105 protein-coding genes, 4 tRNA genes, 1 other RNA gene, 1 pseudogene and 1 riboswitch (2 of these 112 running past the window's edge) are annotated in these 113,685 nt (G+C 62.4%); of the genes and pseudogenes, 49 read left to right on the plus strand and 62 right to left on the minus strand.

Features of this window, described 5'->3' with window-relative positions; translation table 11 throughout:
- Positions 1–101, minus strand: partial view of a hypothetical protein gene (locus I6L33_RS01640; RefSeq protein WP_017766456.1) — the beginning only. 109 nt of this gene lie to the left of the window's left edge; 101 of the gene's 210 nt are visible here — the first part of the coding sequence; the start codon lies at positions 99–101; its stop codon lies off the left edge, out of view.
- A 299-nt stretch (positions 102–400) separates the two neighbouring features.
- Here I6L33_RS01640 and nhaC point away from each other — a divergent pair, with 299 nt between their 5' ends.
- From nhaC to I6L33_RS01680, 9 genes and pseudogenes are all read left to right on the plus strand, one after another.
- Positions 401–1,810, plus strand: coding sequence for a Na+/H+ antiporter NhaC (gene nhaC / locus I6L33_RS01645; protein ID WP_005305478.1), 1,410 nt, complete (start codon positions 401–403; stop codon positions 1,808–1,810).
- Between the two features lie 105 nt (positions 1,811–1,915).
- Positions 1,916–2,839: a LysR family transcriptional regulator gene (locus I6L33_RS01650; RefSeq protein WP_216973445.1), complete on the plus strand. Its 924-nt coding sequence runs from the start codon at positions 1,916–1,918 to the stop codon at positions 2,837–2,839.
- A 188-nt stretch (positions 2,840–3,027) separates the two neighbouring features.
- Positions 3,028–4,173 (plus strand): ABC transporter substrate-binding protein, encoded by a 1,146-nt coding sequence (locus I6L33_RS01655; RefSeq protein WP_216973446.1) that lies wholly within the window; start codon positions 3,028–3,030, stop codon positions 4,171–4,173.
- A 73-nt stretch (positions 4,174–4,246) separates the two neighbouring features.
- The gene (locus I6L33_RS01660; RefSeq protein ID WP_216973447.1) at positions 4,247–5,260 is read left to right on the plus strand and encodes an ABC transporter ATP-binding protein; all 1,014 of its coding nucleotides are present in this window, start codon (positions 4,247–4,249) and stop codon (positions 5,258–5,260) included.
- On the plus strand, positions 5,257–6,225 hold the full coding sequence (locus tag I6L33_RS01665) for an ABC transporter permease (RefSeq protein ID WP_216973448.1): 969 nt from the start codon (positions 5,257–5,259) through the stop codon (positions 6,223–6,225). Before I6L33_RS01660 ends, I6L33_RS01665 begins: the two co-directional genes overlap by 4 nt.
- Before the next feature lie 7 nt (positions 6,226–6,232).
- On the plus strand, positions 6,233–7,048 hold the full coding sequence (locus tag I6L33_RS01670) for an ABC transporter permease (RefSeq protein ID WP_216973449.1): 816 nt from the start codon (positions 6,233–6,235) through the stop codon (positions 7,046–7,048).
- A 29-nt stretch (positions 7,049–7,077) separates the two neighbouring features.
- Positions 7,078–8,508, plus strand: coding sequence for a gamma-aminobutyraldehyde dehydrogenase (locus I6L33_RS01675; protein WP_041204954.1), 1,431 nt, complete (start codon positions 7,078–7,080; stop codon positions 8,506–8,508).
- A gap of 262 nt (positions 8,509–8,770) precedes the next feature.
- A pseudogene (locus I6L33_RS22175) lies at positions 8,771–8,890 on the plus strand (GNAT family N-acetyltransferase); the annotation flags it as partial.
- A 179-nt stretch (positions 8,891–9,069) separates the two neighbouring features.
- Positions 9,070–9,834 carry a hypothetical protein gene (locus tag I6L33_RS01680; protein WP_054543554.1) on the plus strand — a complete coding sequence of 255 codons (765 nt, stop codon included), beginning with the start codon at positions 9,070–9,072 and terminating at the stop codon, positions 9,832–9,834.
- Positions 9,835–9,842: 8 nt separating this feature from the next.
- On the opposite strand, the gene I6L33_RS01685 is transcribed toward I6L33_RS01680, so the two are convergent.
- The 6 genes from I6L33_RS01685 to treR form a co-directional block, all read right to left on the minus strand.
- Positions 9,843–10,940: a PotD/PotF family extracellular solute-binding protein gene (locus I6L33_RS01685; RefSeq protein ID WP_211048646.1), complete on the minus strand. Its 1,098-nt coding sequence runs from the start codon at positions 10,938–10,940 to the stop codon at positions 9,843–9,845.
- Between the two features lie 427 nt (positions 10,941–11,367).
- Entirely contained in the window at positions 11,368–11,700 is a 333-nt protein-coding gene (locus tag I6L33_RS01690) for a hypothetical protein (RefSeq protein ID WP_095591529.1), read from the minus strand.
- Positions 11,701–12,042: 342 nt separating this feature from the next.
- Positions 12,043–12,672 carry a sugar O-acetyltransferase gene (locus tag I6L33_RS01695; protein WP_017788206.1) on the minus strand — a complete coding sequence of 210 codons (630 nt, stop codon included), beginning with the start codon at positions 12,670–12,672 and terminating at the stop codon, positions 12,043–12,045.
- Complete coding sequence (gene treC / locus I6L33_RS01700; RefSeq protein ID WP_216973450.1) at positions 12,673–14,334, minus strand: alpha,alpha-phosphotrehalase; 1,662 nt, start codon at positions 14,332–14,334, stop codon at positions 12,673–12,675. It lies immediately after the preceding gene.
- A 68-nt stretch (positions 14,335–14,402) separates the two neighbouring features.
- Positions 14,403–15,833: a PTS trehalose transporter subunit IIBC gene (treB, locus tag I6L33_RS01705; RefSeq protein WP_216973451.1), complete on the minus strand. Its 1,431-nt coding sequence runs from the start codon at positions 15,831–15,833 to the stop codon at positions 14,403–14,405.
- A 191-nt stretch (positions 15,834–16,024) separates the two neighbouring features.
- On the minus strand, positions 16,025–16,972 hold the full coding sequence (gene treR, locus I6L33_RS01710) for a trehalose operon repressor TreR (protein ID WP_216973452.1): 948 nt from the start codon (positions 16,970–16,972) through the stop codon (positions 16,025–16,027).
- Positions 16,973–17,111: 139 nt separating this feature from the next.
- Here treR and I6L33_RS01715 point away from each other — a divergent pair, with 139 nt between their 5' ends.
- The 3 genes from I6L33_RS01715 to ansB all read left to right on the plus strand — a co-directional run bounded on the left by I6L33_RS01715 (position 17,112) and on the right by ansB (position 19,547).
- Complete coding sequence (locus I6L33_RS01715) at positions 17,112–18,062, plus strand: AEC family transporter (RefSeq protein ID WP_216973453.1); 951 nt, start codon at positions 17,112–17,114, stop codon at positions 18,060–18,062.
- Positions 18,063–18,162: 100 nt separating this feature from the next.
- Positions 18,163–18,357 (plus strand): heavy-metal-associated domain-containing protein, encoded by a 195-nt coding sequence (locus tag I6L33_RS01720; RefSeq protein WP_005305523.1) that lies wholly within the window; start codon positions 18,163–18,165, stop codon positions 18,355–18,357.
- Positions 18,358–18,488: 131 nt separating this feature from the next.
- Entirely contained in the window at positions 18,489–19,547 is a 1,059-nt protein-coding gene (ansB, locus tag I6L33_RS01725; RefSeq protein ID WP_216973454.1) for an L-asparaginase 2, read from the plus strand.
- Positions 19,548–19,632: 85 nt separating this feature from the next.
- Here ansB and I6L33_RS01730 read toward each other — a convergent pair whose 3' ends face one another.
- Positions 19,633–20,619, minus strand: coding sequence for a sodium:calcium antiporter (locus I6L33_RS01730; protein WP_254204955.1), 987 nt, complete (start codon positions 20,617–20,619; stop codon positions 19,633–19,635).
- Positions 20,620–20,708: 89 nt separating this feature from the next.
- Positions 20,709–20,815: riboswitch (yybP-ykoY riboswitch) on the minus strand.
- Between the two features lie 194 nt (positions 20,816–21,009).
- Between I6L33_RS01730 and I6L33_RS01735 the strand changes: the two genes are divergently transcribed.
- Entirely contained in the window at positions 21,010–21,597 is a 588-nt protein-coding gene (locus I6L33_RS01735; RefSeq protein WP_005305531.1) for a superinfection exclusion B family protein, read from the plus strand.
- A gap of 59 nt (positions 21,598–21,656) precedes the next feature.
- Here the strand turns inward: I6L33_RS01735 and I6L33_RS01740 are convergent, their stop codons facing one another.
- The 4 genes from I6L33_RS01740 to I6L33_RS01755 form a co-directional block, all read right to left on the minus strand.
- Positions 21,657–22,115: a methylglyoxal synthase gene (locus tag I6L33_RS01740; protein WP_005305534.1), complete on the minus strand. Its 459-nt coding sequence runs from the start codon at positions 22,113–22,115 to the stop codon at positions 21,657–21,659.
- Between the two features lie 88 nt (positions 22,116–22,203).
- Entirely contained in the window at positions 22,204–24,309 is a 2,106-nt protein-coding gene (locus tag I6L33_RS01745; protein WP_216973456.1) for a DUF885 family protein, read from the minus strand.
- A 202-nt stretch (positions 24,310–24,511) separates the two neighbouring features.
- Positions 24,512–24,991 (minus strand): bacterioferritin, encoded by a 480-nt coding sequence (gene bfr / locus I6L33_RS01750; protein WP_005314068.1) that lies wholly within the window; start codon positions 24,989–24,991, stop codon positions 24,512–24,514.
- Between the two features lie 144 nt (positions 24,992–25,135).
- Positions 25,136–25,342 carry a bacterioferritin-associated ferredoxin gene (locus tag I6L33_RS01755; RefSeq protein ID WP_017779074.1) on the minus strand — a complete coding sequence of 69 codons (207 nt, stop codon included), beginning with the start codon at positions 25,340–25,342 and terminating at the stop codon, positions 25,136–25,138.
- Between the two features lie 137 nt (positions 25,343–25,479).
- Here I6L33_RS01755 and I6L33_RS01760 point away from each other — a divergent pair, with 137 nt between their 5' ends.
- Together I6L33_RS01760 and I6L33_RS01765 are read left to right on the plus strand one after the other, a co-directional pair.
- Positions 25,480–25,791: an HlyU family transcriptional regulator gene (locus tag I6L33_RS01760; RefSeq protein WP_216973457.1), complete on the plus strand. Its 312-nt coding sequence runs from the start codon at positions 25,480–25,482 to the stop codon at positions 25,789–25,791.
- Complete coding sequence (locus I6L33_RS01765; protein ID WP_216973458.1) at positions 25,788–27,854, plus strand: tRNA(Met) cytidine acetyltransferase TmcA; 2,067 nt, start codon at positions 25,788–25,790, stop codon at positions 27,852–27,854. Before I6L33_RS01760 ends, I6L33_RS01765 begins: the two co-directional genes overlap by 4 nt.
- Here the strand turns inward: I6L33_RS01765 and I6L33_RS01770 are convergent.
- Positions 27,841–28,560 carry an SDR family NAD(P)-dependent oxidoreductase gene (locus tag I6L33_RS01770; RefSeq protein ID WP_216973459.1) on the minus strand — a complete coding sequence of 240 codons (720 nt, stop codon included), beginning with the start codon at positions 28,558–28,560 and terminating at the stop codon, positions 27,841–27,843. The genes I6L33_RS01765 and I6L33_RS01770 overlap by 14 nt on opposite strands.
- Positions 28,561–28,765: 205 nt before the next feature.
- Between I6L33_RS01770 and I6L33_RS01775 the strand changes: the two genes are divergently transcribed.
- A complete protein-coding gene (locus I6L33_RS01775; RefSeq protein ID WP_216973460.1) occupies positions 28,766–29,779 on the plus strand; it encodes a chemotaxis protein CheV in 1,014 nt (337 codons plus the stop codon).
- A 60-nt stretch (positions 29,780–29,839) separates the two neighbouring features.
- Here I6L33_RS01775 and I6L33_RS01780 read toward each other — a convergent pair whose 3' ends face one another.
- A complete protein-coding gene (locus I6L33_RS01780) occupies positions 29,840–31,012 on the minus strand; it encodes a nucleoside recognition domain-containing protein (RefSeq protein ID WP_216973461.1) in 1,173 nt (390 codons plus the stop codon).
- Positions 31,013–31,393: 381 nt separating this feature from the next.
- Between I6L33_RS01780 and I6L33_RS01785 the strand changes: the two genes are divergently transcribed.
- Positions 31,394–31,726, plus strand: coding sequence for a hypothetical protein (locus tag I6L33_RS01785; RefSeq protein ID WP_029306089.1), 333 nt, complete (start codon positions 31,394–31,396; stop codon positions 31,724–31,726).
- A gap of 27 nt (positions 31,727–31,753) precedes the next feature.
- On the opposite strand, the gene I6L33_RS01790 is transcribed toward I6L33_RS01785, so the two are convergent.
- The 6 genes from I6L33_RS01790 to plsY form a co-directional block, all read right to left on the minus strand.
- Positions 31,754–33,097 carry a potassium channel family protein gene (locus I6L33_RS01790; RefSeq protein WP_010635979.1) on the minus strand — a complete coding sequence of 448 codons (1,344 nt, stop codon included), beginning with the start codon at positions 33,095–33,097 and terminating at the stop codon, positions 31,754–31,756.
- 255 nt (positions 33,098–33,352) lie between these two features.
- A tRNA-Asn gene (locus I6L33_RS01795) sits at positions 33,353–33,428 on the minus strand.
- Between the two features lie 8 nt (positions 33,429–33,436).
- A tRNA-Phe gene (locus tag I6L33_RS01800) sits at positions 33,437–33,512 on the minus strand.
- A gap of 3 nt (positions 33,513–33,515) precedes the next feature.
- A tRNA-Thr gene (locus tag I6L33_RS01805) sits at positions 33,516–33,591 on the minus strand.
- Positions 33,592–33,643: 52 nt separating this feature from the next.
- Positions 33,644–33,719, minus strand: a tRNA-Phe gene (locus I6L33_RS01810).
- 47 nt (positions 33,720–33,766) lie between these two features.
- Positions 33,767–34,429: a glycerol-3-phosphate 1-O-acyltransferase PlsY gene (gene plsY, locus I6L33_RS01815; protein ID WP_016352149.1), complete on the minus strand. Its 663-nt coding sequence runs from the start codon at positions 34,427–34,429 to the stop codon at positions 33,767–33,769.
- Positions 34,430–34,605: 176 nt separating this feature from the next.
- Here plsY and folB point away from each other — a divergent pair, with 176 nt between their 5' ends.
- The 3 genes from folB to I6L33_RS01830 all read left to right on the plus strand — a co-directional run bounded on the left by folB (position 34,606) and on the right by I6L33_RS01830 (position 36,143).
- Positions 34,606–34,977 carry a dihydroneopterin aldolase gene (folB, locus tag I6L33_RS01820; protein ID WP_010635977.1) on the plus strand — a complete coding sequence of 124 codons (372 nt, stop codon included), beginning with the start codon at positions 34,606–34,608 and terminating at the stop codon, positions 34,975–34,977.
- 52 nt (positions 34,978–35,029) lie between these two features.
- Complete coding sequence (gene folK / locus I6L33_RS01825) at positions 35,030–35,539, plus strand: 2-amino-4-hydroxy-6-hydroxymethyldihydropteridine diphosphokinase (protein ID WP_216973462.1); 510 nt, start codon at positions 35,030–35,032, stop codon at positions 35,537–35,539.
- Positions 35,540–35,660: 121 nt separating this feature from the next.
- Complete coding sequence (locus tag I6L33_RS01830) at positions 35,661–36,143, plus strand: YbaK/EbsC family protein (protein WP_216973463.1); 483 nt, start codon at positions 35,661–35,663, stop codon at positions 36,141–36,143.
- 9 nt (positions 36,144–36,152) lie between these two features.
- Here the strand turns inward: I6L33_RS01830 and mdtD are convergent, their stop codons facing one another.
- The 4 genes from mdtD to I6L33_RS01850 all read right to left on the minus strand — a co-directional run bounded on the left by mdtD (position 36,153) and on the right by I6L33_RS01850 (position 40,875).
- Positions 36,153–37,541 carry a multidrug transporter subunit MdtD gene (gene mdtD, locus I6L33_RS01835; protein ID WP_216973464.1) on the minus strand — a complete coding sequence of 463 codons (1,389 nt, stop codon included), beginning with the start codon at positions 37,539–37,541 and terminating at the stop codon, positions 36,153–36,155.
- Positions 37,542–37,602: 61 nt separating this feature from the next.
- A complete protein-coding gene (locus tag I6L33_RS01840) occupies positions 37,603–38,730 on the minus strand; it encodes a GTP-binding protein (RefSeq protein WP_010635974.1) in 1,128 nt (375 codons plus the stop codon).
- Between the two features lie 9 nt (positions 38,731–38,739).
- Entirely contained in the window at positions 38,740–40,134 is a 1,395-nt protein-coding gene (locus tag I6L33_RS01845) for a D-arabinono-1,4-lactone oxidase (protein WP_017782458.1), read from the minus strand.
- Positions 40,135–40,257: 123 nt separating this feature from the next.
- Positions 40,258–40,875 (minus strand): LysE family translocator, encoded by a 618-nt coding sequence (locus tag I6L33_RS01850; RefSeq protein WP_024943117.1) that lies wholly within the window; start codon positions 40,873–40,875, stop codon positions 40,258–40,260.
- A 76-nt stretch (positions 40,876–40,951) separates the two neighbouring features.
- Here I6L33_RS01850 and I6L33_RS01855 point away from each other — a divergent pair, with 76 nt between their 5' ends.
- A complete protein-coding gene (locus I6L33_RS01855) occupies positions 40,952–41,860 on the plus strand; it encodes a LysR family transcriptional regulator (protein WP_216973465.1) in 909 nt (302 codons plus the stop codon).
- A 4-nt stretch (positions 41,861–41,864) separates the two neighbouring features.
- On the opposite strand, the gene I6L33_RS01860 is transcribed toward I6L33_RS01855, so the two are convergent.
- From I6L33_RS01860 to I6L33_RS01870, 3 genes are all read right to left on the minus strand, one after another.
- The gene (locus I6L33_RS01860; RefSeq protein ID WP_216973466.1) at positions 41,865–43,439 is read right to left on the minus strand and encodes an EAL domain-containing protein; all 1,575 of its coding nucleotides are present in this window, start codon (positions 43,437–43,439) and stop codon (positions 41,865–41,867) included.
- Positions 43,440–43,603: 164 nt separating this feature from the next.
- The gene (gene acnB, locus I6L33_RS01865) at positions 43,604–46,201 is read right to left on the minus strand and encodes a bifunctional aconitate hydratase 2/2-methylisocitrate dehydratase (protein WP_005305603.1); all 2,598 of its coding nucleotides are present in this window, start codon (positions 46,199–46,201) and stop codon (positions 43,604–43,606) included.
- A 228-nt stretch (positions 46,202–46,429) separates the two neighbouring features.
- Positions 46,430–48,688, minus strand: coding sequence for a patatin-like phospholipase family protein (locus I6L33_RS01870; protein ID WP_010635968.1), 2,259 nt, complete (start codon positions 48,686–48,688; stop codon positions 46,430–46,432).
- Between the two features lie 247 nt (positions 48,689–48,935).
- Between I6L33_RS01870 and I6L33_RS01875 the strand changes: the two genes are divergently transcribed.
- The 3 genes from I6L33_RS01875 (at position 48,936) to I6L33_RS01885 (ending at position 52,949) form a co-directional block, all read left to right on the plus strand.
- The gene (locus I6L33_RS01875) at positions 48,936–50,843 is read left to right on the plus strand and encodes a methyl-accepting chemotaxis protein (protein ID WP_216973467.1); all 1,908 of its coding nucleotides are present in this window, start codon (positions 48,936–48,938) and stop codon (positions 50,841–50,843) included.
- Between the two features lie 132 nt (positions 50,844–50,975).
- The gene (locus tag I6L33_RS01880; RefSeq protein ID WP_017779058.1) at positions 50,976–52,622 is read left to right on the plus strand and encodes a methyl-accepting chemotaxis protein; all 1,647 of its coding nucleotides are present in this window, start codon (positions 50,976–50,978) and stop codon (positions 52,620–52,622) included.
- Positions 52,623–52,766: 144 nt separating this feature from the next.
- Positions 52,767–52,949, plus strand: coding sequence for a hypothetical protein (locus tag I6L33_RS01885; RefSeq protein WP_005305619.1), 183 nt, complete (start codon positions 52,767–52,769; stop codon positions 52,947–52,949).
- Between the two features lie 72 nt (positions 52,950–53,021).
- Here I6L33_RS01885 and lpdA read toward each other — a convergent pair whose 3' ends face one another.
- From lpdA to ampD, 5 genes are all read right to left on the minus strand, one after another.
- Positions 53,022–54,449, minus strand: coding sequence for a dihydrolipoyl dehydrogenase (gene lpdA, locus I6L33_RS01890; RefSeq protein WP_005305622.1), 1,428 nt, complete (start codon positions 54,447–54,449; stop codon positions 53,022–53,024).
- Between the two features lie 149 nt (positions 54,450–54,598).
- Positions 54,599–56,491: a pyruvate dehydrogenase complex dihydrolipoyllysine-residue acetyltransferase gene (gene aceF / locus I6L33_RS01895; protein ID WP_043171612.1), complete on the minus strand. Its 1,893-nt coding sequence runs from the start codon at positions 56,489–56,491 to the stop codon at positions 54,599–54,601.
- A gap of 113 nt (positions 56,492–56,604) precedes the next feature.
- Complete coding sequence (gene aceE, locus I6L33_RS01900; protein ID WP_005305627.1) at positions 56,605–59,265, minus strand: pyruvate dehydrogenase (acetyl-transferring), homodimeric type; 2,661 nt, start codon at positions 59,263–59,265, stop codon at positions 56,605–56,607.
- 79 nt (positions 59,266–59,344) lie between these two features.
- A complete protein-coding gene (pdhR, locus tag I6L33_RS01905; RefSeq protein WP_005305630.1) occupies positions 59,345–60,109 on the minus strand; it encodes a pyruvate dehydrogenase complex transcriptional repressor PdhR in 765 nt (254 codons plus the stop codon).
- Positions 60,110–60,384: 275 nt separating this feature from the next.
- Positions 60,385–60,957 (minus strand): 1,6-anhydro-N-acetylmuramyl-L-alanine amidase AmpD, encoded by a 573-nt coding sequence (gene ampD / locus I6L33_RS01910; protein ID WP_208200766.1) that lies wholly within the window; start codon positions 60,955–60,957, stop codon positions 60,385–60,387.
- A gap of 123 nt (positions 60,958–61,080) precedes the next feature.
- Between ampD and I6L33_RS01915 the strand changes: the two genes are divergently transcribed.
- The 9 genes from I6L33_RS01915 to yacG all read left to right on the plus strand — a co-directional run bounded on the left by I6L33_RS01915 (position 61,081) and on the right by yacG (position 68,731).
- Positions 61,081–61,551, plus strand: coding sequence for a TIGR02281 family clan AA aspartic protease (locus tag I6L33_RS01915; protein WP_043171614.1), 471 nt, complete (start codon positions 61,081–61,083; stop codon positions 61,549–61,551).
- A 4-nt stretch (positions 61,552–61,555) separates the two neighbouring features.
- On the plus strand, positions 61,556–62,413 hold the full coding sequence (gene nadC / locus I6L33_RS01920) for a carboxylating nicotinate-nucleotide diphosphorylase (RefSeq protein ID WP_017779054.1): 858 nt from the start codon (positions 61,556–61,558) through the stop codon (positions 62,411–62,413).
- Positions 62,414–62,734: 321 nt separating this feature from the next.
- Positions 62,735–63,175 carry a prepilin-type N-terminal cleavage/methylation domain-containing protein gene (locus tag I6L33_RS01925; RefSeq protein ID WP_010635961.1) on the plus strand — a complete coding sequence of 147 codons (441 nt, stop codon included), beginning with the start codon at positions 62,735–62,737 and terminating at the stop codon, positions 63,173–63,175.
- Positions 63,166–64,881 (plus strand): PilB family type IVa pilus assembly ATPase TapB, encoded by a 1,716-nt coding sequence (gene tapB / locus I6L33_RS01930; RefSeq protein ID WP_185450531.1) that lies wholly within the window; start codon positions 63,166–63,168, stop codon positions 64,879–64,881. Before I6L33_RS01925 ends, tapB begins: the two co-directional genes overlap by 10 nt.
- A gap of 115 nt (positions 64,882–64,996) precedes the next feature.
- The gene (locus tag I6L33_RS01935; protein ID WP_216973468.1) at positions 64,997–66,238 is read left to right on the plus strand and encodes a type II secretion system F family protein; all 1,242 of its coding nucleotides are present in this window, start codon (positions 64,997–64,999) and stop codon (positions 66,236–66,238) included.
- Positions 66,239–66,260: 22 nt separating this feature from the next.
- Positions 66,261–67,133: an A24 family peptidase gene (locus tag I6L33_RS01940; RefSeq protein ID WP_017779053.1), complete on the plus strand. Its 873-nt coding sequence runs from the start codon at positions 66,261–66,263 to the stop codon at positions 67,131–67,133.
- A gap of 19 nt (positions 67,134–67,152) precedes the next feature.
- Positions 67,153–67,767 carry a dephospho-CoA kinase gene (gene coaE / locus I6L33_RS01945; RefSeq protein ID WP_010635958.1) on the plus strand — a complete coding sequence of 205 codons (615 nt, stop codon included), beginning with the start codon at positions 67,153–67,155 and terminating at the stop codon, positions 67,765–67,767.
- 37 nt (positions 67,768–67,804) lie between these two features.
- A complete protein-coding gene (gene zapD / locus I6L33_RS01950; protein WP_010635957.1) occupies positions 67,805–68,527 on the plus strand; it encodes a cell division protein ZapD in 723 nt (240 codons plus the stop codon).
- 9 nt (positions 68,528–68,536) lie between these two features.
- Positions 68,537–68,731, plus strand: a complete 195-nt coding sequence (yacG, locus tag I6L33_RS01955) for a DNA gyrase inhibitor YacG (RefSeq protein ID WP_005305661.1) — start codon at positions 68,537–68,539, stop codon at positions 68,729–68,731.
- 60 nt (positions 68,732–68,791) lie between these two features.
- Here the strand turns inward: yacG and mutT are convergent, their stop codons facing one another.
- From mutT to rsmI, 21 genes are all read right to left on the minus strand, one after another.
- Positions 68,792–69,205, minus strand: coding sequence for an 8-oxo-dGTP diphosphatase MutT (gene mutT, locus I6L33_RS01960; protein ID WP_010635956.1), 414 nt, complete (start codon positions 69,203–69,205; stop codon positions 68,792–68,794).
- 8 nt (positions 69,206–69,213) lie between these two features.
- A complete protein-coding gene (locus tag I6L33_RS01965; RefSeq protein ID WP_010635955.1) occupies positions 69,214–70,392 on the minus strand; it encodes a tetratricopeptide repeat protein in 1,179 nt (392 codons plus the stop codon).
- 68 nt (positions 70,393–70,460) lie between these two features.
- Entirely contained in the window at positions 70,461–73,178 is a 2,718-nt protein-coding gene (secA, locus tag I6L33_RS01970; RefSeq protein WP_010635954.1) for a preprotein translocase subunit SecA, read from the minus strand.
- A gap of 59 nt (positions 73,179–73,237) precedes the next feature.
- Positions 73,238–74,143, minus strand: coding sequence for a M23 family metallopeptidase (locus I6L33_RS01975; protein ID WP_005305673.1), 906 nt, complete (start codon positions 74,141–74,143; stop codon positions 73,238–73,240).
- A gap of 140 nt (positions 74,144–74,283) precedes the next feature.
- Complete coding sequence (gene lpxC / locus I6L33_RS01980; RefSeq protein WP_011707578.1) at positions 74,284–75,207, minus strand: UDP-3-O-acyl-N-acetylglucosamine deacetylase; 924 nt, start codon at positions 75,205–75,207, stop codon at positions 74,284–74,286.
- A 101-nt stretch (positions 75,208–75,308) separates the two neighbouring features.
- Positions 75,309–76,460, minus strand: coding sequence for a cell division protein FtsZ (gene ftsZ, locus I6L33_RS01985; protein ID WP_005305686.1), 1,152 nt, complete (start codon positions 76,458–76,460; stop codon positions 75,309–75,311).
- 40 nt (positions 76,461–76,500) lie between these two features.
- The gene (gene ftsA / locus I6L33_RS01990) at positions 76,501–77,760 is read right to left on the minus strand and encodes a cell division protein FtsA (protein ID WP_005305690.1); all 1,260 of its coding nucleotides are present in this window, start codon (positions 77,758–77,760) and stop codon (positions 76,501–76,503) included.
- Positions 77,741–78,493, minus strand: coding sequence for a cell division protein FtsQ/DivIB (locus I6L33_RS01995; RefSeq protein WP_005305694.1), 753 nt, complete (start codon positions 78,491–78,493; stop codon positions 77,741–77,743). Before I6L33_RS01995 ends, ftsA begins: the two co-directional genes overlap by 20 nt.
- 97 nt (positions 78,494–78,590) lie before the next feature.
- Complete coding sequence (murC, locus tag I6L33_RS02000) at positions 78,591–80,045, minus strand: UDP-N-acetylmuramate--L-alanine ligase (protein ID WP_010635950.1); 1,455 nt, start codon at positions 80,043–80,045, stop codon at positions 78,591–78,593.
- A gap of 2 nt (positions 80,046–80,047) precedes the next feature.
- Positions 80,048–81,127 carry an undecaprenyldiphospho-muramoylpentapeptide beta-N-acetylglucosaminyltransferase gene (gene murG / locus I6L33_RS02005; RefSeq protein WP_010635949.1) on the minus strand — a complete coding sequence of 360 codons (1,080 nt, stop codon included), beginning with the start codon at positions 81,125–81,127 and terminating at the stop codon, positions 80,048–80,050.
- A complete protein-coding gene (gene ftsW / locus I6L33_RS02010) occupies positions 81,127–82,308 on the minus strand; it encodes a cell division protein FtsW (protein ID WP_201879844.1) in 1,182 nt (393 codons plus the stop codon). The genes murG and ftsW overlap by 1 nt, the downstream gene beginning before the upstream one ends.
- Complete coding sequence (gene murD, locus I6L33_RS02015) at positions 82,305–83,588, minus strand: UDP-N-acetylmuramoyl-L-alanine--D-glutamate ligase (protein ID WP_201879841.1); 1,284 nt, start codon at positions 83,586–83,588, stop codon at positions 82,305–82,307. The genes ftsW and murD overlap by 4 nt, the downstream gene beginning before the upstream one ends.
- A 3-nt stretch (positions 83,589–83,591) precedes the next feature.
- Positions 83,592–84,674 carry a phospho-N-acetylmuramoyl-pentapeptide-transferase gene (gene mraY, locus I6L33_RS02020; protein ID WP_201879838.1) on the minus strand — a complete coding sequence of 361 codons (1,083 nt, stop codon included), beginning with the start codon at positions 84,672–84,674 and terminating at the stop codon, positions 83,592–83,594.
- Positions 84,668–86,023, minus strand: a complete 1,356-nt coding sequence (gene murF / locus I6L33_RS02025; RefSeq protein ID WP_065017276.1) for a UDP-N-acetylmuramoyl-tripeptide--D-alanyl-D-alanine ligase — start codon at positions 86,021–86,023, stop codon at positions 84,668–84,670. The genes mraY and murF overlap by 7 nt, the downstream gene beginning before the upstream one ends.
- Entirely contained in the window at positions 86,020–87,504 is a 1,485-nt protein-coding gene (gene murE / locus I6L33_RS02030) for a UDP-N-acetylmuramoyl-L-alanyl-D-glutamate--2,6-diaminopimelate ligase (protein ID WP_216973469.1), read from the minus strand. Before murE ends, murF begins: the two co-directional genes overlap by 4 nt.
- The gene (locus tag I6L33_RS02035; RefSeq protein ID WP_216973470.1) at positions 87,485–89,239 is read right to left on the minus strand and encodes a penicillin-binding transpeptidase domain-containing protein; all 1,755 of its coding nucleotides are present in this window, start codon (positions 89,237–89,239) and stop codon (positions 87,485–87,487) included. Before I6L33_RS02035 ends, murE begins: the two co-directional genes overlap by 20 nt.
- A complete protein-coding gene (ftsL, locus tag I6L33_RS02040; protein ID WP_005305726.1) occupies positions 89,236–89,550 on the minus strand; it encodes a cell division protein FtsL in 315 nt (104 codons plus the stop codon). The genes I6L33_RS02035 and ftsL overlap by 4 nt, the downstream gene beginning before the upstream one ends.
- A 3-nt stretch (positions 89,551–89,553) precedes the next feature.
- Positions 89,554–90,492: a 16S rRNA (cytosine(1402)-N(4))-methyltransferase RsmH gene (gene rsmH / locus I6L33_RS02045; protein ID WP_019839161.1), complete on the minus strand. Its 939-nt coding sequence runs from the start codon at positions 90,490–90,492 to the stop codon at positions 89,554–89,556.
- Positions 90,493–90,951, minus strand: a complete 459-nt coding sequence (gene mraZ, locus I6L33_RS02050) for a division/cell wall cluster transcriptional repressor MraZ (protein ID WP_005305730.1) — start codon at positions 90,949–90,951, stop codon at positions 90,493–90,495.
- A gap of 448 nt (positions 90,952–91,399) precedes the next feature.
- Positions 91,400–91,786: RNase P RNA component class A (gene rnpB, locus I6L33_RS02055), an RNA gene on the minus strand.
- A gap of 62 nt (positions 91,787–91,848) precedes the next feature.
- Positions 91,849–92,682 carry a 16S rRNA (cytidine(1402)-2'-O)-methyltransferase gene (gene rsmI / locus I6L33_RS02060; RefSeq protein WP_005305861.1) on the minus strand — a complete coding sequence of 278 codons (834 nt, stop codon included), beginning with the start codon at positions 92,680–92,682 and terminating at the stop codon, positions 91,849–91,851.
- Positions 92,683–92,761: 79 nt separating this feature from the next.
- Between rsmI and I6L33_RS02065 the strand changes: the two genes are divergently transcribed.
- Genes I6L33_RS02065 through dolP form a run of 4 tightly spaced genes read left to right on the plus strand, consistent with a single transcriptional unit; the run spans position 92,762 to position 96,165 of the window.
- The gene (locus I6L33_RS02065; RefSeq protein WP_081013004.1) at positions 92,762–94,669 is read left to right on the plus strand and encodes a penicillin-binding protein activator; all 1,908 of its coding nucleotides are present in this window, start codon (positions 92,762–92,764) and stop codon (positions 94,667–94,669) included.
- Positions 94,590–94,982 (plus strand): YraN family protein, encoded by a 393-nt coding sequence (locus tag I6L33_RS02070; RefSeq protein WP_254204172.1) that lies wholly within the window; start codon positions 94,590–94,592, stop codon positions 94,980–94,982. Before I6L33_RS02065 ends, I6L33_RS02070 begins: the two co-directional genes overlap by 80 nt.
- A 9-nt stretch (positions 94,983–94,991) precedes the next feature.
- Positions 94,992–95,582, plus strand: coding sequence for an SIS domain-containing protein (locus tag I6L33_RS02075; protein ID WP_005305871.1), 591 nt, complete (start codon positions 94,992–94,994; stop codon positions 95,580–95,582).
- Positions 95,583–95,586: 4 nt separating this feature from the next.
- Entirely contained in the window at positions 95,587–96,165 is a 579-nt protein-coding gene (gene dolP, locus I6L33_RS02080; protein ID WP_005305875.1) for a division/outer membrane stress-associated lipid-binding lipoprotein, read from the plus strand.
- A 45-nt stretch (positions 96,166–96,210) separates the two neighbouring features.
- Here dolP and I6L33_RS02085 read toward each other — a convergent pair whose 3' ends face one another.
- The 8 genes from I6L33_RS02085 to zapE form a co-directional block, all read right to left on the minus strand.
- Positions 96,211–96,636 (minus strand): ClpXP protease specificity-enhancing factor, encoded by a 426-nt coding sequence (locus I6L33_RS02085; RefSeq protein WP_017766408.1) that lies wholly within the window; start codon positions 96,634–96,636, stop codon positions 96,211–96,213.
- Positions 96,633–97,262: a stringent starvation protein SspA gene (sspA, locus tag I6L33_RS02090; RefSeq protein ID WP_010635939.1), complete on the minus strand. Its 630-nt coding sequence runs from the start codon at positions 97,260–97,262 to the stop codon at positions 96,633–96,635. Before sspA ends, I6L33_RS02085 begins: the two co-directional genes overlap by 4 nt.
- An 87-nt stretch (positions 97,263–97,349) precedes the next feature.
- Positions 97,350–98,084: a cytochrome c1 gene (locus tag I6L33_RS02095; RefSeq protein WP_010635938.1), complete on the minus strand. Its 735-nt coding sequence runs from the start codon at positions 98,082–98,084 to the stop codon at positions 97,350–97,352.
- Positions 98,081–99,298: a cytochrome bc complex cytochrome b subunit gene (locus I6L33_RS02100; RefSeq protein WP_005305888.1), complete on the minus strand. Its 1,218-nt coding sequence runs from the start codon at positions 99,296–99,298 to the stop codon at positions 98,081–98,083. The genes I6L33_RS02095 and I6L33_RS02100 overlap by 4 nt, the downstream gene beginning before the upstream one ends.
- A gap of 2 nt (positions 99,299–99,300) precedes the next feature.
- The gene (gene petA / locus I6L33_RS02105; RefSeq protein WP_005305890.1) at positions 99,301–99,891 is read right to left on the minus strand and encodes a ubiquinol-cytochrome c reductase iron-sulfur subunit; all 591 of its coding nucleotides are present in this window, start codon (positions 99,889–99,891) and stop codon (positions 99,301–99,303) included.
- Positions 99,892–100,186: 295 nt separating this feature from the next.
- Positions 100,187–100,579 (minus strand): 30S ribosomal protein S9, encoded by a 393-nt coding sequence (gene rpsI, locus I6L33_RS02110; RefSeq protein ID WP_005305893.1) that lies wholly within the window; start codon positions 100,577–100,579, stop codon positions 100,187–100,189.
- A gap of 15 nt (positions 100,580–100,594) precedes the next feature.
- Entirely contained in the window at positions 100,595–101,023 is a 429-nt protein-coding gene (gene rplM, locus I6L33_RS02115) for a 50S ribosomal protein L13 (protein ID WP_005305895.1), read from the minus strand.
- A gap of 266 nt (positions 101,024–101,289) precedes the next feature.
- Positions 101,290–102,384 carry a cell division protein ZapE gene (gene zapE, locus I6L33_RS02120; protein WP_065017280.1) on the minus strand — a complete coding sequence of 365 codons (1,095 nt, stop codon included), beginning with the start codon at positions 102,382–102,384 and terminating at the stop codon, positions 101,290–101,292.
- 140 nt (positions 102,385–102,524) lie between these two features.
- Here zapE and I6L33_RS02125 point away from each other — a divergent pair, with 140 nt between their 5' ends.
- The 12 genes from I6L33_RS02125 to I6L33_RS02180 all read left to right on the plus strand — a co-directional run bounded on the left by I6L33_RS02125 (position 102,525) and on the right by I6L33_RS02180 (position 113,501).
- Complete coding sequence (locus I6L33_RS02125) at positions 102,525–102,905, plus strand: YhcB family protein (protein WP_005305902.1); 381 nt, start codon at positions 102,525–102,527, stop codon at positions 102,903–102,905.
- Positions 102,906–102,986: 81 nt separating this feature from the next.
- Positions 102,987–104,348, plus strand: coding sequence for a Do family serine endopeptidase (locus I6L33_RS02130; RefSeq protein ID WP_005305907.1), 1,362 nt, complete (start codon positions 102,987–102,989; stop codon positions 104,346–104,348).
- An 89-nt stretch (positions 104,349–104,437) separates the two neighbouring features.
- Complete coding sequence (gene degS, locus I6L33_RS02135) at positions 104,438–105,559, plus strand: outer membrane-stress sensor serine endopeptidase DegS (protein WP_005305911.1); 1,122 nt, start codon at positions 104,438–104,440, stop codon at positions 105,557–105,559.
- Positions 105,560–105,857: 298 nt separating this feature from the next.
- Positions 105,858–106,220, plus strand: a complete 363-nt coding sequence (locus I6L33_RS02140) for a PRD domain-containing protein (RefSeq protein ID WP_021466144.1) — start codon at positions 105,858–105,860, stop codon at positions 106,218–106,220.
- On the plus strand, positions 106,221–106,586 hold the full coding sequence (locus I6L33_RS02145) for an SFCGS family glycine-rich protein (RefSeq protein ID WP_010635935.1): 366 nt from the start codon (positions 106,221–106,223) through the stop codon (positions 106,584–106,586). It abuts the gene before it with no gap.
- Positions 106,586–106,882, plus strand: coding sequence for a DUF4312 family protein (locus I6L33_RS02150; RefSeq protein WP_005305919.1), 297 nt, complete (start codon positions 106,586–106,588; stop codon positions 106,880–106,882). Before I6L33_RS02145 ends, I6L33_RS02150 begins: the two co-directional genes overlap by 1 nt.
- A gap of 40 nt (positions 106,883–106,922) precedes the next feature.
- Positions 106,923–107,699, plus strand: a complete 777-nt coding sequence (locus tag I6L33_RS02155; RefSeq protein ID WP_216973471.1) for a DUF4311 domain-containing protein — start codon at positions 106,923–106,925, stop codon at positions 107,697–107,699.
- 11 nt (positions 107,700–107,710) lie between these two features.
- Positions 107,711–108,361, plus strand: a complete 651-nt coding sequence (locus tag I6L33_RS02160) for a DUF4310 family protein (protein ID WP_017766404.1) — start codon at positions 107,711–107,713, stop codon at positions 108,359–108,361.
- Positions 108,362–108,404: 43 nt separating this feature from the next.
- On the plus strand, positions 108,405–109,544 hold the full coding sequence (locus I6L33_RS02165; RefSeq protein ID WP_216973472.1) for an amidohydrolase/deacetylase family metallohydrolase: 1,140 nt from the start codon (positions 108,405–108,407) through the stop codon (positions 109,542–109,544).
- Entirely contained in the window at positions 109,528–110,652 is a 1,125-nt protein-coding gene (locus tag I6L33_RS02170; RefSeq protein WP_216973473.1) for a DgaE family pyridoxal phosphate-dependent ammonia lyase, read from the plus strand. The genes I6L33_RS02165 and I6L33_RS02170 overlap by 17 nt, the downstream gene beginning before the upstream one ends.
- A 99-nt stretch (positions 110,653–110,751) precedes the next feature.
- Positions 110,752–111,492, plus strand: a complete 741-nt coding sequence (locus tag I6L33_RS02175; RefSeq protein WP_216973474.1) for a KDGP aldolase family protein — start codon at positions 110,752–110,754, stop codon at positions 111,490–111,492.
- 104 nt (positions 111,493–111,596) lie between these two features.
- The gene (locus tag I6L33_RS02180) at positions 111,597–113,501 is read left to right on the plus strand and encodes a transcription antiterminator (protein WP_216973475.1); all 1,905 of its coding nucleotides are present in this window, start codon (positions 111,597–111,599) and stop codon (positions 113,499–113,501) included.
- A 15-nt stretch (positions 113,502–113,516) separates the two neighbouring features.
- On the opposite strand, the gene npr is transcribed toward I6L33_RS02180, so the two are convergent.
- Positions 113,517–113,685: the 3' portion of a PTS phosphocarrier protein NPr gene (npr, locus tag I6L33_RS02185; protein WP_005305943.1), read on the minus strand. 104 nt of this gene lie beyond the right edge of the window; the window shows 169 of its 273 coding nt (coding positions 105–273); the start codon falls outside the window, past its right edge — the gene reads right to left on this strand; it ends in the stop codon at positions 113,517–113,519.

Raw genomic sequence — 113,685 nt, forward strand, 5'->3', positions numbered from 1 at the left:
AGCAAGAAGCCCAGACTCCATACCCCGTACTCCCTCTCCTGACCCCAGATCAGGATGGCCAGCAGCCCGATCAGCAGCATGGCCCTCACTATCCATCTCATGACACACTCCCCTCCAACAACTGATAACAATTATCATTTGCATTTTATGAGTATGCAATCGGACTTTCCTATCGGAGTCGAATGTCCCATCGGGGCAGACAGAGCACTCAAAAACGGGTTATGAGATCAACTAAATTGTAAGTTTTTCAATCAAAATTGCATTTTTGCCAAATCAGTTGGGATTTGTCCCCCCTGGTTTGTGGTAGATTGCGGCCTCTTTTTGGGTGGGCCCCTCGGGATACGTGTATCCACAGGACGAGAGGGACCGACCTTGGCGAGCAAGAGTTTAGGAAGTATCTATGCAAAACCAACACAACCACATCCGATTGCCGGGCATGTCGCAGGTGTTTGCCTGTCTGGCCATTTTCCTGGCCCTGGCCTTCTCCTTCACCAGCGTGCTCGACCTGCCAATCCAGTTGGCACTGTTCATCGCCTGGTTTGTCATCATGGGGCTCGGCATCAAGCTCGGCCATGATTACAAATCCCTGGAGCAGGCAGCCGTCGACGGTGTCGCCAAGGGGATGGGGGCCATCCTGATCCTGGTCTCCGTCGGTGCCCTGGTCGGCACCTGGATTGCCGGCGGCATCGTCCCCAGCATCATCTACTTCGGCCTCAAGGTGATTCACCCGTCCATCTTCCTGCTGGCGACCCTGATCATCTGCTCTCTCACCTCGCTGGCCACCGGCACCTCCTGGGGCTCGGCCGCCACCGCCGGCATCGCCATGATGGGGATCGGCCACAGCCTGGGGGTGCCCGCGCCGCTGGTAGCGGGGGCCGTGCTCTCCGGCGTCTACTTCGGTGACAAGCTCTCTCCGCTCTCCGACTCCGTGGTGCTGGCCTCGACCATGTCCAACGTCGACGTGATGGAGCACATCAAGGGGATGCTGCCCATCAGCCTGTTCTCCTATGTCATCACCGCCGCCCTGTTCACCGTGGTCGGCATGCAGTACTCCGGCAACGTCAGCCTGGAGCAGGTCAACCTGGTGATGGAGGCGCTCGACAAGCAGTTCAACATCACCCCGCTGGCCATAGTCCCGGTGGTGCTGGTGCTGGGCCTGTTGGCCAACCGCAAGCCCGCCTTCCCGGTGATCAGCTTCGGCGCCCTGCTGGGCCTTGTGTGGGCCATCCTGTTCCAGGACATGGATCCGGTGAAGGCCATGCACTCCGCCTACAGCCCGTTTGCCATCACCTCCGGTGTCGACTTCATCGACAACATCCTGGGCCGTGGCGGCATGGAGTCCATGCTGGGCTCGGTGGCCGTCATCATCTTCGGTCTGGGCTTTGGCGGCCTGCTGGAGAAGGTCGGCATCCTGGAAGTGATCGCCAGCGCCTTCGAGAAGCGCATCAAGGGTGCCGGCAGCCTGACTACCCACACCATAGGCACCGCCTTCCTGGCCAACGTGTTCGGCTCGGCCATGTATGTGTCGCTGATCCTGACCCCCAAGATCATGGCCAAGAACTACGACCGGCTGGGGCTGGCGCGCAAGAACCTCTCCCGCAACGCCGAGTTTGGCGGCACCCTCACCTGCGGCATGGTGCCCTGGAGCGACAACGGCATCTTCATGGCCGGGGTCCTCGGGGTGGCCACCCTCGACTACCTGCCCTACATGTGGCTCAGCTTCACCTGCATCATTGTGACCATCACCCTCGCCTATCTGGGCAAGGCGGTGAACCGGATCCCGGTGATCGAGGCGGCCAGCTCCCGCTAACCGCCGGAAAAACCATGACAAAGGCGCCAGCACGGCGCCTTTTGTCTGGGCGCGATTCGAGGTTAAGCTGGCACTCACCTTGATCGCACGCGGCAGGACGCCCAGATGAACTTCACCTTTCGCCAGATCCGCTATTTCGTGGCGGTGGCCGACAGCTTCTCGGTCAGCCGCGCCGCTGCCGAGCTGCACATCTCCCAGTCGGCAGTCACCAGCTCCATCCGCGAGCTGGAGAGCGAGCTCGGCGCCCCCCTGTTCGATCGCAACCCGCGCGGGGTCAGCCTCACCACTCAGGGCCACCAGTTTCTGCTCCACGCCCGTCGCATCCTCGGCGCCATGACCGAGGCGAGCCACTCCCTCAAGGCGGTAGCCCAGCAGGATCAGGGGCGGCTCACTATCGGCGTAACGACCCTGGTGGCCGGCTACTACCTGTCGGAGGCGCTCGGCCGCTTTCGCCGCGCCTTCCCGGCGGTACAGATCGAGGTGAAGGAGGACGAGCAGCCCTATCTCGAGCACCAGATCGTCAACGGCGAGGTGGACGTGGGGATCCTGATGACCAACCGCACTATCCGCCAGGAGGCGTTCGATACCGAGCTGCTGACCCGCTCGCCGCTGCGGGTCTGGCTCGCCGCCAATCACCCGCTCTGCGCCGAGTCGACCCTCTCTCTCAAGGCGCTCGGCGAAGAGCCCATGATCTCGCTGACCGCCGACCAGCTGGATCAGATCATTGGCGGCGGCCTGCGCCGTTACGGCATAGCGCCGCGCATCGTGCTACGGACCGCCTCGGTGGAAGCGGTGCGCAGCCTGGTGGCCAGCCAGCTCGGGCTCGCCCTGCTGCCGGACTTTGCCTACCGCCCCTGGTCGCTGGAGCAGGAGCGGGTCGAGGCCCGCGCCATCAAGGAGCCGATCCCCGCCATCGACATCGGCCTGGTGTGGCGGCGCGGTTCACGGCTGGAGTGGACCGCCCGCGAGTTCATCGACATAGTGCGGGATCAGAGCCGGCTGCGGGCTCGGCAGGCACTGCCTCGCTAGCCCTCTCTTGCCGGGCGACCACTAAAATTCAGATTCATCTGCACTCGATATCGATTTAGCAGATACCTTTGGCGTTAAAAATTGAAATTCTCATTGCTCAGCGCTTCTCCTACGCTCATGACTGGTTAACAGGATGTTAATTGTCAGCGTGGCATCACCACAGTGCCCGCCCCAGCAAGGAGAGCAAGATGAAACTGACCCCCCTCACCCTGGCCCTGATCCCCGCCCTGCTGGCAGGCCAGACCCAGGCAGCCCCCACCACCCTCGGCAAGGGTGAAGGCCAGCTCAACATAGTGGCCTGGGCCGGCTACGTGGAACGCGGCGAGACCGACAAGAACTACGACTGGGTGACCGGCTTCGAGAAAGAGACCGGCTGCAAGGTCAACGTCAAGACGGCGGCCACCTCGGACGAGATGGTGGCCCTGATGAACGAGGGGGGCTTCGATCTGGTGACCGCCTCCGGCGACGCCAGCCTGCGCCTCATCGCCGGCGGCAAGGTGCAGGCGCTCAACCTGGCGCTCATCCCGAGCTACAGCAAAATTGATCCCCGCCTGCAGAATGCCCCCTGGCACACGGTGGACGGCAAGCACTACGGCGTGCCCTACCAGTGGGGCGGCAACATCTTGATGTACAACACCAAGGTGTTCCCCAAGGCGCCCGACTCCTGGAGCGTGGTGTTCGAGGAGCAGACCCTGCCGGACGGCAAGTCCAACAAGGGTCGGGTGCAGGCATTTGACGGCCCCATCCACATCGCCGATGCCGCCCTCTATCTGATGAGCCACCAGCCCGCGCTCGGCATCAAGGATCCCTATGAGCTGAACGAGGATCAGTACAAGGCCGCCCTCGACCTGCTGCGCCAGCAGCGCAAGCTGGTGGGACGCTACTGGCACGATGCCTTCGTCCAGATCGACGACTTCAAGAACGAGGGGGTAGTGGCCTCTGGCTCCTGGCCCTTCCAGGCCAATACCCTGATAGCCGACAAGCAGCCCATCGCCACTACCGTGCCCAAGGAAGGGGTCACCGGCTGGGCCGACACCAGCATGGTCCACAGCGAGGCCAAGAACCTCACCTGTGCCTACAAATGGCTGGAGCACTCCCTCAACAACAAGCTGCAGGGGGATCTCGCCTCCTGGTTCGGCTCAGTGCCCGTGGTGCCGGCCGCCTGCGAGGGCAATGCCCTGCTCGGGAAAGAGGGGTGCAAGACCAACGGCATCGACAACTTCGATCGGGTTCGCTTCTGGCGTACTCCCGTCTCCCAGTGCAAGAGCCAGGGAACCTGCGTGCCGTATTACCGCTGGGTTTCGGACTATATCGCCATCCTGGGTGGTCGCTGAAGTTGCCTGAGTAAATGCCGATATGGGGCCGGACAGGAGTCCGGCCCGCTTCCCACACAGACAAGGACGTCCCATGAACGCCGTACAATTTGACCGGGTCAGCCGCCACTATGGCGAGGTGAAGGCGGTCGACGACATCTCCTTCCAGATCCCGGCCGGCGAGTTCTTCACCCTGCTGGGGCCGAGCGGTTCCGGCAAGACCACCTGCCTGCGGATGATCGCGGGCTTCGAATACCCGAGCGAGGGGGAGATCCGGCTGTTTGGTGATCCCTGCTCCACCGTGCCCCCCTATGATCGCAACCTCAATACCGTGTTTCAGGACTACGCCCTGTTTCCCAACATGGATGTGCGCGACAACATAGGCTACGGCCTGATGCTCAAGGGCGTGGCCAAGGCGGAGCGCTACCGCAAGGTGGACGAGATGCTGGAGCTGGTACGCCTGCCCGGCGTCGGCAACCGCAAGCCCGGCCAGCTCTCCGGCGGCCAGCGCCAGCGCATCGCCATCGCCCGGGCGCTGATCAACCAGCCGCGCATCCTCTTGCTGGACGAGCCGCTGGGGGCGCTCGACCTCAAGCTGCGCGAGCAGATGCAACTCGAGCTCAAAGCCTTGCAGCGCCAGCTCGGCATCACCTTTATCTTCGTCACCCACGACCAGCAGGAGGCGCTCTCCATGAGCGACCGCATCTGCATCTTCAATCAGGGCAAGATCGAGCAGATCGCCGCGCCGGACACCATCTACGACGCCCCCGCCACCCCCTTCGTCGCCCGCTTCGTCGGCACCGTCAACCTGTTCGAGGGAGAGCAGGCCCGCCGTCTGTGCGGTGATGAGCGCCAGATGATGGTGCGCCCGGAGCGGATCCGGCTCGCCGAGGCCGGTACGCCCGGCTGGTCCGGGGAGGTGCGCGAGGTGGAGTACCTCGGCCCCTTCGTGCGCTACCGGGTCGATCTCGGCGAGCAGCTCGAGCTTATCGTCAACCACCCCAACGAGGGCCAGGCCCGCCTGCCCCGTGGCACCCGGGTCAGCCTCAGCTGGCCGGAGCAGGCGATCCACCGTCTGCACACCGCCCCTCTGGGAGCTCAACCATGAGCGCCCCCCACAGTGCGAGCCTTGCCATGAGCCAAGCTACCGACCCCGTTCGCGTCAGGCCGCTGCGGCGCCTCTCCACCCTGCTCTATGGCCGCTCCGGCCTGCTGCTGGCCATCCTGCTGGGGCCGCCGCTGCTCTGGCTCGGCATCATCTATGTCGGCTCCCTGCTGATGCTGCTCTCCAACGCCTTCTTCGGGCTGGACGAGTTCAGCGGCCAGATCCGCCACGAACTGGGGCTGCAGAACTTCGTCGCCCTGCTGCGGGCGGAGAATCTGGACGTGATCCTGCGTACCGTCGGCATGTCGCTGCTGGTAACCCTGGCCTGCGCCCTGCTCGGCTTCCCGGTGGCCTACTACATGGCGCGCTACACCAGCGGCAAGACCCGGGCCCTGTTCTACGTCGGCATCATGCTGCCGCTCTGGTCCAGCTATCTGGTGCGGGTCTACGCCTGGAAGCTGATCCTGGCCAAGGAGGGGGTCGTCAGCTGGCTGGCCGACACTCTGGGACTGGATTGGCTGCTCGACGCCATTCTCTCGCTGCCGGTGATCGGCGGGCCGTCGCTCTCCTTCTCGCGCATCGGTACCTTCATCGTGTTCGTCTACGTCTGGCTGCCCTTCATGATCCTGCCCATCCAGGCGGCGGTGGAGCGGATCCCGCGCTCTTTGCTTGAGGCGAGCGGCGATCTCGGGGCGACGCCTGCCCAGACCTTCCGCACCCTGATCCTGCCGCTGGCCCTGCCCGGCGTGGTAGCGGGCTCGATCTTCACCTTCTCCCTGACGCTGGGGGACTACATCATCCCAGGCATCATAGGCAACTCGACCATGTACATAGGTCAGGTGGTCTACATGCAACAGGGCACGGCGGGCAACCTGCCCTTCGCCGCCGCCTTCTCGCTGGTGCCGATCCTCATCATCGCCATCTACCTGACCATCGCGAAACGCTTGGGGGCCTTCGATGCGCTCTAATCAACCCATGAAACGGGACCATGACAGCCAGCCCTCCGGCCTGCTCAAGTACGCGGCCATCGGCGGCTTGCTGTTCCTGCACTTTCCGATCCTGTTCATCTTCCTCTACGCCTTCACCAGCGAGAGTAAGAGCTACCAGTTCCCGCCCCCCGGGCTCACCCTCAAGTGGTTCGAGGTGACCCTCAACCGCCCCGACGTGTGGCGCGCCATCCAGCTGTCGCTGGAGGTGGCCGGGCTCGCCACCCTGGTGGCCATGGTGCTCGGCACCCTGGCGGCAGGTGCCATCGCCCGCAGCCGCTTCTTCGGCCAGGAGGTAGTGTCACTGCTGCTAGTGTTGCCCATCGCCCTGCCCGGCATCGTCACCGGCATAGCGCTGCGCTCCGCCTATGGGGTGATGGAGATCCCCTTCAGCTTCTGGACCATCGTCATCGGTCACGCCACCTTCTGCGTGGTGGTGGTCTACAACAATGCCCTGGCGCGCTTTCGCAGTACCAACCAGAGCCTCATCGAGGCGTCGATGGATCTCGGCGCCGACGGCTTCCAGACTCTGCGCTACGTGATCCTGCCGAACCTCGCCACCGCGCTGCTGGCGGGGGGCATGCTGGCGTTCGCGCTGAGCTTTGACGAGGTGATCGTCACCACCTTCACCGCCGGCCAGCAGACCACGCTGCCGATCTGGATGTATCAGGAGCTGATCCGGCCACGGGACAGGCCGGTCACCAACGTGGTGGCGCTCATCATAGTGGCCTTCACCACCATTCCCATTCTGCTTGCCTACTACCTCACCCGCGACGGCCAGGACGTCGCCGGCAGTGGCAAATAATGACTCAACGCGTGCGCAAGGATGCAACCATGAAACTCTCTACCCAACTCTTGATCGACGGCCAGTTCGTCACCGGTGACGGCCAGGCCGAGCCCATCCTCAACCCGGCCACCGGCGAGCTGCTCGCCTCGGTGCCCGAAGCCTCGTTCGAGCAGGTGAACCGGGCGGTGAACGGCGCCCAGCGCGCCTTCGCCCAGTGGAGCCGCACCACTCCAGCCCAGCGTAGTACCCTGCTGCTGCGCCTGGCCGATGCCATCGAGCGCCACGCCGAGGAGTTCGCGGCCCTCGAATCCCTCAACTGCGGCAAACCCTATCTGGCGGTGCTGAACGACGAGCTGCCGGCGGTGGTGGACTGCTTCCGCTTCTTCGCCGGCGCGGCCCGCTGCCTGCAGGGGCCGCTGGCGGGGGAGTACATCGAGGGGCACACCAGCATGATCCGCCGCGATCCCATCGGGGTGGTGGGCAGTATCGCCCCCTGGAACTATCCGCTGATGATGGCGGCTTGGAAGATGGCCCCGGTGCTCGCCGCCGGCAATACGGTGGTGCTCAAGCCCTCCGAGCAGACCCCGCTCACCGCCCTGCGCCTAGCGGAGCTCGCCAGCGAGCTCTTCCCGCGCGGCGTCATCAACATCGTCTGCGGCCGGGGCGAGAGCGTGGGGGCACCGCTGGTGGAGCACCCGCTGGTGCGCATGGTGTCGCTCACCGGGGACATCGCCACCGGCCAGAAGATCTTGCAGAGCGCGGCGCGCACCATGAAGCGCACCCATCTCGAGCTGGGGGGCAAGGCGCCGGTCATCATCTTCGATGATGCGGACCTGGAGGCCGTGGTGGCGGGCATCCGCACCTTCGGCTTCTACAACGCCGGCCAGGATTGCACCGCCGCCTGCCGCATCTATGCCCAGGGCAAGATCTACGACAAGTTCGTCGCCGCCATGACGGAGGCGGTCGCCTCCATCAAGGTCGGCGGTCCGCGCGAGGAGGGGGTGGAGATGGGGCCGCTCATCTCGGACCGGCAGCGCAACCGGGTGGCGAGCTTCGTGGAGCGGGCCCAGAGCAGCGGCCACGTGGAGGTGACGGCGGGAGGCAAGATCCGCCCCGGCAACGGCTTCTTCTTCGAGCCGACCCTGATCGCCCATGCCCGTCAGGAGGACGAGATCGTACGCCGGGAGGTGTTTGGCCCCGTGGTGTCGGTGACCCGCTTCACAGACGCCGAGCAGGTGGTGCAGTGGGCCAACGACTCGGACTACGGCCTCGCCAGCTCGGTCTGGACCCGGGATCTCGGCCTTGCCAGCAAGGTGGCCAGCCACCTGCAGTACGGCTGCACCTGGATCAACACCCACTTCATGCTCACCTCCGAGATGCCCCACGGCGGCATGAAGATGTCCGGCTACGGCAAGGATCTCTCCCTCTACGCGCTGGAGGACTACACGGTGCCGCGGCATATCATGGTGAAATTGTAGAGGCGTATCAGGAGGCGCTCGACCGAGCGCCTGGCCTGTGGCAAGCATGAGCCCTCCCTGGCCGGGAGGGCTCATTCGTCTTAGAAATACACCGGGTAAGGAAGATGCGGCTGCGCCGCATAAGGTAATGGGGGCACGGTATTGGCTCCCCTGGCCCTCGCCGAGGCGAGGGGCGCGGCCAACCACCGAGACGCCCCCCGGTTGGGGATTGCCCCTCCCCTTATCCCTGGCCCCATAATGGCCGCTCATTGGAGGGGCCTTCATGTTTATCCTTGAGACCGTTCGCCTGAGGCTGCGCGATATGCGCCTCGACGACGAGGCGGCCTTCGTGGTCACCACCCAGGACGAACACTATCAGCGCTGCTATAGCGAGGAGGATGGTCTCTTCATCATGGTGACAAGGCGTCCGCAACTCGGGCTGCGAGCCGCTCATCCCATACCCCGTATGGTCAGGCCGATAAGCCGGCCCGACCCCCACAGTGATGACCCACATAGGAAGATGATATGTTGAGCAACCGACACCTTGGCCTTCACGCGTTGAGGTCATCAGCGAGCCGACCAGTGCGCTGGCTGCTGTGGTCCAGCCTTGTGATGCTCTGCTGCCTCGCCGGCGAGGCCCAGAGCCAGCCACAGATAGACACCAATCCGACAGGCTACGCCCTGCTCTATACCGGCCCAATCTCGGACCCGGACAGCAACGAGGCGATCGCCGCCGTGGTCAAACAGGCCGGCCTCCCCGTGGTTTATCTCGACAACCTGAGCGATCTCCCGGCCAAGCTGGCGGGCGCCCGTCTGTTTATCATCGGCGGGACCGAAGATGACGTCGAGCCCCTGGTTCATCGGTTCACCCCGGCCATCGCCGGGGCGCTCAAACGCTATCTGAGTCAGGGCGGGCGCTATCTGGGGATCTGCGGCGGTGCCTTTGTCGCGTCTCTGGGTTGGGCCGACGAGGGCAATTATGTGAAGGCGCTCGGTTTGGTGCCGGCAGAGTCTGACGACTACGACGGTGACTTCTCTCCCAAGATCCATCAGATTCGCTGGCTCGGGGAGGTGCGCCGCATGTACTACCAGGCCGGCCCTACCTTCGCCCTGCAGCCAGGCACCGAACCGGTGCGTGAACTTGCCTACTTCGACGATGGCCGGATCGCCGCATTGATGAGCGCCTACGGCAGGGGCAAGGTGGCCGTCTCAGGGCCCCATCCGGAAGCCCCCGCCAGCTGGAAAGCCAACGCGCAGGATGGCGATACCATGGAGTCCAATATCCACCTGGCCGTGCAACTAGTGCAGGAACTCCTCTCCGATCGCCCCGTCCTGACACCTCGCTAGCGCCGGCATCAGTTCGCCAGATCCCAGGGACAAACCTTGGCCAGCCCCTCCTTGCCACTGCTGGCCAGCGCCTGCTGCACCATCCGCTTGTAGCGATTCTTGATGTGCGCAGGCAGGGCCGGCACCAGCAGGCGTTCGTCAAATTCAGGCAGGGCCTGCGGCGGCAACACGGCCTGCTCCTCCGAGGTCAGCGGGGGGCGGGCCGATCCATTGCTGCCGGAAACCGTCGGTGTGCCCATCAACATGCGGCTCTGCAGGGGTTCGCTCAACAGGAAGTCGATCAGCAGGTAGGCCGCCTTGAGCCTGGCCGGATCATCCCCGACATCCCGCGCAATCGAGAGGGCATCAAGGGCATAGATGGCCCCCTCCCTTACCATGGCGATGCGCCACTGCTGACCGTTTTGCCGATTGCACTCCACCAGCTCCAGCCCCCAGGTGGTGGCCAGGCGCTGATGGCGCAGATCCTCGCACCGATTGGCCTGATTGAACCAGAAGCCCCGGCTCGCCTTGAGCCGCCGGGTCAGTTGCCCTTCCACTTCATTTTGCAATGGGCTATCGGCCAGCATTTCACCGCTGGCAAAGAGGGCGGGTGACTTGCCAAGAGAGAGCAACACGGAGAAGAGCAAGGGCTCAAACTGATCGCAGAAAACCGCAAATTGCCCCTGCCGCGTCGGCTCGGCCAACGCCTGCCAGCTGGTGGGCGGGGTGTTTTCCTGCTTGCTGTCGTAAGCCAGACTGAACATGGCATAGGAGAAGGGCACGGAATAGTTGCGCTCCCCCAACTTGTCATACTCGGTATTCTTGAGCGCCGGCCTCACCTCCTGGTAATGGCGCAAACGGCCAAAGTCGATGGGCAGCAGCAGCTTGAAGAGGGGTTGATGATGCGCCTTGTAGAAGTAGCTGGTCGGCATCACCACGTCGGCACTGCGGGTACGCAGAGCACGATAGACGCTGTCAAAGTCGGTGAGCAGCGGCTCGATCCGGGTCACCGTCGCCTCCACTCCCTCGCGCTTGGCGTACTCGGCAAATTGCTGTTCATATCCGGCGGGCAGATACCCCCACTCCAGCAGCCTGAGCTGCACCGGGGCAGCCAGGGCCGACCCCATACAACAGCAGGCCAACAAGACGAGACTACGCATGATCACTACTCCCACAACTGGTTCTTCAGGGAGTATAGGCTTCTGTGGAACGAGAAAACGGCAGGCGGCAGGATGCTGCCAGCGGACGGATGTCGCCAAGCAGACCCGCGCAATGCGTTGAACAGGCAGAATGTGTGCAAGCAGCACGGCACCGACGACATGGTCGGGCAGGGAAATGAAAGGCGGTCTATCGGAACAGAGGACCTGTCGCGCTTCGCGGCGCGGGAGTGCGGAGCGAGCTGGCCGCGCCGAGGATCTGCCGTATGGCGATCGACGGCTGGCTTGCACCTTTGAGCTCGGTAGCCAGAGCTGGGGCATATTCTTGCCAACGACGACAGGGAGGCCTCGGCCTCCCTGTCTGTCTCGCATGGGTGTCCGGTTGCCCGGGGATCCCTTAGCGCTGACGCCCGCTGCCGATACCGAACGGAATGCGGTAGTCGCTGCTCTGCTCACCCAGGCTCACGGTCAGGTTGCCCTGGGTGCGGCTCGGGATCTGCACCTGCTGGCTGCCCATCAGGTTGGCGTGCACGGAGGCAACCACATCACCAGACTCGTCACGCACTTCCAGCATGGGGTTGGCCTTGCCTTCGACGGCAGCGGTGGCGTGCCAGTTCACAAACAGCACACCCGGGGCGGCGTTGAAGTCAGCCGGAACGGAAGCCTGGGCAAAACCTGCGGTCATAAGGCTTGCAACGGTCAGCATCTTGATTACGTTTTTCATGTTCATTCACTCTCTTGGTTTCTATGTCATTGCCTGGGCCGTCGGCCCCGAATCAATGCATCCATGCAAGAGGTTATTCAAATAGTGTGTAGTTCTTTCACCAACATCAGACCTCCTATTTGAAGGTCTCACAGCCTTGAACGACCAGTTATTTGGCCGCTTGGCGTTCCTGCCTAAGCGTTGAGTGAATATTAAACATCCAGACTTGCCATTGTTAGCGAGATAAACTGGCCTAGATGTTCAAAAAATCTGAAGTGGCTGTACATCCCAGGTTCAGCCAATGACGGGCAAGAAAAAGGGCAGGATAACCTGCCCTTGGTGTTGGAAAGTGCGCGCAGGCCGGTACCACTAGCCACCAGCCAGCTCTGCTGCCGTCATGGGTCGCAGCACCTTGCAGGGATTGCCGGCCGCCACCACGCCCGCCGGCACATCCTTGGTCACCACGGAGCCCGCGCCGATCACGCTGTTGTCCCCTATGGTGACGCCGGGGCAGATGACGACGCTGCCACCGATCCAGACGTTGTGGCCGATCCGCACCGGCTTGCCGAACTCCACCCCCTTGATGCGCGGCGCCACCGCCACCGGGTGAGCGGCCGTGTAGATCTGCACACCGGGCGCCAGCAGCACGTTGTCGCCGATGTGCACCTCGCACACGTCGAGGATGGTGCAGTTAACGTTGGCGTAGAAGTTCTCGCCCACGAAGATGTTGGCCCCGTAGTCGCAAAAGAAGGGCGGGTTGATGGCGCACTCCTTGCCGCGGCTGCCCAGCAGTTCATGGAGCAGGGCATCGCGCGCCGGTTTCTCCTGCCAGCTGGTGTTGAAGGTGTGATAGAGCCTGCGGCAGCGCTCGCGCGCCGCCTTGAGCTCGGGGTCGCCCGCATCATAGGGCTCCCCCGCCACCATCTTCTGCCACTCGGGGCCGCGCACCAGCTGCGGCGCCGGGAAGCCCGGCTGGGTCGTTGTCGTTGCGTCAGTCATCTATTCCACCAACCAGATCAGGGATTCATAAGGGCGCAGCATACAGGATTGCGGCCGGGCCGGGCTATCCGGGTAGTTGCCAAGCAGCAGACGCCCCTTGCCGGTGGCCAGCTCCTCCGGCAGTGCGAAGCTGATCGGCTCGCCGTAGAAGTTGCTCACCACCAGCAGGGTCTGACCGTCGGCGCGGCGGGCATAGGCCCAGATCTGCGGATGCCCCGCCAGCACCTCCTGATAATCCCCCTGAGTGAAGATGGGATGACTCTTGCGCAGGCGGATCAAATCCCGGTAGTGCCAGAACACCGACCCCGGGTCGGCCAGCGCCGCCTCGGCATTGATCGCGGGATAGTTGGCGGCGGGCTTGAGCCAGGGGGTACCGGCCGTGAAGCCCGCATTGGCCGCAGCGCTCCACTGCATCGGGGTACGCGAGTTGTCACGGGACTTGGCGCCGAGAATGGCCAGGATCTCGGCCTCACCCATCCCCTCGGCATGCTTGATGGCGAAGATGTTGCGGCTCTCCACGTCCTGATAGTCATCGATGCGCTGATAGCCGGGGTTGGTCATGCCGATCTCCTCCCCCTGATAGATGTAGGGGGTGCCCTGCAAGCCGTGCAGTGTGCTGGCCAGCATCTTGGCCGCTACCACCCTATGTTCGCCCTCGTCACCGAAGCGGGAGACGATGCGCGGCTGATCGTGGTTGCACCAGAACAGCGCCGACCACCCCTTGCCGTGCATGCCGCTCTGCCAGTGGTTGAAGATGCGCTTGAGTTCGAGGAAATCGAACGGCGCCTTGGTCCACTTGTCGCCATTGGGGTAGTCCACCTTGAGGTGGTGGAAGTTGAACACCATGGAGAGCTCGGAGCCATCCAGCGCGCCATAGCGCTGGCAGTGCTCCAGGCTGGTGGAGGACATCTCTCCCACCGTCATGGCACTGACCGGGGCGAACACGTCACGACTCACGTCCTGCAAAAATTCGTGGATGCGCGGCCCGTCGGTGTAGAAGCGGCGACCATCGCCACTGTCGTCGCTCGGGAAGCGCTGATCCTTGGAGATGAGGTTGATGACGTCGAGCCGGAAACCGTCCACTCCCTTCTTGGCCCAGAAGTGGATGATCTTCTTCACCTCGGCGCGCACCGCCGGGTTCTCCCAGTTGAGATCCGCCTGCTCGCGGGCAAAGAGGTGCAGGTAGTACTGGCCGGTGGCGCTGTCCAGCTCCCAGGCGCTGCCGCCAAACTTGGATTGCCAGTTGTTCGGCACGCCCCCCTCCACCGGGTCTTTCCAGATGTAGTAGTCGCGGTAGGGGCTGTTCTTGTCCCCCAGCGCCGACTTGAACCAGGCGTGCTCGGTGGAGGTGTGGTTGACGACTATGTCCATCACGATCCGAATGTCGCGCGCGTGGGCGGCGGCCAAGAGCGCCTCGAAGTCGGCCATGGTGCCGTAGGCGGGATCAATATTCAGGTAGTCGGCGATGTCGTAGCCGTTGTCCACCTGCGGCGAGACGTACACCGGAGTCAGCCAGAGGGCGTCGACGCCGAGGGTCTTGAGATAGTCGAGGCGGGCCATGATCCCCTTGAGATCGCCAGTGCCGCGCGCGCCACTGTCCTGAAAGCTCTTGGGGTAGATCTGGTAAATCACGGCGCTCTGCCACCAGGGTGTTTGGCTCATGGGTCTTGCTCTTGTCTCGAATGAAAAAGGGAGAGGGCGACCCCGGCGGGTCGCCCTGATGCGTGGAGTCAGGCGCTGGCCTGAGCCAGCTTGCCGGCCGCCTGCCGGCGCTGGTAAACCAGCAGAGTCAGCACGATAGGCACGACGATGGCCACCAGCATGGCGATGGCATAGACGGCCCAGTATTGCGGCTGGATGGAGAGGATGCCCGGCAGGCCCCCTACCCCGATGCCGTTGGCCATCACCCCGGCGAAGCCGCAGATGAGGGCCGCAAGGCTCGAGCCCACCATGGCGCACAGCATGGGGAACTTGTACTTGAGGTTGATGCCGTACATGGCCGGCTCGGTCACCCCCAGATAGGCGGAGATGGCGGCAGGCACCGAGATCTCCCGCTCGTTCTCCTTGCGGCTGATCAGAATGATGCCGACCACCGCAGACGCCTGGGCGATATTGGAGAGGGCGATCAGCGGCCAAATCGGGGTGCCGCCCATGCTCTGCATCAGCTGCAGATCCACCGCGTTGGTGGTGTGGTGGATACCGGTGATGACCAGGGGCGCGTAGAGGAAGCCGAACAGGGCGGCACCGATGGGAGCAAACGAACCTGTCATGGCAGCCTTGGCGGCAAAGCCGACGCCGTCACCCAGCCAGCGCCCGAACGGGCCGATAAAGGCGTGGGCCACGATCACCGCCAGCAGCAGGGAGATGAAGGGAACTATGACCAGGTAGAGGTAGGCCGGGATGAGCCGCTTGAGATTGGTCTCCACCCAGGCAAGGAAGACACCCGCCAGCAGGGCCGGGATGACCTGGGCCTGATAACCCACCTTCTGGATGACGAACAGACCAAAGTCCCACACCTCGGGGGTCTGCTGGCCGATGCCGTAGGCATTCATCAGCTGGGGCGACACCAGCGTGATACCGAGCACGATACCCAGGATCTCGGAGCCGCCCATCTTCTTCACCGCCGACCAGCAGACGCCCACCGGCAGGAAGTGGAAGATGGCCTCACCCAGCAGCCAGAGGAAGGCGTGCACCTGAGCCCAGAACTGGCTGATCTCGGTGAGGGTGTGGGTGCCATCGTCGAACATCTTGATGTCGCCGATGACGTTGCGAAAGCCCAGGATCAGACCGCCGGTGATGATGGCCGGCAGCAGGGGCACGAAGATCTCCGCCAGGTGGGAGATGCCCCGCTCCAGCGGATTCATGTTCTGGCGCGCCGCCTGCTTGGCGGCCTCCTTGCTGCCGCCGCTGACGCCGATCTCTTCGGTCAGCGCCTTGTACCACTGTTCCACCTCGTTGCCGATGACCACCTGGAACTGGCCGCCCTGGGTGAAGCTTCCCTTCACCGCCGGGATGGTTTCGATGGCCTTGCTGTCGGCCTTGGCCGGATCGTTGAGGACGAAGCGCAACCGGGTCAGGCAGTGGCTGACGGTTGCGATGTTCTCCTTGCCACCGATCTTGTCGATGAGCGTGGCCAGATGTTGTGCGTTGATCTTGGACATGAGCCTTCCCTCTGTGACTCCATTGATATTGGTCTGCGTCGCCCTTTTGGGCCAGTCTGTGGGCCCGAGCGTTTTTGGTATCGTTCCCATTTAGCATGCCGCCAATTGGTCACGATCAAAATGGGAACGTTCCCAATTCGTGGTCGAGGTCACAAAAAGCGCATTTTTTGTGCGGCGCTAGGTGATGGAGTTCACAAAGAGTGGCAGGGGGCTATGGTCGCCAGCGGGCGCTGATCCTGCTCGATCTGGCCGAGCAGCTGGCGCGCGGCCTGCTCCCCCGCCCCCTTGTAGCCGAGATCCAGACTGAGGGCGTTGGGGAAGAGAAAGGTGAGCATGGGGTTGTTGCCAAGGCCGGTCACCAGCACCTCGCTGCGCCCCTGCTCCTGCAGGTACTTGGCGGCGCCAATGGCCAGGGTGTCGCTGGCGCAGACCAGGGCGCCCGTGGTCGGGGTGAGCAGTTCCCCCGCCAGCCGGTAGCCGCTCTGCAGACTGAGATCGCCGAGGGCGCTGCGCGCCGTCAGCCCCTGTTCGCCGCAGTAGCCGAGGTAGGCATCGAGCCGGCGCTGGCCGGTGGTGAGATCGGCGGTGTCCACCCCCAGGTAGGCGATGTCGCGGATGCCGCGGTTAGCGAGCTGGCCCAGCATGGTGCGCACCGCACCGGCATCGTCGAAACAGACCGAGGAGAAACCGGGATGGTCGCGGGCCACCAGCACCAGCTTCTCCCTGAGCGGCGCCATGGCGGCATAGTCCAGATCGTTGAAGGCGAACAAAATGATGCCATCCACCCCGCGCCGCTCCAGCACCGCCAGATGCTCCTGCACCTTGGCGGGGGAGAACTTGCTCTCCATCAGCACGGCGTCGTAGCCGCGCCGGTAGAGGGTCTCCAGCATGCCGCGCACCGCCTGGTTTTCCGAGCTGGAGTCGAGCCGCGAGACGATGATCCCCACCACCTGCTGGCTCTGGCTGCGCATGGCCCGCGCCGACTTGCTCGGCACGAAGCCGTGCTCGGCGATGATCTGCTCCACCCGCTCGCGGGTCGCCTGCTTCACCTTGGGATCCTGGTTGAGCACCCGGGAGACGGTCGACTTGCCGACACCACTGAGTCGGGCGATATCGAGGATGGTCAGTTTTTTGTCCATGAAGTGGCTCACAGGGGCTCGGCGGTGGAATTGCCCACATTGTTGTGATTAACCCCTGTGAATACAAGCCCATGGCGTTAGAATGCCCTTTTGGCGCCGGCGCATGCCGTGCCACCCGCCATCGCACAGGACGCGCATCATGGATCTGTTGGCCAGTCTGCACTTCTCTCTCTCCATCACGGGCCCCATCTGCGTGGTACTGCTGCTCGGCATCTGGCTCAAGCAGCTGGGCCTGCTGCCGGACAGCTTCGTCGAGTCCGCCTCCCGTCTGGTGTTTCAGGTCACCCTGCCGGCACTCCTGTTTCTCAGCATGGTGCGCACCGATTTCTCCACCATGCCGAGCCCCTGGCTCATCGTCTACGGCCTGCTCGGCACCCTCACAGGTTTTCTGGTGCTGGAGCTGCTGGCGGCCCGCTTCATCCCCGAGCGGCGCCAGCGCGGCATCTTCGTGCAAGGGAGCTTTCGCGGCAACATGGGGATCATGGGGCTGGCCTATGTGCAGAATGCCTACGGCGCCGAGGGGATCGGCGCCGCCGCCCTGCTGGTGGGCTCGGTCACCGTGCTCTACAACGTGCTTGCGGTGATCACCCTGACCCGCAGCCTGGGGGGCAGCAAGGGGCTCAAGCCGATCCTCAGGGGGATCGCCAAAAACCCGCTGATCATCGCCATACTGGCGGCCCTGCCATTCGGCCTGCTCGGCATCGAGCTGCCCCAGCTGGTGATCACCACGGGCAACTACTTCGCCAACATGACCCTGCCGCTGGCGCTGCTCTGCACCGGCGCCAGCCTCAACCTCAAGGCCCTGCGCGGCGGCGCCCTGCTGACCGGCTGGGCCACCGCCAACCGGCTGCTGTGCATCCCGGTGCTGCTGGTGATGGGCGCCTGGGCGCTCGGCTTCAGCCCGCAGGCACTCGGCATCCTGTTTCTCATCAGCTCCACCCCCACCGCCGCCGCCAGCTATGTGATGACCCGCGCCATGGGGGGCGACAGTGCCCTGGCAGCCAACATCATCGCCACCACCACGCTAGGCTCGCTCGTCACCACCAGCCTGGGGGCCACCCTGATGAACTACCTGGGGCTGATGGGCTAGCCAGCAGCAAACGTGCTGGCCCTCACCCCTTCATCACCCCCTTGACCTTGCCGCGGGCGGCAGCTTTACGCTGACTCTCAATCAACAGAGGAGATATCCCATGACCATCGAACTCACCGTCTCCGGCATGTCCTGCGGTGGCTGCGCCGCCAGCCTGCAAAAAGCCCTGCTGGCCCAGCCTGCCGTCAGCAGCGCCAGCGTCGACTTTGCCAGCAGCAAGGCCATCATCGAGAGCGAACTGAGCAAGGCCGAGCTGATCGCCCTGATCGAAACCAAAGGCTTCTCGGCGAGTTAAATTATCTCCATATAGGTATAAAACAGGTTAAAATTCTGTACCCAGCTGTTTTTTGGTGAGAGTCATCACAAACCCCTGCAACAGAAAGCGCAAACTTGCTGCAATTTTTATCACCCAGAAGGAATTGCAGCATGACTCTCCCGATCCGCAAGACCCTGCTCGCCGCCGTCCTCGGCCTGACCCTCTCCCCGATGGCCATGGCCCTGCCCAACGTCCATATCCTGGCCACCGGCGGCACCATTGCCGGGGCGGGGCAGTCCGCCACCCAGTCCAACTACGAGGCCGGCAAGGTGGCCATCGAGACGCTGATCGCCGCCGTGCCCGAGATGAAGAACGTGGCCGACGTGCAGGGCGAGCAGGTGGTGAAGATCGGCTCCCAGGACATGAACGACGAGGTGTGGCTCAAGCTCGCCAAGCGGGTCAACGAGCTGCTGGCCAGGGATGACGTGGACGGCATAGTCATCACCCACGGCACCGACACCATGGAAGAGACCGCCTACTTCCTCAATCTGACCGTCAAGAGCGACAAGCCGGTGGTGCTGGTCGGCGCCATGCGCCCCTCCACCGCCATGAGCGCCGACGGCCCGATGAACCTCTACAACGCCGTGGTCACCGCCTCCGACCCCGCCTCCAAGGGGCGTGGCGTCATGGTGGCGATGAACGACACCGTGCTCGATGCCCGCGACGTCACCAAGACCAACACCACAGGGGTACAGACCTTCGCCTCCCCCAACTTCGGCCCGCTCGGCTACATCCACAACGGCAAGATCGACTATCAGCGCAGCCCGGCCCGTCTGCACACCAGCAAGACCCCGTTTGACGTGAGCAAGCTCGACAAGCTGCCCCAGGTCGGCATCGTCTACAGCTACGCCAACGCTTCTGATCTGCCGGCCAAGGCCCTGGTGGATGCCAAGTTCGATGGCATCGTCAGCGCCGGGGTGGGCAACGGCAACCTCTACCACACCCTGTTCGACACCCTGGCCAAGGCGAGCAAGGACGGCATCCGCGTAGTGCGCTCCGCCCGCGTGCCGACCGGCTCCACCACTCTGGATGCCGAGATCGATGACGCCAAGTACGGCTTCGTCGCCGCCGAGACCCTCAACCCGCAGAAGGCGCGGATCCTGTTGATGCTCTCGCTTACCCAGAGCAAGGATCCGGCCCAGATCCAGCGCTGGTTCCAGCAGTTCTGATCTCCCTGCCGGCCTCGGCCGGCAGAGGGAATGATCATAAAAAAGGCGGGATACTATCCCGCCCTTGTTCGTGGCAAATGGCACGTCAGCCCATGATCAGCCAGCCGCAGAAGCCAAGATAGATCAGCCCCACCCAGGCGAGCCTGCCCGCCGTCATCCGCTCCCGACTGAACCCCCACCACAACAGGACGACCGCCAGCAGGGTCACCAGCGAGGAGACCATCATGGTGCTGTCCAGCAGCCAAGGGGTGAACAACAGGCAGAACGCCTTGGGAATGGTGCCCTGGATCATCATGGCCCCCGAGATATTGGCCAGTGCCAGCCGGTGCTTGCCCTGCCGCACCCAGATCAGCACGTTCATCAGCTCGGGCATCTCGGTCGCCACCGGGCTCAGCAACAGGGCCGCCAGCACCGGCGAGAGACCGAACAGCTCGCCCATGCTCTCCAGCTGGTGAACGAACAGCTGGGCCGCCAGCGCCACCACCACCAGCGCCACCAGCGTCTGCAGCAGCACCTTGCCGAGCGCCGGGATCTCGGCGCCCGGATCCAGCTTGAGGGGCTCTGGCAACTCGACCTCGTGGCTGTCGGTCTGTTTCAGCTCGCGCCGCACATAGACCAGATACACCAGCACGAACAGCGGAGCCAGCCAGGCCTTGCCGGTAAAGGCCACCATGCCGAGGGCCACCGCCACCAGGAAGATGCCGACGAACCAGGCCTGATCGCGGCCTATCTCGCGCTGCACCTCGCCATCGATGGCCCTGTGCTCCCGGCTCATGCACAGCAGCAGGGTCACGCCGACGGCGGCATAACCTATGGTGGCCAGCACCAGCGGGCCGCCGAGGGCGGCACCTATGCCTATCTGCTGCTGAGCGGGGGCATCCCCCATCAGCAAGGCGGTCAGGGTGACGATGCATTCGGGCAGGGCCGTGCCTAGGGCCGCCAGCAGGGAGCCGGTGGCGCTCTGGGATAACTTGAAGTGGTGGCCGGTCCATTCGATGCCGTTGACGAAATATTCGCAGGCCAGATAGATGGTGACGGCAGAGAGCAGAAATAACAGCAGGGTGATCAGCATGATGAGTAACCGCCAGGCGAGCAGAACAACCAATGGACCCGATATGGCTCGCCCGGCTGGCTTGCATATCGAGGCCAAAGGTCTTGCAGAGCGATGGATGCCATCGCCGCCCATGCCATGGATCTGAGGATCCAAGAATGTTGACATGAGCCCTGCCCGGATCACGGGCGGGTTGCTACTCCCCTATGACAGTGCGGGCTTTTTACCAAGTTGACCGCCACCCCACAAGGCAAACTAATGATCATTGACTCAACAAGTTGTAAGGGAATGTAACCGTCCACCCATCGGCTTTGCCATCCGGATCCACTCCAATGCCGGTGAGTTCCTCGCCTTGGCACACCGTTTGCTATGAGATGACTACTGTCCACACTGATTTGGGAAGGGTGAACGATGAAACGGTGGATCCAACATTTCTATCAACTGAACCGCCTCAACTGGCTGATGGTCTGGCTGCTGCTCTGCTGCAGCATCATTCTGCTGTTTCCGGCCGGTTTGATGCAGGGGGCCGTCAGCCAGTGGGCCGCCACACACGCCGCCTGGCTCGGGGTCGGCATGCTGATCGCCATCTCCTACTTCTGCAGTCAGGGCTTCCTGATCGCCTGGGAGTGGGCCTGTGACGAATGGCAGTCGCGCCGTCAGCAGGATCAGCTGGCCCAGATGATCTCCTTCCTCGACTTCAACGAGAAGGCGGTGCTGCGCGAGTTCGTGCTGCAACGCAAAAGCGTCATAAACTTGCCGATCACCGAGCCCGCCGTCAAAAACCTGATGGATGCCGGTGTGCTCACCTACGCCTATGGCAAGCCGGCCCGGGAGAAAGAGGACGAGAACCAGATCCGCGCCCTGATGATCGCCCTGCCCGCCCGCCCGCTGCTCACCTACAAGGTGCTGGGGCTGTCGCGCGGCAAGATGAGTGACGAGCAGGTGGAGCAGATCATGAACGCCAGACCCAAGTTCGCGCAGAAAAGCTTCCAGCGCTGATCGTCGTTCCCGCCAATAAAAAGAGCCGGCCCTGTGGCCGGCTCTGTCGTTTCTGCCCGTTACTGGGTTCTGGCCTTGAGATACCCGGCATAGTCAGGGATCTGCACGCTGAACGCCTGGCGCATGTGGGGGCTGTCCATGATGAAATCGGCAGTCGCCTCGTTGGTGGCGACCGGGATGTTCCAGACTGCCGCGAGGCGCAGCAAGGCCTTCACGTCCGGATCGTGGGGCACCGCATTGAGGGGATCCCAGAAGAAGATCAGCACGTCGATCTTGCCCTCGGCTATCAGGGCGCCAAGCTGCTGGTCGCCCCCCATGGGGCCGGAGAAGAGACAGGTGATGGGCAGCTGTGCCTGCTTGCCGAGCATGGTGCCTGTGGTGCCGGTGGCGTAGAGGTGGTGGAGCTTGAGCTCCTCCTTGCGCCGCATCACCCAGTTCAGCAGAGGGGTCTTCATGTTGTCGTGAGCCACCAGCGCCACTCGCTTGTGGGGCGCCATCTCACGGGCGATCTGTTCCATGGACATCATCCGTAGCAGTGTTGTTTGAATAGAGCCGTATCCTAATCGAAAGCGGCGCCCGTTGCCTTGCCGGGCGCCGTAACTGTGATCACTTCGACTGTTCAATCCACTGCTTGTTCTTCTGCTCCAGCACCGAGATGGGCAGCATGCCGTACTCCAGCACATGGTGGTGGAACGCCTTGAGGTCAAAGCCTGCACCCAGCGCCTGCTCGGCCGACTCCCGCATCCTGATCAGCGCCAGCTGGCCCGCCTTGTAGGAGGTCGCCTGGCCGGTGTAGGCCATGTAGCGCGGCACCTCGGAGCTGATGTCACCCGCCCCCAGCGCCGAGTTCTCCTTCATGTAGCTGGCGGCCTGGTCGTGGTTCCAGCCATACCAGTGGATGCCGGTATCCACCACCAGCCGCATGGCCCTCAGCATCTCCTCGTTGAGGCGACCGAAGTACTGCAGCTGGTTGTTGAAGGCGGACGAGCCCTCGACCTTCACGTCTCCCACCGCCGGATCGTAGAGACCGCGCCCCTGATAGAGCCCCATGTCGTGATCCGCCAGGTATTCGGTGTAGAGTGCCCAGCCCTCCGCATAGGCGGTGTAGGAGGCGTTCGCCACGTACTGCGGGAAGTCGGGATCCTTGGCGGCCAGCTCCTGGGCGATGGTGATCTGGAAGTGGTGACCCGGCGCCGCCTCGTGGGCCAGCAGGGTGCTGATGTTCCAGCTCTGCAGACCATAGGGGTAGTAGGTGTTGAGGAAGAAGCGCCCCTTGCGGCCCGTCTGCGGGTTGCCGTCCTGATACCAGGCCACCCCGCCGTATGGCGCGTCCTTGTAGGAGACGGGCACCACCTCGTAATCCAGCTTGGGAATGGTGCGCTCGGCATCGAAGAAGTCCGGCAGCACCAGCGCGGCCTTGCTCTTGAAGGCGTTGTACTCCTGTAGCGCCCGCTCGTGCTCGGCCAGCGCCTGCTGCTGCGGCCCGCTCAGGGTCGCACCGGCGGCGTTGCCGGGGTTGAGGCCGGCCGACCAGACCGCCAGCGGGTTCTGATAGAAGAAGGCCGGTTCGTTCAGATAGCGGAAGAAGGCGTAGATCTGGCCGCTCTGCTTGCTCTGGGCCACGTCGTCGCTGTCGCACTTGCCGACGGTATGGCACACCTTGACCATGCCGCCGAAGATCCGCGCCACCTCGCTCAGCCCCAGCTCATGCACCTGCTCCGGCGTCATGTCGGTGGTGGTGTGCTTCTTCAGCAGCCAGCGATACCAGTCGCGTCCGTTGGTCATGCCGCAGAAGCCGTCGTCGCACTCGCCGCTGCCAAGACGCACCGCATAGGCGCCGCCGTGCTGGTAATCCAGGTAGTCGCGCAGCGCCAGATAGTGGCCGTTGATGCTGTCCAGCACCCCCTTGTACTCGCTGCGCAGCGCCTCGTCCGCCTCTCCCGGCAGCTGCTGCCAGCCGAGGTAGGAACCGGCGATCACCTCCCCATCCAGCTTGCTGTCGAGCTGGGCCAGCAGCCGGTCCACCAGCTCGTCCGGCAGGGTGTTGCCCTGGGCGCTGCCCAGTTCGAACTGGTGCTTCACCTCGGCAAGGTAGCCGTCATAGGCCTTAAGCCAGCTGAGGTGCTCCTGATACCAGGCCAGTGGTGCGGTTGCGGCCCTCGCCTTGCTGGCCACAACCGGTGCCGCTGCCGGGCGATCGATGTCGCGCCGCCAGGTGGCATCCCCCGGCGCGACCCGATCGGCCGAACTCTGCTCGAAGTAGTCGAAGCCGGGCTCGACGGTGCGGGCAGCTTTGCCGCTGGCCGGGGCGGCCCCCACCTCATCGACCAGATCCACCACCCGGTTGCTGAAGTGGTGGATCGGGATCTGGGACTGGGGCAGATCGTAACCGGTCAGGTTGATCTGCAGATCCCAGCGGATCATGTCGTAGAACAACCTATCACGTTCGCTCAGCACGCTCGCGTCCAGGGCATCCAGCCGCTTGAGCAGGGCGCTGTCGAGGGCCTTGCGCTTGGCGATGCTGGCGGCATCGATGGCAAAACCGTAGGGGTCGAGCGCCTGGCTCTCGCGCAGGGCCTCGTCCATGGTCTGCATCAGGGAAGTCTTGGTGGCGGCGGGATCCGCCGGAGCGTTGGAGCTGTTGTCATTGCAGGCAGCGAGCGAGAGTGCGATGGCACAAGCCAGCGCCAGTTTGTTGGGCAAGAAGTGCATGGTGTAGTCCTTTAACCGTTGTTATTGTTTGCCCCCGAAAAGGGGTTCCAATAGTGCACCTCTCTTGCTCGCTTTTTTGCGACATGACTAACAAAAATAAGCTTACTTTTCATGATGATAAGACCAATGAAAAGCTATGCAGACGGACATTAAAAAACCCGCCTGAGCGGGTTTTTTAATCGTTTTTTCATGCTATAACTATTCAGGACGAGCCGTGATGCAGCTGGGACTGCTGATAGTTCTCCAGCCCGATGCGATCGATGAGATCGAGCTGGGTCTCCAGCCAGTCCACGTGCTCCTCTTCATCCTCCAGGATATCCTGAAACAGGTCGCGGCTGATGTAGTCCTGTACCGACTCGGCATAGGCGATGGCCACCTTCAGATCCGGGATGGCATCCATCTCCAGCGACAGGTCGCAGCGCAGCATCTCCTCCACCGTCTCGCCGATGCGCAACTTGCCCAGATCCTGCAAGTTGGGCAGCCCTTCCAGAAACAGCACCCGCTTGACCAGCTCGTCGGCGTGTTTCATCTCATCGATGGATTCGTGATACTCCTTGTGCCCGAGCGCCTTGAGGCCCCAGTCATCATAGATGCGGGCATGCAGAAAATATTGGTTGATGGCTATCAGCTCATTGGCCAGCACCTTGTTGAGGTGGGCGATGATCTTGGGATCTCCTTTCATCGACAGTGCTCCTTGGTTCGTGCCTGAGGCTTAGATCCTTAGAGCTTAGTCCAGAAAGATGACAACAAGAGGTCCGGCGAACTTGCTCGCCAGCGGGAAGGAATTTAAAAAACAGGTCGGTTTTTACCGACATTGCGACCTTGTTCAGGCCACCTCGTAGTAGAGCGGCACCTGTTCCAGCTCGGCCTTGTCGAGTTCGGCGGCGATGATCTCCATGGTCATGCGCACGCATTTGCCGCACTGGGCGCCGACGTCGAGCGACTGCTTGAGCTGGCGAAACTCGGTCTTGCCTGCCTGTACCGCCTTGCGGATCTGGGAATCTGTGATGCCGCGGCACAAACAGACGTACATAGTGTTTACCTCATGCTGGATTGCCATGAAATCTAAATGAGAATAGTTCGTAGTGCAAATAACGATTGGTAATAAGATCCCCCGCTTGCCAGCCATCAACCCCTTGGTGACAATGCTCTGTCACTGAGGGAAACATCATGCTCAAGAAACTGTTCACTGCCCTGTTTGGCGGCCAGCCCGCTCCGGTCGCCGAAGTCACCCCCACCGAGTACGCCGGCTACCTCATCTATCCCGAGCCCATGGCCGAAGGGGGTCAGTATCGGCTGGCTGGCCGCATCACCAAGGAGCTGGACGGTGTGCTGCAGACCCACCGCTTCATCCGATCCGATCTGTTTGCCAACCCCGCCGATGCGGAGCGCTTCATGGTGCAGAAGGCGCGCACCTTTATCGACCAGATGGGGGATCGCATGTTCGAGCCCCGCAAACCGGCCGACAGCGCTGCTTCATGATGCCAGTTGCGCTCGACGAGCTGCGCCAGGCACTGGCCCGCGCCGGCGAACGGCGGCTGATCTGGCTGGAAGGTGATGAGGCCGATTGCATCGCCCGGGCCGAGACTCTGCTAAGCGGCATCAGCTACTGGCTGGGAGATGGCCCGGCCGAGCACCACCCGCAACCGGCGGCCAAGGCGCTGCAGCGACTCGGTCAGGAGTGCGACACGCTTGTATTCAATGCGTTCAGCGGTTTTCACCCCGATGCGTTCGGGGCGCTGGCGGGCACCTTGCGGGCGGGCGGCCTGCTGCTGCTGCTGACCCCGCCGCGAGCCCAATGGCCTGCCTGGCCGGATCCGGACCGGGTTCGGCTGGTGGCACAACCGGAAGATACAGCGCTGGCGGGCCACGGCTTTCTCGCCCGGCTGGTGCGACTGCTGGCGGGTGATCCCGCCCTCGATCTGGCGCCCCCAGCCACGCCGACCCCGTGGCAGCCGGTTGGACCAGTGCAGCCATTGAGCTGCGATCAGGCGCGCGCCCTGCCCGCCATCCACAAGGTGTTGCACGGTCACCGCCGCCGCCCGCTGGTGTTGAGTGCGGATCGAGGCCGCGGCAAGAGCAGCCTGCTGGGGCTGGCCGCCGCCGAGCTGCTGCGCCAACAACCCGATCTGCAGATCCTGGTGACGGCACCCTCCCAGGCCACGGTCGCCACCCTGTTTGCCCACGCGGCCCATGCCCTTGAAGACGCGCCGCAACTGCTGACTGGGCTCAGCTACTGCTCGCCGGATCGGCTGGTACACGAACCGCTGCAACCCGACCTGCTGCTGGTAGACGAAGCCGCCGCCATTCCTACCCCGCTGCTGGAGGCCATGCTGGCCCGGCACGGTCGCATCGTCTTCGCCACCACAGAGCACGGCTACGAGGGCACGGGTCGCGGTTTTCACCTGCGCTTCAAGCGGGTGCTGGATCGCGAGACACCCGGCTGGCAGGAGATCCACCTGGCCGAGCCGATCCGCTGGAGCAGCCGGGATCCGCTGGAGCCGCTGGTGTTCCGACTGCTCGGCCTCAACGCCGAGGTCGAGACACCGCCAGCCCCCACCCAGCCTGGCTGGCGCCGGCTCGAGCAGGATGCACTGGCTGCCGACGAAGGGCTGCTCCATCGGGTGTTCGGCCTGCTGGTGCTGGCCCACTACCAGACCACGCCGAGCGACCTGCGCTACCTGCTGGAGAGCCCCGCCCTCGACATCCACCTGCTGGAGCAGGGTCCGCATCTGCTCGGGGTGGCGTTGGTGGCCCGGGAAGGAGAGATAGATCCTGAGCTGGCCGAGGCGATCTGGGCCGGCCGCCGGCGTCCGCGCGGTCATCTGCTGCCCCAGTCGCTGCTGGCGCACGCCGGCTTCAAGACCGCAGGTGCGCGCAGCTACGCCCGGGTGATGCGCATCGCCATCCATCCGACTCTCCATCGCCACGGGCTGGGGTCGCTCCTGCTGGCCCACCTCGAACAGCATTATCAGGCGGCAGGGCTCGACTATCTGGGCTCGGCCTTCTCGGCCAGCGCCGACTTGTTGCCCTTCTGGCGCAAGGCCGGGCTCAGGGTGCTGCGCATCGGCCTGCAGCGGGATGCCGCCAGCGGCAGCCACGCCGCCCTGCTGCTCAAAGCGCTGCAACCGGCCCGCGCCGCCGAGCTGGCCGACTGGCACCAACGCTTCATATGTCAGCTGCCGACCCTGCTGGCGGGCGAGCTGAAAACCCTTGAACCCGAGCTGGTGTGGCAGTGTTTGCAGGATCCGGAGGCCAGCTCGAGCGGGCTCGATACCTTTGATCAGGATGAACTGGCCTGCTTTGCCCACCACCACAAGCCGTTCGAGCTGTGCCAGCCCAGCCTGCAACGCTGGCTGGCGGGCAACCTGACACAACTGGCACAGCTTGACCCCGCCGAGCGGCAACTGCTGATCACCACCATCTGGCAATATGCCGACTGGGGAACACTGGCGGCCAGGCTGCAACTGGCAGGCAAGCCGGCGGTCATCAAGGCACTGCGCGGCCTGCTGGCCCGGCTGTTGCCGCCCGCTACCACTCGATAGGCTCGCCTCGCCAGTCGAGGTAGCTCAGCTCGCCATCCGGCGTCAGCCGCGCCATCAGCGTCACCAGATCCGCGGCAGCCTGCTGCGGGCTGTGCAGGCTGCCTGCGGCCAGGTTGCCGTGAAACGGCCGCGAGAGTGGGGTGTCCACCGTGCCCGGATGAAACGCCAGCAGCTTGACGCCGGGCGCCCGTCTGGCGAGCTCGATGGCGGCGCACTTGAGCAGCATGTTGAGGGCTGCCTTGGCGGCGCGATAGCCATACCAGCCCCCGGTGCGGTTGTCGCCGATGCTGCCGACCCGGGCACTGAGCACCGCCAGGGTACAGGGGCTCGACCCCAGCAGGGGCAGCAGCCGGCTGATCCAGCGCAGCGGCAGCAGAGCGTTGGTCTGGTAGAGCTGGGTCATGGCCTCGAGGTTGAGCGCCTCGAGCCGCTTCTCCGGCCGGATACTTCCCTGCTGCAGCAGGCCGTTGCAGATCACCAGCCAGCGCGGCCTCGGCGCCAGCTCGCCGATGCGGGCCACCGCATCTGCCAGCTGTTCATCACTGTAATCGCAGCGCAGCCAGTGCAGCCTGGCGCTATTGAGCCCCGCCGGTTGCGGCTGGCGACTGATGGCGATGACGGGCGCGGCACCCGCCGCCAGCCAGTGCGCCACCAGGGCGCTCCCCAGCCCACCACCGGCACCGATCACCACGACACTCTCTTCCATGACTCCCCCCTTGCGGCGAGTGTGATGGCCTTCTCCATCGCCCCGCGCTTTTCCTGATAGGCTGATACGCGCCTTCCAGCCTGCGGGATCAAGCGGTTATGGAGGCGATCTTGTGTGGATCCCGTCGTCAGCGGCGGATCCATTCCTATACTGAGGGAAAACCGCAGCGGCTGCTGCCAGCGCAACCAGAAGCACGAGAGTGACCATGATGGCCAAAGACGGGGAAGAGCGTAAATCCATTCTGACCGAGAGCGGCACCAACGAGCTCGAGATCATCGAATTCCACCTCAAGAAGCAGCTGCCCGATGGCCGCGAGAAAATAGCCTACTACGGCATCAACGTCGCCAAGGTGCGCGAGGTGATCCGGGTGCCGGAGACCACCGACTACCCCAACGCCCAGCGTCACATGGTGGGGGTCTTCTCCCTGCGCGAGCGGCTGATCCCGCTGGTGGATCTGGCCGGCTGGCTTGGCATCAAAACCAACCCGGACAACAGCAACAAGGTGGTCATCGTCACCGATTTCAACAAGATGGCGAACGGCTTCCTCATCGACAGTGTCAGCAGGATCCACCGGGTCTCCTGGGAGGATGTGGAGTCCCCCAGCCAGTTCCTGGAGGCAGGTGAGAATGACTGCGTGGTGGCGGTGGTCAGGCGCGACGGCAACCTCATCATGATCCTCGACTTCGAGAAGATCATCGCCGACATCAACCCAGAGCTCAGCATGGAGAAGTACGATGTGACCCAGGATCGCAAGGTCATCATCGACGATCGCATGATGGCCATGCGCCAGGCCAAAACCATCCTGGTGGTGGACGACTCCGCCTTCATCCGCAAGATGATCGAGACCACCCTGCGCACCGCGGGCTACAACGTGGTGACCGCCAAGGACGGGGGCGACGGGCTGGAGATGCTGATGGAGTTCGATCGTCTGTCGCAGGAGGAGAAGATCCCGGTGGCCGAGTTCGTCAGCGGCATCATCACCGACGTGGAGATGCCCCGCATGGACGGCATGCACCTGCTCAAGCGACTGCGCGATACCCCCACCTTCAAGACCATTCCCATCGTCATGTTCTCGTCGCTGATGAGCGATGACAACCGCCAAAAGGCGCTGCAGCTGGGGGCCAACGACACCATCACCAAACCGGAGCTGGGCCGCATGGTCGGCATGATGGACAACTTCCTGCTCGGCATCCCCATCCCCAAACCTGGCAACCTGTGAGGCCGCCAGTCGGCCACGCAAGCAAAAGGGCGCCTCGGCGCCCTTTTGCTGCTTGATGGATCAGCCCAGCCAGAGGTAGAGCTGGTGAGCCGCCACCCCGGCACACAGGCCACCGACGGTGTGGGCCACGATGGCGCGGGAGGTGAGATGACGATAGCCGAGCGCATCCAGCATGGCGGTGTGGGTGCTCAAGAAGCCGCTCCAGCACATACCCATGGCGGTGAACACCGCCACCTCGTTGCCGGTGATCCAGCCCTTGCCGATGAAGGGAGGCACCAGCGACATGGCGGCCCCGACCGCCCCCAGCGAGGTGACCGGGAAGGCCACCAGCTCGGCGTGGGTGAAGCCGAACAGCAGCTCGAACAGCCAGCCCACCTTGGCCGCCAGCACCGGCAGCAGCGCCACCCCCTGGAAGGCTTCGCCGGTATACCCCTTCTCACTAGGGCCGAAGGTCAGCAGCATCACGAAGGTGCTGATGATGAGCACCCCAGGGATCACCGCCATCCCCAGTTCCACCCCGGATTTGCCGCCGTCCAGCAGGGCGTTGAGCACCCGCAGCCAGGTGGGTGCGGCCTCCCGGCGCAGGCCGGGCTTGGCCCCCACGCTCGCCACCTCGTCGGAAATCGGGGTCTCCCCCACCAGCGGGCGGATCATCCGCTGCATCAGACGGGTCGATACCACGGAACCGATGAGGGCGCCGAGCAGGCCGATCAGCGCGGCACTGGCGGTAGACTCGCCCCCCGGCAGCTGCAGGGTGGCCATGAAGGTCACCACGATCAGCCCCATGCCGAAGGCGGTACCGAAGTTGGTGAGCGAGACCAGCTGCCAGGGGGTGAAACCCTTGCGAAAGCGGCTGTCCCTGGCGAGGCTGATCACCGCCGGGTTGTCGGAGAAGAAGGTCATCAGGGCCGCCAGTGCGGTGCGGCCCGGCAGCCGGAACACCGGCTTCATCAGCGGTGCCAGCAGCACTTCCAGCAGGCGGATCACCCCGAACTCGCTGAGCAGCTGGCTGAGCGCCCCCGACAGCACGGTAATGCCCATGATGAAGAGCACGGTATTGAGCAACAGCTGGTGAGCGGTGTTGAACAGGGTGTTGACCAGAGCGGAGAGGCCCATCTGGCTGCCGAGGTAGCCAAACAGGCTGCCGAGGATGGCCAGCACCAATACCGGCTCCAGCCAGCGGCGAAGGGAGGCCGCCCCCTGGTGAGAATCTTTAACTGCTTGATTTTCCATACCAATCCTAAAATCTGTCGCTGTGTGGTGAGTATTGTTGTTATGGCACCCATAAAGCAGGAGCCCTTGTCTTGCGACAAGGGCTCCTTGCATTGATTCTTCTGCCAGGCTCGAGCTGTGCCATGCGGACTGACTGCCCACCACGCTGGCGACTGAACCGGGGAGGAGAAAACGGGTGGCCGGACGATCCTGTCCAGTCTGCCTGTCTCGCGTCAGCGCACCGGCACCACGGCCAGCCCGGCGACGAAACGGGGCGGCAGTATAGCAACTGGGGCCGGTCGGCGAAACAAGGGGACAACCGGAGCGGATTGCCGCCCACCGCCTGCGCGGGTAAGCTTCCCCATCGGCAATCGACTCCGTCATTCACCATCCGGCAGCACCATGAACGACCTCGTGACCTATATCAGGGCCATCCATCGCCAGGCAGGACCGGCGATACTCGTCCGCCAGCAGAGCGAACAACACAGCGAGCAGGACGAGAGCGGCACCCTGACCCACCACCGGCAGACCCATTACTGGTTCGCCAACGGCGTGGTCATCTGCCACCAGCTGGAGCTGGATGAAGATCCCTCCCCACAAGTCTGCCCGGAGTGCTGGATCAGCTACCGGGTGGTCGCCAGCCCCATTCCCATCACCCCTGTGCGCAAGCTGTTCCACAACCCCTGCCAGGAGGCCTTCTGGCTCAAGATGCAGGAGATCACGCCAGCCGGCTGACCTGCTCGACCAGTGACCGGTGCGCCGTCAATACTGCTTGGTCTTGGAGGCAAACCCCGCCAGGAACAGCCCGGTCAGGAACATGCCGCAGAAGGCCTCGATGGCCGACAGCAGCTGGAGCGGGGAGGAGGTCTGGGAGATGTCGCCATAGCCCAGGGTCACGAAAGTGACGATGCTGAAATAGAGCGAGCGCCCAAGATGGTCATGGGTGACCGATCCCGGCGCCAGATAATAGGTCAGGGTCGCCAGCAGGATCACCCCCATCGACAGCAGCAGGCTGCGGATCGGCCGCTCGCCGAAGCCCCAGGTGATGAAGCTGATGAACTTGGCGGCGCATTTCAGGTAGCACAGCAGGGTGAGCCAGCCTTTCTTGAGCCAGCCACTGCGCAGCCAGCACTCCTTGAACAGCTCCCTGGGGCTCGCCAGCGACTTCATCTCGTGCAGCTTCTCCTTGTAGTAGCACTCGCCGGCATCGACGGTGTCGCCCACGCTGGAGAAGAGCCGCTTGGCGTTGCGATAGAGCTTGCTGGCCTCACTGTGATCGACCCGGCCATTCTCGTTGTAGGCCACCTGCACCTTGTCCAGGTTGGTGTGCTCCATGGTGGCGTCGAAGTTCTTGGCCCGCACGTTGAAGTTTTTCAGCACCGCCCGGGAGGAGTGAAAGCGGATCTCCTCGCACTCTATGGTGAAGTCCTGAAACACCCCGTCCTCCAGCGCCAGCTCCCGCTTCTTGGCCCAGGCCCTGTGGTCCCACAGCAGGGAGTCGAACAGATCGAGCCCGATCACCCCGCCGTTGACCCTCACCCCCTTGGCCGAGCAGTGCCACAGATAGACCTTGGAGTTGTTGACGGCGCCATCCAGCGAGAGCTCGTCCAGGCAGGTGAAGTCGAGCAGCCGGCCGGAGATGATGGGGCTTTTGAGCTCGACACCGCCGATGTTGAGCAGGCGGTGCCTGCCCAGCACCTGGGCCTCCCCCTTGTTGTTCTCGGAGACCGAGAGCAGGCTCTGTACCCGCTTCACCTCGTCCTTGCCGTGTTTGCCGGCCAGCCACATGCAATAGGGTTCAAAGCGCGTCTCGGCGCGGATCAGCCCGCTCTTGCGCAGGGACTCCAGCGCGCTCGAGGCTGTCTCATAGAGTCTGATCTTGTCGTCGCTCATGTAGAGGCACAGGCTCAGCACGCAGCGGGAGCTGATGAAGCGGGCGATGCCGATCTGGAAGATCACCTGCTTGTCGATCTTCTGCTCCGTCATCCAGTCGTCGAAATGGGGCAGCGACGCCACCAGCAGATCCCAGATCAGGGGGTAGTCGTTGGCCCGGCGCCACTCGTTGAACTGTTCGGGGGAAAGCTGCCAAAGCTCTGTTGCATTCATGCATGACCTCACTCAAGAAAGCGGTCCCGTTCTCCTGCGCCCACCGATGCGACAGAGGCCGCCAGGGCAAGATGGGCAGAATAGGGACTCATCACGCCATCATACTAGGCGGGCGGGGGAAGTCACTGGCGGGAGCGGTACGGCAGGGGCACTGCGACAACTTGCCGCCAAGCTGGCGAGATCTTGCTCAATGGGGCACCGGAGGCCGGAAAACGGGCAAAGAAAAAGCCCAGCATTGCTGCTGGGCTTTTGAATTGGCTCCTCCTGCTGGGCTCGAACCAGCGACCTGCGGATTAACAGTCCGTCGCTCTACCGACTGAGCTAAGGAGGAATTATAAGTGGTGCCCAGAGACGGAATCGAACCGCCGACACGGGGATTTTCAATCCCCTGCTCTACCGACTGAGCTATCTGGGCAAATGGTGCCGGCTACCGGAATCGAACTGGTGACCTACTGATTACAAGTCAGTTGCTCTACCTACTGAGCTAAGCCGGCACACTTTAAACCATTGTGCATGAACAAGTTTTTCTTTCACGACACCAAAATTTGGTGCCCAGAGACGGAATCGAACCGCCGACACGGGGATTTTCAATCCCCTGCTCTACCGACTGAGCTATCTGGGCGTGGGCGCTATTAAACGGATTTTAAGGCAGGTGGTCAACGGGAAATTTCACTTTTTGTCTCGTTCGTCTCTTTTTTGCTCAGGATCATCCATTTCCAGCACTTCTTCCTGCTCGGCGCGGTTCTGGCGGCCCCAGACTCTGGGCTCCTCCCCTTTCAGCAGGCGGGCGATGTTCTCGTGATGGCGGATCAGAATGAGGCAGGAGAGCAGCGACACCGGCAGCGTGTATTCCGGCTTGAGCAGGTAGGTAAAGAGCGGGGTCAGCAACACGGTAATGATGGAGGCCAGCGACGAATAGCCGCTCACCAGCAGCACCAGCAGCCAGGTGCCGATCACCGCGCCCCCCATGGTGAAGCCGATGGGCATCATGGTGCCGAGCGCCGTGGCTACCCCCTTGCCGCCACGAAAGTGGAAGAAGATGGGGTACATGTGGCCGAGACAGGCGGCCACCCCGATAAAGCCGAGGTAGACGGGTTTGATCTGCAGATACCAGGCGAGGTAGACGGGAGCCGTGCCCTTGAGCACATCGAGCAGCAGCACCACCACGGCCGCCAGCCGACCGCCGAGGCGCAGCACATTGGTGGCCCCCGGGTTGTGGGAGCCGTGATCACGGGGATCCGGCAGACCCGTGATGCGGGAAACCAGCACAGCACTGGACAGCGAGCCGCCCAGGTAGGCCAGAATAATCATCAAAATCGTCAGGGCCGTCATCTTGGTCGTTTTTACCACGATATGAATGGGGTATGATGCGGGCCACATTCTCTGGCGCCTGCGTGGGGTTGCCCACCGCGTGTCGCCCAAACCGGCCGCCGGCACTCATCCGCTGGCCAGGCCTGCATCCCTGCGCTGTCATCACAGCCCATCAAGAGTAAAGAAGAAGTACTGTCATGGACAAGGTGTTTATTCGCGGACTCGAGGTTTTGACCACTATCGGTGTATACGAGTGGGAGAAAGGCATTCGCCAGAAGCTCTGTTTCGACCTCGAGATGGGGTTCGACAACCGCCCCGCCGCCGCAACCGACGATATCAATCTGGCACTGGATTACGCCACCCTCTCTCGCAAGATCTGTGATCACGTCGCCAGCAAGGTGGTGGAGCTGGTCGAAACCATGGCCGAACAGGTCGCCATGCTGGTGCTGGCCGACGAACGGGTGCAGTGGGTCAAGGTCACCCTGACCAAGCCGGGTGCCGTCCCCAATGCCGCCGGTGTCGGCGTCGAGATCCTGCGTCACCGCACCCCGGCCGCGAGCGCCAACTGATGACCCGCATCTATATCAGCCTGGGCTCGAACCAGATAACAGGGAGCGCTGCATGACCTGTATCTACATCAGCCTGGGATCCAACATCGAGCGGGAACGCCATATCCGCGCCGGCCTCGATGCGCTGCAGGCCGAGTTTGGCAAGCTGCAGGTCTCCCGGGTGTTCGAGAGCGAGGCGGTAGGCTTCAACGGCCGCCCCTTCTACAACCTGGTGGTGGGAGCCGACACCGAGCTGCCGCTGGCGACCCTGTGCCAGCGACTGCGCGCCATGGAGTTCGCCCACGGCCGCGAGCCGGACGCCAAGAAGTTCGCCCCGCGCACCCTGGATCTCGATCTGCTGCTCTACGGCGAGCTGGTCTGCGAGACGCCGCTGGTGCTGCCGCGCGGCGAGATCCTCACCAACGCCTTCGTGCTCTGGCCACTGGCAGAGCTGGCGCCCAAGTTCTGCCACCCCGTCGATGGCCGCACCATCGGCGAGCTGTGGGCGTGCTACGACAAGGCCTCCCAACGGCTCTGCCCCATCCCCTTTCACTGGGAAGCGGGCGCATTGCAGCACCACTGAACGACAAGGGCACCCACGGGTGCCCTTGTCGTTGATGGACAGAGCTGATAACGGATAAGAAACCGTGATTGGGCCTGCGCCGCGGCAAGTGGCAGGATGGCCGCCATCACAGGAGAACCCCATGCCACTCGATACCATTCACGACTTCAACTGCCGGCTGCTGGCCGAACTGACCCATCAGCGTTTCGAGCACGAGCCCATCCTCGACTACGCCACCGATGAAAAGGTGAGAGCCCGCCTCGGCTGGCAGGCCGAGTTCAGCAAGACCCTGTTTCTCAAGTTCAAGGATGGCCGCTTTGCGCTGCTGCTGACCCACAGGGACGGCCGGCTCGACAACAAGGCGGTCAAGGCGGCGCTCGGCGCCAAGCCCTCCATCTGCACCGCCGACGAGATGCAGGCCGAAATCGGCTGCCTGCCGGGCGCGGTCTGCCCCTTCCTGCCCCGCGCCGACATCCCGCTGCTGGTGGATCCCGTGCTCATGACCCACCACGCCTTTACCTGGACGCCGGGCCACCCCGAGCAGACCTTCCTGCTGGAAACCGCCCACCTGGCAGGGCTGCTGACCCAGCTACCCTGCCAGGTGAGCTACCTGCCGGCCCCCTGAGCCCGCGGCTCAGCGCTTGTCCCCCGCCAGCTGGGCGAAGATCAGCGCCGCCAGCATCGACATCAGGCCGATGCAGAGGTAGGTGAGGTGAAAGCCTCCCAGCCACTGGCCATCCGCCGCCGCCGAGCCGGCAGAGAAGAGCCCCAGCAGACTGGCGGCGATGGCCACCCCCAGGCTCATGGAGAGCTGCATCACCACCGACAGCAGGCCGTTGCCGCTGCTGGCGAACTCCGGGCTGAGATCCTGCAGGGTCAGGGTGTTCATGGCGGAGAACTGCAGCGAGTTGATGGCGCCGAACACCATCAGCCAGCCCAGTAGCACCCCGTAGGGGAGCTGGTTGTCGATGAGGGAGAAGCTGGCGATCATCACCCCGAGCGCCAGGGTGTTGCCGATCAGGATGCGGCGATAGCCGATGCGCGGAATGAGCTTGTTCACCAGCGTCTTGGTCAGCATGGCCCCCAGCACGGTGGGGATCATGGTCATCCCCGCCTTGCTCGGCGAGAAGCCGAGCCCCAGTTGCAGAAACAGCGGGGTGAGAAACGGCATGGCGCCGCTGCCGAGGCGGGCAAACAGGTTGCCCCAGATGCCGATGGCGAAGGTACTGGTCTTGAACAGCCCCAACCCGAACAGCGGCTCCTCGGCATTGGCGGCATAGAGCCAGTAGCTCGCCATGGCGGCCAGCCCGAACAGCAGGGCAAACAGCGCCCAGCCGGTGGAGATGCTGTGCTCCCCCAGCCCCTGCAGGCCCACCGACACCAGCACCATGCCGGCGCTGAACATCACGAATCCCTGCCAGTCGAACTTGGCCGTGCTCTGGCGCAAGTCCGGCATGAAGTACCAGCTGGCGATGAAGCCGAGCAACCCCACCGGCAAGTTGATGAGAAACACCCAGTGCCAGCTCGCCACTTCCACCAGCCAGCCCCCCAGTGCCGGGCCGATCAGCGGCCCCACCAGGCCAGGGATGGTGACGAACGACATCACCCGCAGCAGCTCGTGCTTGCTGTAGACCCGCAGTACCGCCAGCCTGCCGACCGGCATCAGCAGGGCGCCACCGATCCCCTGCAGCACCCGGGCGGCCACCAGCACCGGCAGGGAGTTGGCGGCGGCGCAAGCCAGAGAGCCCAGGGTAAACAACAGGATGGCGGCCAGATAGATGCGGCGGGTACCGAATCGGTCCGCCAGCCAGCCGGAAGCGGGAATGAGCAGCGCCACCGTCAGCATGTAGGCGATGATCACCGACTGCATCTGCAGCGGGCTCTCACCCAGGGTCTCGGCCATGCTGGGCAGGGCGGTGTTGAGGATGGTGCCATCCAGCGTCTGCATGAAGAAACCGACCGCCGTGAGCGGCGGCAGCCATTTGCGCTGGGCAGGGGTCACCATGTGTGTGCTATCGGGCATCTGCAGCCACCTCCTCTTCAGACAAAAAAAGACCCGCACAAGCGCGGGTCATCTCATTACATCAGGCATCAGGCTGGCCGAGCATGGCTCTGAGCTGCTCTTCCAGGCTGGGCTCGGGCGCCTTGAGGGTATCCAGGAACAACCGCTCTATGCCCGCCTTGTCCTGACTCTTCACGATGAACACCAGTCGGGACTGGGCCTTGCCCTCCGGCCACTCTCCCAGCGCCTGCAGCGGATAGAGCTGGCCGTGGACGCCGTGGATCACCACCGGCTGGCTCTCGCCTTCCAGCTGCAAGATGCCCTTGAGCCGCAGCAGCGCATCGCCGTATTGCGCCTGCACCGCGTCGATGGCGGCCAGCAGGCGGGAGGGCTTGAGCGGCTCGCCGATGCGCAGGGAGAAACTCTCGATATTGCCGTGCTCGAAGTGGGTCGGCGCGGCCGTGCCCACCTTGGCGGCGAACGGCTTCATCTTCGGCTGCATCGGCGAGGCCAGCCCCTGTTTCGGGGATTCGGTGCGCAGCCAGGCCAGCAGCTGGCGCACGTCGCGCCCGGCCGCCTCGTTGTAGGCCCCCAGCTTCTCCAGCACGGCGGGCGAGAGCACCCCGTTGCTGACCCGCTCGACGGGGGCCGCCGGGTTAAGGGTCGCCAGCTGGGCCTCCACCCGTGCCAGCGTCTCCTCATCCACCAGATCGCCCTTGCTCACCACCAGCAGATCCGCCAGCGCCACCTGTTTCACCGCTTCATACTGAGCCGCCAGCTGCTGCTCGATATGGCCGGCATCCACTACTGTGACGGTGCCGTCGAAGCGGTAACGCTGGGCGATAAAGCCCTCTTCGCGCAGGGTGAACAGCACGGGGGCCGGATCAGCCAGACCTGTGGTCTCGATAATGAGTCGCTTGAACGGTTTGATCTTGCGCTGAATGGCCTTCATAAACAGCCCCTGCAGCGCCTCCACCAGGGAGCCCTGCACCGAGCAGCAAATGCAGCCGGAATCGAGCAGCACCACCTGCTCGTCCACCTGCTGCACCAGGTGGTGATCCAGCCCCACCGAGCCGAACTCGTTGATCAGCACCGCGCATTCGCCAAGCTCGGGCTGCTTGACCCAGTGGTTGAGCAAGGTGGTCTTGCCGCTGCCGAGAAAGCCGGTCAGCAGGGTCACGGGGATGCGGGTATCTTGCATATCGGTCATGTCAAATCCTTACCGGTTGGCAAACAGGTCGGCGAGCCAGCGGTTTTCGAAGCGGCCGTGGGGGTCGAGCTCGCCCTTGAGGGCCAGGAAGTCGTGCCAGCGCGGCAGCAGGGCCGGGAAGTCGTAGAGATCCATCGCCAGGTGCTTGCCAAAGTGCGGGATGCCGCCAAGCGGCACCAGCAGTTGCTGCAGCTCGCGCATCTGCTCCATGGAGCCGTTGACGAAGGTGCCGTCCGCCGCCAGATAGACCAGGAACCCGATCCAGCACACCGACTGATCATAGGCGGCGCTGAGCCAGGCCTTGGAGGGGCCGGTGCAGCGCAGGATAAAGGGGTAATGCAGCACGCCCGGGTTGGCCTGCTGCCACGCCTGCAGGGTCTCCAGCGCCTCGTTCATTCGATGCAGCGGCACCGCCACTTCGCAATTGATCTGGGGCGCCGGGATCCCCTTGCAGAGGATCTGGTAGACGTTGCCCACCAGATCGGAGGCATCCTTGAAGCGGCGCACCGTCTCGAAGTGCTCTCCGGCCAGCGCCTCATCCTTGGTGTCCTTGGCCATCTTCTGCAGAGTCGCATCTATGGTGGCATTCATGCGGGCGTCGATGTCGCCCTCCAGCAGCAGCGGCTCGCTGCCACCGGCGCGGTAGCGGGCCACCTCCTCATCGGAGGCGGGATCCACCAGCCAGATGTGGCTCTCGCCGGTCCAGGCGAACCACCAGCTTTTCACGAAGGCGTGCTCGCGGTTGAGCCGCTCGTTGTGTTCCAGCAGGAAGGGGTAGTCGGTGGTGAACTTGGTGCAGCGCATGATGCGGTTGGGCACGGTCTGCAGGGTGACGTCGAGCAGGATGCCGAGCATGCCCATCCCCATCACGAAGGCACCGAAGCGGGGGTCGGTGCGATCCACCCGGATGATGTCGCCACTGGCCAGCATCACGGTCAGGGCCGCCACCGCATCACAGAGGGCGGACTGGTGCAGCCCCTGGCCGTGGGTGCCGGTGCTGAGCGCACCGCCCAGGGTCTGGATGCCGATGACGCCGGGGGAAGCCGGCAGCATACGCTCCATGGCGATGAGATCGGCGTAGACGGTGTCGAGCGGGGTGCCCGCCTGATAGGTGACGGTGTCGGCGGTCTGCCCTAGCTGACCGCGCAGGTGGTGCAAGTCCACCAGCAGCGCCTGGCTGCCCTCGGCATAGACGCTGTGGATGGGTTCGAAGGAGAGGCCGGAGCCGATGAGGCGCAGCTTGCGCTCGGGGTTTTCCCGCAGCAGTTGCTGCAGTTCGTCGCGATTCTTCGGACGCCACACCTGCTCCAGTGCGCCGAGGGGATTGGTCCTGGACCAGTTGAACAGCACCTCCCGCTGACCTATCGCCTTGATGCTGTGAAATGCCTGGAACCTGACCGTCATACCGCCCCTCATCTTTATTGACGTCAAAATGAGCGCCAATTCTACCGAAAAGCGAACCACAAGGCATGAAAAACAAGCCCCTACAGTCGGGGGTGGATAGGGGAGAGCGCCTCTCCCCTCGCCTCAGCGCGTCTGCTGGGTCAGTGCCAACAGCATGCCGAATCCCACCAGCAGAGCGCCAAACACCCGATCAATCCAGTGGCGCACCGCCAGCAGCCGACCCCGTACCGAGTCGGTGGAGAAGAAGATCGCCACCGCGCTGAACCAGACGGCGTGGGCCAGCACGATGAAGGCGCCATAACCGAGCTGGACCGCCAGCGGCGTCTGCGGCTGCACCACCTGCATGAACAGGCTGACGATGAAGATGGTGGTCTTGGGGTTGAGCACATTGGTCAGAAAACCGGTGCGCAGCGCCCCCAGGCTGGAGAGGGCGGGCTGCTCGGCCAGCACCTCGGCGCTCGCCGGTTTGGCCCGCAGCATCTTGATGCCGAGGAAGATGAGGTAGGCGGCCCCCGCCAGCTTGATGAGATTGAACAGCCAGAGCGACTGCTGGATCAACAGTCCCACCCCGAGCAGGGTGTAGGTGACGTGCACGCATACTCCGGCACCTATGCCGAGCGCCGTCAGCACCCCGCTGCGGCGCGAGAGCAGCAGGCTGTTGCGCGACACCATGGCGAAGTCGGGCCCAGGGCTGATGACGGCAAAGAAGGTAATGGCCACTACGGCTAACAGTTCGGTCATGAAAATAGTCCTGACAAGGTGGAATATCGGCTATTTTATTTGGCCATGATGCCAATAACGAACGATAACTTCTGACATGAACGGTGAGAATAATTCACAGAAAAACCTGTCGCTGCCCGCCCTGACCGCACTGCGCTGTTTCGAGGTGGCGGCCCGCACCGAACACTTCAGCCGCGCTGCCGACGAGCTGCACCTCACCCACGGCGCCGTCAGCCGGGCGGTGCGCCTGCTGGAGGAGGATCTGGGGGTCATGCTGTTCGAGCGGCGCCAGCGCCGGGTCTTTCTGACCGAGGCGGGCGAACGGCTCTATCAGGCGGTCAGGGAGGGGCTGGGCGGCATCCGCCAGACGGCGCAGGCACTGCGCCAACAGGGGCGGCCATCCTCGCTGGTCATCTCCTGCGAGCCGACCCTGCTGATGCGCTGGCTGATCCCGCGCTGGCCCGCCTTCCAGGCCCTGCACCCCGAGCTGGACGTACACCTGATGGCCGGTGGCGGCGCCCTCAACTTCGGCAGCGGCATCGATCTCGCCATCCGGCGCAACGACTTCCAGTGGCCCGCCGAGCTCTACAGCCAGCCGCTGTTCGAGGAGCTGACCGGGCCGGTCTGCCAGCCGGGCAAGGTGGCGCAGTTCTTCGAAACGGGGGCAAACGGCCCGGCCCTGCGCCCTGGCGCCCCCCGCCTGCACACCAAGACCCGGCCGGGGGCCTGGCAGGAGTGGCTGCAACACGCCGGCCAGTCCGCCGGCGAGGAGGCACCGGGGCAGACCTTCGAGCACTTCTACTTCAGCCTGCAGGCGGCGGTTGCCGGGCTGGGAGTCGCCATCGGCCCCTACCGGCAGGTGTGCGACGACATAGAAGCCGGCCTGCTGGTGGCGCCGCTCGGCTTCATTGCGGATGGCACCGGCTATCACCTGCTCGCCCCCGCGCCTCCCGCTCCCGGCAGTGCCCACGCCAGGCTCGCGGAGTGGCTGCACGCCCTCACCTGACGACTCAGGCCGAGAGCGCCTGCCGCGCGGGATCGACGCAGGAGTGGCGCAGCACCTCCTGAAATTCGCGCAGCGGCAGCGGGCGGCCAAACAGATAGCCCTGCAGGTAGTCGACCCCCTTGCCCCTCAGATAGTCGGCCTGCCGGCGCGTCTCCACCCCCTCGGCCACCAGCGCGAGGCCGAGCCGGGTTCCCAGATCGATCACGTTGTCGACTATGTGCTCGGAGAGGGATTCGGTGCCGATCCTGCCGATAAATGACTTGTCTATCTTGAGATAGTCCACATGGAACTGCTGCAGATAGTGCAGGCTGGAGTGGCCGGTACCAAAGTCGTCGATGGCCAGCCTGACCCCCATCTCGTCGAGCCGGCGAAACAGCGCCAGCGTCCTGGGATCCGCCACCAGCAACTCCCGCTCGGTCAGCTCCAGCACCAGCACCACCTGGCCAGGCGCGAAGTGATCGAGGAAGCGCCGGCACCCGGCAAGCAGCGTCATGTCGCGGCAGTGGACGGCACTGATGTTGAAGCTGATGTGAAAGCCATCGGGCACCAGCTCTCGCGCCATGCTCAGCTCGCGGGCCACCTCCTCCATCAGCAGGGTGGTCATCGGCACGATCAGGCCGCTCGCCTCAGCCTGGGGGATGAAGAGATCGGGGCGGATCAACCCGGCCGTCGGGTGCTGCCAGCGCATCAACACCTCGCCTCCCATCACCCGACCACTCCCCGCCTCCACCAGCGGTTGCAGATAGGGTACGAACTCCCGGTTGCGCAGGGCACGGGCCAGCTCGATCCCGGGGGAACGGGGTCGCCCCAGCAACCACCAGATGAGCAGGGCAAAACCGAAGCAGATCCCCAGCAACAGCAGGATGGCCCAGGGACGGGTCTGCCAGAGGGAGCGCCAGAGCGAAGGGAGATCGTGCCCGGCATAGATGGAGAGCGGGTAGCGGGCAGAGCGGACCTCATGACCGGCCAGCATGGAAGGCGCCTGCGGCTCTTCACTCAGCACGCCCCGCTCATCCAGCCACTGTTTGCCTACGTGCAACAGCAGGGTGCAGGGGTGGCCACTCAGCACCAGCATGAAGCGCAGGTAGTCGCCGTCTATGGTGCTGAAGATGGCGCCCTTGCCCTCGCTGTCGCGCAGCGCCAGCAGGGGGTGATCGGCCCGCACCTGATTGCCGGCCATCAGCCGCAGCCGGCCACCGCTGTAGTGCTCGAGCCGATCCGGCCACTGGATAGCACCAAACAGCGAGTTGCAGTAGATCCCCTGCTCCCCCACCAGGTTGACGGTGCGCACGAAGGGCACCAGCGCCACCTGCTGGCGCAGGGTGAACAGGGCCTGCTCGCACGGTTTGTCAACGAAGGGACGCAAGGCCTGGTTGGCCTCCTCAGCGTGGGTCAGCATGGTCTCCATCAGGGTGACCGCCTGCCGGGCCGAGCGTTGCGACTGGCGATCCAGCGTCTGCAGATGACCGTGGTAGATGGTCCACAGCCCGAGCGAAAAGGGCAGCATGAACAGCAGCAAGGTGCATCCGAACCTTAGCCAGGTGCGGGAGAAATCCAGGTTGAGCGGCGACATCGACATGGCGGAACCATACAGCAAACATGGCAGCCCACCTTAACAGCCGATGCTGAATCAGGCCCTAACATGCGCAAAGATTGACCAACTGCTGACAGCGAGACAAACAAAAGCCCCGGCACGGGCCGGGGCTTGGAGTCAGTACGGATGCGCCCTGTCGGCGCCTCCCCTTATACCGCTTGCTGCAGGATCACCGCATCGGCCTTCTTGGTGTAGGAGGCGATCTCGTTGAAGTTGAGGTAGCGATAGGTGTCGGCGGCAGTGGCATCCAGCGACTTGGCATACTGCAGGTACTCGGCCACGGTCGGGATCTTGCCGAGGATGGCGGCAACCGCAGCCAGTTCGGCAGAAGCCAGATAGACGTTGGCACCCTTGCCCAGACGGTTCGGGAAGTTGCGGGTGGAGGTGGAGACCACGGAGGCCCCTTCCGCTACCCGCGCCTGGTTGCCCATGCAGAGGGAACAGCCCGGGATCTCGATGCGGGCACCGACCCGGCCGAAGATGCCGTAGTAGCCCTCTTCGGTCAGCTGATCCTTATCCATCTTGGTGGGCGGCGCGATCCACATGCGGGTCGGCAGCTCGCCCTGATACTTCTCGAGCAGTTTGCCGGCGGCGCGGAAGTGGCCGATGTTGGTCATGCAGGAACCGATGAACACCTCGTCGATCTGGTCGCCGGCCACGCTGCTCAGCAGGCGGGCGTCGTCCGGATCGTTCGGCGCACACAGGATAGGCTCCTTGATGGTGGCCAGATCGATCTCGATGATCTCGGCGTACTCGGCGTCCTTGTCCGCTTCCATCAGCACCGGATTCGCCAGCCACTCTTCCATCCCCTTGATGCGGCGGGTAATGGTGCGCACGTCGCCGTAGCCTTCGGAGAGCATCCATTTCAGCATCACGATGTTGGACTTCAGATACTCGATGATCGGCTCTTTATCCAGCTTGATGGTGCAACCGGCGGCGGAGCGCTCGGCGCTGGCGTCCGCCAGCTCGAACGCCTGCTCCACCTTCAGGGTCGGCAGACCTTCGATCTCGAGGATGCGGCCGGAGAAGATGTTCTTCTTGCCCGCTTTCTCGACGGTCAGCAGCCCTTTCTGGATGGCGGCGTAGGGGATGGCATGGACCAGGTCACGCAGGGTGATGCCCGGTTGCAGCTCGCCCTTGAAGCGCACCAGCACGGATTCCGGCATGTCCAGCGGCATCACGCCGGTGGCGGCGGCGAAGGCCACCAGACCGGAGCCTGCCGGGAAGGAGATGCCGATGGGGAAACGGGTGTGGGAGTCACCACCGGTACCCACGGTATCCGGCAGCAGCATGCGGTTCAGCCAGGAGTGGATGACGCCGTCACCCGGACGCAGGGAAACACCGCCGCGGTTCATGATGAAGTCCGGCAGGGTGTGATGGGTCTGCACGTCGATGGGCTTGGGATAGGCCGCGGTGTGGCAGAAGGACTGCATGGTCAGGTCGGCGGAGAAGCCGAGACAGGCCAGGTCTTTCAGCTCGTCGCGGGTCATCGGGCCCGTGGTGTCCTGGGAGCCGACCGTGGTCATCTTGGGTTCGCAGTAGGTGCCCGGGCGGATGCCCTTCACGCCGCACGCCTTGCCCACCATCTTCTGGGCCAGGGTGAAGCCCTTGCCGGTGTCGGCGACAGGTTGCGGACGACGGAACACGGTGGAGAACGGCAGACCCAGCGCCTCGCGGGCCTTGTCGGTCAGGCCACGGCCGATGATCAGCGGAATCCGGCCACCGGCGCGCACTTCGTCGATCAACACGTCGGTCTTCAGTTCAAACTGGGCCAGCACCTGGTCGGTGCCGTGCTTGCAGATCTTGCCCTGGTACGGGTAGATGTCGATCACATCGCCCATTTCCAGCTTGGAGACATCCACTTCGATGGGCAGGGCGCCGGCATCTTCCATGGTGTTGAAGAAGATGGGGGCAATCTTGCCACCGAGGCAAACGCCGCCGGCGCGCTTGTTCGGCACGAACGGAATGTCGTCGCCCATGAACCAGAGCACCGAGTTGGTGGCGGATTTACGGGAAGAGCCGGTACCGACCACGTCACCCACGTAAGCCAGCGGGAAACCTTTCTCTTTCAGGGCATCGATGGTCTTGATCGGGCCGATGACGCCATCCTTGTCCGGGGTGATGCCGGGACGGGCGTTCTTCAGCATGGCCAGGGCGTGCAGCGGAATGTCCGGGCGGGACCAGGCGTCCGGCGCCGGTGACAGATCGTCGGTGTTGGTTTCGCCGGTCACCTTGAACACGGTGACGGTGATCTTCTCGGCCAATTCGGGGCGGGAGAGGAACCACTCGGCGTCGGCCCAGGATTGCATCACCTGCTTGGCGTGGGCATTGCCGGCCTTGGCCTTCTCTTCCACATCGTGGAAGGAGTCGAACATCAGCAGGGTGTGGGAGAGGCCCTTGGCGGCAAGAGGAGCCAGGGTCGCGTCGTCCAGCAGGTCGATCAGCGGCTGAATGTTGTAACCACCCTGCATGGTACCGAGCAGCTCGACGGCTTCGGCAGCGGTGAGGATGGGAGAGTGGGCTTCGCCCTTGGCGACGGCGGTGAGGAAACCGGCTTTGACATAGGCCGCTTCATCAACGCCTGGGGGAATACGGGAAGACAACAGCTCTTTCAGAAAGTCTTGTTCACCGGCGGGCGGGTTCTTGAGCAGTTCGACCAGGGCGGCGACCTGCTCTGCGTCCAGAGGTTTGGCAACCACGCCTTCGGCGGCACGTTCTGCGACGTGTTTACGGTATGTTTCAAGCACGACTAATTCCTCTTTGGTCTTTTTTTGGGGTTCGCCCACGCTCGCGGCGATCGTCCTTGCGGGACACCCGTAGGGTGCCCCCCACTATATAAGTTTTAACGACTAATTAAAATCCAAAGCCTGTACAGATATTCATCAAAACAACATAACCATCTAAACTTGCTGATGTTTTACAAGTGGATAAATGGCACACCAGAAATAAGTTAACAAAAAGGCATCATTTTCCCGTTATTCGAACGTGCTGCCCAATTGCAGATAGAACATGTCGTTGCCCCCCTCCGCCATGCCGTAGCCGAGGAAGATGGGGCCGAGGAAGCTCTCCACCCCGACGTAGACGGAGCCGGCGGTGAAAGAGCTCTCCACGCTGATATCCCTGCCGCTGTTCCACACCCCACCCTGCTCGATGGAGCCCCCCAGATAGAGTGGGGCCCGCAGCGCGCCGAAGTCGTTGTCAGCCACCCGGTAGATGTAGCGCAGCCCGCCAAACAGGCTGTAGCGGCCGCTCAGCTGGTAGCGCTGGAAGCCGGACATGCGGAACAGTCCGCCCAGATCCTGCACGAACAGCGGGTACTCCTCCTGGGAGGTGGAGCCCCCTCCCTCCAGCAGCAGGTTGAGGCTATGTCTGTCCCAGGACCAGGGCTTGATCATCGCCAGGTGGTAGTTGACCCCCTCGTAGCGATCATTGATGTCACTGCTGTCATCCAGCCGGACGGCGGAGTAACCCCCCTTGATGTCCCAGTAGGCGCCCTGATAGGGGAAGTAGCGGCTGTCGAGGGTGTCGTGCTCGAAACGGACATAGGGGCCCCAGGAGGAGGCATCCACCTTGGCATCCGCCACGTTGCGAATGTCTATATCCCCCATTTTTCCCTCCAGCCCGAGCGAGAGACGGCTCCAGGGCTGACGATTCCAGCCCACCGCCAGATCGACGCTGGTGAAGCTGTATTCGGAATCGACATAGCTCACCCCATCGGCCGCCCGCGTCTCCTCGGGCATGAAGATGCGGCGCTGGGTCTTGTCATAGGCCAGGCTCGCCTCGCCGAAGAAAGTCTGGGAGGGCTCCAGCGGGGTGTAGAAGTCGGTCTTGAAGTGCTTGGCGGTACCGAGCGATGCCTCGGTCAGCCACTCGCCCCCCCAGTCGTTGACGTTGGTGAGGGTGTAGGACATGCCCACGTTGTAGTTGGAGCTGCTCTCGAAGTCATCGGAGAAGCCGAACTGGAAGTTGAGGTAGCCCGGCCCCCAGTTCTTCTCGCTGGCGTCGACCACCAGCACGTTCTCGCCACCCCGCTCCACCACCTCGTAGGTAATGCGATCGAACGACTCCAGCGCATAGAGCCGGCGAATGCCCGCCTCCAGGCTCTCGTTGGTCTGGATCTTGTCGGGGCGCACTTTCAGCATGGCGCGCACCGTCTCGTCGGAAAGACGGGACTTGTTGATGATCTCCACCTTGTCGATGTAGTAGGCGGGCTGGCCGCTGCGCTCGGCACGCCGGCTCAACTTCTGGTTGCGATAGGCGGCATAGGCGGCCGGCGAGAGGGAGAGCTTGTCGAGCCGGGCCGAGGCGCGGTTGGCCACCTCCTCCCCGAGCTTGATCCCCTCCGGCATCAGGGCGAAGTCGGCAATGCCCATGTTGCCGAACTCGGGCGTCAGCAGAATGTCGTCTGGCCCCATCAACGCCTTCTGTTTCTCGGTGCCGACCTGGGTCATGTAGGTGGTGAGCTGGTCGATCATGGCGAGCCCCGATTTCAGAGACTCGCGGGTGCGCAGCCTGGCGCTGATGTCCACCGCGATCACCACGTCGGCGCCCATCGCCTTGGCCACGTCCACCGGCATGTTGTTGACGGTGCCGCCATCGGCCAGGATGTGCCCCTCCCACTCCACCGGCTTGAGGGCGCCGGGAATGGACATGGAGGCCTGCATCGCCTTGGCCAGGCTGCCGTGGTCCAGCACGAAGGGGGTCACCGTCTCCATGTCGGTGGCCATGGCGCGGTAGGGAATGGGCAGATCGTTGAAGCTCTTCTGTACCGGCAGGTTGGAGGTGGCGTGGCGCAGCAGGCTGGCCATGGACTGGCCCTGGAAGAAGCCGTCGGGGAACTGGACCGAGTCGCCGTTGATGCCGATGTCGGTGCGCAGCTGGTACTGTTCGCTCTGCTGCTTCTTGCGCAGGGAGAGTTCGTCGCGCCCTACCTTGTCCTGATAGCCCTTGTTCCAGTCGATGGCCAGGGTGGTGCGCTCCACCTCTTCGGCGCTGAGCCCCATGGCGTACATGCCCGCCACGTAGGAGCCCATGCTGGTGCCCACTATGATGTCGACCGGGATGCGCTTCTGCTCCAGCACCTTGAGGATGCCGATGTGGGCCGACCCTTTGGCGCCGCCGCCGCTGAGTACCAGGGCAATTTTGGGCCGTTCGGGCTGGGCCGCCGCCATCAGCGGCAGACAGGCCAGCAAAATCAGGAACAGTGGGTTCCATCCTCGACGAAAGATGCGCATATGATTTTCCATTGAATCCAGGGCGAGCCAGCTAGGCAGTGAAGCCTACTATAAGGGGCGCAAAGCGAACCGCAACAGTTGGCACGGGTTATCGGCACGCATTCCGACGCAGGCGGGTACGACTCGGTCAGGCAGCGATGTGAGCGCAAACGTAATCCATCAATAAAGTGGGCCGGCCTATCAAGGGTGGCGCCGGGCTGCCGCTAATATGTGCTCAATCCCGCGTTCATCCATCCGAGTCACTCTTATGCTTGCAAGCCTGACACTCAAACAGAAAATCCTGGCCACGGTCACCCTCGCCGTGGTGCTCTCCTGCCTGCTGGTAGGCTACTTCAGCCAGCGCTCGGCCCAGCAACTGATCGAAACCCGCATGTTCGAGCAGGAGCTGCCCAACCTGACCCAGCGCATCGGCAAGGAGATCGAGAAGGATCTCACCTCGGTCGCCGGTGCCGCCAGGCAACTGGCCAACGATCGCTTCGTGCTGGACTGGGTCGAGCGCGGCATGCCCAAGGAGCAGGAGTCCATCCTCATCAACCAGCTCAAGGACATGACGAGCCAGTATGGTCTGGTCACCGCCTCCTTCGCCGATCGCCAGAGCGCCGCCTACTACAACCAGGATGGCTTCCTGCGCAACCTCACCCCGGAGCAGGACGCCTGGTTCTACGGCTACACCAAGAGCCAGCAGGACCTGATGCTCAGCATCTTTCGCGAGAGCAACGGCGAGGTGAAGCTGTTCGTCAACTTCCAGCAACTCAATGGCCGCGGCCTCGCCGGTCTCGCCAAGTCCCTCGACAGCATGGTCAGCATGCTCGCCAACTTCCGCATCGGTGACAGCGGCTTCGTCTTCATGACCGATGGCAGCGGCAAGGTGAAGCTGCACCCCGACGCCAGCCGCATCGACCGGGACAGCCTGACCCAGCTGGCAAGCGGCAGCGGCAACCTGCTGGCCAAGCAACCCTTTGCCGCCACCCACGCCGAGGTGGATGGTCAGCCGGTGGTGCTGGCCAGCAGCTACATCCCCCTGCTCGACTGGTACCTGGTGGCCCAGGTGCCAGAAGCGGAGATCTATGCCGAACTGGACCGCGCCCGTCTGCACATCCTGCTGGTAAGCCTGGCCATCGCCGCCGGCATGGGCCTGCTCGGCATGCTGCTGGCCGGCTCGGTGAGCCGCCCGCTCAACCAGCTGGCCCACCTGTTCCGCGAACTCGGCAGCGGCGACGGCGATTTGACCCAGCGCCTCAAGGTGGAAGGGCGGGATGAACTGGCCCAGGTGGCCACCGGCTTCAACAACTTCGTCGCCAAGATCCACGGCTCCATCGAGCAGGTGGCCGACAACTCCCGCCAGCTCGCCGCCACCGCCAACGAGGTGGCCGCCAAGGCCCAGCTGACCCAACACAACTGCACAGCCCAGCGGGATCGCACCGTGCAGGTGGCCACCGCCATCCACGAGATGGGGGCCACCGTGAGCGAAATCGCCGGCAATGCCTCCCTCGCCGCAGAGGTGGCGAGACAGGCCAATGAGCAGGCGGATGCGGGGGCCGACGTGGTCGCCCAGGCCCGCCACGGCATCGTCGGCCTCTCCGGCGAGATTGAAGGGGTGGCCGGGGTCATCGAGTCACTGGCCAGTCAGACCGACTCCATCGGCAGCATCCTCGACACCATCCGCAGCATCTCGGAGCAGACCAACCTGCTGGCGCTCAATGCCGCCATCGAGGCGGCCCGCGCCGGCGAGCAGGGCCGTGGCTTCGCGGTGGTGGCCGACGAGGTGCGCAACCTCGCCAGCCGCTCCGCCGCCTCCACCGCCGAGATCCAGGGCATGATCAACCGGCTGCAGGAGCAGAGCGCCCGTGCCGTCAGCGCCATGGCCCAGGGCCGCAACCAGAGCCTGGAAGTGGTCACCCAGGCCGATGCCGCCAACGGCGCCCTCGGCCAGATCACCGCCCATATCACCCAGATCAGCGACATGAACATCCAGGTCGCCACCGCCACCGAGGAGCAGTCCAGCGTGGTGGGCGAGATCAATCGCAACGTAGAGGACATCAACCAGCTCACCATGGAGACCGCCGACATCGCCCACCAGCTGACCGAGTCGAGCCGCAGCCTGCAGCACCTCTCCGGCGAGCTGGACAAGCTGGTCGGCAACTTCCGACTTTGAGGCTTTTGACATCACAAGGGGCGCATGGCGCCCCTTTTTGTTGGCCGTTTGTTAACAAAGGCTCAAGTTGGCGCCAGATCCGTCGATTTATACTGTGATAATTCACATCGTCATGATCAGCGAGGAGAGCCCATGCTAGAGGGTAAACTGACAATCAAGAGCCAGTTGATACTGGCTGTCGCCGTGCCCTGTCTGGCGCTGCTGCTGGTGGGCGCCGCCAGCCTTCGCAGCATGGGCGCTATCGAACGACAGGCCACCGAGCTCTACGAGAACACCGCCACCCCGATGCGGGCCATGGCAGAGGTAGTGTCGCGCATCCCCCGCATGCGGGTGGGGCTCGACATGATGCTGCTGCAAGAAACCTCGCTCAAGGATGAAAAAGGGGTGTTGACCCGGGTCAAGGAGACACGGGAAGAGGACATCCCCGAGATGCGCCAGGCCATGCAGCTAGCGGTCAACGCCCAGGTCGATCCTGCCGCGCGGCAAAATGCCCAGCAGCTGTTCGAACAATTCGAAGCGATGGAAAAGAGTGAGTTGCAGCCCATGCTGGCCGCCATGGAACAGGGTGACATGGAGAGTGCACGGCGCATCTACAAGGAGCGCTACGCGGTGACCTACGGCACCATGCGCAAGAGTGCCAATACCCAGCTCGACGAACTGATGAAGCTGGCCCAGCAGCGCCACGCCATCAGTCAGCAGAGCTTCGCACGGGGCGAAAGCCAGATGCTCGCCATCATAGGAGGCGCACTCGTCATCTGCCTGCTGGTCTCCTTTCTGGTACTGCGTGGCCTGCGCAATCGCGTCAGCTTCCTTCAGCAGTACATTGGCTATGCCGCCGAACACCTGGCGCTGGATTCCCGTGCCCAGCTGAAGGGCAATGACGAGCTGGCGGAGATCACGGTGAGCTTCAATCACTTCGTCAGCAAGATCCACAGCGCCATCGAGCAGGTAGCCCGCAACTCCCATCAACTGGCCGCCACCGCCGACGAGGTGGCCGCCAAGGCCCAGCTCACCCAGCACAACTGCACCGCCCAGCGGGATCGCACCGTGCAGGTGGCCACCGCCATCCACGAGATGGGGGCCACCGTGAGCGAAATCGCCGGCAATGCCTCCCTCGCCGCAGAAGTGGCGAGACAGGCCAACGAGCAGGCGGATGCGGGGGCCGGCGTGGTCGCCCAGGCCCGCCACGGCATCGTCGGCCTCTCCGGCGAGATTGAAGGGGTGGCCGGGGTCATCGAGTCGCTAGCCAGTCAGACCGACTCCATCGGCAGCATCCTCGACACCATCCGCAGCATCTCGGAGCAGACCAACCTGCTGGCGCTCAACGCAGCCATCGAAGCGGCCCGCGCCGGCGAGCAGGGCCGTGGCTTCGCGGTGGTGGCCGACGAGGTGCGCAACCTCGCCAGCCGCTCCGCCGCCTCCACCGCCGAGATCCAGGGCATGATCAACCGGCTGCAGGAGCAGAGCGCCCGCGCGGTCAGCGCCATGACCCAGGGCCGCAACCAGAGCCTGGAAGTGGTCACCCAGGCCGATGCCGCCAACGGCGCCCTCGGCCAGATCACCGCCCACATCACCCAGATCAGCGACATGAACATCCAGGTCGCCACCGCCACCGAGGAGCAGTCCAGTGTGGTGGGCGAGATCAACCGCAACGTGGAAGACATCAACCAGCTCACCATGGAGACCGCCGACATCGCCCACCAGCTCACCGAGTCGAGCCGCAGCCTGCAGCACCTCTCCGGCGAGCTGGACAAGCTGGTCGGCAACTTCCGGCTGTAACTTTTGGCGCTCACTTCATCACCCGACAGAGGGTGCTGCGGCGCCCTCTGTCGCCACCACGGCAAGCCGTGACGCAGGCGCTTTTGCGCCGCCTCCACCGACTTCTGAAAATGCCCCATAATCAGGAAAATGAGAGGAGGAGTTATGGGCAAGCTGGTAGTGATGATAGTGCTGGGGGGGCTGCTCAGCGCCTGCAGCAGCGGACCGGTACGGGTGCACAGTGCCGATGTGAGCGTCGATGACGCCCGCATCCGGGTCAGCGATGGCAGCAGGGACGGTTATGGCACCTTCTGCCCGCCCGGCCAGGCGAAGAAGGGGCGCTGCTGACAACCAGCCGCCTGCCGCTGAAAAACAAAAAGCCGCTCGATTGAGCGGCTTTTTCATGGAGCGGGAAGAGAATTACTTCTTCTTCTTGGCCTTGGCGTTCGGCAGGTCGGTGATGGAGCCTTCGAACACTTCGGCAGCCAGGCCCACGGACTCGTGCAGAGTCGGGTGAGCGTGGATGGTCAGCGCGATGTCTTCGGCGTCGGCACCCATCTCGATGGCCAGACCGATTTCACCCAGCAGTTCACCACCGTTGGTACCCACGATGGCACCACCGATGACACGGCCGCTCTCCTTGTCGAAGATCAGCTTGGTCATGCCGTCGGAGCAGTCGGACGCGATGGCGCGACCGGAAGCAGCCCACGGGAAGGTGGCGACTTCGAAGTTCAGGCCCTGTTGCTTGGCTTCCTTCTCGGTCAGACCAACCCAGGCCATCTCCGGCTCGGTGTAGGCGATGGACGGGATCACTTTCGGGTCGAAGTAGTGCTTCTTGCCGGCGATGACTTCGGCAGCCACGTGGCCTTCGTGCACCCCCTTGTGAGCCAGCATCGGCTGACCGACGATGTCGCCGATGGCGTGGATGTGCGCCACGTTGGTACGCAGCTGCTTGTCCACCTCGATGAACCCGCGCTCGGTCACGGCAACGCCGGCCTTCTCGGCATCCAGCATCTTGCCGTTCGGCACACGACCTACGGCAACCAGCACGTTGTCGTAACGAACCGGCTCGGCCGGGGCGTGCTTGCCTTCGTAGGAGACGTACAGGCCGTCTTCACGGGCTTCAACTGCGGTGACCTTGGTCTCCAGCATGATGTTGAATTTCTTGGCAACGCGCTTGGTGTAGATCTTGACGATGTCTTTGTCGGCAGCCGGTACCAGCTGGTCGGCAAATTCCACCACGTCGATCTCGGAGCCCAGGGAGGAGTACACGGTACCCATCTCCAGACCGATGATGCCGCCACCGATGACCAGCAGCTTGCCCGGAACGGTAGTCAGTTCCAGCGCATCGGTAGAGTCCCATACACGGGGGTCGTCATGGGGGATGAACGGCAGCTTCACCGGACGGGAACCGGCGGCGATGATGGCGTTGTCGAAGGTGACGGTGGTCTTGCCGTCGGCGCCTTCCACTTCCAGGGTGTTCGGGCCGGTGAACTTGCCGAAGCCGTTCACAACCTGGACTTTACGCATCTTGGCCATGCCGGCCAGACCGCCGGTCAGCTGGTTGATGACCTTCTCTTTCCACAGACGCACCTTGTCGATGTCGGTCTGCGGGGCACCGAAGACGATGCCGTGCTCGGCCAGCGCCTTGGCTTCTTCAATGACTTTGGCGACGTGCAGCAGCGCCTTGGACGGGATGCAGCCCACGTTCAGGCAGACGCCCCCCAGGGTGGAGTAACGCTCGACGATAATGGTATCCAGACCCAAATCAGCCGCACGGAAGGCAGCGGAATAACCGGCAGGGCCAGCACCCAGTACTACGACCTGGGTTTTGATTTCTTTACTCATCATGACCTCTTTGTCGTTCTTATATCCCCGGACAGCGCAGTCTTAAGCCAGGACAAGGCGGCTGCAGCCGTGAAAAAAACGGGGCAAGTTTACAATCCTGTTAACGAAATGAGAAGTAAAAAGGGCAGGCTCTGGGCCCGCCCTCTCACTTACAGGACCAGTCGACGGATGTCGGACAGCACGCCGTTCATGGTGGTGATGAAGCGGGCTCCATCGGCACCATCGATGACGCGGTGGTCGTAGCTCAGAGCCAGCGGCAGCATCAGGCGTGGCGCAAACTCTTTGCCGTTCCACTTCGGCTTCATCTCGGACTTGGAGACGCCCAGGATGGCCACTTCCGGCGCGTTGACGATCGGGGTAAAGCTGGTACCACCGATGCCACCCAGGCTGGAGATGGTGAAGCAACCGCCCTGCATGTCGGCAGCGGTCAGCTTGCCGGCACGGGCCTTCTTGGAGATCTCGGCCAGATCGCGAGACAGCTCCATGATGCCCTTCTTGTTGACGTCACGCACCACGGGCACAACCAGACCGTTGGGGGTATCCACCGCCACACCGATATGGATGTACTTCTTCATGATCAGCTTGCTGCCATCTTCGGACAGGGAGCTGCAGAAGCGCGGATGGGCTTCCAGCGCCTTGGCGGCGGCTTTCAGGATGAACACCAGCGGGGTGATCTTCACGTCTGCCTTCTGCTTCTCGAGCATCGCGTTCTGCTCTTTGCGGAACGCTTCCAGCTCGGTGGTATCGGCTTCGTCGAACTGGGTGACATGGGGGATCATGACCCAGTTGCGGTGCAGGTTCGGACCGGAGATCTTCTGGATGCGGGTCAGATCGACCTCTTCCACATCACCGAACTTGCTGAAATCGACCTTCGGCCACGCCAGCACACTCATGCCGTTACCAGTGCCTTGACCTGCAGCCGGAGCGGACTCGGCGCGCTTGACCGCATCCTTCACGTAGGCCTGCACGTCTTCTTTGACGATGCGGCCCTTGCGACCGGAGGCTTTCACCTTGGCCAGGTTGACGCCAAACTCGCGAGCCAGACGGCGAACCGCCGGAGAGGCGTGTACGTAGGCATCGTTGGCAACGAAGTCGGAGGCGGCAGCAGCCTGGGCAACCGGAGCAGGAGCAGCGGCAGCCGGAGCGGCAGCAACAGGTGCAGCGGCAGGAGCCGGAGCAGCCACGGCAGCCGGAGCGGCACCAGCCACTTCGAATACCATGATCAGGGAACCGGTGGAGACCTTGTCACCCGCCTTCACCTTGATCTCTTTGACCACACCGGCGAACGGCGCAGGCACTTCCATGGAGGCCTTGTCACCTTCCACGGCGATCAGGGACTGGTCGGCTTCAACCTTGTCACCCACGGCGACCATGATCTCGGTGACTTCGACTTCGTCGCCACCGATATCCGGTACATTGACCTCTTTGGCAGCGGCGGCAACCGGGGCAGCAGCAACGGGAGCGGCAGCCTGGGCCGGTGCAGCAGCAACGGCAGGGGCGGCGCCAGCCACTTCGAACACCATCACCAGGGAACCGGTAGAGACCTTGGCGCCAGCGGCAACCTTGATCTCGACCACGCGGCCCGCGAACGGTGCCGGCACTTCCATGGAGGCCTTGTCACCTTCCACGGCGATGATGGACTGGTCGGCTTCAACCATGTCGCCCACGGCAACCATGATCTCGGTCACGTCCACTTCGTCGTCACCGATGTCCGGCACGTGCACGTCTTTGCGAGCGGCAACAGCAGGAGCGGCGGCCGGTGCGGCTGCAACCGGTGCAGCGGCCTGGGCCGGCGCAGGTGCGGCAGCACCCTCGGCTTCGAAGATCATGATCTGGGAACCGGTGGCAACCTTGTCGCCCACCTTGATCAGGATCTCTTTGACGATACCGGCGGACGGGGCCGGGACTTCCATGGAGGCCTTGTCGCCTTCTACCGCGATGATGGACTGATCGAGTTCGACCTTGTCACCCACGGCCACCATGATCTCGGTGACTTCAACTTCATCGGCGCCGATATCCGGCACCATAATCTGTTTGGACATTGTGCTTTATCCTCTTGCGTGCATCCGCGTGACCGACTGCTGTCACGCGTCTCTCGCGTTAACCTTTGCAAGGTCGTGCCGGGCAGCGAGTCCCGGCACGACACTTGATCCTCTTACGCGTACAGCGGGTTGACCTTGTCGGCATCGATGCCGTACTTGGCGATGGCCTCGGCCACAACCTGCTTGTCTACCTCGCCGCGCTTGGCCAGTTCGGTCAGGGCAGCAACCACTACGTAGAACTCGTTCACTTCGAAGTGACGACGCAGGTTGGCACGGCTGTCGGAACGGCCGTAACCGTCGGTACCCAGCACGCGGTAGTTTTCGGTCGGCACGAAGGCACGCACCTGATCGGCGAAGGACTTCATGTAGTCGGTCGCGGCGATGGTGGCTTCGCTGCCCAGTACCTGAGCGATGTAGGGAACGCGAGCCTCGGCAGTCGGGTGCAGCATGTTCCAGCGATCCGCGTCCTGACCGTCACGAGCCAGCTCGTTGAAGGAGGTGACGCTGAACACGTCGGAACCGATGCCGTATTCGCTGGCCAGGATCTGGGCGGCGGTGCGCACGTGACCCAGGATGGAGCCACAACCCAGCAGCTGTACCTTGGCCTTGGTGCCTGCCACGGTTTCCAGCTTGTAGATACCCTTGCGGATGCCTTCCTCGGCGCCTTCCGGCATGGCCGGCATGGCGTAGTTCTCGTTCAGAGTGGTGATGTAGTAGAACACGTTCTCCGGGTTCTCACCGTACATGCGGCGCAGACCGTCCTGTACGATCACCGCCACTTCGTAGGCGTAGGACGGGTCGTAGGAGACGCAGTTCGGGATGGTGTTGGCCAGGATGTGGCTGTGACCATCTTCGTGCTGCAGACCTTCGCCGTTCAGGGTAGTACGACCGGAGGTCGCACCCAGCAGGAAGCCACGGGCTTGCTGGTCACCGGCTGCCCACGCCATGTCGCCGATCCGCTGGAAGCCGAACATGGAGTAGTAGATGTAGAACGGGATCATCGGGCAATCGTTGGTGCTGTAAGAGGTCGCAGCAGCCAGCCAGGAGGACATGGCACCCAGCTCGTTGATACCGTCTTGCAGAACCTGACCCTGCTTGTCTTCCTTGTAGTAGGAGACGATGTCGCGGTCTTGCGGGGTGTACTGCTGACCGTGCGGGCTGTAGATACCGATCTGGCGGAACAGGCCTTCCATACCGAAGGTACGGGCTTCGTCAGCCAGGATCGGCACGATGCGCTTGCCGATGGACTTGTCTTTCAGCATCACGTTCAGGGAGCGCACGAACGCCATGGTGGTGGAGATTTCACGCGCCTGTTCACCCAGCAGCGGACCAAAGGCATCCAGTGCCGGGATTTCCAGCTTGGTGGTGCTCTCGCGCAGACGGGTCGGTACATAACCCTTCAGCGCGGCACGACGGGCGTGCAGGTACTTGTGCTCTTCGGTACCCTCTTCGATCTTCAGGTACGGCAGGTTTTCCAGTTGCTCGTCGGTCACCGGCAGGTTGAAGCGATCGCGCAGGTGACGCACTGAGCCCAGATCCATCTTCTTGACCTGGTGAGCGATGTTCTTGCCTTCGGCCGCTTCGCCCATGCCATAGCCCTTGATGGTCTTGGCCAGGATCACGGTCGGCTTGCCCTTGGTCTGTGCAGCCTTGGAGAAAGCGGCAAACAGTTTGCGAGGATCGTGACCACCGCGGTTCAGGGCGAAGATCTCCTCGTCGGTCATGTCTTTGACCAGCGCGGCGGTTTCCGGGTAACGGTTGAAGAAGTGCTCGCGCACGTAGCCGCCATCGCGGGACTTCATGGTCTGGTAGTCACCATCCACGGTCTCGTTCATCAGCTGGATCAGCTTGCCGGAAGTGTCTTTCTTCAGCAGCTCATCCCACTTGCGACCCCAGATGACTTTGGTGACGTCCCAGCCGGCGCCGGCGAACAGGCCTTCCAGCTCGTTGATGACCTTGCCGTTGCCGACAACCGGGCCATCCAGACGCTGCAGGTTGCAGTTGACCACGAACACCAGGTTGTCGAGCTTTTCACGCACGGCAACGGTCAGGGCGCCCTTGGCTTCCGGCTCGTCCATCTCGCCGTCACCCAGGAAGGCGTAAACGGTCTGCTCGGAGCAATCCTTGATGCCACGGTCGGTCAGGTACTTCAGGAAGCGGGCCTGATAGATGGCGGCGATGGGGCCCAGACCCATGGAGACGGTCGGGAACTGCCAGAATTCCGGCATCAGTTTCGGGTGCGGGTAGGAAGGGATACCCTTGCCATCCACTTCCTGACGGAAGTTGTCCAGCTGCTCTTCGGTCAGGCGACCTTCGGCAAATGCACGGGCGTAGATGCCCGGGGAGATGTGCCCCTGGAAGTAAACCAGGTCGCCACCGTCCTTCTCGTTGCGGGCACGGAAGAAGTGGTTGTAGCAGACTTCGTAGATGGTCGCGGAAGAGGCGAAGGAAGACATGTGACCGCCCAGGTCCAGGTCTTTCTTGGAGGCGCGCAGCACGATCATCATGGCGTTCCAGCGGATGATGGCGCGAATGCGACGCTCCATCTCCAGGTCGCCCGGGTAAGCCGGCTCGTCGCTGGACGGGATGGTGTTGATGTAGTCGCGATTTGCCTTGGCAGCCACGTCCACACCGCTTGCGCGGGCTTTCTCGGCCAACTGTTCAAGGATGAACTGAGCGCGTTGCGGACCCTCTTCACGCAGCAGGGATTCCAGAGAGGCAAGCCACTCCAGCGTTTCTATCGGGTCCACATCGTTCTTCAGGATATCAGACATGGCTGGTTCCTATTATGTTGTGATTGCACGGCATTGCACGGCGAAGGGCGCAAGCATTCGACAATAAAGCCTTGTGGGATTAGTTTTCCTGCTGACGGATCCGACGCATGGATCGCTGGATCCGGCTGTCTTCCCTCTGCATATCCAACAAGGTGTCCTCGATAAAGGCCAGGTGCTCATGACAAGCTGCCCTGGCCCGCTCCGGAGCCCCCGACAGGATAGCCTCGATCAGATGCGCGCGATGGCGACGGATCTTGGCGACCACTCCCGGACGGCGATTCAGAATTTCGTTATTGCGTAAAATGTTCTGCTCAAGCATGGGGCCCATGGCCCGCAGCAGATGCAGCAGCACCACGTTGTGGGACGCCTCGGCCACCGCCAGATAGAACTGGGTGACGGCAGCGGATTCGGCTACCAGCGAGCCTTGCTGGCCAGCCTCCTCGATGGCGGACTGCACCTGACGGATCCGCTCGAAATCGGCTTCCGTTCCCCGCAATGCAGCATAGTAGGCACAGATGCCTTCCAGCGCGTGGCGAAACTCCAGCAGGTCGTACTGGGCTTCCGGGTGGGTGCTGAGCAGCTCGAACAGGGGATCGGCGATCCCTTTGCTCAAGGCATTCTGTACGTAAGTGCCGCCGCCCTGACGACGATACAAGAGTCCTCTTGCCTCGAGGCGCTGGATGGCTTCGCGCAGCGAAGGGCGCGAAACCTGAAACTGGATGGCCAGTTCCCGCTCGGGCGGCAACTTCTGGCCCGGCTGCAAACTGCCTTCCAGAATCATCTGTTCCAGCTCGGCGACAATGGCGTCGGCCAACTTGGGTTGAGTAATCTTGAGATAGGGCATGAGGCTGTTTTGTTAAATTGGTATTACCAATTTCATGAATGGGGCGAAAATTAGCAGAGGGCATGGGAAAAGTCCACCCAAAAGATGATCTGAATCAAGAATCAACCTTGCCACTTAAGGGGTAAATAGAGGGATTTATGATTTGCCTCATAGAAATTGGTCAGACCAATATTTTTGACGTGGCTCACAGGCAACATTTGATCAACAGCGAATAAAAATGGCCTGCCATAGAGGCAAGCCATTGTTTTAAAAACACAAACTTATTTTTAGAATATTTACTTAAAGTTGAGTGCCTGGCGATATCGCTGCCATTCGAAACTCTCACCCGGATCCGTCTTGCGCCCCGGCGCTATGTCGCAATGGCCGACGATGCGATCCGCCGTGATGGCGGGATAATGACTCGACAAGGTTCGGCTGAGCCCAACCAATACCTCATACTGTGCGTCCGTGTAGGGCAGTTCGTCGGTCCCTTCCAGCTCGATGCCGATGGAGAAGTCGTTGCACGCCTCCCTCCCCTGCCAGCTAGATACCCCGGCATGCCAGGCTCTGGCACCAAACGGCACATACTGCACCAGTTCACCATCGCGCCGGATCAGGCAGTGGGCCGAGACCCGCAGTTGATGAATGTCGGCAAAGTAGGGATGAGCCGCGGGATCCAGCCTGCCCATAAAGAGATCGTCGATGAAGGGGCCGCCGAACTCGCCTGGCGGCAGGCTGATGCCATGCACCACCAGCAGAGATATGTCGCTCGGGCTGGCCCGCTCGTTGTGGTGGGGAGAGGGCACCTGGCGAGCCTCCCGGCACCAGCCGGCGGCGTCGATGGAAAACGTGAGGTCAGGATGGGTCATCGGCTACTCGATACGAGTTGAGGGGAAAAGCGCGATCCGGGCCGGCATCTTGTCACCAAGCCGCTGAATCAGTGGAAAATTGTGTGTTAGGCTGGGTCATCTTTGGCTCGATATGGATGAGGTATGCAGCAAACGGCGCGCTGGTTCTGGCTACTGGCCTGGCTCTCTTTGATGGGCCTGCTGACCCTCTACTTTCACTCCCGCACCCAACCGAGTGTCACCGCCAGCGGCGAACTCCTGCTGAGGGCCGACCAGAGCGGCCACTATCGACTGGAGGGTGCCATCAACGGCCAGCCGGTGCAACTGCTGCTCGATACCGGCGCAACGCGCATCACAGTGCCGCAACGGGTCGCCGAGCGGCTCGGCCTGACCGCCCACGGCAGCAGCCAGGTGAATACGGCTGCCGGCTTTATCCGGGTCGGCAACGGCTCCATCGAAACGCTGGCGATGGGACCATTGACCTTGTACGATCTGGCCATCTTTATCAACCCGGCGGCGGCTGGCGACGAGGTGCTGGTAGGCATGAATGCCCTCGGCCGGCTGGAGCTGGTTCAAAAGGAGCGGCAGTTGCTGCTCAGACCTTTGCAGGAATAAAGGCATGCTACAACAGGACATCCGTCGCGCCGTGCGCGCCGCACTACTCGAAGATTTGGGCGACGCCCTCACCGCGCTGGACCAACCGGATGCCAGCGCCGATATCACGGCCCAGCTGATCCCGGCGGATCGCATCTCGACGGCCCGCGTCATAACCCGCGAAGCCGGTGTCTTCTGTGGCCAACCCTGGGTAGACGAGGTATTCACCCAGCTTGGCGGCGATGTGCAAGTGGAGTGGCTGGTGCAGGATGGTGAAGTGCTCACCCCCAATCAGGAGCTGTTTCGTCTGCACGGCCCGGCTCGCACCCTGCTGACCGGCGAGCGCAATGCGCTGAACTTCGTGCAGACCCTCTCCGGCGTCGCCACCCTCACCGCCCGCTACGTGGCCGAGCTGGCAGGCACAGATTGCCGCCTGCTCGACACCCGCAAGACCCTGCCCGGCCTTCGCAGCGCCCAGAAGTATGCGGTCACCTGCGGCGGTGGCAAGAATCACCGCATCGGCCTCTATGACGCCTATCTTATCAAGGAGAACCATATTCTCGCCTGTGGTGGCATAGCGCAGGCCATTGCCGAGGCTCGCCGGCTCAATCCGGGCAAACCGGTGGAAGTCGAGGTCGAATCCCTGGCCGAGCTGGCACAGGCGCTGGCAGCCCAGGCAGACATAGTAATGCTGGACAACTTCGACGTGCCCATGATGCGCGAGGCCGTTGCACTCAATCAGGGGCGGGCCAAGCTGGAAGTGTCCGGCAACGTCACGCTGGACACCCTGGCCGAATATGCGGCTACCGGTGTCGACTTCATTTCGGTCGGTGCCCTGACCAAACATGTGCGGGCCCTTGATCTCTCGATGCGTTTTATCTAGCCGAAGGGCGTTCACCATGCCCCGTCGGGCCGGTGACATATAACAAGATGAAGGACTTGCAAAAGGCGCCATAGGCGCCTTTTCTTTAAGGCAGGATCCCTCGGCAAAGGAGTGTGAGATGGACCCATCCCCGCCAGCTAAAAAGAGTCGATAGGGGCTCTTCATCCATGATTTATATCAAATTTTTCGCAAATGACAGAAAGATTGTTAACAAAGACCCCGACCTCTGTTGCCAAGTCGGACAGCTCGGATAAGATACTGACGTGTGGATAGTTTTCCACCGGCACTTCCCAGGAACCAAGGACAAAAAGGATATTTGAAATGAAGAAACAATCAGGCTTTACCCTTATCGAATTGATGATCGTGGTCGCGATCGTCGCCATCCTGGCCGCCATTGCGCTGCCGGCTTATCAGAACTACACCAAAAAATCGAAGATGACCGAGTTGGTGGCAGCTACTGGTAGCCTGAAGACCCAAATCGAGGTCTGCATGCAAAGCTACGGCGCCGACCAATGCAACAACGGGGTTAATGCTATGCCGAGCGGGGCAGTATCTTCTGGTCGTGCTACGTTGACTTATGCTGGGACAGCCACAGCAGGCAACGCAATCACAATTACTGCGGTACCAGTCGATAATACAGTACTGGCTCCTCTTACTACCTCTGACTCTTTCATCATGACGGCATCAGCAGCAGTTCCCCTTGTCTGGACGAAGAAGTGTGAAAACCCGACAGGTACAGCTCAAACTGACTACTGCCCATAATGACATCTAGTCCCAATAGCGGCCTGGCGTTAAGCCTGGCCGCCTCTTCCCTGCTCAGTGAGTCCGACTCACAGCGCTATCTGAGCCAGGCCAAGGCGCAGCGCAAGCCCTTTGTGACCTTTCTGATCGAGAACGAAATCCTCGACAGCAAGGCGCTGGCCGACTTCTGCGAGCTGGAATATGGGGTACCTCTGCTGGATCTTGCCGCCTTCGACCTGGCCGAGATCCCGCAGAAGTACCTCAATCAGAAGCTGATTGAGAAACACCATGTGCTGCCCATCTACACCCAGGGCCACACCCTCTATATCGCCATGTCCGACCCGACCAATGTGTCGGCACTGGAGGATTTTGGCTTCAGCTTCGGGCTGCACACCGAGGCCTTGCTGGTCGAGGAGAACAAGCTGACCGCCGCCATCAGCAAGCTGATGGAGAGCGATCAGGACGCCCTTGGCATGGAGGAGATCGACGAGTCCGAGATTTCCGAGCTGGAAGTGTCTGACGAGGGGTCACGACTCGACGAGAGCGTCAACACGGCGGACGATGACGCCCCCATCGTCAAATACATCAACAAGATCATGATGGATGCCATCAAGCGCGGTGCATCCGACCTCCACTTCGAGCCCTATGAGACCAAGTACCGTATTCGCTTTCGGATAGACGGGATCCTGCATGAGGTAGCAACGCCGCCGGTCAATCTGGCCAACCGCTTCTCGGCCCGACTCAAGGTGATGGCGCGCCTGGACATCGCCGAACGGCGGCTGCCCCAGGATGGCCGCATCAAATTGAAAATGTCGCGCAACAAGTCGATGGACATGCGGGTCAACACCCTGCCTACCATGTGGGGCGAGAAGATCGTGATCCGTCTGCTCGACTCTTCCGCTGCGCGCCTCAATATCGAGCAGCTCGGCTTCGACGATCGGCAGAAGGCGCAATATCTGCGTGCGCTCTCGAAGCCTCAGGGCATGATCCTGGTGACCGGTCCGACCGGCTCGGGCAAGACGGTGTCGCTCTACACCGGCCTGAACATCCTCAACACCACAGAGGTGAATATTTCGACCGCCGAAGACCCGGTGGAGATCAACCTGCCAGGAGTCAATCAGGTGCAGGTCAACCCCAAGGCCGGGCTGACCTTCGCCAGTGCCCTGCGCTCCTTCCTGCGCCAGGATCCCGACGTAGTGATGGTCGGGGAAATACGGGATCTTGAAACCGCCGAGATCGCCATCAAGGCGGCACAAACCGGCCACCTGGTGCTCTCCACATTGCACACCAACTCGGCGGCCGAAACACTGACCCGGATGATGAACATGGGGGTGCCCGCCTTCAACATCGCCTCCTCGGTTACCCTGATCATGGCCCAGCGACTGGCACGCAAGCTGTGTGACCACTGCAAGGCCCCCGAAGTGGTGCCGGAGGCTGAACTGTTGGAGTTGGGGTTCACCCAACAGCAGCTGGCAGCAGGCTTGCGGCTGTTCAAGCCGGTTGGTTGCAAGGAGTGTTCGGGCGGCTACAAGGGGCGGGTCGGCATCTACGAAATCCTGTTGATGTCCGAAAATATTGCAAAATTGATCATGCAGGGAGCCAACTCCATGCAAATTGCGGCCATTGCCCAGAAGGAGGGCATGCGGACCTTGCGTACCTCCGGTCTTGAGAAGGCCCGGCTGGGGGTGACCAGCCTGGCCGAGATAAACCGGGTAACAACCAACTGACAGAGTCTATCGCTCAGCCGATTCATCCAGGTGCCGCCGGCCCTGGCGATTTCCATCAGGCCGAGGCTGCTTCTCTTAGCGACAAGCAAGCCGGGCCCCATTGCAGGACGCAGTGATGGCAACGCTAACCCAGAAACAGAATGCCCCCAAGAAAGTCTTCGCCTTTCGCTGGAGCGGGGTGAACCGCAAGGGCCAGAAGGTCTCCGGCGAGCTGCAGGCCGACAGCATCAACACGGTCAAGGCCGAGCTGCGCAAGCAGGGCGTCAACGTCACCAAGGTGAGCAAGAAGAGTCAGGGGCTCTTCTCCAAGGGCGGCGCCAGGATCAAGCCGATGGACATTGCCGTCGTCTCTCGCCAGATCACCACCATGCTGTCGGCCGGCGTACCTCTGGTCCAGAGCCTGCAGATCATCGCTCGCAGCCACGAGAAGGCGGCCATGCGCGAGCTGATGGGCCAGATAGCCGCCGATGTGGAGACCGGCACCCCCATGTCCGAGGCGCTGCGCCGCCATCCCCGCCACTTCGATGATCTCTATTGCGACCTGGTCGAGGCGGGCGAGCAGTCCGGCGCCCTGGAGACCATCTACGACCGCATCGCGACTTATCGCGAAAAGTCCGAAGCGCTCAAATCCAAGATCAAGAAGGCCATGTTCTACCCCACAATGGTCATCCTGGTCGCCATTGTCGTCACTTCCATTCTGCTGCTGTTTGTCATTCCGCAGTTTGAGGACATCTTCAAGAGTTTCGGCGCCGAGCTGCCCGCCTTTACCCAGTTCGTCATCGGCATCTCCCGCTTCATGCAGAACTGGTGGTATATGATCTTTGGCGGGGTTGCACTCGCCATCTTCCTCTACGTGCGAGCCTGGCGCACCTCGCAGAAAGTCAGAGACAACACCGACAAGTTCATTCTGACCATCCCGGTGGTCGGCATGATATTGCACAAGGCCGCCATGGCCCGCTTCGCCCGCACCCTCTCCACCACCTTTTCTGCTGGTATCCCGCTGGTGGATGCCCTGATCTCCGCCGCAGGCGCCTCCGGCAACTATGTCTATCGCACCGCCGTCATGGCCATTCGCAACGAGGTGGTGGCCGGCATGCAGATCAACGTGGCCATGCGCACCGTCGATCTCTTCCCCGACATGGTGATCCAGATGGTGATGATTGGCGAGGAGTCAGGCGCCATCGATGATATGCTCTCCAAGGTCGCTACCATCTTCGAACAAGAGGTGGACGATCTGGTCGACGGCCTCACCAGCCTGCTGGAACCTCTCATCATGGTGGTGCTGGGGGTACTGGTCGGCGGCATGGTGGTCGCCATGTACCTGCCCATCTTCAAACTGGGGTCGGTCATCCACTGACCCCCAACCAATCCGGAACCCGATGTTGCTGATCACTGACGTTTTTCACAGCCTGTCCTGGCTCTATTTTTCGCTGGTATTCCTCTTCTCTCTGATGATCGGCAGTTTTCTCAACGTGGTGATCCATCGCCTGCCCATCATGCTGGAGCGGGAGTGGCAGGCCGAATACCTCAGCTATTTCAACCCAGAGACACAACTGCAGCAGGAGGAACGCTACAACCTGATGGTGCCGCGTTCTGCCTGCCCCCATTGCGGCCACGCCATCACGGCCATGGAGAATATCCCCCTGCTCAGCTGGCTCTGGCTCAAGGGTCGCTGCCGTGAATGTCAGGCCCCCATCTCGGCCCGTTATCCGCTGGTGGAGCTGCTGACAGCTCTGCTCTCGCTGGTCGTCGCCGCAACATTTCCACCGAGCTGGGGCTTGCTGGCCGCCCTGCTGCTCACCTGGGTGCTGGTGGCGCTCACTTTCATCGATCTGGACAAGATGCTGCTGCCGGATCAGCTGACCCTGCCACTGCTGTGGGGTGGCCTGCTGTCCAATCTGGCAGGGGGATTCGTTCCGCTGGCCGATGCGGTGATCGGTGCCATGGCCGGCTATCTGGTGCTCTGGAGCCTCTACTGGGCCTTCAAGCTGCTGACCGGCAAGGAAGGGATGGGCTACGGCGACTTCAAGCTGCTGGCGGCGCTGGGGGCCTGGCTCGGCTGGCAGGCCCTGCCCATCGTGTTGCTGCTCTCCTCCCTGGTCGGCGCCATAATAGGGATAAGTCTCATCCTGCTGCGTAACCATCATCAGGGCAAACCCATCCCTTTCGGGCCCTACCTGGCCATCGCCGGCTGGATCGCGCTGCTGTGGGGCGATACCATCACCCGCTGGTACCTCACGACGTTTCTCTGATCAAAGGCAGCACTGACCCATGTATGTAGTCGCAATTACTGGCGGGATTGGCAGCGGCAAGACCACGGTTGCCAATCAGTTTGCCGAGCTGGGCATCGAAGTAGTGGATGCGGACATCATCGCCCGCGAGGTAGTGGAACCCGGCACCCCGGCCCTGGCCGCCATCGCCGCCCATTTTGGCGCAAACGTCATCGCCCCCGATGGCCGGCTCGATCGCCGCCAGCTGCGTGAGCGGGTCTTCACTGACCCGCAGGCCAAGGGCTGGCTCAACGCCCTGCTCCATCCCCTCATTCGCAGCGAGATGCAGCGCCAGTGCGCGGCCGCGCGCTCCCCCTATTGCCTGCTGGTGGTGCCCCTGCTAGTGGAAAACCGGCTCACCGCACTGGCCAACCGGGTACTGGTGATCGACGTGGACGAAGCGACCCAGATTGAGCGTACCTGTCGCCGGGACGGCGTGAGCCGTGAGCAGGCTGAGGCCATCCTGGCCGCCCAGGCGAGCCGGACCGAGCGGCTGGCGGCAGCCGACGATGTGCTGGACAACCAGAACAGCACGCCCGAGGCAATAAAGAGCCGAATTTTCGCGCTGCACGAGACATATCTGGCATTTGCCTCTCAACAAGCCCGCCAACTGTGAGTACACTAGGCCGGTTTATGGCTGGCCAGGATTAGGCATGATTTACGATTTTCCCCTCAATGAAAAAAGCCGGACCTATCTTCGTCTGGAGTCCCTGTTTTCCCAGATCCGCGACAATCTGGAGAGCGACCAGCCCTGGGCACACATCGCCTTTTTCAAGGGCCTGTTCGACCTGCAGGAGTTGCTGGAGCGCGGTGACCTGCGTGCCGACCTGATTAAAGACCTGGAGCGCCTCAGCCAGCGCCTGAGCCACTGGGCCAGCCTGCCAGACGTCGACCTGGAGCAGATCAACCTGATGCAGCAGGAGAGCACCCAGCTCTCCCGCAACCTGCTGAGTGCACCGCGGCCCGGTGCCCGCCTGAAAGAGGACCGGCTGCTTGGCTCCATCCGCCAGCGCTTCTCCATCCCGGGTGGGCTCTGTGCCTTCGACGTGCCGCAACTGCACCACTGGCTTGCCACCCCGGCCATCGCCCGTCATCAGCAGATGCAGCTGTGGCTGAGCGACATCAACCTGTTGATGAATGCCATCTCCCTGCTGCTGCGCCTGTGGCGCGAATCCGGCAACTTCAGTGAACAGGTGGCCGTCAACGGCTTCTTCCAGGATACCGCCGAGAGTGCCGAGCTGATCCGCATTCGCCTGAGCGGCACCCAGCAGTGCTACCCGACCCTGAGCGGCCACAAGAACCGGTTTGCCCTGCGCTTTTTGCCCACCGCGGAGCAGCAGATCGGTGACGTGCCCTTCCAGCTGGCCTGCTGCTAAGGAGCATCCATGGTGACCAAGGTAAAGTGCCCGACCTGCCAGACCGAGCTGGAATGGGGCCCGCAGAGCCCGTTTCGCCCGTTCTGCAGCAAGCGCTGCCAACTGATCGATCTCGGCGAGTGGGCCGACGAGGAGAAGCGGATCCCGGGGGAAATAGACCCGGAGCTGCTGCCCTACCCCGAAGAGGGGGAGCAGTGGCAGTAAGCCAGCAAGCAAAAAGGGCCGATTCGGCCCTTTTTATTTTGGTATGCACTGCGGCTCATATCAGCCCTGTGCGGCCAGCGATGCCTGCAGGCGCGTCACGATCGGGCCATTGGCGTCGGGGAAGTGGTACTCGTGCAGCGAGACCAGCGGCACCCAGCGACACTCCTGCCCCTCCTTGCCAAACGGCTCGCCGCTGAAGCGGGTCACCTTCCAGATATCCAGCAGTACCTGCTTGTCCGGGTAGTCGTGATGCAGCTCCATGAAGGGAGCGCAATCCTGCACCCGGATCCCGATCTCTTCCCACAGCTCCCTGTCCAGCGCGGTGAGCAGATCCTCTCCGGCTTCCACCTTGCCGCCGGGGAATTCCCAGCGATCCCCCTGATGACGATCGGCGGAGCGTCTGGCGATGAAGATATCGCCCCGTTCGTTCTCGATGACGCCGACCGCCACCCAGATCCGTTTCTTCTGTTCCATCATTGTCCTCAGCGTAAACATGGCAAACGGGCAATCCAGGGCGCCAGCCGGCGGGCCTGTGTTTCCCCTTGTGCCGTAAAGATATCCTGCCCCACATGCTCGCTCCCGTCCGGGGCGGGCAGCGGCCAGGGGGTGGCGCCAGACGGCGTGAAGCAGCGGTCATGCACCAGACAGCTCTGCGAGAGATAACCCCAGAGCCGGTCGCGCAAAAACCACTGGTCGATATTCGGCGTCTCCATGACGTCCGGCTGATAGGCTTCGAGCAGGGGCGCCAGTGGCGGCAGCACACCGGCCACCCCACCCCACATGCCCGCCAGCACCAGATCGGTATGACTCCACCAGTCGCGCATGATATGAAACCAGCGCGTCGATGCAAGCCACTCCTGTACCGCCAGCCGCTCGCGCACACCCGGTACCGAATCCACATCCCGCACCAGAAAGCGCCCCACCCGCGGATCGTTGGCTACCTGAAAGCGCCAGCAGAGGCGCCGACGCAAAGATTGACCGGCGGGTTGCAGCAACAGCTCGGCCCCCAGTTCGCGCAGCGCAGCGAGCAGCTCGGCAGGCACGCTCTCATCCACGTAGAAACGCACCCGCCAACCCGGATAGAGATAGGCGGCCGCCAGCACATTGTCGATGGCGCCCCGCAGGTAACGAGGGGCACTGCCCCACAGCGAGAAGGCGATGACATCCGGTTTGTCTGCCGCCAGCCAGGCCGACGGTGCGACTGCCGGCAGAGTCCAGTCTGACGGCGCCTTGTCGCTCACCCGAGCCTTTAGCTCCAGCGAGCGGGTTCCCGCCACGGCAGCCTCGGCGTGGCGCTCCAGCTTGGCCAGCGAGGCGCAGAGAGCATCCAGCGCATGGAAGTCGTCGGGGAGACGCTGCAACAGGGTCTGCAGCCGCGCCACCGCCTGTTCGTATTGACCGGATCGTGACAGACAAGAGCAGAGGTTGCGCAGCACCTCGTCGTTGCCAGGTTCGGCCTTGTGAGCCATCTCCAGTACCTGGGCCGCCGACGCCGGGTCACCGCACAAAAAGAGGTAATAGGCAAACTGCAGTTGCAGAGCCACCGGCTTGACCGCGTTGGCATTGAGTCTCGCCAGCAGTTGCTGGATGGCAACCTGACGTTGACCGGCCAGCCAGCTGGTGTGGGCCGCGGCATCCCAGCCCGTCGGCATCTTGCTCATGACGCTTCTCCTCCCTTGCCAGAAATGAATGCACCGCCCGGAGGCGGTGCATCATGCTCATGGCGCTATCAGGTCAACTGACCGTGGCAGTGCTTGTATTTCTTGCCGGAGCCACAAGGGCAGGGATCGTTGCGCCCCACCTTCTGCTCGTCCCGCACGAAGGTGACCGGGCCCGCTTCGGCCTGCTCTTCATCGGCCAGCTGGTTGTCGGCCGTCGCGTGGGTGTAGGTACGGGGAGCGGCCTCGGCCTGCTGGCGCTGCTGCTCTTCCATCGCCTCCACGTCGCGCTCCTGTACCTGTACCCGGCTCAGGATGCTGACCACGTCGCGTTTGAGGGTCTCCAGCATCTGGGTGAACAGATCGAAGGATTCGCGCTTGTACTCCTGCTTGGGGTTCTTCTGGGCGTAACCGCGCAGATGGATGCCCTGACGCAGGTGATCCATGGCCGCCAGATGCTCTTTCCACAGGCCGTCCAGGGTCTGCAGCATGACCGCCTTCTCGAAGTTGCGCAGCACCTCTTTACCAACCAGCTCTTCCTTGTGGGCATAGAGCTTGGTGGCTTCATCCAGGATGCGCTCGCGCAGCTTCTCTTCATACAGCTTGTCGTCTTCCGCCAGCCACTGCTGCAGCGGCAGATCGAGGGCGAAATCAGACTTCAGGCGGGCTTCCAGACCCGGCACGTCCCACATCTCTTCCAGAGACTGGGGCGGGATGTACTCGTCGATGATGGCGCCGTAGACGTCGTCACGGATGACGTGGATGGTCTCGGAGATGTCGCTGGTGTCCAGCAGCTCGTTGCGCTGCTCGTAAACCACCTTGCGCTGGTCGTTGGCCACGTCGTCAAACTCCAGCAGGCTCTTGCGGATGTCGAAGTTGCGACCTTCCACCTTGCGCTGGGCGTTCTCGATGGCCTTGGTCACCCAGGGGTGCTCGATGGCTTCGCCCTCTTCCATGCCCAGCTTCTTCATCATGCCGGTCACGCGATCGGAGGCGAAGATCCGCATCAGGGTATCTTCCATGGAGAGGTAGAAGCGGGAGGAGCCCGGGTCACCCTGACGACCGGAACGGCCGCGCAGCTGGTTGTCGATACGACGGGACTCGTGACGCTCGGTACCGATAATGTGCAGACCACCGGCGGCCAGCACCGCATCGTGACGCACCTGCCAGGCGGCCTTCAGCTCGGCGATCTGCTCCTCGCTCGGGTTCTCCAGCTGGGCGATTTCCGCTTGCCAGTTGCCACCCAGCACTATGTCGGTACCACGACCGGCCATGTTGGTGGCGATGGTGACGGCACCGGTCTGGCCAGCCTGGGCAACGATCTCCGCCTCCATGGCGTGGAACTTGGCGTTCAACACCTTGTGCGGGATCTTCTCCTTGGTCAGGATGCCGGAGAGCAGCTCGGAGTTCTCGATGGAGACGGTACCGACCAGCACCGGCTGGCCGCGTTCGACGCAACCACGGATGTCTTCGATGATGGCGGCATACTTCTCGTTGGCGGTCAGGTAGACCAGATCGCCCATGTCCTTGCGCACCATCGGCTTGTTGGTCGGGATAACCACGGTATCCAGGCCATAAATCTGCTGGAATTCAAAGGCTTCGGTATCGGCAGTACCCGTCATGCCCGCCAGCTTGTCGTACAGACGGAAGTAGTTCTGGAAGGTGATGGAGGCCAGCGTCTGGTTCTCGTTCTGGATCTTGACCCCTTCCTTCGCCTCGACCGCCTGGTGCAGACCGTCGGACCAGCGACGACCCGGCATGGTACGGCCGGTGTGCTCGTCGACGATGACGATCTCGTCCTTCTGGACTATGTAGTCGACGTTGCGTTCAAACAGGGTGTGCGCACGCAGGCCGGCGTTGACGTGGTGCAGCAGGCTGATGTTGGTGGCGGAGAACAGGGAGTCGTCTTCGGCCAGCAGCCCCTCTTTCTTGAGCAGCTCTTCCACGAAGATCTGGCCGTTTTCGGTCAGCAGCGCCTGACGGTTCTTCTCGTCCACCGTGTAGTGGCCGTCGCCGGTGTACTCTTCAGAGTCTTCTTTGTCCTGCTTCACCAGCAGCGGGATCAGCTTGTTGACGCGGATATAGAGCTCGGAGCTGTCTTCGGCCGGGCCGGAGATGATGAGCGGGGTACGGGCTTCATCGATGAGCACCGAGTCCACCTCATCCACCAGCGCGTAGTTGAGCGGACGCTGCACGCGCTGCTCGGGCGAGAACGCCATGTTGTCGCGCAGGTAGTCGAAACCGAATTCGTTGTTGGTACCGTAGGTGATGTCGGCAGCGTAGGCGTCGCGCTTCTGGGACGCATCCATGCCAGGCACGTTGCAGTCGACCGTCATGCCGAGGAAGGCAAACAGCGGGCGGTTCGCCTCGGCGTCACGCTTGGCCAGATAGTCGTTCACCGTCACCACGTGCACACCGCGGCCGCTCAGGGCATTCAGGTAGGCCGGCAGGGTGGCGGTGAGGGTTTTACCTTCACCCGTTTTCATTTCGGCGATACGGTTGGAGTTCAGCACCATGCCGCCGATCAGCTGCACGTCGAAATGACGCATGCCGAACACCCGACGGGAGGCTTCACGCACGGTGGCAAAGGCCTCCGGCAGCAGCTGCTCCAGCGTCTCACCCTGCTCCAGACGCTGACGATACTCGGCCGTCTTGGCCTGCAGCTGTGCATCGGACAGAGCTTCGAACTGCGGCTCCATCGCGTTGATCTGTTTTACAATTTTACGCAAAGCCTTGAGCGTTCTGTCGTTCCGGCTGCCGATAATCTTGGTAAGCAGTGTGCTAATCATGGGTACCAACTATTTCTGGTTATATAAGCGTTCCGTCACTGGAACCTGGAGAAAAAAACCTAACCCCGTCTGGCATTGAGAAAACGCGCGGGGTCCACCTGACGACCATCTTTCAACACTTCGTAATGCAAATGGACCCCGGTCGCGCGACCGGTGCGTCCCATCAAGGCAATTTTCTGGCCCTCATCGACCAAGGTGCCCACTTCGACCAGCAACTTGGAGTTGTGGGCATAGCGGGTCACCAGACCATTGCCGTGGTTGATCTCCACCATGTTGCCAAATTCCGGATGACGGCCCGCCCAGCTTACAACGCCTGGGCCCGTTGCCAGGATGGGGGTGCCGGGCTTGCCACGGAAATCCACCCCTTTGTGCATCTTGGCACGACCATTGAACGGATCGACCCGGCCACCGAAGCCAGAGGAGACCCAAACCCGCTCCTGCTTGACCGGTGTTCCGGAGATGAAACCGGCATCGGTTATATGGTGATTCATGATGAAAGATTCAAGTACCGACAGCTGCTCTTCACGACTACTGAGCTGTTGGCTGAGATGCTTCATGGAGTCCTGCAGCTCGTTGAGACTGACTTCCAGATCCGCATCATAGGAGGGACCGCCCATGGGGGGCAGCTCCTTGAAATTGAACTCCTCGGGGTCGAGGTCGGCTTTTTCGGTCAGCCGCTCTCCGAGTGCATTGAGTCGACCCAGCTGCCCCTGCATGGTGCCCACCTGGGCGGCCAGCATGGCAAGCTGTTCGCGGGCTTCGTCAGCCCCTTGCGTGGATTTTTGCTGTTCGGCCATGGCCAGCGCCACTTCCAGCGCGTCCATCTTTTGCTGCCAGCTCTGCCAGAGCCAGCCGCCCCCCAGGGCCAATACAGTGAAGAGGATACCGCCGACCCAGGCCAGACGTTGTTTGGGCAAGTGCAACCTGCGTCGCTGCTTACCGTGGAGGATCAGGGTAATGCTCATAGAAATCAGTCTGCTCGGTCAGGTGTGGCCATGGGCCGACACGGAAAATAAAACCGGGAGATAATCGGTATTACAGAATGGAGTAAACAAATGACGGAACGTCGGTGCGGAGAGAGGACCGACGTTCCGTTGCACGGCTATCAGGCCAGAACCAGACCGTTATCGTAGTAAGCGATAGGCGCTTTGTCGCCCTCACCCTCGAAGGTCACCAGTTCCCAGGCCTCCTGCTTGGCCAGCAAGGCACGCAGCAGTTTGTTGTTCAGGGCATGGCCGGTCTTGTAGGCACGGAATTCGCCAATGATGCTGCGATTGCACATGTACAGATCGCCAATCGCATCCAGCATCTTGTGTTTGACGAATTCGTCTTCGTAGCGCAGACCATCTTCGTTCAGTACCCGGTAGTCATCCAGCACCACGGCGTTTTCCAGGCTGCCGCCCAGCGCCAGGTTCTGGGAACGCAGGTACTCGATGTCACGCATGAAGCCGAAGGTACGGGCACGGCTGATCTCTTTCACGAAAGAGGCACCGGAGAAGTCCAGCACGCAACGCTGATTGCGTCCTTCAAATACCGGATGCTGGAAGTCGATCTCGAGATCCATCTTGAAGCCGTTGCGATAGGGGTGGAATTCCGCCCACTTGTCGCCGTCTTCAACCCGGATGCTCTGCTTGATCCGCACAAACTGCTTGGGCGCATTCTGTTCACGGATACCAACTTCTTGCAGCAGGTAGATAAAGGGGTGCGCACTGCCGTCCATCACCGGGATCTCGGGCGCATCAACCTCGACATAGAGATTGTCGATGCCCATCCCGGCCAGTGCGGCAGAGAGGTGCTCAATGGTAGAGACACGGACACCGGCTTCGTTCACCAGAGCGGTACAAAGCACGGTATCACGCACCTGATCGGCATTGGCTGGCAGCTCTACCACAGGATTCAGATCGGTACGCAAGTAAACGATCCCTGTGTTAACAGGCGCCGGACGGAACGTCATTGTGACTTTCCGGCCCGAATGCAGGCCGACACCAGTGGCCTGGACACTCGTTTTCAAGGTTCTTTGTCTAATCATGGGCGTATCCGCTTAACAGCTCAAATTCCTGACCAGATGGTCGTGGGCAGGCCATCTTAGCACATTCCTTAAGCAACAAACAAACCAGCGTCATTAGAGGCTTAGTCAGCTTGCTTGCGCAGGAACGCAGGAATATCGAGATAATCCGGTTCGCGACGAGCTTGCGGCTCGGCGTTGACCACCTTGGCCGGCGCCTCTTCCATCACGCGAGACTGCAGGGCTTCGCTGATCAGGGGCTGACGGGCCGGACGCTCTTGTACCATGTTGTTCTTCACCAGGGTGATGTCGGGCTTGCGCTCGGCACCGATACCGGTAGCAACCACGGTCACGCGCAGTTCGTCGTGCATTTCCGGGTCGATTACGGTACCCACCACCACGGTGGCGTTTTCGGAGGCGAAGGCCTTGACCGCGTTACCGACGGTTTCGAACTCTTCGATGGTCATGTCCATGCCGGCAGTGATGTTGACCAGGATGCCGCGGGCACCGGCCAGATCCACGTCTTCCAGCAGCGGGCTGGAGATGGCCTTCTCGGCCGCTTCTTCGGCACGGTCATCACCGGAGGCGGAACCGGTACCCATCATGGCGGTACCCATTTCGCGCATCACGGTACGCACGTCCGCGAAGTCGACGTTGATCAGACCCGGACGGGTGATCAGTTCGGCAATGCCCTGTACCGCACCCAGCAGTACATCGTTGGCCGCCTTGAAGGCGTCCAGCAGGGAGATGCCACGACCCAGCACCTTCAGCAACTTGTCGTTGGGGATGGTGATCAGGGAGTCGACGTTCTTGGACAGCTCTTCGATACCGTGAGCGGCGAAGCCCATCCGTTTTTTCCCTTCGAAGGAGAACGGCTTGGTTACGACAGCAACTGTCAGGATACCCATCTCGCGGGCCACTTCGGCCACGATCGGGGCAGCGCCGGTACCGGTACCACCACCCATGCCGGCGGCGATGAACACCATGTCGGAGCCGGTCAGCAGCTCGCGCAGCGCTTCCCGATCTTCCATGGCCGCGTCACGACCCACTTCCGGGTTGGCCCCGGCCCCCAGACCCTTGGTGATGCCACCACCGATCTGCAGGGTTGTGTTGGCACTGGAGTTGCGCAGCGCCTGGGCGTCGGTGTTGACGGTAATGAACTCGACACCTTCGATGTTTTGACGAACCATGTGTTCGACCGCGTTGCCGCCGCCGCCACCCACACCAATCACTTTGATGACGGCTTCGTCAGTGTGGCTATCCATAAATTCAAACATGTTGTCTCTCCGCTTTATTTGCCTGACTCAGCAAAATCTTTTAGAACTCGCCACGCAACCAGTTGCTGACCCGTTTGACCAGCCCACCTACGCTTGCCTTGGCGGCATATTCCTTGCTACTGCCGGTGGATTGATGGGTGCGGCCATACTGCAGCAACCCGACCGCAGTCGAGTACACAGGCGCCTGCACGTAATCACTCAATCCCCGGATATTCATGGGCTCCCCTACCCGGACCTGGCTCTGGAAGATCTGCTCTGCGCACTCCACAATGCCTTCGATCTGGGCAGCGCCGCCGGTCAAGACCACACCGGCTGCAAGCTGATGCTTGACCCCCTGCGCTTTCAATTCGCTTTGTACCCGCACCAGCTCATCATTCACCATGGAGAGCAACTCGGTGTAACGGGGCTCGATCACTTCGGCCAGTGTCTGCCGCTGCAGGCTGCGCGCCGGACGACCGCCGACACTGGGTACTTCAATATTGTCTTCCTTGCTGACCAGCCGGCCCAGGGCGCAGCCGTAGCGCACCTTGATCGCCTCCGCATCCAGCGGCGGAGTGCCGAAGGCGTAGGCGATGTCGCTGGTCACCGTGCTGCCGGCGTACGGGATCACCTTGGTGTGACGCAGGGCGCCGCCGGTAAACAGCGACATGTCCATGGTGCCACCACCTATGTCCACCACGCAGACACCCAGCTCTTTCTCGTCTTCGGTCAGCACGGCGTAGCTGGACGCCAGCGCGGAGAAGATCAGCTGATCCACCCGCAGACCCACCTTCTCAACGCACTTCTCGATGTTGCGAGCCATGTCGTTGTGGCAGGTGATCAGGTGCACCTTGGCGGCCATCCGCACGCCGGACAGACCGACCGGGTTCTTGATCCCTTCCTGGTAGTCGATGGCGAACTCCTGGGGCAGCACGTGCAGCACCCGCAGCTCATCGGACAACCGCACCGACTTGGCGGTGTGGATGACGTTGTCCACGTCTTCCTGGGTCACCTCTTCATCGGAGATGGGCACCATGCCGGTTTCGTTGCGACAGTCGATATGCTTGCCGGACAACCCCAGATAGACGGAGCTGATCTGGCAGTCGGCCATCATCTCGGCCTCTTCCACCGCACGGCGCAGGGACTTGACCACGGAATCGAGATCGTTGACCCCCCCCTTGTCCATGCCACGAGAGGCGTGACTGCCCATGCCGATGACATTGAGCTCACCGTCTGGCAGCACTTCGCCAACCAGAACCGCCACCTTGGTTGTGCCGATATCCAGTCCGACAATCAGATTTCTATCTGCGGTTTTGGTCATTCACTTTCTCTTCGTTCTTCTTCCAGCCAACTGCCATCCCGGTGTCGTATCGAAGATCCACGTAAGCAACCCGCTCACGGGGCTCGATGACCGGAAAGGCATCGATAAACCGCTGCAGTCGAAGCGCGATATCCGAGCGCCCCAAAAACAGCTGAATGTTGCCATCCAGGGTCAGTTCCCAGGCATGGCGAGGGGTCAGATTCACCCCCAGCAGCTTGTATCCTCTGGCCGCCAGCTGCGCCTCGTACTGACGGCTGGCCTCCAGCACCTTGACGGCCTGATCCTCAGGCCCGGACAGCTGCATCAGAGGGGTCTTCACCCTGTCCGGCGCACTGAACACCTCACCCTTGGTGTTGACGAAGCGGTTGCCGTTCCAGCGTGCCGCTACCGCCTGTTCGGTGAGGTAGACCTTGATCTTGTTGGGCCACTTCTTGCGTACCGAGACCTGGGCCACCCAAGGCAAGGCGTTCAACCGCGCCTGCAATTCGTTCACGTCCAACTCGAAGAAGTTGCGCAGTTCGGCGCCATCCAGCACGGCGCTGCGCAGTTCATCGGTTTGCAAATACTGGTGTTGCCCCTGCAGCAACAGCTCGCTCATGGGCAACCGATTGGCATCCGTCAGCCAATCTTTAACATCCAGCGCGGTCTGGTAGAGGCCCCACATGACCAGGAGGAAAAATCCCACCCCGGCGATGAAGCCTCCCTTGGTGCGCCCTTGTGCCCTTGCCTCCACCCGATCGATCCCCGTTTAACGCGCCATGCCGGCCCTTTGCAGGCCGGTTCGCCATTATATAGGCCCCGGCTTGGCGGTCAAAATACTCATTGGGCCCTCAGGCGCCGGATTTCATGCTCTCGATGCTCAATTTCATCTCGCCGAGACGCCGTGCCAGCGCCCCGACGTTCCCTGCCCCCTGGGTCAGCACCAGATCGCCCTCGCCGACCAGCCCGGCCAGTACCGCCGGCACATCGTCCGGCGTCGCGACAAAGATGGGTTCCAGACTGCCGCGGGAGCGGATGGAGCGGCACAGGGCGCGGCCATCGGCGCCCGGAATAGGCTCTTCACCGGCGGCATAGACCTCCAGCATCACCAGCACGTCCACCTTGGAGAGCACGTCAGCGAAATCTTCATAGAGATCGCGGGTGCGGGTGTAGCGGTGCGGCTGGAACACCATCACCAGTCGCTTCTCGGGCCAGCCGGCGCGGGCGGCGTTGATGGTGACCTTGACCTCGCTCGGGTGGTGACCGTAGTCGTCCACCAGCATGGCCTTGCCGCGGCCGGTCTCGAACTCGCCATATTGCTGGAAGCGGCGACCCACCCCTTCAAACTTGGCCAGCGCCCGGATGATGGCATCATCGCCGATCCCGTCCTCGGTGGCGACCGCAATCGCCGCGGCGGCATTGAGGGCATTGTGGATGCCGGGCAGATTGAGGGTTACCTCCAGCTCGCCGGCATCCTTGCGACGGACCCGGAAACGGCTGCGGTTGCTGGTCTGCACGAAGTCCAGCACCTGCACGTCGGCATCATCACTCAGGCCATAGGTGATGGTGGGACGCGCGATCTCCGGCAGCATGCCGCGGATCACAGGGTCATCCACGCACACCACGGCCAGCCCGTAGAACGGCAGATTGTGCAAAAAGTCGATGAAGGTGGCCTTCAGCTTGGAGAAGTCGCCACCATAGGTATCCATGTGATCCGCTTCGATGTTGGTCACGATGGAGACCATCGGCTGCAGATGCAGGAAGGAGGCGTCGCTCTCGTCCGCTTCGGCGATCAGATAGCGGCTGCTGCCCAGACGGGCATTGGTGCCGGCGCTGTTGAGCAGGCCCCCGATGACGAAGGTCGGATCCCGGTCCGCTTCGGCATAAATGCTCGCCACCAGACTGGTGGTGGTGGTCTTGCCGTGGGTGCCGGCGATGGCGATGCCATGGCGGAAACGCATCAGCTCGGCCAGCATCTCGGCGCGGCGCACCACAGGAATGCGCAGCTCGCGGGCAGCCAGCAGCTCGGGGTTGTCCTGCTTGATGGCGGTAGAGACCACCACCACGCTCGCCTCGTTCACGTGCTCGGCACTGTGGCCCACGAAGATGTGGGCACCGAGGGACTCGAGCCGTTCGGTCACCGCATTGCGGGCCAGATCCGAGCCGGTCACCTGATAGCCTTCGTTGGCAAGGACTTCTGCGATACCGCCCATCCCGGCCCCACCGATGCCGATGAAGTGAATGCGACGCACCCGGCGCATTTCAGGGATAACGGTACGCAGTTTTGCCAGTTCAACCTTGGTCATAATCATCTCTCGCTCTGCCCGGTCGCCAGGCGTTTGCACTCATCGGCGACCCGCTCGGCGGCATCGATGATGGCGACGCGACGGGCGGCCTGGGCCATGTTCAATAGGGTTTCCCTGCGCCCGGCAAGCCAGGAGAGACGCGCAGCCAGCGAGGCCGTGGTCAGCTCGGATTGGGGCAGGAATTCAGCCGCACCGCCGTCGACCAGAGTCAGGGCGTTGCGGGTCTGGTGATCATCCACCGCGTGGGGCAGCGGCACAAAAATGGCGGCAACCCCGGCGGCGGCGACTTCGGAGACGGTCAGCGCCCCGGCCCGGCACACCACCAGGTCTGCCCAGGCATAGGCACCGGCCATGTCCTTGATAAATTCACTCACCTCGGCCGCCACGCCCTGCTTGGCGTAGGCCTCGGCCACGGCATCGCGATTGCCCTTGCCGCACTGGTGACGCACCTCGATGGGCACACCGGCCGCCGCCACCGCCGGCGGCACCTGCTCGTTGAGCACCCGGGCCCCCAGGCTGCCACCGACGATCAGCAGCCGCAGCGGCTCTGCACTGCTGCGCAGTTGCGGATCCGGCAGGGCCACCACCTCGGGGCGCACCGGGTTGCCCACCACGGCGGTGCGACGGCTCGGGGCAAAGGCGCCCGGGAAGGCCATCAGCACCCGCTTGGCGAGACGGGCCAGCAGCTTGTTGGTCATGCCGGCCGCAGCATTCTGTTCGTGCAGCAGCAACGGGATGCCGGACAGCCAGGCGGCCACGCCACCCGGACCGGAGGCAAAGCCGCCCATGCCGAGCACCACGTCGGGGCGAATGGTCTTGAGCACCCGGCGCGCCTGCAGCACGGATTTGACGATGCGATAGGGGGCCGCCAGCAGCCGCTTGATGCCATTGCCACGCACCCCCTGGATATCGATGAAGGAGATGGGATAACCATGGGCAGGCACCAGCTCCGCCTCCATCCGGTCGGCGGTGCCGAGCCAGTGAATGGTCCAGCCCTGGGCCTTGAGGCGATCGGCCACGGCCAGACCGGGGAACACGTGGCCCCCGGTACCGCCTGCCATCACCAACAGCGTCTTGCTCACTAAACCTCCCGCACGCGCGCCTGGGCACTGGCCTGACGCAACTCGAAATCGATACGAATCAACATGCTCACCGCCACCATCATGATGATGAGGCTCGAACCACCATAACTGACCAGCGGCAGGGTCAGACCCTTGGTCGGCATCATGCCGCTGGCGGCGCCGACGTTGACGAAGGTCTGGAAGCTGAACCAGATGCCGATGCCGATGGCCAGATAGCCTTCATATAACCGCTCCGCCACCAGCGCCTGATGGCCCAGCTTGAGCGCCTTGACCGAGAGCGCGAAGATGAGGAAGAGCGCGCCCAGCACGCCCACATACCCCAGCTCTTCACCCAGGATCGCAAACACGAAGTCGGTGTGAGCTTCCGGCAGGTACTCCATCTTCTGGATGGAGTTGCCGAGCCCCTCGCCAAACCAGCTGCCACGACCAAAGGCCATCAGCGACTGGGTCAGCTGGTAGCCGCTGCCGAACGGATCGGCCCAGGGGTCGAGGAAGGAGGTGACCCGCCGCATCCGGTAGGGCTCGGCGATGATCAGGGTCACTACCGCGCTCACCCCCACCAGGATGAGGCCGATGAACTGCACCAGGCGAGCGCCGGCCAGGAACAGCATGCCCAGCGACGTCACGAACATCACCACCACAGAACCCAGGTCAGGCTGTGCCAGCAGTAGGATGGCTACCACGAACAGCACCGCCATCGGCTTCATGAAGCCGATGAAGCGCTCGCGTACCTCGCTCTGGCGGCGTACCAGGTAGCCGGCCAGATAGACAAACAATGCCAGCTTGCCAAACTCGGCAGGCTGCAGGTTGAAGGGGCCGAGCGGCAACCAGCGCACCGAGCCGTTGACGCTGCGCCCCACCAGCAGCACCAGCACCAGCATGACGATGGCCAGCAGCAGCATGGGGCCGTTGTAGTGCTGCCAGCGTGCCATCGGCACCTGCAGCACGAACCAGGAGATGCCGAGCGCCATCAGCAGAAACAGGCCATGGCGCTTCACGAACATGAAGGGATCGTTGTTGATGGCGATCCCCTCCGGGATCGAGGCGGACGCAACTATCACCAGACCCACCGCCATCAGCGCCAGCGCCAGCACCACCAACTGCCGGTCGTAAAGACCGGCAGGGCGTGCCGGCAACAACCAGCGCTGCAGGAAGCCCGCTACTGTGCGCAGGGCGTTCATAAGGCCATCACCAGCTCGGTGAAACGATCACCGCGCGCTTCGAAAGACTTGAACTGGTCCAGGCTGGCGCAGGCGGGTGCCAGCAGCACCCAGTCGCCGGGCCTGGCATCGGCAGCCGCCTTGGTGACCGCGGCATCGAGATCGGCAACCCGCTCGGTCTGCTCACCCAGCGCCAGCAGCACCTCGGCATCCTGGCCGAAACAGTACATGTGATCGATCTGGCTGCCGAGCAGCGCCTGCACCGGGCCGAAATCTTGGCCCTTGCCCTGACCGCCGGCCAGCAGCAGCAGACGGCCTTTCACCGATTCACGCACCCCGGCCACGGCGGCCAGGGTAGCCCCCACGTTGGTAGCCTTGGAGTCGTTGATCCAGCGCACCCCGTTCACCTCGCGCACGAAGCGGGCACGGTGGGGCAGCCCCTCGAACCGACGCAGCACTCGCAACTGCGGCTCGCGCGGGATGCCGACCGCATCGCACAGGGCCATGGCGGCCAGTGCGTTGGCTTGGTTGTGGGCGCCGACGATCTTCATCTCGTCCACCGCCAGCAACGGCTCGCCGTGCAGGGTCAGCCACTGGCGTCCCTCCAATTCACAGCGCCCGTAACCGTTGCAATCGAGACCGAAGCTCTGCCACACCTGACCCACGTCGGGCAGGGTCTGGGCATCGTCACGATTGACCAGAATGTGCTGGGAGTGCTGATGGATCTCCATCTTGGCGGCGCGGTAGTCGGCCATGCCTTGATAGCGATCCATATGATCTTCACTGAGGTTCAATACCACGGAAGCGGCGGCGCGCAGGCTGTGGGTGGTCTCCAGCTGGAAGCTGGAGAGCTCCAGCACGCAGAGATCCATCGGCTGCTTGAGCAGCTCAAGCGCCGGCGTGCCTATGTTGCCACCAACGCCCACCTTGAGGCCGGCTTCGGCGATCATCTCGCCCACCAGGGTAGTCACAGTGCTCTTGCCGTTGGAGCCGGTGATGGCGATGACCGGCACTTCGGTGTCGCGCACAAACAGCTCGATGTCACCGACGATCTGCACCCCGCACTCGGCGGCGGCTTTCAGCTCGGGGGTGGCCAAGGCGATGCCCGGGCTCGCCACTATCATGTGCGCCTGCTTGAGGCGCTCGCCGTCCAGCCCGTGAATGAGCTCCACCTCGGGCGGCAGCTGATCCTTGCCGGGCGGGTTGGCGCGGGTGTCCATCACCAGCGGCGTGACGCCACGGCCGAGGAAGTAGTCGACGCAGGAGAGTCCGGTTTTGCCGAGTCCGATGATGATGACCATGGCTTACCTCACCTTCAGGGTGGCAAGGCCGAGCAGCACCAGCATGAGGGTGATGATCCAGAAGCGCACGATGACGCGCGGCTCAGGCCAGCCCTTCTTCTCATAGTGGTGATGGATCGGCGCCATGCGGAAGATGCGCACGCCGCGCAGCTTGTAGGAACCTACCTGCAGGATCACGGAGACGGTCTCCATCACGAAGACCCCGCCCATGATCACCAGCAGGAACTCCTGACGCACCAGCACGGCGATGGTGCCGAGCGCGCCGCCCAGCGCCAGGGAACCCACGTCCCCCATGAACACCTGGGCCGGATAGGTGTTGAACCAAAGGAACCCCAGACCGGCGCCGACGATGGCGGTACAGACGATCACCAGCTCGGAGGTATAGGGCACGTAGGGAATGTGCAGGTAGCTGGCAAAATTGACGTTGCCGGTGGCCCAGGCGATGAAGGCGAAGCCCCCCGCCACCATCACGGTCGGCATGATGGCCAGACCGTCGAGGCCGTCGGTCAGGTTGACCGCGTTGGAGGTGCCGACGATGACGAAGTAGGTCAGTACGATGAACATCAGACCGAGCTGCGGCATCACGTCCTTGAGGAAGGGCACCACCAGCTGGGTCTGACCGTCGTGGGTGGCGGTGGCGTAGAGGAACACAGCCACCCCCAGCGCAACGGAGGACTGCCAGAAGTACTTCCAGCGGGCGATCAGGCCGTCGGTGTTCTTGCGCACCACCTTGAGGTAGTCATCGGCGAAGCCGATGGCGCCGTAGGCACCCAGCACGAACAGCACCAGCCACACATACGGGTTGTCGAGACGGCACCAGAGCAGCACAGAGATGAAGATGGCGGCGATGATCATCAGGCCGCCCATGGTCGGGGTGCCTTTCTTGCTCAGGTGTGACTCGGGACCGTCATTGCGGATCACCTGGCCGAACTTGAGGATCTGCAGGCGACGGATGAGGCGCGGCCCCATCCAGAGCGCCACCACCAGACCGGTGATGATCGACAAGATGGCGCGAAACGTCAGGTAGGAGAAGACGTTGAAGAAGGTGAAATGCGGGGTGAGCAGTTCCGCCAGCCAGACTAGCATGTGGCCGACTCCTGATGGTCTTTGACCATCTCGACGATATCTTCCATGCGGGAGCCGCGGGCCCCCTTGACCAGAATCGAAATTTCTTGATGTGTTTTTATCATTTGCGCAAGCACTTCAAACAACGACGCCTTGTTATCGAAATGTCGGCCAGCCGCGGCATCTGCGGTGTGGCGACTCTGTTCTCCTACGGTCAGCACGGCATCCAGACCGCGCTCACGGGCGTGGCGACCGACCCGGGCATGCTGCTCGGCGGACTCCTCACCCAACTCCTTCATGTCACCAAACACCAGCACCTTGTAGCCGTTCATGGCAGTCAGGGTATCGATACCCGCCAGCACGGACTCCACGCTAGCGTTGTAGGTGTCGTCCACCAGGGTGAGGCCACCCCAACGCTGGACGCAGAAGCGGCCCTTGACCGGCGCCATCTGCTCGAGCCCGGCCTTGATCGAGGCGAGCGAGGCGCCGAGCGCCAGCGTGCCGGCGGCGGCGGCCAGGGCGTTGGCCACGTTGTGGCGACCCGGAATGGCCAGAGTCAGGCTCACCTCACCCTGCGGGGTCACCATGACGAACTCGGCACAACCCTGCTGATTGATCACCACGTTTCTGGCGTGGAACGGCTGATGCTGATCCTCGATGGAGAAGGCGCAGTGAATGCCGCGGGCCTGCCATTTGGGCCAGAACTCGTTGTCGGCGTTGACGATGGCGGTGCCACCTTCACCCAGCCCCTCAAAAATCTCGCTCTTGGCGTGGAACACCCCTTCCAGCGAGCCGAAGCCCTCCAGATGGGCGGCCGCCACGTTGTTGATGATGGCGGCATCGGGTCTGGCCAGCGAGGTGGTCCAAGCGATCTCGCCCGGGTGGTTGGCCCCCAGCTCCATCACCGCGAACTGGTGTTGCGGCTCGAGGCGCAGCAGGGTGAGCGGCACCCCCACCTCGTTGTTGAAGTTGCCGGCGGTGGCCAGCACGTCCCCTTCCTGGCGCAGAATGGCGGTCGCCATCTCCTTCACCGTGGTCTTGCCACAGCTGCCGGTGATGGCCAGCACTTTCGGGTTGATGCGCTCGCGCACCAGCCGACCGAGGCGACCCAGCCCCTTGAGGGTATCGGCCACCACCAGCTGGGGGATCGCCAGCGGCAGTTCACGCTCCACCAGCAGGGCGGAGGCACCGGCAGCCACGGCCTGGTCGCAGAAATCGTGGGCATCGAAACGCTCGCCGCGCAGCGCCACGAACAGCGCGCCGGCACCCAGGGTACGGGTGTCGGTACTGACAGCCGTGATCGCTTCGTCTTCACCAATCAGACGGGCATCGAGTACCTGCGCCAGCTCGGCAAGCCTGAGGGTCATCATGCGAATGACTCCAATAATGTGTGCAAGGCGGCCGCGACGGTTTCCCGGTCGCTGTAGTGCCGCTTGTCGGTTCCAATGATCTGATAATCCTCGTGGCCTTTACCGGCCACCAGGATGATGTCCTGTTTGCTTGCCTGGCTCAGCGCCAGCTGGATCGCCTTGACCCTGTCGTGCTCGATTTGCACGGCGTCGGGATCGCGAAGACCCGCCACCATGTCGGCCATGATCCGGGCCGGCTCCTCGGTACGGGGGTTGTCGTCGGTCAGGATCACGCGATCCGCATGCAGCTCGGCCATGGCGGCCATCATGGGACGCTTGCCGCGATCCCGATCGCCGCCACATCCCACCAGGCACCAGAGCCGTCCTTCACAGTGCACCCGCAGGGCCTGCAGCGCCTTCTCCAGCGCATCCGGCGTGTGGGCATAATCGACCACGGCGAGCGGCGCCTTGCCGCCACCGAAACACTCCATGCGACCGGTCACCGGCTGCAGTTGCGGCGCGCTGGCCAGCAACTCGTCGAAGTCATAGCCGAGCACCAGCATGGCGCCCATCGCGGCCAGCACATTGCTGACGTTGAAGCGCCCGAGCAAGGGGGCGGATAATACACCATTCCCCCAACTGGAGTTAATCTGCGTGCGAAAACCTTGCTGGTGGAAATGGGGGTCTTGCGCCGTCAGCTGTCGCCCCGGGTGATTGGCCACCGGGCCGTGCACGCTGAATGCCACCGCGGCCGGATAAGCAGCCAGCCACTGACGACCCAGGCGGTCATCGGCATTGAGCACGGCGCGAGGTTCTGCCACCAGTTTCAGCAGCTCTTCCTTGGCGGCGCCATAGGCCTCCATGGTGCCGTGATAGTCCAGGTGATCCCGGCTCAGGTTGGTGAACACGGCAGCGGCAAACGGCAGTGCTGCCACGCGATGCTGCACCAGACCGTGGCTGGAAACCTCCATCGCCACCAGATCCGCCCCCTGCGCCTGCAGGGCGGCCAGATTGGCTTGTACCTGCAGCGCGCTGCCGGTGGTGTTTTCAGCTTCGATAAGATCGCCGAACAGGCCGTTGCCGATCGTGCCCATCACCCCGGCCTTGCCCCCCAGCAGGGTGCGCCAGTTGGCGACCAGCAGTGCCGTGGTGCTCTTGCCGTTGGTGCCTGTGATGCCCACCAGCGCCAGCTTGCTGGCCGGCTGGTCGTAGAAATAGCCGGCCAGCTCGGAGAGGCGGGCCGGCAGATTGGGCACGCCGATGCAGGGCACGGTCAGCGTTGGTGCCACGAATTCCCCGTCCTCTTCAAACAGTACGGCGGTCGCTCCCTGAGCCACCGCCTGTTCGATAAACCGTCTGCCATCCACCTGATGCCCGCGAATCGCCACGAAGAGACAACCGGGCCCGACGCGTCGACTGTCCAGCTGGATGTCGGTGAGTGCGAGCGCCGGGGCAGTAATGCCAAAGGGGCGCATCAGCTGATCAAGTGCGCGGGACAACATTGGGAGCCTCCGTACGGGCAAGTTTGGTGGGTACCGCTGGCGGCACCGCGTCGGGACGAATATTGAAGAGTTGCAGCACCCCGCCCATGGCTTCGGCAAACGGCGGGGTCGCCACGGCGCCACCGTAGTAGGCATCGCCCTTGGGCTCGTTGATCACCACCACCATGACGAAGCGCGGGTTGCTGGCCGGGGCGAAGCCGGCGAACCAGGCCATGTAATCCTTGCCGTAGCCGCCGGCCACGGCGACCTTGGCGGTACCACTCTTGCCGCCAACCCGGTAGCCAGGGATTTTGGCTTTCGGAATGGCGTTGTCGACCACGTACTCCAGCGCCTGCAGCATGGCGGTGGCGTTGTTGTGATCGATGACCTGCTCGCCCTTGGGCGGCTCGCTCACCTTGACGATGGAGATGGGCACCCGCTTGCCCTTGTTGGCCAGAGTGGCATAGGCAGAGGCCAGCTGCAGCGGGGTCACCCGCAGGCCATAGCCGAATGACAGAGTAGCCCGTTCGATATCGGACCAGCGCCGACGTTGAGGCAGCATGCCGCTGCTCTCGCCCATCAGGCCGCTGCCGGTATCCATCCCGAAACCCACCATGCTGAGGGTGTTGATCATCTCCTGGGCCGGCATCCGCAGTGCGATACGCGACATGCCGATGTTGGAGGAGTAGCGCAGGATGTCGTACAGGTTGGTCGCCTTGTGAATACTCACGTCGCGGATCTGCTTGGCCCCGATGAACAGAGGGCCGCCCTGGATGGTGTCCTTCCAGCTGGTGACGCCGGCCTGCAGGGCACTCAGCAGGATCAGGGGTTTGACGGTCGAACCCGGTTCATAGGTGTCGGTCACCACTCGGTTGCGCACCCGGAAACTCTGGTACTGGCCGCGGTTGTTAGGGTTGTAGGAGGGGGTGTTGACCATGGCGAGCACCTCACCAGTCTTGACGTCCAGCATCACCATGGAGCCGGAAGTCGCCTTGTTCTCGTCGGTGGCCCGCTTGAGTGCCCGGTAAGCCAGCGCCTGTACCCGCTGATCGATGCTCAGCTGCAGATCGTTGGCGTTCTTGCCCTCTTTCACCAGCCCGAGCCGCTCGATGACCCGACCCTGCCGGTCCTTGCGCACCCGCATCTCGCCCGGGGTCGCGGTCAGCCATTCGTCATAGCTGCGCTCGATCCCCTCGATGCCGTGCCCATCGATGTTGGTCACCCCCACCAGATGGGCGCTGATCTCGCCGGTCGGATAGAAACGGCGCGACTCCGGACGCAGGTAGATGCCGCCCAGCTTGAGCCCCTTGATGTACTCGGACACCGCCGGCGTCACCTGCCGCTGCAGGTAGACGAAGCGCTTGCTCGGGTTGGAGATACGGTGCTTGAGGGTGTTGATGTCGAGCTTGAGCACGGCGGAGAGCGCCATCCAGGCGCGTTCGTTGTGGATGGCACCGGATTCATGCACCGTCTTGGGATCGGCCCACACCGCTTCGACCGGTACCGATACCGCCAGCTGTTCACCGTTGCGATCGGTGATCATGCCACGCACCGCCTGGGTGGAGGTAGTGCGCAGCGAGCGCATGTCCCCCTCCTGACGCAGCCTGTCCGGGTCGATCACCTGGATCCAGGCCAGCCGCAGGATCAAGCCGGCAAACGCAATGCCGATGAAAAACACCAGCGTGCGAAAGCGCCACGGATAGAGTGACGGGGCTTTGACCTTGGGTTGGGCCTTGGCGGATGCCTTGCGTTTCATGGTTGTGTAATTACCTTCTCGGTGGTCACCAGCGGGCGAGCCATCTGCAACTTGTCCATGGCCAGACTCGCGACCCGGGAATGCTCTGCCAGCGTGCCCTGCTCCAGCAGCAGGTGGCGCCACTCGATGTTGAGCCTGTCCTCCTCCGCCATCAGATCATTCTGCTTGGCGGTGAGGCCGCGAGTCATGTTGGTCACCAGGATCACCGCAAAGGCGGTGATCAGCACGGCGATGGCCAGCACCACCTGCAGCTTGTGCCGCCAGAGATCGCCGAGGATCTCTCTGGCCAGATGAACACGCACCTCGCTCATGGCTTACTCCGCCAGCCGCTGGGCCACCCGCAGCACCGAGCTGCGTGACCGGCTGTTTTCGTTGACTTCATGCTCGGAAGGCTTGAGCGCCTTGCCGACCGATTTCAGTTTGCGACCGCCGGCCAGCTGGGCCTCGGTCAGCGGAATGCCGTGCGGCACTTCCGGGCCTTTCTCGTGCTTGCGGATGAAGTGCTTCACCAGCCGATCTTCCAGCGAATGGAAGCTGATGACGGAGAGGCGGCCGTGGGGGGCCAGCACTTCCAGGGCCCCGTTGAGTGCGGTCTCGATCTCGTCCAGTTCGCTGTTGATGTAGATGCGGATGGCCTGGAAGCTGCGGGTGGCAGCGTGCTTGCCCTTTTCCTTGCTCGGATTGACCCGGGCGATCATCTCCGCCAGCTGGCGGGTGCGAACATAGGGCTCGGTGACCCGGTCATGCACGATGGCGCGGGCAATCTTCTTGGCAAAGCGCTCCTCACCGAAGGTCTTCAGTACCCAGGCGATGTCGTCCACATCGGCCCTGGCCAGCCATTCGGCGGCGCTCTGACCGGAAGTGGGATCCATCCGCATGTCGAGCGGACCGTCCTTCATGAAGCTGAAACCGCGCTCGGCATCGTCCAGCTGGGGGGAAGATACACCCAGATCCAGCAGGAAACCGTCGACCTTGCCCAGCAGGCCGCGCTCACTCAGGTAGGTGGTGATGCCGGAAAACGGGCCGTGCACGATCTCGAAGCGCGGATCCTGGATCTTGGCCGCTTCGGCGATGGCCTGGGGATCCCGATCGATGGCAATCAGACGGCCATTGGGGCCCAGCTGCTGCAGGATAAGGCGCGAGTGACCGCCCCGGCCAAACGTACCGTCGACGTAGATGCCGTCCGGCTTGATGGCCAGCCCTTCGACGGCTTCGTGCAGCAGCACTGTAATGTGTTCAGCGGCTTGGGTCATTTATAAAGAGAAATCCTGTAGTCGTGGCGAGCTTGCCCAGTCATCCTCGGGCAGGCCCTGAATGTCGTCATTGACCTGTTGTTGCCAGCGGGCTTCATCCCATAGCTCAAATTTGTTGAGCTGGCCCACCAGCATGATTTTCTTGTCCAGCCCCGCGTGGCTGCGCAGTGGCTGGCTGAGCAGCAGACGGCCATTGCCGTCCAGCTCGCATTCGGTCGCATGCCCGAGCAACAGCCGCTGCAGGCGGCGCTCAAGGGGATTCATGCTGGAGAGGGTCTTGAGCTTGCGCTCGATCTCTTCCCATTCGTTTAGGGGGTAAAGCAGCAGACAGGGGTGGGCAATATCGATGGTGCAGACCAGCTGGCCCTCGCTCTCGTCGCGCAGCCAATCACGGTACTTGGTCGGAATCGCCAATCGCCCCTTGCTGTCCAGGCTGATGGCATGCGCACCACGCAACAAATTGCAGTCCCTGAAAATGAGTTAAAGGGGGCAAACCGCCCGATAAAAACCACTTTGATCCACTTTTCCCCACCTTGAAGTTTAAGGACGTGCTGAGGGCTTTTCAAGCGAGGATCTCGGGCATGGGGAACATATTGACGCAGCATTTTCGCTGCGAGGATTAAATGAGTTGATTTTCCACAAGTTATTTGTGTTACCCGCAATTCGATTAATTTTCGGCAATTAAAAAACTGACGAATTACGCGAATAAACATCAGCCATGCAGGTCACGTTTCTCCAGCGCCATCACAATACTGACATCATGGACAAAAACCACATAACAGATTGATATAAAGCACATTTGTTAAGCAGGGCCAGCCCGATAGTAAATATTCCGAGTCAACCGAGACAGTATTTTACAGTTAATAAAAAGAGCCTTGCGATAAATCGCAAGGCTCTTCAGGAAAGAGGTCGGAGTCGGCCTGTAAGCCGGGTTCTGTACCGGGTTGCCCCGGGTAGCAATCATTCCTCTAGGCCAGCAATCGCTCGCTGGCTCAAGCAACCTACCCGCCCCCAACGCGGGCCGCGCCAATAGGGGCCTATTTGGTCTTGCTTCGGGTGGAGTTTACCGTGCCACGAACTGTTGCCAGTCGCGCGGTGCGCTCTTACCGCACCCTTTCACCCTTACCTGATCCCTTGCGGGCCATCGGCGGTCTGCTCTCTGTTGCACTGGTCGTAGGCTCGCGCCCCCCAGGCGTTACCTGGCACCCTGCCCTGTGAAGCCCGGACTTTCCTCCCCTCCGCCTGTCTGTCCCGAGGGACACAACGACGAAGCAGCGATTGCCCAGCCAACTCCGAGGCGCGGATTATAGCCTCGTGATGCCGGCGGGGTAAACCGGCAATTCCCGTTTACGGCAATTAATAGTGCTCGAGGCCGTACTTGTAGAGGGCATTCTTCTTCACGCCGTGGATCTCGGCGGTCAGCGCCGCCGCTTTTTTCAGCGGCAGCTCGGCCACCAGCAACCCCAGGGTGCGGATCGCCTCAGCCGGCAAGGCCTCTTCGTCCTTGCTCGCCCCCGCCACCACCAGCACAATCTCGCCGCGGCAGCGGTTTTCATCTTCGCCGAGCCAGGTCAGCATCTCGGAGGCAGGCAGACCGTGGATCGACTCGAAGGTCTTGGTCAGCTCGCGGCAGACCACCACCTGGCGCTCACCCAGAATGCGGGCGATCGCTTCCACCGTCTCCTGTACTCGGCGCGGCGATTCATAGAACACCAGCGAGCGGGTGTCCTCAATCACGGCCTGCAGACGATCGTCGCGCCCCTTGGCTTTGGCCGGCAGAAAACCCTCGAAGGCAAACCGGTCGGTGGGCAACCCGGCGGCGGAGAGCGCCGTGATGGCGGCGCAGGGGCCGGGCAGCGGCACTACCTTGACCCCGGCTTCGCGACAACGGGTGACCAGGTGATAACCGGGGTCGCTGATGAGCGGCGTGCCCGCGTCGGAGACCAGAGCCACGCTCTTGCCCTCCTTGATACGGCCGATCAGCACATCGGCTTTCTGCTGTTCATTGTGATCATGCAGCGCAAAGGTCGGTACCGAGATCTGGTAGTGGCTGAGCAGGATGCCAGTATGGCGGGTATCCTCGGCGGCCACCAGATCGACGCTGCGCAGCACATCCAGTGCTCGCTGGGTGATGTCGGCCAGATTGCCGATCGGAGTGGGGACTATATACAGGGTTGGGATGTCACTCATGGGAGCTCCGAGTGTCCCGACAATTGTGTCGCCATATTGGCCCGTTTACACTATGGAGAATTTCAACACTGGTCGGGGAATGAACTTGAACCGGGTTATAAAGCAGCTAAGTGTATCACGACTCTTCGGCATCCTACTCGCGGCAGTCCTGCTCGCCGCCTGTGCGTCGGAGCCCAATCAACCCGCTGGCCAGTCCGGCATGCCGTCGGCCTTCTCGGATCTTACCAAGAATGCCCAGTGGTATCTGGCCCAGGTGGACCCGGCTAAACCGGCCGAAGCCTTCACCTGGCAAGTGATGGCGGCGCGCAGCTATCTGGCGCTCGGTCAGGCCAAGCCGGCCGCGGCCCTGTTCCAGCAATTGCAGAAGCAGGCCCAGAGCGCCGAGCAGAAGGCCCAGCTGCAACTGCTGCAGGCTCACCTGCTGCTCGCCCAGGGCAACGCCAACCAGGCGCTGATCCTGCTGGAAGGCAAGCCCGATGTGGCGCTGGATGCTGATACCCAGAAGGACTGGTACCGCCAGCGCGTGGTGCTGCAGCTCGACATCAACAACAAGTTTGGTGCTGCCAAGTCGCTGATCCTGCTGGAGCCCTACCTGGCCCAGAATGAGCTGGCCACCAATCATCAGCAGATCTGGTCCCTGCTCAAGAGCATGACCCCTTCCACCCTGCAGGCGCTGGAAGAGGCACCGGCTCCCGATGTCACCACCGGCTGGCTGCGGCTGGCAGCGCTGGTGAATGAATTCGGTGCCCAGCCCAATCAGCTGGCTCGCCAGCTGGCCGGCTGGAAACAGGCCTTCCCGAACCACCCGGCCCAGAAAGACATGCCGGCCGGACTCGGTGATCTGGCCACCAGCAACATCAATGCCCTGCAGCAGATCGCCGTCTTCCTGCCGCTGTCCGGCAACCTGGAACCGCAGGGTGCGGCAATCCGCAACGGCATGCTGATGTCTTACAAGGAAAATCAGAGCCAGTTTACCCTGAACTTCTACGATACCCAGACCAAGTCGACGGCGGATCTCTACAAGCAGGCCATTCAGGAAGGGGCCAACATGATCATCGGCCCGCTGCTCAAAGACAGGGTCGAGGAGCTGCTCAAGGCCAATCCGACCGTGCCTGTACTGGCACTCAATGAGCTGGACAAGCCGATCGTCAACGACACCACCTATTACTTCTCCCTCTCAGCCGCCGCCGATGCAACGCAGGCTGCCCAGTACCTCTATGGCCAGGGTTATCGCAAACCCCTGCTCATCGCGGCACAGGGACGGATCGGCTACAGCAGCATCAAGGCGTTTGAACAGGCCTGGGCGACCGTAAGCCAGGACAAACCGGTCGTGGCCACTTTCGGTGCCCGCAACGAAGTGCAGGGTATGGTCAAGAATGCGTTGAGCGGCCGCTCCACCGCCCGGGCTGGCGAAGTGGTTCAGCTCTCCGCTGCCGCCCCGCGCAGCATCGACGTGGTCTATGTGGTCGCCAACAGCCTGGAGACCCGGATGATCAAGCCCTACGTCGACATCTCGGTCAATCCGATGGGCAGCCTGCCGATCTACAGCAGTTCGCGCAGCTACGACAGCGCCACCACCGAGGTGGCCTCCGAGCTCAACGGCATGCACATCTCCGACATGCCGCTGCTGCTTGGTGGTTACGAGAAGCAGCGCGAGCAGATCGCCCTGCTCTGGCCGCAGACCCAGGGCGACCTGCTGCGTCTGTTTGCGCTGGGCTATGACGCCGTCAGCCTGGCTGAGAACCTGCAGCAGATGCGCAAGGTCAACGCCATGCAGCAGCCCGGCATGAGCGGTCAGCTGAGCGTGGATGCCGGCGGCAACATAGTACGGGTACTGGACTGGGCCACCTACCAGAATGGCAAGCTGGTCAGTGACAGCGCCATGCCCCAGCTCGAGGGAGTCCCCCATGAAGGTACTTCTGGCACGGATGCGCCGGCAGTTACAGAACCTGTTCCCGTCACCAACGAGCAAGGGACAGCACTTTGAGCAGGTAGCGGAGCGCTGGTTGCAGGCCCGCGGCCTGCAACCCGTGACCCGCAACTATCGCTGTCGGGGCGGCGAGATCGATCTCATCATGCGCCAGGGGGAGATCCTGGTGTTTGTTGAAGTCCGCTATCGCGCCCAGGCCAGCCACGGCGGCGCCGCCAGCTCCGTCACCCGACGCAAACAGCACAAGATCGTGCTGGCGGCACGCCACTATTTCAAGCAACATGCCATCAACGAGGCCAACCAGGCCTGCCGATTCGATGTGATCGCGTTCGAAAGCGACCAGCCGGACTGGATCCAGAACGCATTTTAAGAGGACCCCATGACTGACCGCATCAAAGAAAACTACACCGAGAGCATCCAGACCAAGATAGCCGCCGCCGAGGCGCTGCCGGATGCCATCCATACTGCAGCCCAGATGCTGACCATCTGTCTGCTCAATGGCCACAAGGTGATGGCATGCGGCAATGGTCCCTCCGCAGCACTGGCCCAGCTGTTTATCTCTGAGCTGGTCAACTGTTACGAAACCGAGCGTCCCTCCCTGCCCGGCATGGCGCTGACCCCGGACATGGCAACCATCAGTGCCATCGCCACCGACCACGGCTTTGAAGAGGTGTACGCCAAGCAGATCCGTGCACTCGGTCAGCCCGGCGACATCCTGGTGGTCATCACCACCACGGGTAACAGCCGCAGCCTGATCAAAGCCGCCGAGGCCGCCCTCTCCCGCGACATGACCATAGTGGTGCTGGGGGGCGGTGATGGCGGCGAGATCGCCGGTCTGCTCGGTCCCAACGATGTGGAGATCCGGGTGCCGTCTGCCCGTCGTCCCCGCATTCTGGAAGTGAACCTGTTGACCCTGCACTGCCTGTGTGATCTCATCGACCAGACTCTTTTCCCGCAACAGGAAGATTGAAACCATGAAGAAGCAAACGCTCCTGCTCGGCCTGCTGGCCGGCACCCTGCTGCTGCAAGGTTGCGCGGCCGTGGTGGTCGGTGGTGCCGCCGGTACCGCCAAGGCTTCCGGCGATCGCCGCACCCTGGGCGCCCAATGGGACGATCAGGCCATCGAACTGAAGGCGGCTAACCTGCTGGCCGACAACAAGCCGCTGAGCGCGGCCAGCAAGATCAGCGTCTACAGCAACAACGGCCGGGTACTGCTGGTCGGTCAGACACCTTCTGACGCTTACAAGCTCGAGGCTGGCAAGATAGTGGCCCGTATCGAGGGGGTGCGCCACGTCTACAACGAGCTGCGCCTCGGCCAGCCAGTCAGCATAGGGGTACGCAGCAACGACACCTGGATCACCTCCAAGGTGCGGGCTGACATGCTGGGCGCCAAGAACTTCGACAGCGCCAAGGTCAAAGTGGTCACCGAGAATGGCGAGGTGTTCCTGATCGGCCTGGTGACCCGTCAGGAGGGGGATCAGGCCGTCGAGATCGCCCGCCACGTCAGCGGTGTGAAGCGCGTGATCAAGGCCTTCGAGTTTGCCCAGAACTGACCCTGTTGATCGCCATAAAAAAACGCAGCCAATTGGCTGCGTTTTTTATTTGATGACCTTCAGGGTCGGACGACCGCTCGGGCGCGGCGGTTCCGGCTCAGGCTCTACCGGCGCTTCGGCCTGCTCCAGCCAGAGATCATACCCAGGCTCGGGTGGGAACAGGGTGCCCACGCCGTTTTCCCGGGCATGAATGGCTAGCACGGCCGCCATCGGGATGTAGACCTGCTGGGAAACTCCACCAAAGCGGGCGCTGAAGCTGATGGCATCATTGTCCATGTGGAACTGCCCAACCGCACGAGGTGCGATGTTCAGCACTATCTGCCCATCCTGAACGAACTGCATCGGCACCATCACATGGGGGATGTTGACGTTGACCACCAGGTGAGGGGTCAGGTCATTGTCCAGCAACCAGTCAAAGAACGCCCGCAACAGATACGGGCGACTGGGCGTCATCGTCGGTTCCATGCTCATACGCCAGCGCGGATCTCGCGCTCGGCTTCGGTCAGGGAAGCCTGGAAGGATTCACGTTCGAACAAACGAACCATGTAGGCCTTCAGCTCTTTGGCGCCACGACCGGTGAAGTCGATGCCCAGACTCGGCAGACGCCACAGCAGCGGGGCCATGTAGCAGTCGACCAGACCGAACTCTTCACTCATGAAATAGGGCATCTCACCGAAGATGGGGGCGATGGCCAGCAGGTTGTCCCGCAGCTCGGCACGCGCCGCATCCACGTCGGTACCCGCCATGATCTTGTCGGCCAGGGAGTACCAGTCCAGCTCGATGCGATGCATCATCAGACGGCTGTTGCCGCGCGCCACCGGGTATACCGGCATCAGGGGCGGGTGCGGGAAACGCTCGTCCAGATATTCCATGATGATGCGCGAGGTGTAGAGCGCCAGCTCCCGATCAACCAGGGTCGGTACAGTGTTGTACGGGTTCAGCTCGGCCAGCTCATCCGGCAGGTTGGCAGGGTCTACCTGGCAAATATCTACGCTAACACCCTTCTCCGCCAGGACAATGCGCACCTGATGGCTGAACATGTCGTTGGCACCGGAAAACAGCGTCATTACCGAACGCTTATTGGCAGCTACAGCCATTGAACCCTCCCGTCATTAAAAAGCAGAAACGGCAATGAAGCATCTTGGACTTCATTGCCGTGCATTATATTACCCGGATCTGGTCGCTTAGTGAACGTCGCGCCAGAATTCCTTCTTCAACAGCACAGTGAAGATGAAGAAGATCACGATGAAACCCAGCACCCAAAAGCCCATGCGTTCGCGCTCCTGTTGTACCGGTTCAGCTGAGTAGACCAAGAAGTTTACCAGATCCAGCACCGTCTGATCATACTCTTCGTTATTCATTTCACCGTTGCCGTCAGATTTGATGCTGACAACCTGCTGAACGTCGACACCATCGACCTGGTGGGTCGCAAACTCGGCGCGGGGCGTCCCCTGCAACGGCTCCAGCACGTGAGGCATGCCCACGGACGGGAACACGGCGTTGTTCACCCCAAACGGACGGGTCTCGTCCACGTAGAAGGAACGCAGGTAGGTGTAGATCCAGTCCGCACCACGTACCCGGGCGACCAGCGTCAGATCGGGGGGCGGTGCACCGAACCACTTGGCCGCATCCTTGTCCGGCACCGAGTTTTCCATCAGATCACCGATCTTGGCGCCATTGACGATCAGGTTGGCCGCCATCAGGTCTTCCGGGATGCCAATGTCTGCAGCTACCCGGTTGTAACGCTGGTACTGGGTGCTGTGACAGCCAAAGCAGTAGTTCATGAAGGTGGCGGCACCACGCTGCAGCGACGCCTTGTCGTTCAGATCATAGTGAGCCTTGTCCAGATGCACGGCCCCGGTGTTGGCAAACACCAGTGACGGCAGCAGGGTCAGCACTGCAAATATTATTTTTTTCATTTGAATGTCACCCTTTCCGGCAGCGGCTTGGTGCTTTCATTCTTGCTGTAGAAGAACAACAGGACGAAGAACCCGAAATAACCCAGGGTACAGATCTGGGCGATCAGCGTCAGGGTCGGAGTCGATGGCAGTACGCCGAGCACCCCGAGAATGATGAAGCAAACCACGAACTGGGCGATGTTCAGCTTGTGCAGGGTGCTGCGATAACGCACCGAACGCACCTTGCAGCGATCCAGCCAGGGCAGCAGGAACAGCACCACGATGGAGAGGCCCATCATGATGACGCCCAGCAGCTTGTCCGGTACCGCCCGCAGAATGGCGTAGAAGGGGGTGAAGTACCATACGGGCGCGATGTGTGCCGGGGTCTTCAGGCCGTTGGCCACTTCAAAGTTCGGTTTCTCGAGGAAGTAGCCCCACATGTCCGGCTTGAAGAAGATAATGGCGCAGAAGAAGAACAGGAAACCGGCTACGCCAATCATGTCCTTGACGGTGAAGTAGGGGTGGAATGCCACCGCATCCAGCGGCCAGCCGTTCTCATCCTTGTGCTTCTTGATGTCGATGCCGTCCGGGTTGTTCGACCCCACTTCGTGCAGCGCCAGGATGTGCATGGCAACCAGCATCACCAGCACCAGCGGCAGGGCGATGACGTGCAGCGCGAAGAAGCGGTTGAGGGTAGCGCCGGAGATGACGTAGTCACCCCGGATCCACAGGGTCAGATCGTCGCCGATGACCGGAATGGCACCGAACAGCGAGATGATGACCTGCGCGCCCCAGAAGGACATCTGGCCCCACGGCAGCAGGTAGCCCATGAAGGCTTCCGCCATCAGGCAGAGGAAGATCAGCATGCCGAAGATCCACAGCAGCTCGCGCGGCTTCTGGTAGGAGCCGTATATCATGCCGCGGAACATGTGCAGGTAGACCACGATGAAGAAGGCGGACGCGCCGGTGGAGTGCATGTAGCGCAGCAGCCAGCCGTAATCCACATCCCGCATGATGTACTCGACGGAGGCGAAGGCACCTTCGGCGGAGGGGTTGTAGTTCATGGTCAGCCAGATGCCCGTGATGATCTGGTTGACCAGCACCAACATGGCGAGCGAGCCGAAGAAGTACCAGAAGTTCAGGTTCTTGGGCGCCGGATACTTGGCCATGTGGTCGTTGTACATGGCGGTGAGCGGAAAGCGATAGTCAATCCAGCCCATCAGTTTGGCAAACATGGTCAGGCCTCCTTGCCATCGGCACCGACCAGGATGGTGGTGTCGCTAAGATATTGGTACGGCGGAATGACCAGATTCAAGGGCGCAGGCACCCCCTGGAACACTCGACCAGCCATGTCGAACTTGGAGCCATGGCACGGGCAGAAGAAACCGGAAGTCACCCCCTGCACCTGTTCGCCGAAGTTGTCCGGCAGGTAGGAGGGAGAGCAGCCCAGGTGGGTACAGATACCGACGGCCACGAAGATCTCCGGCTTGATGGATCTGTAGCCATTGTGGGCATAGTCGGGTTGTTGGGGCTCGTCAGAAGCCGGGTCGCGCAGCTTGTCGTCATGCGCGGCCAGGGCATCCAGCGTCTGTTTGGTGCGTTTCACCACCCAGACCGGCTTGCCTCGCCACTCAACACGGATGAGCTGGCCTGGTTCCAACTTACTGATATCCACTTCAACCGGAGCACCCGCCGCTTTGGCTTTGGCACTCGGGTTCCATGACTTAATAAACGGCACTGCGGTAAAAGCAGCTCCTACCCCACCAACGGCGACCGTTGACCAGGTAAGAAATCTGCGGCGACCGGTATCAACTGGCGCATTGCTCATCCAAAAACTCTCCCATGTGGACTCCGCACATTCTTATTGTGTCCCTGTTCCCCTTTCTTCCGTGACAACAGCGGCGGAAGCGGAGTTACAATTGTCACAGAAAAACCGAGGGAATTTTAAAGAAAAGATAACAACTTGACAAGAAAGAGAAGCGAAGGTCAAAAACAATAAATACACAATTTTTTGTCTTTTGTGACGTGGTGTTAGCAATGCGGTTCGTAATATTACCAATAAAAAAAGCCTGGCACGTGGCCAGGCTTTTTTGACACTCGCGAGAGTGCGTACAAAAAGCGAATTAACGCTTGGAGTACTGCGGACGCTTACGAGCTTTGTGCAGACCGACTTTCTTACGCTCAACCTTACGGGCATCACGAGTAACAAAGCCAGCTTTACGCAGTTCGGAACGCAGGGTTTCATCGTACTGCATCAGAGCACGAGTGATACCGTGACGGATCGCACCAGCTTGACCGGAGATGCCGCCACCGTTAACGGTGATGAACAGATCCAGTTTCTCGGTCATCTCAACCAGTTCCAGCGGCTGACGAACTACCATGCGGGCAGTCGGACGGCCGAAGTACTGCTCCAGGGAGCGCTGGTTGATTACGATTTTACCGCTACCCGCTTTGATGAATACGCGAGCAGTGGAGCTTTTGCGACGGCCAGTACCGTAGTATTGATTTTCTGCCATGTTGCCAGTTCCCGATTAGATATCCAGTACTTGAGGTTGCTGAGCAGCATGAGCGTGCTCGGCGCCTGCGTAAACTTTCAGTTTACGGAACATGGCACGGCCCAGCGGACCCTTCGGCAGCATGCCTTTGACGGCAGCTTCGATTACCATTTCCGGTTTACGCTGAATCAGCTTGTCGAAGCTGATGGACTTGATACCACCCGGGAAACCGGAGTGAGCGTGGTACATTTTATCGGTAGATTTCTTACCGGTTACGTGTACCTTCTCGGCGTTTACAACGATGATGTAATCACCGGTGTCAACGTGCGGAGTGTACTCGGCTTTGTGCTTACCACGCAGACGAGCAGCGATCTCGGTTGCGATACGACCCAGAGTTTTACCTTCTGCGTCCACAATGTACCAGTCACGTTTTACGGTTTCTGGCTTGGCAACGAAAGTTTTCATTAAGTTAAACCCAATTACCTGTTACAGACCCAATTGCTTATGGGGGCTCTCCCACAAACAACAAACGATGGCCTACCTGTACCCCTTCGAATACAAGTAAAGCTTAAAGTGTTGCTGTCTTATCGACAGCTGTAACGTGGGCCGGGCGATTATAAGTGAAGTTGCCTTAAATATCACCTGCTAATTTCACTGCCATGAAGCTAGCAAATGTCGCCCGGCCCTACCTGCCGCAGATGCCCATCCGACTGGCAGGCGCGGTATTGTGACTAAGGAAGGTGCACTCTGGCAAGGTATTCGTGCGATTGCATTTCCTGAAGCCGTGAAAGACAACGTTGGAATTCGAAATCCAGCAGCCCGTGACCATAGAGTTCCTGCATGGGCACCGCCGCCGACATGATGAGCTTGACGTGCCGCTCATAGAACTCGTCCACCATGGCGATGAAGCGGCGCGCCGCGTCATCCGTGCCTGCCCCCATGGGCTGTACATTGGCCAGTAGGACGGTGTGAAACAGCCGCGCCAGCTCGATATAGTCGCTCTGGGAACGGGGCGTGCAGCAAAGTTGCTCGAACTCCATATAGAGCACACCTTCCCCCATCCCCAGCGACACCAGCTGACGATGATTGATCTCGACCTGGCCCGGCAGGGCCTGTTGCAGCCCGGTTAATTGTTGAAAATAGAGCTCGAGATTGGATTTTGCCTGCCGGTCCAGCGGGAAGTGATAAATCTCCGCCTGTTCCAGCGTGCGCAGGCGATAATCGGTACCGCCATCCACGTTAAGTATCTCGCAATGACGCTCTATGAGGGCAATGGCCGGTAGAAAACGGGCACGTTGCAAGCCGTTTCGATACAAATCCTGCGGCGGTATGTTCGAGGTCGCTACCAGCACGACCCCATGGCCGAACAGCTCCTGGAACAGGGTCCCCAGCAGCATAGCATCGGTAATGTCGGAGACGAAAAATTCGTCGAAGCAGATGACGTCGGTCTCGTCGGCCAGCTTGCGGGCAATCAGCTTGAGCGGATCGGCCTGACCGGTCAGTCCCTTGAGCTCATCGTGCACCCGGTGCATGAAACGGTGGAAGTGGATACGCAGTTTGCGCTCCCCGGGCAGGCTGTCGAAAAAAGTATCCATCAGCCAGGTCTTGCCTCTGCCCACGCCACCCCACATATATAACCCCAGGATGGGCGTACGGGGTTTCGGCTTTTGCAGCCAGCCCAGCAGACCGCGGGATCTGGTCGGAGTCGGGGTTTGGCACAAATCCTGATAGAGTCGCTCCAGACGGGCCACGGCCATCGCCTGAGCGGGGTCGGCCACGAAGCCGGGGCGCTGCAAATCCTGCTGATATTTTTGCTGCGGGGTCATCCTGTCAATTGCCTTCAAGTCCCTGAATGAAGGACAAAATGGTATCACGCCCTCGGGGTGCACGGTATAGTGCCATCAAGGCGTAGCGGCCGTTCAGGCCGCATTAACATACATTGGTTTAGCTGTAACAAGGAGCATCTATGAGTCTGTTAAACGGGATCCTGCTGGCTGTCGCCGCCTTGATTATCGGTATCATCATCGGTCGCTTCACAGTGCGCAGCCGGGATGCCGGCCGTCTGGAACAAGAACTGAAGAAGGCTCACAAGGAACTGGAAAGCTACCAGGGTCAGATCAATACCCACTTCGCCGACAGTGCCGCCCTGATGGAGCAGTTGGCCGAGCAGTACCAGACCCTTTATCGCCATATGGCGGAGCAGAGCAAATTCCTGGCCAAGGCCCAGGAGCCGCTGTTCCGTGAAACCCTGCTCGACGAGAGCAGCGATGTCCCGGCCAATGAAGAACCGGGTGTACCGCCCCGTGACTATGCAGGGGCCTCCGGTCTGCTCAAGCAGTCCAGTTAGTTCCCCGCGGAACTAATTGCACTGTATCGTGGTCAGACCTTGACGATTGCATTGCAACTTTTTCTGGGAGCTGTTTTTCATATGCGTAAACCTCTTTCTGTGCTCAGTGTGTTAGCCCTCAGTGTCGGTATCGCCATGTCTGCGGCCCCCGTGCAGGCTGCACTGCCCTCCCTTTTGGCGAACAATCAGGAGATGCCGAGCCTGGCGCCGGTACTCGAACAAGTCACCCCTGCCGTGGTCAACATTTCCGTCTCCGGCAAGAAGATCACCCGCCAGCGTCTGCCGGAACAGTTCCGCTTCTTCTTCGGACCCAACATGCCTGACGAACAGGTGAGCGAGCAGCCCTTCCAGGCGCTCGGGTCCGGCGTCATCATCGACGCCAAGAAGGGCTACGTGATCACCAACGCCCACGTGGTGCACGAGGCGGACGAGATCAAGGTCAACCTGAAGGATGGCCGTGAATACGCCGCCAAGAAGATCGGCGAAGACAAGCAGTCCGACATCGCCCTGCTGCAAATCAAGGCCGAGGATCTGGTTCAAATCAAATTCGCCGACTCTGACGAGCTGCGGGTCGGTGACTATGCGCTGGCCATCGGCAACCCGTTCGGCCTCGGCCAGACCGTCACCTCCGGCATCGTCAGCGCGCTCGGCCGCAGCGGCCTCAACATCGAGAACCTGGAAAACTTCATCCAGACCGATGCGGCCATCAACTCGGGCAACTCGGGTGGCGCCCTGCTCAACCTGCGTGGCGAGCTGATCGGCATCAACACCGCCATCCTGGGCCCCAACGGTGGCAACATCGGCATCGGCTTTGCCATTCCGTCCAACATGGTGCGCGACCTGTCCGAACAGATCGTGAAATACGGTGAAGTCCGTCGCGGCCAGCTGGGCATCATAGGGACCGAGCTCACCTCCGAAGTGGCCAAGACTTTCGGCTACAACAAGAAGGACGGCGCCTTCGTCAACCAGGTCATGCCTGACTCCGCGGCCGCCAAAGCAGGCATCAAGCCGGGCGACATCATCGTCAGCATCGACGGCAAGGCCATCCGCTCCTTCGGCGAGCTGCGGGCCAAGATTGCCACCATGGGTGCCGACAAGCAGGTGGCACTGGGCCTTATCCGCGATGGCAAGGAGCAGACCGTCAAGGTCACCCTGAAGAAGGCGGATGACAGCGAAATCCTGGCCAGCGCGCTGCACCCGGCACTGGAAGGGGCCAAGCTGAGCACCACCAGCGAGCCGGTGAGCGGCGTGGCCGTCTCCGAGATCGATCCGCGCTCCCCTGCCGCCGCCTCCGGTCTGCAGAAGGGCGACGTCATCATCGGCGTAAACCGCCTGCGCATCAACTCGCTGGAAGAGCTGAGCAAGGCACTGAAGAACAAGCCGGATGTGCTGGCCCTCAACATCCAGCGCGGCGACTCTTCGCTCTACCTGGTAATTCGTTAATCTCCTCTCACCCGCGGCGCCTGCCGCGGGTGATTTTTATCCACCGATAGTGTTATTCTCTGCCCGCTCTATGTACGGATGAGAATGACATGAAAATCCCCCCTATAGTCAGTTACTTGGGCAAGTCTGTCGGCTTCGGTCTCACCGTGGCGGCGCTACTGTTGCTGCTGTTTCCCAATTTTCGAGGCGGGGCCCAACTGCCCGGCCTCATCACCAATGCCCGTGAACTGAGCTTCTCCTACGCGGCGCACCGCGCCGGCCCTGCCGTCGTCAACATCTATACCCGCAGCTTCGCCCGCAATCAGGGCAACCAGACCGAACTCAGGCCCCAGGGGCTGGGCTCCGGCGTAATCATGAACCAGCGCGGCCACGTGCTGACCAACTACCACGTCATCGCCGATGCGGACCAGATCATAGTCGCGCTGCAGGACGGACGGGTGTTCAGCGCCGAACTGGTCGGCACCGACCAGCTCACCGACCTGGCGGTGCTCTACATCGAATCGGACAACCTGCCGGTGATCCCGCAGGATCCGGAGCGGTTGCCCGACGTGGGCGACGTGGTGCTCGCCATCGGCAACCCCTACAACGTCGGCCAGACCATCACCCAGGGCATCATCAGCGCCACCGGCCGCATCGGCCTCTCCAGCATGGGGCCAGACAGCAACGGCCGGCAGGATCTGCTGCAGACCGACGCCGCCATCAACGAGGGCAACTCGGGGGGCGCCCTGGTCAATGCCCGCGGCGATCTGGTGGGCATCAACACCGCCGCCTATCACCTCAACGGCAATCAGGAGAGCTACGGCATCAGCTTCGCCATTCCCTACAAGCTGGCCAAGCGCATCATGGACGAGCTGATCGCCAACGGCCGGGTGATCCGCGGCTACCTCGGCATCTCCAGCGTCGAGATCAATCCCATCGTCGCCCGCATGATGAATCTGGGTGACCTGCGCGGTCTGGTGGTGGAGAGCCTGGATCCCAACGGGCCGGCCACCAAGGGCGGGCTGAAGCGGGGCGACGTGCTGCTCAAGATCAACGGCGAGGCCATCAGCGGCGTGCGGGCCGCCATGGACAAGATCGTCGAGAGCCGGCCCGGCACCAAACTCACCATCTCGGTGATCCGCGACGGCAAACCGCTGGAGGTGGAGGTCACCATCGAAGAGGATCTGCGCTACCAGAACCGGGCCAGCGCGAGCGCGGCCACCGCCAGCTGACATCCCCATGGTCGGGGCGACGAGTCGCCCCTTCTCCTCCTTTTCCTCCTCCCGGCCGTGAGGCGACTCACAGTTTCAGCCAAGAGCCAGCAGCCCCTCATCCAACGCCAAGTGCGCGCCTGATCACACAAAACAGGCGCCAATAAGCACTCTTTTCCGCTTGGTGCCGCAAAAGCGGCTTCAATTGGCCAGCTGACGCGCGAATTTCCGCTTCGAATTGGAAAAACGGTGCCTCCTCTCCCGAACATGACCGGCTTAGGGTAACGCTATCCCTTCTGCCAGCCTTGGAGAGCAGACATTGCACACAGAGACCCATGACCAGCCCCTGACACCGGACAGCCCGGCCCTGCTGCGCCAAACCGACCAGATCCTGGCTCGCATCCATATCCTGCTGGCCGAACAGGGCATCCGCCCCAACGAGGTACAGCAGCAGATGCTGGCCTCTCACGTCAAAGCCATGGTGTGGCGCTCCCACAGTGGCGAGCCGCTGCCGGAAGTCGACCTCAGCCTGTTCGAGGAGATCTCCCCCCTCTCCCTGCGTCTGGCCGAGCAGGTCGTCAGCTGGTTGGAGCGGCTCGCCTATGAAGAGGCACACCTCTTGTCCGTCCATTTCGAAGTAGCCAAAGAAAACGAACTCAGTTCAGTCAAAGGAGAAAGCTAAATGACAGCCATCAAACTCGTGATCGGTGATCGCCTCGGCAAGGGCCAGAAAGTGGGTGCAGGCGCGGAAGCTGCCGGTGCCAGCGTGACCGTCATCCCCGGCATGGCCGCCGACATGAAGCTCGGCGACGTGATGAACAAGGAGCAGGCGGATCTCGGCATCTCCTTCTGCGGCAGCGGCGGTGCCGGCGCCATCACGGCCCAAACCAAGTACGGCTACAAGTGCCGTTACGGCATGCGATCCATCGAGGAGGGCGTGACCGCCATCAACGAGGGGTGCGTGGTGCTCGGCTTCGGCTTCATGGACAAGGAAGAACTGGGCCAGAAGCTGGTCGAGGCGTTTGCCAAGAAACACGGACACGCATGATGAAAGAGGACTTCACCACCCGGGTCACCGTCAACGGCAAGGGCGCGACCCGTCAGCAGGCGTTCGCCGCCGCCCTCAGCCAGGTGCAATCCACGCTGCTCAAGGACAACCCGCGGGTGCTGCTGCGCATCGAACCGGTCGAGGTCGAGGTGATCGAGGCCGAGGAGTCGGTCCGGGTGGAGAAGTTCCTGTTCTTCTTCCTGCCGCGCCAACGCCACGAATACCGGGTTCGGCTCGCCATCACGGTCAGGGTCACCAGCCTGGACACCGACAAGGTGACCTTTACCCGGGTGTGACGCCGCCCGCGGCAACACCGCCACAAGAAGGATACATGGGATGTTTCTAATCATATTTATCAAGTCACTCATCATTGGCGGCCTGGTTGGCGTCGGGGTGGGGGCCGGCGCGGCACGGATGTTCCACGCCCCGACCGTGCAGGGGATGGGCGCCTTCCGTACCTTGGGCGAGCTCAACTCCTGTGAAGGGGATGCCGCCTCCCACTTCTCGTTTGGTCTTGGCTTCTTCTTCAACGCCTGGGCCTCCACGGTCGCAGCCGGCGCCTTCACCCAGGACGTGGATCACCGCATCCTGCCGAACTGGGGTGCGGCAGCCCTGATGATCAAGAACCGGGATCTCGCCACCACCCTGCATGACCCGAAGAAGATGGCCATCGCCTGCGGCATCATAGGTGCCATCGTGGTCGCCTTCCTCAACAGCACCGCCGCCGCCGTGCCGGCCGCCCTGCAGGTCACCGCGGTCAAGGTACTGGTGCCGGCCGCCAACCTGCTGGTCAACACCGTCATGCCGGTGATCTTCTGGCTGGCCGCCATCGAGGCGGGCAAGAAGTCCGGCTTCTGGGCCACCATCTTCGGCGGTCTGGCCCAGCTCATCATGGGCAACGCGGTACCGGGCCTGGTGCTCGGCATCCTGATCGGCAAGGGGGTGGAAGAGAGCGGCTGGAACCACGTCACCAAGGTGATGATGGCGGCCATAGTCCTGCTGTTCGTGCTGAGCGGCTTCTTCCGCGGCTTCGACATGAAACTCATCGAGTCCTTCCATCTGGGCATTCCCCTGTGGCTGGAAAACGTCCATAACCTGCTGAGCGGCAAATAAGGGGTCACGCCATGGATGAGAAACTGAAAAACAACTTCTGGTATGCCGACTGGTCCTTCCCCATCTTCGTCGGCCTGCTCTCGGCCGGGGTCTTTGCCGGTACCCATATGTTCTACCTGTACGGGGTCGGCGCCTTCAACGAGGTGGCCTTCGTCGCCATGCTCAAGGCCGGGATGGACACCGGCGCCTACGGCGCAGTGGCGGCCTTCGGCGCCAGCTTCCTGTTCGCCCGCATCATCGAGGGCTCCCTGGTGGGGATCCTGGACATCGGCGGCGCCATCCAGACCGGGGTGGGCCTCGGCGTGCCCGCCCTGCTGCTGGGGGCCGGCATCATCTATCCGGTGGAGAACTTCCCCGCTTCGCTGGTGACCGGCATGGTGATTGGTCTGGCCATCGGCTATGTGATCATCCTGGCGCGCAAGTTCACCATCAACCAGAGCAACTCCACCTACGGGGCGGATGTGATGATGGGGGCTGGCAACAGCTCGGGCCGCTTCCTCGGCCCCCTCATCATCCTCTCCGCCATGGGTGCCTCCATCCCCATCGGCATCGGCTCCCTGCTGGGTGCGCTGCTGTTCTACGTGTGGGGCAAGCCCATCACCGGTGGCGCCATCCTGGGGGCCATGCTGCTGGGTACCTTCTTCCCGGTTGCGCTTGCATAACCATCCGCCGCCCTGCGGGGCGGCACTCGAGAGGCCATCTAGCATGTACGACATCATCATCAGAGCGGGACGCCAGGGAGATGGCCGGCTCGTCGATATCGCCATCAGGGAGGGCAAAATCGCCGCCCTTGGCACCCTGCCGGAGACGGCCATGGCGCAGCAGACCCTGGATCTCGGCAGCCGGGTGCATGTGAGCGCCGGCTGGATCGACGGCCACACCCACTGCTACCCCGCCTCCCCCCTCTATCACGATGAACCGGACAAGGTGGGCGTGGAGTCCGGCGTCACCACCGTCATCGATGCCGGCAGCACCGGGGCCGACGACGTGGACGACTTCCAGCGTCTCGCCGCCTGCTGCAAGACCCGGGTGCACGCCCTGCTCAACATCTCCCGCATAGGCCTGCTGCGCCAGAACGAGCTGGCCGACAGCCGGGACCTCGATATGGATCTCGCCTCGGCGGCCATTGCCCGCCACCCCGGCTTCATCGTCGGCATCAAGGCGCGGATGAGCGGCAGCGTGGTGGGTGAGAACGGCCTGCAGCCGCTGCGCATGGCCAAGGCACTGCAACAGGCCCACGGTCGGCTGCCGCTGATGGTACACGTGGGCAACACGCCGCCGGATCTGGACGAGATCGTCGCCCTGCTGGGGGATGGCGATCTGCTGACCCACTGCTTCAACGGCAAGCCCAATCGCATCCTGACCCCGGCCGGCGAGCTGCGCCAGGCGGTGCGTGAGGCGATGCAGCGGGGTCTCTTGCTCGACATCGGCCACGGCGGCGCCAGCTTCAGCTTCGAGGTGGCGGAGCTGGCCATTGCCCAGGGGATCCTGCCCCGCACCATCAGCTCCGACATCTACTGCAAGAACCGCATCAAGGGGCCTGTCTACAGCCTGGCCCACGTGATGTCGAAGTTTCTCGCCATCGGCATGACCCTGGAGCAGGTGCTGTCCTGCGTCACCCACCATGCCGCCGATGCCCTGCGCCTGTCCGGCAAGGGGCGACTCGAGGTGGGCGCCGATGCCGATCTGACCCTGTTCGAGGTGAGCAGCGGCCCCACCCTCTTTACCGATACCGAAGCCGGCGCCCGCAATGGCGATCGGCAGTTGCTGCCGCTCGCCGCCCTGGTCGGTGGTGAACTGGTTCTGACTCACTATGGGAAATCACACCATGCCTTCTGTGTATGAGAAATATCAGCTCAAACCGGTGATCAACGCCTCCGGGCGCATGACCATTCTCGGCGTCTCCACCCCCGAACAGGAGGTGGTCGATGCGGTCAACTTTGGCCTCGGCCACTACTTCGAGGTGAAGGATCTGGTCAACAAGACCGGCGCCTACCTGGCCGGCTTGCTGGGTGTGGAAGATGCGGTGGTGGTCTCTTGCGCCAGCGCCGGCATCGCCCAGTCGGTGGCCGCCGTGATCGTGCGCGGCGACCCCTACCGCCTCGAGCAGTTGCACGCCCATGCTCACAATGTGCCGAGCGAAATCGTGCTACCCAAGGGACACAACGTCAACTTCGGCGCCCCGGTCGGCACCATGGTCAACCTGGGTGGCGGCAAGGTGGTGGAGGCCGGCTACGCCAACGAGTGTTCTGCCGCCCAGCTGGCAGCCGCCATCAATGCCAATACCGCCGCCATCCTCTACATCAAGTCCCACCACTGCGTGCAAAAGAGCATTCTGTCGGTAGCCGAGGCAGCCGAGGTGGCCAAGGCCCACAGACTCCCGCTCATCGTCGATGCGGCGGCCGAGGAAGATCTGCGCCTCCACTACAACCTGGGGGCCGATCTGGTCATCTACAGCGGCGCCAAGGCCATCGAAGGGCCTACCAGCGGGCTGGTACTTGGCAAGCGTCAGTACGTGGAGTGGGTCAAGCAGCAGGCCAACGGCATCGGCCGTGCCATGAAGGTGGGCAAGGAGGGGATCCTCGGCCTCACCCACGCCATCGAGCGCTACCTGGTCAAAGAGAAGGAGAGCGGCGCCGCCATGGTCGCCAAGATGACCCCCTTCATCGAACGGCTCAACCAGCTGCCCGGCGTCGAGGCCCGGGTGGTGTGGGACAGCGCTGGGCGCGACATCGCCCGCACCGATATCGCCTTCGACCACCAGCAGATCGGCATGACCACAGTGCAGGTCGTCGCCCGTCTGCAACAGGGCACGCCTGCCATCTACTGCCGCGGCTACAAGGCCAACGAGGGGCACATCGAGATCGACGTGCGCAGCGTCACCCTGCCCCAGCTCGACCAGATCCATGCCGCCATTGCCCACCTCGTTCAGGAGAACAACGGATGTCACTGACTCCCAATTGCTACCGCGATCAGATTTGCCTCAACGCGTTACCGGGTTTCACACAGCATGCCGTCGTCGACAGCCACCTCTAATCCAGGAGAACTCCTTATGTCTCTTACTCCCAACTACTACCGCGATCGGGTCTGCCTCAACGTGCTGGCCGGCTCCCGACAGAATGCCGTCGACATTTATGAGGCCGCCGAGGGTCACGTGCTGGTCGGCGTGCTCTCCAAAAACTACCCGGATGTGCCCTCCGCCGTCGCTGACATGCAGGCCTACGCCAAGCTAATCGACAACGCCCTCTCCATCGGGCTGGGGGCCGGCGATCCGCGCCAGTCCGCCATGGTGGCCGAGCTGGCTCGCCAGCTCCAGCCCCAGCACGTCAACCAGGTGTTCACCGGGGTCGGCGCCAGCAGGGCGCTGCTCGGCCAGTCTGACACCCTCGTCAATGGCCTTGTCTCCCCCACCGGCACCCCGGGGATGGTGAAGATCTCCACCGGTCCCCTGAGTAGCCAGCAACCGGACGGCATAGTACCTATCGACACCGCCATCGCCCTGCTCAAGGACATGGGCGGCAGTTCGGTCAAGTTCTTCCCCATGGGCGGGCTGACCTGCCGCGCCGAGTATCAGGCGGTGGCCGAGGCCTGTGCACGCCACGGCTTCTGGCTGGAGCCCACCGGCGGCATCGATCTCGACAACTTCGAGGAGATAGTGCGAATCGCGCTGGATGCCGGCGTCGAGAAGGTGATCCCCCACGTCTACAGCTCCATCATCGACAGTACGAGCGGTCAGACCCGTCCCGAGGATGTGCGTACCCTGCTGGCCACGGTGAAGCGGCTGCTGGCCTGATCGCCCTCAGGCACCGGTCCGATCACTGGCCGGTGCCTGGCTTGTCATTGACTCGCTTGTTAACATCGGTTTTTTATTCTGCGACAGGAGTCCGATCCCCCCTCATGACCAAGCTGCCCCATCCCAGACTCCAGCAACTGCTCACCCTGCTCCACGCCGAACCGCTGCCGCAGGAGGAGCTGGCCCGCCGCCTCAATGTCTCCACCCGCACCGTGCGCACCGATGTGGCGACCCTCAACGAGATCATCGCCACCCGGGGCGCCCACCTGATCCACCAGCGCGGCAGCGGCTACCAGCTCAAGATCTACAATCAGGAGCTGTTCGCGGCGCTGCTGGCGGCCCAGGAGCAGGAGAGCGGGCTGCCCCGCACCAGCCGCGAGCGGGTGCTGCACCTGCAGATCCTGCTGTTGACGGCGGAGCAGGGCATCAAGCTCGACGAGCTGGCGGACACCTGGTATCTGAGCCGGGCGGCACTGCAGGGGGACATGGCGGAGGTGCGGGAGCGGCTCGCCCACTTCGACCTCGCCATCGACAGCAAGCCCAGGCAGGGGATGCGGATCCAGGGGGGTGAGACGGCCATCCGCGCCTGCCTCACCCAGCTGCTCTATCAAGAACTGCTGCACAGCAACCCACTGCAGAGCCTGCTGCCCAACCTCTGTCCCAGCAAGACGCTGGAGGTAGTGGGCAATCACATCCACGAGCAACTCGGCCGCCACCAGCTGCGTCTGGCCGACGAGAGTCTGCAGCAGCTCGCCATCTACTGCGCCGTCGCCCTGCTGCGCCAGGCCGCGGGCCACGAGCTGCGCCAATTCACCGGCGAGGATCTCACGGCGCCACTGCTGGCGGTCGCCCGCGATACCTATGGCGAGCTGCCGACCCTGACCCCGCCGGGGGAAGAGGAGATAGCCTGCCTCGCCATCCAGATCCAGGCCCGCCTCACCGCCGATGCCCCCCAGCTCAGCCCGGCCATGGCGGCCGAGAGCGAGCAGCTGGTAGAGCACCTGCTCGCCTACATCCACCAGCACTACCCCTATGACCTGCGCGGCGACCTGCAACTGCGGGCCGACCTGCAGACCCATATCAGTGCCATGCTGCTGCGGGTCAAATACCAGATCGGCAGCCACAATCCGCTGGCAGACCACATCAAGCAGTATTACCCCCTCGCCTACGACATCACACTGGCGGCCATCTCGGAGTGGATCAAGCAGACCCCTTACCGGCTGACCCACCACGAGATAGGCTATCTGGTGATCCACATAGGGGTTGGACTGGAGCGTCACTACGACATCGGCTACACCCGCCGTCCCCAGGCGCTGCTGTTGTGCGATGCGGGCAACGCCACCTTCCGGGTGCTGGAGGCTCGCATCAAGCGGGAATATCCCCAGCTGCAGTTGACCACGCTGGAGTCGGTGCGGGATTACGAAGGGCTGGCGCGAGTCGAGCAGGATTTCGTCATCAGCACCGTCAAGGTGAGCGACAAGAACGTGCCCGTGGTGCAGGTCGCCCCCTTCCCCACCCAATACCAGCTGGAGCAGCTCGGCAAGCTGGTGCTGGTCGATCGCACCCGCCCCTATCTGCTCGACAAGTACTTCGATGCCGACCACTTCATGGTGGTCAGCGAACCGCTTAGCCAGGGGGCACTGTTTGATCGCATCTGCAGCCAGCTGGAAGCGGAAGATCTGGTGGAGAGCGGCTTTCGGGGATCCTTGCAGGAGCGGGAGCGCATCGTCTCCACCCTGCTGGGAGACGGCATCGCCCTGCCCCACTCCCTCGGTCTGCTGGCGCGCCGCACCCTGGTCTATACCGTACTGGCCCCGCAGGGGATCGACTGGGGCAACGGCGAGAGCGCTACCCTCATCTTCGTGCTGGCCATCGCCAAGGCCGACTACGAAGAAGCGATGGGGCTCTACGATCTTTTTCTGGCACTGATGAACGAAAAAGCCAGCAGGAGTCTGCTGGCTTGTCGGGATTTTGCCACCTTCAAGGCGCTGGCACGCAGCGCACCTTGAGCATGAAGGGGCCGGTTACTCCTCGTTGAAACCCGAGGTGAACAGCGCCACCACGGCGGCCAGGGCCTCCACTTCCTCGGGCCCCTCCACCTGAACTTCCACCTGCTTGCCCTGAGCGGAGTCCAGCATCAGCAGGCCGATCACGCTGTCCGCGTCGGCCTCGACCCCCTCTTCGTTGCGCAGC

It is taken from the genome of Aeromonas sp. FDAARGOS 1403, from assembly GCF_019047325.1.
In the GTDB taxonomy this organism is placed as follows: domain Bacteria; phylum Pseudomonadota; class Gammaproteobacteria; order Enterobacterales; family Aeromonadaceae; genus Aeromonas; species Aeromonas dhakensis.

Coding starts and splice junctions, on each gene's coding strand:
- I6L33_RS02085 (WP_017766408.1), bottom strand. CDS start 96,636: ATGAGCATGGAACCGACGATGACGCCCAGTCGCCCGTATCTGTTGCGG.
- ftsW (WP_201879844.1), bottom strand. CDS start 82,308: ATGAACGCCCTGCGCACAGTAGCGGGCTTCCTGCAGCGCTGGTTGTTG.
- bfr (WP_005314068.1), bottom strand. CDS start 24,991: ATGAAAGGAGATCCCAAGATCATCGCCCACCTCAACAAGGTGCTGGCC.
- treB (WP_216973451.1), bottom strand. CDS start 15,833: ATGTCCAAGATCAACGCACAACATCTGGCCACGCTCATCGACAAGATC.
- I6L33_RS02125 (WP_005305902.1), top strand. CDS start 102,525: ATGAGTCTGTTAAACGGGATCCTGCTGGCTGTCGCCGCCTTGATTATC.
- I6L33_RS01650 (WP_216973445.1), top strand. CDS start 1,916: ATGAACTTCACCTTTCGCCAGATCCGCTATTTCGTGGCGGTGGCCGAC.
- folB (WP_010635977.1), top strand. CDS start 34,606: ATGGACAAGGTGTTTATTCGCGGACTCGAGGTTTTGACCACTATCGGT.
- lpxC (WP_011707578.1), bottom strand. CDS start 75,207: ATGATTAGACAAAGAACCTTGAAAACGAGTGTCCAGGCCACTGGTGTC.
- treC (WP_216973450.1), bottom strand. CDS start 14,334: ATGAGCCAAACACCCTGGTGGCAGAGCGCCGTGATTTACCAGATCTAC.
- I6L33_RS02145 (WP_010635935.1), top strand. CDS start 106,221: ATGACAGCCATCAAACTCGTGATCGGTGATCGCCTCGGCAAGGGCCAG.
- I6L33_RS01655 (WP_216973446.1), top strand. CDS start 3,028: ATGAAACTGACCCCCCTCACCCTGGCCCTGATCCCCGCCCTGCTGGCA.
- lpdA (WP_005305622.1), bottom strand. CDS start 54,449: ATGAGTAAAGAAATCAAAACCCAGGTCGTAGTACTGGGTGCTGGCCCT.
- plsY (WP_016352149.1), bottom strand. CDS start 34,429: ATGACGGCCCTGACGATTTTGATGATTATTCTGGCCTACCTGGGCGGC.
- I6L33_RS01755 (WP_017779074.1), bottom strand. CDS start 25,342: ATGTACGTCTGTTTGTGCCGCGGCATCACAGATTCCCAGATCCGCAAG.
- mdtD (WP_216973464.1), bottom strand. CDS start 37,541: ATGCCCGATAGCACACACATGGTGACCCCTGCCCAGCGCAAATGGCTG.
- treR (WP_216973452.1), bottom strand. CDS start 16,972: ATGGACAAAAAACTGACCATCCTCGATATCGCCCGACTCAGTGGTGTC.
- I6L33_RS01975 (WP_005305673.1), bottom strand. CDS start 74,143: ATGAGCATTACCCTGATCCTCCACGGTAAGCAGCGACGCAGGTTGCAC.
- I6L33_RS01690 (WP_095591529.1), bottom strand. CDS start 11,700: ATGAACATGAAAAACGTAATCAAGATGCTGACCGTTGCAAGCCTTATG.
- secA (WP_010635954.1), bottom strand. CDS start 73,178: ATGATTAGCACACTGCTTACCAAGATTATCGGCAGCCGGAACGACAGA.
- I6L33_RS02065 (WP_081013004.1), top strand. CDS start 92,762: ATGAACTTGAACCGGGTTATAAAGCAGCTAAGTGTATCACGACTCTTC.
- I6L33_RS02175 (WP_216973474.1), top strand. CDS start 110,752: ATGTCTCTTACTCCCAACTACTACCGCGATCGGGTCTGCCTCAACGTG.
- I6L33_RS01840 (WP_010635974.1), bottom strand. CDS start 38,730: ATGACCGATATGCAAGATACCCGCATCCCCGTGACCCTGCTGACCGGC.
- I6L33_RS01925 (WP_010635961.1), top strand. CDS start 62,735: ATGAAGAAACAATCAGGCTTTACCCTTATCGAATTGATGATCGTGGTC.
- I6L33_RS02095 (WP_010635938.1), bottom strand. CDS start 98,084: ATGAAAAAAATAATATTTGCAGTGCTGACCCTGCTGCCGTCACTGGTG.
- folK (WP_216973462.1), top strand. CDS start 35,030: ATGACCTGTATCTACATCAGCCTGGGATCCAACATCGAGCGGGAACGC.
- I6L33_RS01765 (WP_216973458.1), top strand. CDS start 25,788: ATGATGCCAGTTGCGCTCGACGAGCTGCGCCAGGCACTGGCCCGCGCC.
- I6L33_RS01665 (WP_216973448.1), top strand. CDS start 5,257: ATGAGCGCCCCCCACAGTGCGAGCCTTGCCATGAGCCAAGCTACCGAC.
- I6L33_RS02160 (WP_017766404.1), top strand. CDS start 107,711: ATGGATGAGAAACTGAAAAACAACTTCTGGTATGCCGACTGGTCCTTC.
- nadC (WP_017779054.1), top strand. CDS start 61,556: ATGCTACAACAGGACATCCGTCGCGCCGTGCGCGCCGCACTACTCGAA.
- murF (WP_065017276.1), bottom strand. CDS start 86,023: ATGATGACCCTCAGGCTTGCCGAGCTGGCGCAGGTACTCGATGCCCGT.
- murE (WP_216973469.1), bottom strand. CDS start 87,504: ATGTTGTCCCGCGCACTTGATCAGCTGATGCGCCCCTTTGGCATTACT.
- ampD (WP_208200766.1), bottom strand. CDS start 60,957: ATGACCCATCCTGACCTCACGTTTTCCATCGACGCCGCCGGCTGGTGC.
- I6L33_RS01695 (WP_017788206.1), bottom strand. CDS start 12,672: ATGACTGACGCAACGACAACGACCCAGCCGGGCTTCCCGGCGCCGCAG.
- rsmI (WP_005305861.1), bottom strand. CDS start 92,682: ATGAGTGACATCCCAACCCTGTATATAGTCCCCACTCCGATCGGCAAT.
- degS (WP_005305911.1), top strand. CDS start 104,438: ATGAAAATCCCCCCTATAGTCAGTTACTTGGGCAAGTCTGTCGGCTTC.
- murD (WP_201879841.1), bottom strand. CDS start 83,588: ATGGTCATCATCATCGGACTCGGCAAAACCGGACTCTCCTGCGTCGAC.
- pdhR (WP_005305630.1), bottom strand. CDS start 60,109: ATGCCCTATCTCAAGATTACTCAACCCAAGTTGGCCGACGCCATTGTC.
- I6L33_RS01965 (WP_010635955.1), bottom strand. CDS start 70,392: ATGAGCAAGATGCCGACGGGCTGGGATGCCGCGGCCCACACCAGCTGG.
- I6L33_RS01745 (WP_216973456.1), bottom strand. CDS start 24,309: ATGCACTTCTTGCCCAACAAACTGGCGCTGGCTTGTGCCATCGCACTC.
- I6L33_RS01685 (WP_211048646.1), bottom strand. CDS start 10,940: ATGGGGTCGGCCCTGGCTGCCCCGGTGCAGCTCAGGCTGCTGGAGTGG.
- I6L33_RS01880 (WP_017779058.1), top strand. CDS start 50,976: ATGCTAGAGGGTAAACTGACAATCAAGAGCCAGTTGATACTGGCTGTC.
- mutT (WP_010635956.1), bottom strand. CDS start 69,205: ATGGAACAGAAGAAACGGATCTGGGTGGCGGTCGGCGTCATCGAGAAC.
- I6L33_RS01845 (WP_017782458.1), bottom strand. CDS start 40,134: ATGACGGTCAGGTTCCAGGCATTTCACAGCATCAAGGCGATAGGTCAG.
- rsmH (WP_019839161.1), bottom strand. CDS start 90,492: ATGACCCAAGCCGCTGAACACATTACAGTGCTGCTGCACGAAGCCGTC.
- aceE (WP_005305627.1), bottom strand. CDS start 59,265: ATGTCTGATATCCTGAAGAACGATGTGGACCCGATAGAAACGCTGGAG.
- rpsI (WP_005305893.1), bottom strand. CDS start 100,579: ATGGCAGAAAATCAATACTACGGTACTGGCCGTCGCAAAAGCTCCACT.
- ansB (WP_216973454.1), top strand. CDS start 18,489: ATGACTCTCCCGATCCGCAAGACCCTGCTCGCCGCCGTCCTCGGCCTG.
- I6L33_RS01850 (WP_024943117.1), bottom strand. CDS start 40,875: ATGACCGAACTGTTAGCCGTAGTGGCCATTACCTTCTTTGCCGTCATC.
- I6L33_RS01855 (WP_216973465.1), top strand. CDS start 40,952: ATGAACGGTGAGAATAATTCACAGAAAAACCTGTCGCTGCCCGCCCTG.
- I6L33_RS01915 (WP_043171614.1), top strand. CDS start 61,081: ATGCAGCAAACGGCGCGCTGGTTCTGGCTACTGGCCTGGCTCTCTTTG.
- I6L33_RS01875 (WP_216973467.1), top strand. CDS start 48,936: ATGCTTGCAAGCCTGACACTCAAACAGAAAATCCTGGCCACGGTCACC.
- petA (WP_005305890.1), bottom strand. CDS start 99,891: ATGAGCAATGCGCCAGTTGATACCGGTCGCCGCAGATTTCTTACCTGG.
- murC (WP_010635950.1), bottom strand. CDS start 80,045: ATGACCAAGGTTGAACTGGCAAAACTGCGTACCGTTATCCCTGAAATG.
- I6L33_RS02130 (WP_005305907.1), top strand. CDS start 102,987: ATGCGTAAACCTCTTTCTGTGCTCAGTGTGTTAGCCCTCAGTGTCGGT.
- I6L33_RS01775 (WP_216973460.1), top strand. CDS start 28,766: ATGATGGCCAAAGACGGGGAAGAGCGTAAATCCATTCTGACCGAGAGC.
- I6L33_RS02100 (WP_005305888.1), bottom strand. CDS start 99,298: ATGTTTGCCAAACTGATGGGCTGGATTGACTATCGCTTTCCGCTCACC.
- I6L33_RS01730 (WP_254204955.1), bottom strand. CDS start 20,619: ATGCTGATCACCCTGCTGTTATTTCTGCTCTCTGCCGTCACCATCTAT.
- yacG (WP_005305661.1), top strand. CDS start 68,537: ATGGTGACCAAGGTAAAGTGCCCGACCTGCCAGACCGAGCTGGAATGG.
- I6L33_RS01780 (WP_216973461.1), bottom strand. CDS start 31,012: ATGGAAAATCAAGCAGTTAAAGATTCTCACCAGGGGGCGGCCTCCCTT.
- ftsA (WP_005305690.1), bottom strand. CDS start 77,760: ATGACCAAAACCGCAGATAGAAATCTGATTGTCGGACTGGATATCGGC.
- I6L33_RS01720 (WP_005305523.1), top strand. CDS start 18,163: ATGACCATCGAACTCACCGTCTCCGGCATGTCCTGCGGTGGCTGCGCC.
- I6L33_RS01885 (WP_005305619.1), top strand. CDS start 52,767: ATGGGCAAGCTGGTAGTGATGATAGTGCTGGGGGGGCTGCTCAGCGCC.
- I6L33_RS01660 (WP_216973447.1), top strand. CDS start 4,247: ATGAACGCCGTACAATTTGACCGGGTCAGCCGCCACTATGGCGAGGTG.
- I6L33_RS02165 (WP_216973472.1), top strand. CDS start 108,405: ATGTACGACATCATCATCAGAGCGGGACGCCAGGGAGATGGCCGGCTC.
- coaE (WP_010635958.1), top strand. CDS start 67,153: ATGTATGTAGTCGCAATTACTGGCGGGATTGGCAGCGGCAAGACCACG.
- I6L33_RS02170 (WP_216973473.1), top strand. CDS start 109,528: ATGCCTTCTGTGTATGAGAAATATCAGCTCAAACCGGTGATCAACGCC.
- I6L33_RS01675 (WP_041204954.1), top strand. CDS start 7,078: ATGAAACTCTCTACCCAACTCTTGATCGACGGCCAGTTCGTCACCGGT.
- I6L33_RS02075 (WP_005305871.1), top strand. CDS start 94,992: ATGACTGACCGCATCAAAGAAAACTACACCGAGAGCATCCAGACCAAG.
- sspA (WP_010635939.1), bottom strand. CDS start 97,262: ATGGCTGTAGCTGCCAATAAGCGTTCGGTAATGACGCTGTTTTCCGGT.
- I6L33_RS01830 (WP_216973463.1), top strand. CDS start 35,661: ATGCCACTCGATACCATTCACGACTTCAACTGCCGGCTGCTGGCCGAA.
- mraY (WP_201879838.1), bottom strand. CDS start 84,674: ATGCTAGTCTGGCTGGCGGAACTGCTCACCCCGCATTTCACCTTCTTC.
- I6L33_RS01870 (WP_010635968.1), bottom strand. CDS start 48,688: ATGCGCATCTTTCGTCGAGGATGGAACCCACTGTTCCTGATTTTGCTG.
- zapD (WP_010635957.1), top strand. CDS start 67,805: ATGATTTACGATTTTCCCCTCAATGAAAAAAGCCGGACCTATCTTCGT.
- I6L33_RS01770 (WP_216973459.1), bottom strand. CDS start 28,560: ATGGAAGAGAGTGTCGTGGTGATCGGTGCCGGTGGTGGGCTGGGGAGC.
- I6L33_RS01740 (WP_005305534.1), bottom strand. CDS start 22,115: ATGGAACAGATCGCCCGTGAGATGGCGCCCCACAAGCGAGTGGCGCTG.
- I6L33_RS01860 (WP_216973466.1), bottom strand. CDS start 43,439: ATGTCGATGTCGCCGCTCAACCTGGATTTCTCCCGCACCTGGCTAAGG.
- I6L33_RS01670 (WP_216973449.1), top strand. CDS start 6,233: ATGAAACGGGACCATGACAGCCAGCCCTCCGGCCTGCTCAAGTACGCG.
- ftsZ (WP_005305686.1), bottom strand. CDS start 76,460: ATGTTTGAATTTATGGATAGCCACACTGACGAAGCCGTCATCAAAGTG.
- I6L33_RS01935 (WP_216973468.1), top strand. CDS start 64,997: ATGGCAACGCTAACCCAGAAACAGAATGCCCCCAAGAAAGTCTTCGCC.
- I6L33_RS01790 (WP_010635979.1), bottom strand. CDS start 33,097: ATGAATGCAACAGAGCTTTGGCAGCTTTCCCCCGAACAGTTCAACGAG.
- rplM (WP_005305895.1), bottom strand. CDS start 101,023: ATGAAAACTTTCGTTGCCAAGCCAGAAACCGTAAAACGTGACTGGTAC.
- I6L33_RS02070 (WP_254204172.1), top strand. CDS start 94,590: ATGAAGGTACTTCTGGCACGGATGCGCCGGCAGTTACAGAACCTGTTC.
- I6L33_RS01715 (WP_216973453.1), top strand. CDS start 17,112: ATGGATCTGTTGGCCAGTCTGCACTTCTCTCTCTCCATCACGGGCCCC.
- I6L33_RS02035 (WP_216973470.1), bottom strand. CDS start 89,239: ATGAAACGCAAGGCATCCGCCAAGGCCCAACCCAAGGTCAAAGCCCCG.
- aceF (WP_043171612.1), bottom strand. CDS start 56,491: ATGTCCAAACAGATTATGGTGCCGGATATCGGCGCCGATGAAGTTGAA.
- I6L33_RS01940 (WP_017779053.1), top strand. CDS start 66,261: ATGTTGCTGATCACTGACGTTTTTCACAGCCTGTCCTGGCTCTATTTT.
- I6L33_RS01785 (WP_029306089.1), top strand. CDS start 31,394: ATGAACGACCTCGTGACCTATATCAGGGCCATCCATCGCCAGGCAGGA.
- ftsL (WP_005305726.1), bottom strand. CDS start 89,550: ATGAGCGAGGTGCGTGTTCATCTGGCCAGAGAGATCCTCGGCGATCTC.
- I6L33_RS01735 (WP_005305531.1), top strand. CDS start 21,010: ATGAAACGGTGGATCCAACATTTCTATCAACTGAACCGCCTCAACTGG.
- I6L33_RS02155 (WP_216973471.1), top strand. CDS start 106,923: ATGTTTCTAATCATATTTATCAAGTCACTCATCATTGGCGGCCTGGTT.
- I6L33_RS02150 (WP_005305919.1), top strand. CDS start 106,586: ATGAAAGAGGACTTCACCACCCGGGTCACCGTCAACGGCAAGGGCGCG.
- I6L33_RS02180 (WP_216973475.1), top strand. CDS start 111,597: ATGACCAAGCTGCCCCATCCCAGACTCCAGCAACTGCTCACCCTGCTC.
- I6L33_RS01760 (WP_216973457.1), top strand. CDS start 25,480: ATGCTCAAGAAACTGTTCACTGCCCTGTTTGGCGGCCAGCCCGCTCCG.
- nhaC (WP_005305478.1), top strand. CDS start 401: ATGCAAAACCAACACAACCACATCCGATTGCCGGGCATGTCGCAGGTG.
- zapE (WP_065017280.1), bottom strand. CDS start 102,384: ATGACCCCGCAGCAAAAATATCAGCAGGATTTGCAGCGCCCCGGCTTC.
- dolP (WP_005305875.1), top strand. CDS start 95,587: ATGAAGAAGCAAACGCTCCTGCTCGGCCTGCTGGCCGGCACCCTGCTG.